110 protein-coding genes, 1 riboswitch and 1 other annotated feature (1 of these 112 running past the window's edge) are annotated in these 115,343 nt (G+C 42.1%); of the genes, 93 read left to right on the plus strand and 17 right to left on the minus strand.

Features of this window, described 5'->3' with window-relative positions:
- The 5 genes from recN to BM126_RS09220 all read left to right on the plus strand — a co-directional run.
- Positions 1–1,643 carry the 3' portion of a DNA repair protein RecN gene (recN, locus tag BM126_RS09200; RefSeq protein WP_090989225.1) on the plus strand. The gene continues 73 nt to the left of window position 1, outside the view, so 1,643 of the gene's 1,716 nt are visible here — the last part of the coding sequence; its start codon lies off the left edge, out of view; the stop codon is at positions 1,641–1,643.
- 272 nt (positions 1,644–1,915) lie between these two features.
- Positions 1,916–3,211 (plus strand): SpoIVB peptidase, encoded by a 1,296-nt coding sequence (gene spoIVB / locus BM126_RS09205; protein ID WP_090989226.1) that lies wholly within the window; start codon positions 1,916–1,918, stop codon positions 3,209–3,211.
- 457 nt (positions 3,212–3,668) lie between these two features.
- Positions 3,669–4,457, plus strand: a complete 789-nt coding sequence (gene spo0A, locus BM126_RS09210) for a sporulation transcription factor Spo0A (protein ID WP_071352253.1) — start codon at positions 3,669–3,671, stop codon at positions 4,455–4,457.
- A gap of 244 nt (positions 4,458–4,701) precedes the next feature.
- The gene (locus tag BM126_RS09215; RefSeq protein WP_141770052.1) at positions 4,702–6,360 is read left to right on the plus strand and encodes a DUF342 domain-containing protein; all 1,659 of its coding nucleotides are present in this window, start codon (positions 4,702–4,704) and stop codon (positions 6,358–6,360) included.
- An 87-nt stretch (positions 6,361–6,447) separates the two neighbouring features.
- Positions 6,448–7,182: a glycerophosphodiester phosphodiesterase gene (locus BM126_RS09220; protein ID WP_090989228.1), complete on the plus strand. Its 735-nt coding sequence runs from the start codon at positions 6,448–6,450 to the stop codon at positions 7,180–7,182.
- Positions 7,183–7,418: 236 nt separating this feature from the next.
- Here the strand turns inward: BM126_RS09220 and BM126_RS09225 are convergent, their stop codons facing one another.
- Positions 7,419–7,649, minus strand: a complete 231-nt coding sequence (locus BM126_RS09225; protein ID WP_090989229.1) for a DUF2627 domain-containing protein — start codon at positions 7,647–7,649, stop codon at positions 7,419–7,421.
- Between the two features lie 168 nt (positions 7,650–7,817).
- Between BM126_RS09225 and BM126_RS09230 the strand changes: the two genes are divergently transcribed.
- The 16 genes from BM126_RS09230 to BM126_RS09305 all read left to right on the plus strand — a co-directional run bounded on the left by BM126_RS09230 (position 7,818) and on the right by BM126_RS09305 (position 28,411).
- Complete coding sequence (locus tag BM126_RS09230) at positions 7,818–9,896, plus strand: sigma 54-interacting transcriptional regulator (RefSeq protein ID WP_090989230.1); 2,079 nt, start codon at positions 7,818–7,820, stop codon at positions 9,894–9,896.
- Between the two features lie 521 nt (positions 9,897–10,417).
- Positions 10,418–11,515 carry a branched-chain amino acid dehydrogenase gene (bcd, locus tag BM126_RS09235; RefSeq protein WP_090989231.1) on the plus strand — a complete coding sequence of 366 codons (1,098 nt, stop codon included), beginning with the start codon at positions 10,418–10,420 and terminating at the stop codon, positions 11,513–11,515.
- Between the two features lie 209 nt (positions 11,516–11,724).
- Complete coding sequence (gene buk / locus BM126_RS09240) at positions 11,725–12,867, plus strand: butyrate kinase (RefSeq protein WP_090989232.1); 1,143 nt, start codon at positions 11,725–11,727, stop codon at positions 12,865–12,867.
- 73 nt (positions 12,868–12,940) lie between these two features.
- Positions 12,941–14,362, plus strand: coding sequence for a dihydrolipoyl dehydrogenase (gene lpdA / locus BM126_RS09245; protein WP_090989233.1), 1,422 nt, complete (start codon positions 12,941–12,943; stop codon positions 14,360–14,362).
- A 168-nt stretch (positions 14,363–14,530) separates the two neighbouring features.
- Complete coding sequence (locus tag BM126_RS09250) at positions 14,531–15,526, plus strand: thiamine pyrophosphate-dependent dehydrogenase E1 component subunit alpha (protein ID WP_090989234.1); 996 nt, start codon at positions 14,531–14,533, stop codon at positions 15,524–15,526.
- A gap of 11 nt (positions 15,527–15,537) precedes the next feature.
- Positions 15,538–16,521 (plus strand): alpha-ketoacid dehydrogenase subunit beta, encoded by a 984-nt coding sequence (locus tag BM126_RS09255; protein WP_071352245.1) that lies wholly within the window; start codon positions 15,538–15,540, stop codon positions 16,519–16,521.
- Between the two features lie 27 nt (positions 16,522–16,548).
- Positions 16,549–17,850 carry a dihydrolipoamide acetyltransferase family protein gene (locus tag BM126_RS09260; protein ID WP_090989235.1) on the plus strand — a complete coding sequence of 434 codons (1,302 nt, stop codon included), beginning with the start codon at positions 16,549–16,551 and terminating at the stop codon, positions 17,848–17,850.
- Between the two features lie 202 nt (positions 17,851–18,052).
- Entirely contained in the window at positions 18,053–19,996 is a 1,944-nt protein-coding gene (locus BM126_RS09265) for a methylmalonyl-CoA mutase family protein (RefSeq protein WP_090989236.1), read from the plus strand.
- Complete coding sequence (gene scpA / locus BM126_RS09270) at positions 19,983–22,175, plus strand: methylmalonyl-CoA mutase (protein WP_090989237.1); 2,193 nt, start codon at positions 19,983–19,985, stop codon at positions 22,173–22,175. The genes BM126_RS09265 and scpA overlap by 14 nt, the downstream gene beginning before the upstream one ends.
- Positions 22,175–23,299 (plus strand): methylmalonyl Co-A mutase-associated GTPase MeaB, encoded by a 1,125-nt coding sequence (gene meaB / locus BM126_RS09275; RefSeq protein ID WP_177201373.1) that lies wholly within the window; start codon positions 22,175–22,177, stop codon positions 23,297–23,299. The genes scpA and meaB overlap by 1 nt, the downstream gene beginning before the upstream one ends.
- 184 nt (positions 23,300–23,483) lie before the next feature.
- Positions 23,484–23,921: a BrxA/BrxB family bacilliredoxin gene (locus BM126_RS09280; protein ID WP_090989239.1), complete on the plus strand. Its 438-nt coding sequence runs from the start codon at positions 23,484–23,486 to the stop codon at positions 23,919–23,921.
- 405 nt (positions 23,922–24,326) lie between these two features.
- A complete protein-coding gene (locus BM126_RS09285; protein WP_371261434.1) occupies positions 24,327–25,130 on the plus strand; it encodes a transporter substrate-binding domain-containing protein in 804 nt (267 codons plus the stop codon).
- A gap of 113 nt (positions 25,131–25,243) precedes the next feature.
- Positions 25,244–25,903 carry an amino acid ABC transporter permease gene (locus tag BM126_RS09290; RefSeq protein WP_090989240.1) on the plus strand — a complete coding sequence of 220 codons (660 nt, stop codon included), beginning with the start codon at positions 25,244–25,246 and terminating at the stop codon, positions 25,901–25,903.
- The gene (locus tag BM126_RS09295) at positions 25,896–26,618 is read left to right on the plus strand and encodes an amino acid ABC transporter ATP-binding protein (RefSeq protein ID WP_090989241.1); all 723 of its coding nucleotides are present in this window, start codon (positions 25,896–25,898) and stop codon (positions 26,616–26,618) included. The genes BM126_RS09290 and BM126_RS09295 overlap by 8 nt, the downstream gene beginning before the upstream one ends.
- A 257-nt stretch (positions 26,619–26,875) precedes the next feature.
- Positions 26,876–27,871, plus strand: a complete 996-nt coding sequence (locus tag BM126_RS09300; protein WP_090989242.1) for an aromatic acid exporter family protein — start codon at positions 26,876–26,878, stop codon at positions 27,869–27,871.
- A 36-nt stretch (positions 27,872–27,907) separates the two neighbouring features.
- Positions 27,908–28,411, plus strand: a complete 504-nt coding sequence (locus BM126_RS09305) for a L,D-transpeptidase (protein WP_090989243.1) — start codon at positions 27,908–27,910, stop codon at positions 28,409–28,411.
- A gap of 326 nt (positions 28,412–28,737) precedes the next feature.
- Here the strand turns inward: BM126_RS09305 and prli42 are convergent, their stop codons facing one another.
- On the minus strand, positions 28,738–28,833 hold the full coding sequence (prli42, locus tag BM126_RS22295; RefSeq protein ID WP_170846185.1) for a stressosome-associated protein Prli42: 96 nt from the start codon (positions 28,831–28,833) through the stop codon (positions 28,738–28,740).
- Between the two features lie 239 nt (positions 28,834–29,072).
- Between prli42 and mce the strand changes: the two genes are divergently transcribed.
- The 7 genes from mce (at position 29,073) to BM126_RS09345 (ending at position 38,237) form a co-directional block, all read left to right on the plus strand.
- Positions 29,073–29,495, plus strand: coding sequence for a methylmalonyl-CoA epimerase (gene mce / locus BM126_RS09315; protein WP_090989245.1), 423 nt, complete (start codon positions 29,073–29,075; stop codon positions 29,493–29,495).
- Positions 29,488–31,038, plus strand: coding sequence for an acyl-CoA carboxylase subunit beta (locus BM126_RS09320; RefSeq protein WP_071352718.1), 1,551 nt, complete (start codon positions 29,488–29,490; stop codon positions 31,036–31,038). Before mce ends, BM126_RS09320 begins: the two co-directional genes overlap by 8 nt.
- Before the next feature lie 159 nt (positions 31,039–31,197).
- A complete protein-coding gene (locus tag BM126_RS09325) occupies positions 31,198–32,319 on the plus strand; it encodes a M20/M25/M40 family metallo-hydrolase (protein ID WP_090989417.1) in 1,122 nt (373 codons plus the stop codon).
- Positions 32,320–32,499: 180 nt separating this feature from the next.
- On the plus strand, positions 32,500–32,976 hold the full coding sequence (locus BM126_RS09330) for a chemotaxis protein CheW (protein ID WP_090989246.1): 477 nt from the start codon (positions 32,500–32,502) through the stop codon (positions 32,974–32,976).
- A gap of 901 nt (positions 32,977–33,877) precedes the next feature.
- Positions 33,878–34,471 (plus strand): hypothetical protein, encoded by a 594-nt coding sequence (locus tag BM126_RS09335; RefSeq protein ID WP_177201374.1) that lies wholly within the window; start codon positions 33,878–33,880, stop codon positions 34,469–34,471.
- Positions 34,472–34,537: 66 nt separating this feature from the next.
- Entirely contained in the window at positions 34,538–35,878 is a 1,341-nt protein-coding gene (locus BM126_RS09340; protein WP_177201375.1) for a DUF2642 domain-containing protein, read from the plus strand.
- A 1,039-nt stretch (positions 35,879–36,917) separates the two neighbouring features.
- Positions 36,918–38,237, plus strand: coding sequence for a DNA polymerase IV (locus BM126_RS09345; protein WP_090989248.1), 1,320 nt, complete (start codon positions 36,918–36,920; stop codon positions 38,235–38,237).
- A gap of 162 nt (positions 38,238–38,399) precedes the next feature.
- Here BM126_RS09345 and BM126_RS09350 read toward each other — a convergent pair whose 3' ends face one another.
- Positions 38,400–38,786 (minus strand): SET domain-containing protein, encoded by a 387-nt coding sequence (locus BM126_RS09350; protein WP_090989249.1) that lies wholly within the window; start codon positions 38,784–38,786, stop codon positions 38,400–38,402.
- 405 nt (positions 38,787–39,191) lie between these two features.
- On the opposite strand from BM126_RS09350, the gene BM126_RS22300 reads away from it, so the two are divergent.
- Together BM126_RS22300 and BM126_RS09355 are read left to right on the plus strand one after the other, a co-directional pair.
- A complete protein-coding gene (locus BM126_RS22300) occupies positions 39,192–39,353 on the plus strand; it encodes a hypothetical protein (RefSeq protein ID WP_177201376.1) in 162 nt (53 codons plus the stop codon).
- A 395-nt stretch (positions 39,354–39,748) separates the two neighbouring features.
- The gene (locus BM126_RS09355; RefSeq protein ID WP_090989250.1) at positions 39,749–40,372 is read left to right on the plus strand and encodes an HAD family hydrolase; all 624 of its coding nucleotides are present in this window, start codon (positions 39,749–39,751) and stop codon (positions 40,370–40,372) included.
- Between the two features lie 320 nt (positions 40,373–40,692).
- Here BM126_RS09355 and zwf read toward each other — a convergent pair whose 3' ends face one another.
- On the minus strand, positions 40,693–42,186 hold the full coding sequence (zwf, locus tag BM126_RS09360; RefSeq protein WP_256213036.1) for a glucose-6-phosphate dehydrogenase: 1,494 nt from the start codon (positions 42,184–42,186) through the stop codon (positions 40,693–40,695).
- Positions 42,187–42,435: 249 nt separating this feature from the next.
- On the opposite strand from zwf, the gene rnz reads away from it, so the two are divergent.
- The 5 genes from rnz (at position 42,436) to BM126_RS09385 (ending at position 47,454) form a co-directional block, all read left to right on the plus strand.
- Positions 42,436–43,368 (plus strand): ribonuclease Z, encoded by a 933-nt coding sequence (gene rnz, locus BM126_RS09365; protein WP_090989419.1) that lies wholly within the window; start codon positions 42,436–42,438, stop codon positions 43,366–43,368.
- Positions 43,369–43,555: 187 nt separating this feature from the next.
- Positions 43,556–44,371, plus strand: coding sequence for a squalene/phytoene synthase family protein (locus BM126_RS09370; protein ID WP_090989251.1), 816 nt, complete (start codon positions 43,556–43,558; stop codon positions 44,369–44,371).
- 214 nt (positions 44,372–44,585) lie between these two features.
- The gene (locus BM126_RS09375; RefSeq protein WP_090989252.1) at positions 44,586–45,578 is read left to right on the plus strand and encodes an ABC transporter substrate-binding protein; all 993 of its coding nucleotides are present in this window, start codon (positions 44,586–44,588) and stop codon (positions 45,576–45,578) included.
- Between the two features lie 78 nt (positions 45,579–45,656).
- Positions 45,657–46,667, plus strand: a complete 1,011-nt coding sequence (locus BM126_RS09380) for an ABC transporter permease (RefSeq protein ID WP_090989253.1) — start codon at positions 45,657–45,659, stop codon at positions 46,665–46,667.
- Positions 46,660–47,454: an ABC transporter ATP-binding protein gene (locus BM126_RS09385; RefSeq protein ID WP_090989254.1), complete on the plus strand. Its 795-nt coding sequence runs from the start codon at positions 46,660–46,662 to the stop codon at positions 47,452–47,454. Before BM126_RS09380 ends, BM126_RS09385 begins: the two co-directional genes overlap by 8 nt.
- A gap of 324 nt (positions 47,455–47,778) precedes the next feature.
- Here the strand turns inward: BM126_RS09385 and namA are convergent, their stop codons facing one another.
- Positions 47,779–48,792 carry an NADPH dehydrogenase NamA gene (gene namA / locus BM126_RS09395; RefSeq protein WP_090989256.1) on the minus strand — a complete coding sequence of 338 codons (1,014 nt, stop codon included), beginning with the start codon at positions 48,790–48,792 and terminating at the stop codon, positions 47,779–47,781.
- 93 nt (positions 48,793–48,885) lie between these two features.
- Entirely contained in the window at positions 48,886–49,734 is an 849-nt protein-coding gene (proC, locus tag BM126_RS09400; protein ID WP_090989257.1) for a pyrroline-5-carboxylate reductase, read from the minus strand.
- A gap of 816 nt (positions 49,735–50,550) precedes the next feature.
- On the opposite strand from proC, the gene BM126_RS09405 reads away from it, so the two are divergent.
- The 3 genes from BM126_RS09405 to proS all read left to right on the plus strand — a co-directional run bounded on the left by BM126_RS09405 (position 50,551) and on the right by proS (position 54,075).
- A complete protein-coding gene (locus tag BM126_RS09405; RefSeq protein ID WP_090989258.1) occupies positions 50,551–51,525 on the plus strand; it encodes an MBL fold metallo-hydrolase in 975 nt (324 codons plus the stop codon).
- Positions 51,500–52,321 (plus strand): SDR family NAD(P)-dependent oxidoreductase, encoded by an 822-nt coding sequence (locus BM126_RS09410; RefSeq protein ID WP_090989259.1) that lies wholly within the window; start codon positions 51,500–51,502, stop codon positions 52,319–52,321. Before BM126_RS09405 ends, BM126_RS09410 begins: the two co-directional genes overlap by 26 nt.
- Positions 52,322–52,374: 53 nt before the next feature.
- Positions 52,375–52,599: a binding site (T-box leader), on the plus strand.
- Positions 52,600–52,644: 45 nt separating this feature from the next.
- Entirely contained in the window at positions 52,645–54,075 is a 1,431-nt protein-coding gene (proS, locus tag BM126_RS09415) for a proline--tRNA ligase (protein ID WP_090989260.1), read from the plus strand.
- A 41-nt stretch (positions 54,076–54,116) separates the two neighbouring features.
- Here the strand turns inward: proS and BM126_RS09420 are convergent, their stop codons facing one another.
- Positions 54,117–54,647, minus strand: a complete 531-nt coding sequence (locus BM126_RS09420) for a peroxiredoxin family protein (RefSeq protein WP_256213052.1) — start codon at positions 54,645–54,647, stop codon at positions 54,117–54,119.
- A gap of 223 nt (positions 54,648–54,870) precedes the next feature.
- On the opposite strand from BM126_RS09420, the gene BM126_RS09425 reads away from it, so the two are divergent.
- The 3 genes from BM126_RS09425 to BM126_RS09435 all read left to right on the plus strand — a co-directional run bounded on the left by BM126_RS09425 (position 54,871) and on the right by BM126_RS09435 (position 57,285).
- The gene (locus BM126_RS09425; RefSeq protein ID WP_090989262.1) at positions 54,871–55,398 is read left to right on the plus strand and encodes a hypothetical protein; all 528 of its coding nucleotides are present in this window, start codon (positions 54,871–54,873) and stop codon (positions 55,396–55,398) included.
- A gap of 251 nt (positions 55,399–55,649) precedes the next feature.
- Positions 55,650–56,906: a Y-family DNA polymerase gene (locus tag BM126_RS09430; protein WP_177201377.1), complete on the plus strand. Its 1,257-nt coding sequence runs from the start codon at positions 55,650–55,652 to the stop codon at positions 56,904–56,906.
- Positions 56,907–56,955: 49 nt separating this feature from the next.
- Positions 56,956–57,285 carry a YolD-like family protein gene (locus BM126_RS09435; RefSeq protein ID WP_071352697.1) on the plus strand — a complete coding sequence of 110 codons (330 nt, stop codon included), beginning with the start codon at positions 56,956–56,958 and terminating at the stop codon, positions 57,283–57,285.
- Between the two features lie 137 nt (positions 57,286–57,422).
- On the opposite strand, the gene BM126_RS09440 is transcribed toward BM126_RS09435, so the two are convergent.
- A complete protein-coding gene (locus BM126_RS09440; protein ID WP_256213038.1) occupies positions 57,423–57,638 on the minus strand; it encodes a CDGSH iron-sulfur domain-containing protein in 216 nt (71 codons plus the stop codon).
- A gap of 162 nt (positions 57,639–57,800) precedes the next feature.
- On the opposite strand from BM126_RS09440, the gene BM126_RS09445 reads away from it, so the two are divergent.
- The 3 genes from BM126_RS09445 to BM126_RS09455 all read left to right on the plus strand — a co-directional run bounded on the left by BM126_RS09445 (position 57,801) and on the right by BM126_RS09455 (position 59,969).
- The gene (locus BM126_RS09445; RefSeq protein ID WP_090989264.1) at positions 57,801–58,736 is read left to right on the plus strand and encodes an NADP-dependent oxidoreductase; all 936 of its coding nucleotides are present in this window, start codon (positions 57,801–57,803) and stop codon (positions 58,734–58,736) included.
- A gap of 427 nt (positions 58,737–59,163) precedes the next feature.
- A complete protein-coding gene (locus BM126_RS09450; protein WP_090989265.1) occupies positions 59,164–59,526 on the plus strand; it encodes a hypothetical protein in 363 nt (120 codons plus the stop codon).
- 110 nt (positions 59,527–59,636) lie between these two features.
- Positions 59,637–59,969: an iron-sulfur cluster biosynthesis family protein gene (locus BM126_RS09455; protein WP_090989266.1), complete on the plus strand. Its 333-nt coding sequence runs from the start codon at positions 59,637–59,639 to the stop codon at positions 59,967–59,969.
- Between the two features lie 60 nt (positions 59,970–60,029).
- Here the strand turns inward: BM126_RS09455 and BM126_RS09460 are convergent, their stop codons facing one another.
- Positions 60,030–60,644 carry a histidine phosphatase family protein gene (locus tag BM126_RS09460; RefSeq protein WP_090989267.1) on the minus strand — a complete coding sequence of 205 codons (615 nt, stop codon included), beginning with the start codon at positions 60,642–60,644 and terminating at the stop codon, positions 60,030–60,032.
- A gap of 334 nt (positions 60,645–60,978) precedes the next feature.
- Positions 60,979–61,887 (minus strand): alpha/beta hydrolase, encoded by a 909-nt coding sequence (locus BM126_RS09465; RefSeq protein WP_090989268.1) that lies wholly within the window; start codon positions 61,885–61,887, stop codon positions 60,979–60,981.
- Positions 61,888–62,024: 137 nt separating this feature from the next.
- On the opposite strand from BM126_RS09465, the gene BM126_RS09470 reads away from it, so the two are divergent.
- A complete protein-coding gene (locus tag BM126_RS09470) occupies positions 62,025–62,288 on the plus strand; it encodes a YqkE family protein (RefSeq protein WP_071350424.1) in 264 nt (87 codons plus the stop codon).
- A 61-nt stretch (positions 62,289–62,349) separates the two neighbouring features.
- Here the strand turns inward: BM126_RS09470 and BM126_RS09475 are convergent, their stop codons facing one another.
- On the minus strand, positions 62,350–63,273 hold the full coding sequence (locus tag BM126_RS09475; protein ID WP_090989269.1) for an aldo/keto reductase: 924 nt from the start codon (positions 63,271–63,273) through the stop codon (positions 62,350–62,352).
- Between the two features lie 57 nt (positions 63,274–63,330).
- Positions 63,331–63,513 carry a Z-ring formation inhibitor MciZ gene (gene mciZ, locus BM126_RS23145; protein WP_090989270.1) on the minus strand — a complete coding sequence of 61 codons (183 nt, stop codon included), beginning with the start codon at positions 63,511–63,513 and terminating at the stop codon, positions 63,331–63,333.
- A 73-nt stretch (positions 63,514–63,586) separates the two neighbouring features.
- On the opposite strand from mciZ, the gene BM126_RS09485 reads away from it, so the two are divergent.
- Both BM126_RS09485 and BM126_RS09490 read left to right on the plus strand, forming a co-directional pair.
- The gene (locus tag BM126_RS09485) at positions 63,587–64,141 is read left to right on the plus strand and encodes an NUDIX hydrolase (protein ID WP_090989271.1); all 555 of its coding nucleotides are present in this window, start codon (positions 63,587–63,589) and stop codon (positions 64,139–64,141) included.
- Positions 64,138–65,310: an endonuclease Q family protein gene (locus BM126_RS09490; protein ID WP_090989272.1), complete on the plus strand. Its 1,173-nt coding sequence runs from the start codon at positions 64,138–64,140 to the stop codon at positions 65,308–65,310. Before BM126_RS09485 ends, BM126_RS09490 begins: the two co-directional genes overlap by 4 nt.
- Before the next feature lie 54 nt (positions 65,311–65,364).
- On the opposite strand, the gene BM126_RS09495 is transcribed toward BM126_RS09490, so the two are convergent.
- On the minus strand, positions 65,365–65,928 hold the full coding sequence (locus tag BM126_RS09495) for a GNAT family N-acetyltransferase (RefSeq protein WP_090989273.1): 564 nt from the start codon (positions 65,926–65,928) through the stop codon (positions 65,365–65,367).
- A 175-nt stretch (positions 65,929–66,103) separates the two neighbouring features.
- Between BM126_RS09495 and spoIIM the strand changes: the two genes are divergently transcribed.
- The 19 genes from spoIIM (at position 66,104) to BM126_RS22820 (ending at position 83,462) form a co-directional block, all read left to right on the plus strand.
- Positions 66,104–66,751, plus strand: a complete 648-nt coding sequence (gene spoIIM, locus BM126_RS09500; protein ID WP_071350419.1) for a stage II sporulation protein M — start codon at positions 66,104–66,106, stop codon at positions 66,749–66,751.
- Positions 66,752–66,860: 109 nt separating this feature from the next.
- Positions 66,861–67,325, plus strand: a complete 465-nt coding sequence (locus BM126_RS09505) for a ferric iron uptake transcriptional regulator (RefSeq protein ID WP_090989274.1) — start codon at positions 66,861–66,863, stop codon at positions 67,323–67,325.
- Between the two features lie 224 nt (positions 67,326–67,549).
- A complete protein-coding gene (locus tag BM126_RS09515) occupies positions 67,550–67,777 on the plus strand; it encodes a YqzK family protein (protein ID WP_090989276.1) in 228 nt (75 codons plus the stop codon).
- Between the two features lie 5 nt (positions 67,778–67,782).
- Positions 67,783–68,676 carry a site-specific tyrosine recombinase XerD gene (gene xerD, locus BM126_RS09520; RefSeq protein ID WP_090989277.1) on the plus strand — a complete coding sequence of 298 codons (894 nt, stop codon included), beginning with the start codon at positions 67,783–67,785 and terminating at the stop codon, positions 68,674–68,676.
- A 519-nt stretch (positions 68,677–69,195) separates the two neighbouring features.
- Positions 69,196–70,383 (plus strand): phosphopentomutase, encoded by a 1,188-nt coding sequence (deoB, locus tag BM126_RS09525; RefSeq protein WP_090989278.1) that lies wholly within the window; start codon positions 69,196–69,198, stop codon positions 70,381–70,383.
- Between the two features lie 11 nt (positions 70,384–70,394).
- Positions 70,395–71,210 carry a purine-nucleoside phosphorylase gene (locus BM126_RS09530; RefSeq protein WP_090989279.1) on the plus strand — a complete coding sequence of 272 codons (816 nt, stop codon included), beginning with the start codon at positions 70,395–70,397 and terminating at the stop codon, positions 71,208–71,210.
- A gap of 61 nt (positions 71,211–71,271) precedes the next feature.
- The gene (locus tag BM126_RS09535; protein WP_090989280.1) at positions 71,272–72,576 is read left to right on the plus strand and encodes a pyrimidine-nucleoside phosphorylase; all 1,305 of its coding nucleotides are present in this window, start codon (positions 71,272–71,274) and stop codon (positions 72,574–72,576) included.
- A gap of 145 nt (positions 72,577–72,721) precedes the next feature.
- Entirely contained in the window at positions 72,722–73,888 is a 1,167-nt protein-coding gene (locus BM126_RS09540; RefSeq protein WP_090989281.1) for a D-alanyl-D-alanine carboxypeptidase family protein, read from the plus strand.
- 119 nt (positions 73,889–74,007) lie between these two features.
- On the plus strand, positions 74,008–74,358 hold the full coding sequence (gene spoIIAA, locus BM126_RS09545) for an anti-sigma F factor antagonist (RefSeq protein WP_071350409.1): 351 nt from the start codon (positions 74,008–74,010) through the stop codon (positions 74,356–74,358).
- Between the two features lies 1 nt (position 74,359).
- Positions 74,360–74,800, plus strand: coding sequence for an anti-sigma F factor (gene spoIIAB, locus BM126_RS09550; protein WP_071350408.1), 441 nt, complete (start codon positions 74,360–74,362; stop codon positions 74,798–74,800).
- 13 nt (positions 74,801–74,813) lie between these two features.
- Positions 74,814–75,572 carry an RNA polymerase sporulation sigma factor SigF gene (sigF, locus tag BM126_RS09555; RefSeq protein WP_090989282.1) on the plus strand — a complete coding sequence of 253 codons (759 nt, stop codon included), beginning with the start codon at positions 74,814–74,816 and terminating at the stop codon, positions 75,570–75,572.
- A 301-nt stretch (positions 75,573–75,873) separates the two neighbouring features.
- A complete protein-coding gene (locus tag BM126_RS09560; protein WP_090989283.1) occupies positions 75,874–77,166 on the plus strand; it encodes an NCS2 family permease in 1,293 nt (430 codons plus the stop codon).
- 290 nt (positions 77,167–77,456) lie between these two features.
- The gene (locus BM126_RS09565; protein WP_090989420.1) at positions 77,457–78,068 is read left to right on the plus strand and encodes a stage V sporulation protein AA; all 612 of its coding nucleotides are present in this window, start codon (positions 77,457–77,459) and stop codon (positions 78,066–78,068) included.
- A complete protein-coding gene (locus tag BM126_RS09570; RefSeq protein ID WP_090989284.1) occupies positions 78,058–78,480 on the plus strand; it encodes a stage V sporulation protein AB in 423 nt (140 codons plus the stop codon). Before BM126_RS09565 ends, BM126_RS09570 begins: the two co-directional genes overlap by 11 nt.
- 62 nt (positions 78,481–78,542) lie before the next feature.
- A complete protein-coding gene (locus tag BM126_RS09575) occupies positions 78,543–79,160 on the plus strand; it encodes a stage V sporulation protein SpoVABEA (protein ID WP_090989285.1) in 618 nt (205 codons plus the stop codon).
- Complete coding sequence (locus tag BM126_RS09580) at positions 79,105–80,583, plus strand: spore germination protein (protein WP_177201378.1); 1,479 nt, start codon at positions 79,105–79,107, stop codon at positions 80,581–80,583. The genes BM126_RS09575 and BM126_RS09580 overlap by 56 nt, the downstream gene beginning before the upstream one ends.
- A gap of 300 nt (positions 80,584–80,883) precedes the next feature.
- The gene (gene lysA / locus BM126_RS09590) at positions 80,884–82,203 is read left to right on the plus strand and encodes a diaminopimelate decarboxylase (protein ID WP_090989287.1); all 1,320 of its coding nucleotides are present in this window, start codon (positions 80,884–80,886) and stop codon (positions 82,201–82,203) included.
- 739 nt (positions 82,204–82,942) lie between these two features.
- Positions 82,943–83,251: a hypothetical protein gene (locus BM126_RS22815; protein ID WP_256213039.1), complete on the plus strand. Its 309-nt coding sequence runs from the start codon at positions 82,943–82,945 to the stop codon at positions 83,249–83,251.
- A gap of 73 nt (positions 83,252–83,324) precedes the next feature.
- Positions 83,325–83,462, plus strand: coding sequence for a hypothetical protein (locus tag BM126_RS22820; RefSeq protein ID WP_256213040.1), 138 nt, complete (start codon positions 83,325–83,327; stop codon positions 83,460–83,462).
- Between the two features lie 119 nt (positions 83,463–83,581).
- On the opposite strand, the gene BM126_RS09600 is transcribed toward BM126_RS22820, so the two are convergent.
- Complete coding sequence (locus tag BM126_RS09600; RefSeq protein ID WP_071350399.1) at positions 83,582–84,457, minus strand: DUF1002 domain-containing protein; 876 nt, start codon at positions 84,455–84,457, stop codon at positions 83,582–83,584.
- A gap of 679 nt (positions 84,458–85,136) precedes the next feature.
- Between BM126_RS09600 and BM126_RS09605 the strand changes: the two genes are divergently transcribed.
- Positions 85,137–85,484, plus strand: coding sequence for a GNAT family N-acetyltransferase (locus tag BM126_RS09605; protein WP_071350433.1), 348 nt, complete (start codon positions 85,137–85,139; stop codon positions 85,482–85,484).
- A gap of 91 nt (positions 85,485–85,575) precedes the next feature.
- Here the strand turns inward: BM126_RS09605 and BM126_RS09610 are convergent, their stop codons facing one another.
- Positions 85,576–86,100: a DUF309 domain-containing protein gene (locus BM126_RS09610; protein ID WP_256213041.1), complete on the minus strand. Its 525-nt coding sequence runs from the start codon at positions 86,098–86,100 to the stop codon at positions 85,576–85,578.
- Positions 86,101–86,685: 585 nt separating this feature from the next.
- Here BM126_RS09610 and BM126_RS09615 point away from each other — a divergent pair.
- From BM126_RS09615 to BM126_RS22305, 16 genes are all read left to right on the plus strand, one after another.
- A complete protein-coding gene (locus BM126_RS09615; RefSeq protein WP_071350398.1) occupies positions 86,686–87,447 on the plus strand; it encodes a segregation/condensation protein A in 762 nt (253 codons plus the stop codon).
- Positions 87,437–88,024 (plus strand): SMC-Scp complex subunit ScpB, encoded by a 588-nt coding sequence (gene scpB, locus BM126_RS09620; protein WP_090989288.1) that lies wholly within the window; start codon positions 87,437–87,439, stop codon positions 88,022–88,024. Before BM126_RS09615 ends, scpB begins: the two co-directional genes overlap by 11 nt.
- 90 nt (positions 88,025–88,114) lie before the next feature.
- On the plus strand, positions 88,115–88,504 hold the full coding sequence (locus BM126_RS09625; RefSeq protein ID WP_090989289.1) for a hypothetical protein: 390 nt from the start codon (positions 88,115–88,117) through the stop codon (positions 88,502–88,504).
- 46 nt (positions 88,505–88,550) lie between these two features.
- A complete protein-coding gene (locus BM126_RS09630; protein WP_090989290.1) occupies positions 88,551–89,039 on the plus strand; it encodes a YpuI family protein in 489 nt (162 codons plus the stop codon).
- Between the two features lie 449 nt (positions 89,040–89,488).
- A complete protein-coding gene (locus BM126_RS09635; protein ID WP_090989291.1) occupies positions 89,489–90,643 on the plus strand; it encodes a D-alanyl-D-alanine carboxypeptidase family protein in 1,155 nt (384 codons plus the stop codon).
- Entirely contained in the window at positions 90,636–91,229 is a 594-nt protein-coding gene (locus BM126_RS09640) for a nucleoside recognition domain-containing protein (protein WP_090989292.1), read from the plus strand. Before BM126_RS09635 ends, BM126_RS09640 begins: the two co-directional genes overlap by 8 nt.
- Positions 91,230–91,766, plus strand: a complete 537-nt coding sequence (locus BM126_RS09645; protein WP_090989293.1) for a spore maturation protein — start codon at positions 91,230–91,232, stop codon at positions 91,764–91,766.
- A gap of 656 nt (positions 91,767–92,422) precedes the next feature.
- On the plus strand, positions 92,423–93,154 hold the full coding sequence (gene rluB, locus BM126_RS09650; protein ID WP_090989294.1) for a 23S rRNA pseudouridine(2605) synthase RluB: 732 nt from the start codon (positions 92,423–92,425) through the stop codon (positions 93,152–93,154).
- Positions 93,155–93,408: 254 nt separating this feature from the next.
- Positions 93,409–93,939 (plus strand): thiol-disulfide oxidoreductase ResA, encoded by a 531-nt coding sequence (resA, locus tag BM126_RS09655; protein ID WP_071350388.1) that lies wholly within the window; start codon positions 93,409–93,411, stop codon positions 93,937–93,939.
- An 18-nt stretch (positions 93,940–93,957) separates the two neighbouring features.
- The gene (locus tag BM126_RS09660) at positions 93,958–95,586 is read left to right on the plus strand and encodes a cytochrome c biogenesis protein ResB (protein WP_090989295.1); all 1,629 of its coding nucleotides are present in this window, start codon (positions 93,958–93,960) and stop codon (positions 95,584–95,586) included.
- Positions 95,587–95,597: 11 nt separating this feature from the next.
- Complete coding sequence (ccsB, locus tag BM126_RS09665; protein ID WP_090989296.1) at positions 95,598–96,776, plus strand: c-type cytochrome biogenesis protein CcsB; 1,179 nt, start codon at positions 95,598–95,600, stop codon at positions 96,774–96,776.
- Between the two features lie 488 nt (positions 96,777–97,264).
- Positions 97,265–97,981 carry a response regulator transcription factor gene (locus BM126_RS09670; RefSeq protein ID WP_071350431.1) on the plus strand — a complete coding sequence of 239 codons (717 nt, stop codon included), beginning with the start codon at positions 97,265–97,267 and terminating at the stop codon, positions 97,979–97,981.
- Entirely contained in the window at positions 97,978–99,768 is a 1,791-nt protein-coding gene (locus BM126_RS09675; RefSeq protein WP_090989297.1) for an ATP-binding protein, read from the plus strand. Before BM126_RS09670 ends, BM126_RS09675 begins: the two co-directional genes overlap by 4 nt.
- 163 nt (positions 99,769–99,931) lie before the next feature.
- On the plus strand, positions 99,932–100,483 hold the full coding sequence (gene sigX / locus BM126_RS09680) for an RNA polymerase sigma factor SigX (RefSeq protein WP_090989298.1): 552 nt from the start codon (positions 99,932–99,934) through the stop codon (positions 100,481–100,483).
- Positions 100,458–101,651, plus strand: a complete 1,194-nt coding sequence (locus tag BM126_RS09685) for a hypothetical protein (RefSeq protein WP_090989299.1) — start codon at positions 100,458–100,460, stop codon at positions 101,649–101,651. The genes sigX and BM126_RS09685 overlap by 26 nt, the downstream gene beginning before the upstream one ends.
- Before the next feature lie 98 nt (positions 101,652–101,749).
- Positions 101,750–101,914: a hypothetical protein gene (locus BM126_RS22305; protein ID WP_177201380.1), complete on the plus strand. Its 165-nt coding sequence runs from the start codon at positions 101,750–101,752 to the stop codon at positions 101,912–101,914.
- A gap of 255 nt (positions 101,915–102,169) precedes the next feature.
- On the opposite strand, the gene serA is transcribed toward BM126_RS22305, so the two are convergent.
- Positions 102,170–103,744: a phosphoglycerate dehydrogenase gene (gene serA / locus BM126_RS09690; RefSeq protein WP_090989300.1), complete on the minus strand. Its 1,575-nt coding sequence runs from the start codon at positions 103,742–103,744 to the stop codon at positions 102,170–102,172.
- Positions 103,745–104,146: 402 nt separating this feature from the next.
- A riboswitch (FMN riboswitch) is annotated at positions 104,147–104,279 on the plus strand.
- Between the two features lie 171 nt (positions 104,280–104,450).
- Between serA and BM126_RS09695 the strand changes: the two genes are divergently transcribed.
- The 3 genes from BM126_RS09695 to BM126_RS09710 all read left to right on the plus strand — a co-directional run bounded on the left by BM126_RS09695 (position 104,451) and on the right by BM126_RS09710 (position 107,421).
- On the plus strand, positions 104,451–105,032 hold the full coding sequence (locus tag BM126_RS09695; RefSeq protein ID WP_090989301.1) for an ECF transporter S component: 582 nt from the start codon (positions 104,451–104,453) through the stop codon (positions 105,030–105,032).
- A gap of 595 nt (positions 105,033–105,627) precedes the next feature.
- Positions 105,628–106,503, plus strand: a complete 876-nt coding sequence (locus BM126_RS09705) for an ABC transporter permease subunit (RefSeq protein WP_090989303.1) — start codon at positions 105,628–105,630, stop codon at positions 106,501–106,503.
- 6 nt (positions 106,504–106,509) lie between these two features.
- Entirely contained in the window at positions 106,510–107,421 is a 912-nt protein-coding gene (locus BM126_RS09710) for an ABC transporter permease subunit (RefSeq protein WP_090989304.1), read from the plus strand.
- Between the two features lie 154 nt (positions 107,422–107,575).
- On the opposite strand, the gene BM126_RS09715 is transcribed toward BM126_RS09710, so the two are convergent.
- Entirely contained in the window at positions 107,576–107,824 is a 249-nt protein-coding gene (locus tag BM126_RS09715; RefSeq protein WP_071351144.1) for a ferredoxin, read from the minus strand.
- A 361-nt stretch (positions 107,825–108,185) separates the two neighbouring features.
- On the opposite strand from BM126_RS09715, the gene BM126_RS09720 reads away from it, so the two are divergent.
- The 7 genes from BM126_RS09720 to BM126_RS09755 all read left to right on the plus strand — a co-directional run bounded on the left by BM126_RS09720 (position 108,186) and on the right by BM126_RS09755 (position 115,283).
- Positions 108,186–109,214 carry a YpbB family protein gene (locus tag BM126_RS09720; RefSeq protein WP_090989305.1) on the plus strand — a complete coding sequence of 343 codons (1,029 nt, stop codon included), beginning with the start codon at positions 108,186–108,188 and terminating at the stop codon, positions 109,212–109,214.
- The gene (locus tag BM126_RS09725; RefSeq protein WP_090989306.1) at positions 109,211–110,728 is read left to right on the plus strand and encodes a RecQ family ATP-dependent DNA helicase; all 1,518 of its coding nucleotides are present in this window, start codon (positions 109,211–109,213) and stop codon (positions 110,726–110,728) included. The genes BM126_RS09720 and BM126_RS09725 overlap by 4 nt, the downstream gene beginning before the upstream one ends.
- The gene (locus BM126_RS09730) at positions 110,718–111,299 is read left to right on the plus strand and encodes a CPBP family intramembrane glutamic endopeptidase (RefSeq protein WP_090989307.1); all 582 of its coding nucleotides are present in this window, start codon (positions 110,718–110,720) and stop codon (positions 111,297–111,299) included. The genes BM126_RS09725 and BM126_RS09730 overlap by 11 nt, the downstream gene beginning before the upstream one ends.
- A 15-nt stretch (positions 111,300–111,314) precedes the next feature.
- A complete protein-coding gene (locus BM126_RS09735) occupies positions 111,315–112,079 on the plus strand; it encodes a LysM peptidoglycan-binding domain-containing protein (RefSeq protein ID WP_177201381.1) in 765 nt (254 codons plus the stop codon).
- A 730-nt stretch (positions 112,080–112,809) separates the two neighbouring features.
- Positions 112,810–113,268: a YpbF family protein gene (locus BM126_RS09745; RefSeq protein WP_090989310.1), complete on the plus strand. Its 459-nt coding sequence runs from the start codon at positions 112,810–112,812 to the stop codon at positions 113,266–113,268.
- A gap of 213 nt (positions 113,269–113,481) precedes the next feature.
- Positions 113,482–114,291 carry a metallophosphoesterase gene (locus BM126_RS09750; RefSeq protein ID WP_090989311.1) on the plus strand — a complete coding sequence of 270 codons (810 nt, stop codon included), beginning with the start codon at positions 113,482–113,484 and terminating at the stop codon, positions 114,289–114,291.
- 86 nt (positions 114,292–114,377) lie between these two features.
- Complete coding sequence (locus tag BM126_RS09755; protein ID WP_090989312.1) at positions 114,378–115,283, plus strand: MerR family transcriptional regulator; 906 nt, start codon at positions 114,378–114,380, stop codon at positions 115,281–115,283.
- Positions 115,284–115,343: the final 60 nt, after the last annotated feature.

The raw sequence follows: 115,343 nt of genomic DNA on the forward strand, positions 1-115,343 counted from the left end.
CTGTTTTGACCGGAGAAACGGGAGCAGGAAAATCAATTATTATTGATGCAGTCCATCTTCTTGTTGGAGGAAGGGGATCTGCAGAATTTATCCGTCACGGAGAAACCAAGGCGGAAATAGAAGGTTTGTTTGAACTGGATGAAGAAAAGCATCCTGTATATGCGAAGGCTGAGGAATTTGGGATTGATGTCAGCGATGGAATGATCGTTTTGAGGCGTGATATGTCATTAAGCGGCAAAAGCGTCTGCCGTGTAAATGGAAAATTGGTGACCATTGCCGTCCTAAGGGAAATAGGCAGGACACTCATTGATATTCACGGCCAGCATGAGCATCAGGAATTAATGGATGAGCGCCTGCACTTGCCATTGCTCGATCAGTTTGGAGGCGAAAAAATTTCATCGGCCCTTGCAGAATATAATGATCTTTACCGTAAATACGATGCAGCGGTCAAGCAATTGAAAAACCTGAGCCAAAACGAACAGCAAATGGTGCACCGCCTTGATTTAATCCAGTTTCAATATGAAGAAATCCAAAATGCAGCACTCAGGCTTCAGGAAGATGAAGAGCTTGCTGAGGAACGGAAAAAAATCAATAACTTTGAAAAAATTCATGAGGCGCTTCAAACGAGCTATATGGCTTTGAGCGGTGAGCAAAGAGGTCTTGATTGGCTGTCAGTAGCTATGAATGGCCTTGAAGAGGCAGCAAGTCTTGATGACAGTGTCAAGGAAACATCTGAAACTGTTTCAAACAGCTTTTTTATTTTGGAAGATGCCATTTCGGCAATCAGGGATAGCCTTGATTCACTGGAATATGATACAGAACGGCTGGATTTCATCGAAAGCCGGTTAAATGAAATTAACCAGCTGAAGAGGAAATACGGCAAATCAATAGATGATATATTGGAGTACGCAGCAAAAATCGAAGAAGAAATTGAAACACTACAGAACCGGGAAACACATATTGCTAAATTGGAAAAGCAGATATCATCCATTAAAGCGGATTTATGGCTGGAAGGAAAAAACCTCTCTGAGCTGAGACAAAAGTTTTCCAGGCAGCTGACAAAGAAAATTCAGCAGGAGCTAAAAGAGCTTTATATGGAAAAAACGGTCTTTGAAGCACACTTTCATAAAACGGCACATTCTGTGAATGATCCGGCTGAACAGGACTTCGGAGTCAAAGGGATGGATGTGATGGAATTTTATATTTCAACAAATCCCGGAGAACCTTTAAAGCCGCTTTCTAAAATTGCATCCGGCGGTGAACTGTCCAGGATCATGCTTGCCTTAAAGAGCATATTTTCCAAACATCAGGGAATTACCTCCATCATCTTTGATGAAGTGGATACAGGTGTCAGCGGCCGAGTGGCACAGGCCATTGCTGAAAAAATCTATAAAGTGGCCGTGGACTCCCAGGTACTCTGCATTTCCCATCTTCCGCAAGTAGCAGCAATGGCAGATACGCACTTATTCATCGCGAAAAATATTAAAGCAGGACGCACAAATACTTCTGTCCAGCCATTGTGCAAAGAAGACAAAGTGAAGGAAATCGGAAGAATGATTTCAGGTGTGGAAATTACAGATCTTACAAAACAGCATGCCCAGGAACTGCTGCATCAGGCAGAAAAACTTAAAACGGCACAATAAGGCTGCCATTTACAGGGTATTGTTAAGGCTTCCTTATCCGTCATGCAGGTTCATAGTTCCTCGCTTCTATAGAATCATTTTCACCATAATAAGTCCCTTTATACATGTTTACAGCCAGCCATGCCGCCATACAGAGTTCATACATTTCATTCCATGAAAAGCTATCCAAAAACGGATAGCTTTTATTTTTTGCTGAAGTTATAAATGCTTGCCGGTAAGGCTAAATTATAGGTGTAGCCATAAAGGTTTCAGAAGCGAGGAGAGTGGATAGATTGAAATTTGTATGGATCAGCAGAATCATCGGTGGAATTCTCCTTGTTTCGCTAATAGCATTAGGGTTATACCAGCCGCTTCAAGAGTATATTTCGATACCAAATAAAATTGTCCTTTTTGAAGGAGAACATTATAGTTTGCCTAAATCAATGCCTGTAACGGCAGAAGTGCCGTCTCATGATAAAGGGATTTCCCTTAAAAAAGAAAATGACTCTCTGCATGTTAACGCTGACAGGCCGGGAACTGATGAACTTTTATTGGATTTTGCAGGATTTCCGATTAAAAAAGTAGACGTTCAAGTAATTAAAGATTTCAAAGTCATTCCGGGAGGGCAATCCATTGGTGTTAAGCTGAATACGCTTGGTGTCCTGGTTGTCGGCCATCATCTGGTAGATACGGTTAAAGGGAAAAAATCACCCGGGGAACTGGCTAAGGTGCAAATTGGAGACATCATCACAGAAATTAATGGCCATGTTATCAAGAAAATGTCTGATGTAACTCCGTATGTACAAGCTGCCGGAGAAAAGGGAAAACCGCTTAACCTTGTCATCAGCCGCGAAAAGAAAACATTTAAAACTGCACTATATCCCCTAAAGGATAAAAATGAGGGTTCTTATAAACTGGGCCTTTATATTAGGGACTCTGCAGCGGGTATTGGCACCATGACCTTCTTTCATCCTGATTCAAAAAAATATGGGGCGCTTGGCCATGTGATTTCAGATATGGATACCAAGAAGCCTATTGTCGTGAAAGACGGGCAAATCGTGCGTTCGACTGTTACGTCGATAGAAAAAGGAAGCAATGGAGATCCGGGAGAGAAATTAGCCCGTTTTTCATCCAACAGGAAAATTATTGGAAATATAGTAAGGAACAGCCCTTTTGGCATTTTCGGTAAGCTGAACGAACCAATGGGCAATGGAATAGCGGATAAACCGATTCCCATCACTTTATCACATGAAGTAAAAGAAGGGCCTGCTAAAATTTTGACGGTTGTGGACGGTTCTAAAGTGGAAGCATTTGATATTGAAATCGTGAGTACAATTCCTCAGAAGTTTCCGGCAACAAAGGGTATGGTTATTAAAGTGACTGACAAGGAGCTCCTTGAAAAAACAGGAGGAATTGTCCAGGGCATGAGCGGAAGCCCAATCATTCAAAAAGGCAGGTTGATCGGTGCCGTTACACATGTGTTCGTCAATGACCCGACAAGCGGATATGGAGTCCATATCGAATGGATGCTGAACGAAGCAGGTATCAATATCTATGACAAAGCAGTAAACTATCCAAAGGCCAGCTGACTGCTGGAAGCAAAAAAAGGAGCTGAATGTCAGTTCCTTTTTTTGCTGTATATATTGCTGGAAGCGGGCCATTGGAGCTTCCCACGGAAAAAAGCTTTTCCAAAACGCTCTTCTTTTAAGGTGTTTTTATTGGGTTCGTTAAGACTAAGGAGTGAGCATCCTAAAGCGGAAATCAAGGACATTGTTTCATAGCAGCAAAGTTTACGAAAAACAGCTTTCAGCAAAAAGAATTCGGGAGCCTGATTTTTAAAAATGTGATAAAATAAAGATAATTCGACAAACGGGAGAAGAATTGACAGATATAGTCGAAAATAAGAGATATCACGAGAAAAATATTGATTAGCTATAATTTTTAGAAAAATAAAAGGAAATTAGTATCCATTGTCGAAAATTTCAATTACAATAGATTTAATATTATAGAAAAAATGACCAATTGTAGTTGAGGAGGAAATCAAAGGTGAAAAAAATCCAAGTTTGCATAGTTGATGATAATCGAGAACTTGTTGCTCTGCTCGAAGAATATATTTCGTCTCAGGAAGATATGGAAGTTGTCGGGGTGGCCCATAATGGACAGGATTGTCTTGGAATGCTCGAAGGGACGGATCCGGATATTTTGATTCTGGATATTATCATGCCGCACCTTGACGGGCTTGCCGTTTTGGAAAAACTGCGTGAAATAAAGCGGGGCTCAATGCCGAATGTCATTATGCTTACTGCATTTGGCCAGGAGGATGTCACGAAAAAAGCAGTGGATCTCGGAGCATCTTATTTTATATTGAAGCCGTTTGATATGGAAAATCTTGCGAATCACATCCGCCAGGTAAGCGGAAATTCTGTGCAGATGACTGCGAAGCCATCGTTCAGCTACCGTTCACAAAATGAGTCCAAGCCTAGAAATCTTGATGCAAGCATTACTAGCATTATCCATGAAATTGGTGTGCCGGCGCATATTAAGGGTTATTTATACCTTAGGGAAGCGATTTCCATGGTTTATAATGATATCGAACTGCTTGGGTCTATAACAAAAGTGCTTTACCCGGATATTGCAAAAAAATATAATACCACAGCGAGCCGTGTAGAACGGGCAATCCGCCATGCAATTGAAGTTGCTTGGAGCAGAGGGAACATTGACTCAATTTCTTCGCTGTTTGGCTATACAGTAAGTATGACTAAAGCAAAACCGACAAATTCAGAATTTATTGCCATGGTAGCTGATAAGCTTCGTCTGGAACATAAAGCTTCTTGAAAAGGCTAGGATAGTGTTCTAGTGTAAACACATAGATGGAAAAATGATGATCTCAGGCTTGTTACGTTATCCCCGCTTCATTTCATCACCTTTTTTTCTGCAACCCATAACATTCAGATATTTTTCAGGAAGCAGAGCCTCGCAGTCGATGAGGCTTTTTTTTATTATATAGCAACGTACGTTCTATTTACAATGATTATAGAGTGATTATGTGCAGATTTTTTTAAATATTCTTAGTACTTTCATGAAATATATGGTAAACGTGATATTTTCTTTTATAATTATAGGAAGAAAGGATGAAAACATTTGCCGCAGAAAGGAATATATTCCTATGCTTATCGAAGAAAATGAATATTTGCTGATTGAAGAAGAAAATGATGTAATTTATATTACGGTTTTAAAAAAGGGTTTCTCACTTCTGGATATGAATCCGCTGCTCACAAAGCATCCTAGAATTCTTATCAATCAATTTAAAGCATTGAGGGATGCAGCTGCTGAAGGAAAAGGGGAGAAAGTTGCAATTGGTGAGCTAAAGCCTGAGATAGATTGGAGCGTGTCACCGGATTTGATGTCTGCCTCCATTCGTTTAAACTGCACGGAAAAAGACCTATCAGAAAATTATGGAGACTATTTGTCCAATATAATGACTGCTCTTCATGAAAAGGGAATCGCTGAGGGTGTTTTAGCCGAGACACTAAGAAAGGGTTTGCTTGCCCAACAGGAGATCTTGATCGCCCAAGGCACTGAGCCTATTCATGGCAAAGATGCTGTCATCACATATTTTAAACGGTCAGTGCGGAAACCGGCGATAAAAGAAGATGGAAAAGCGAATTACTATGATATGAGTTTTCTTGATGAAGTGAAAGCAGGCGCATGGCTCGGAGAAAAAATCCCTGTTACTGAAGGTGTGCCTGGAAGAAATATTTTGGGTGACTACATATATCCTAATAAAGGTGCAAACAAAAAATGCATGTATGATAAAGGTACTGTTGGGGCCTTTAAAGAGGGAGACAAAATCGTCCTGCGTGCACTCAAGGATGGAGTTGTTGAATTTGAGGGAGGAAAAATCAAGGTCGGGAACCATCTCATCATTGAAGGTGATGTAGGTCCTGAAACGGGAAACATTGACTTCATCGGTTCTGTGACGGTAAAAGGAACGGTGATGGCTGGCTTTGCTGTCAGGGCGGAGAGGGATATTTCGGTTTTAAGTGAAATGGGTGTACATAATATTGATGAAATTGTTTCAAGAAATGGTGATGTGTTTATCAAAGGCGGTATTTTTGGAGGCGGCAGGTCTAAGATTAAAGCCTGCGGCAGTATATTTGTGAAGCATAGCAATGATTGCATTTTGGAGGCTGGCGGCAATATACATATCGGGTATTATTCTCTTGGTAGCGACCTTAAGGCAAATAACATTATCACAGATGAGAAAAAAGGGAGATTAATCGGCGGGAGAGCTGAGGCATATGGGAAAATTAAAGCAGCAGTGATAGGGAATATGCTGGAACGGAAAACAATTATTCAGGTAACCGGTTTTGACCGGAGTAAACTTATAGAAGAGCTGAACAGTCTTCTTCATTGTTATAAAGAGAAAATGGTGCGTTCGGAAAGCCTGAAAGTACGGCTTGAGGACATAGCGGGTGATGAGTCTGTGGAAGGGAAGGACTCGAGATGGGAACACGTGCAAAGAGAATACGATGAAGTGATAGCGGAAATTTTTCAGTATGAAAAACAAAGAAGGTCCTTAATAGAAATACTTGATGCTAAGGGAGAAGGTGAAGTTACGATTGGGGAAAAAGCATTCCCCGATACAACACTTCAGATCAAAAGCTTAAGCAAAAGAATTAATCAAGCCACAAAGGGAACTTTTTACTGTCAGGACAACTCGATGCATTTTGAATAATTGCAGAAATTATTAGGTTATGACCATATTTTTCATCTCCATTCATAGAAATAGGGTAAGCCTGTTTTTATGGAAGGGGATGTTTTTTTGACGCAAATTTTTGCACATAGAGGATCAGCGGGGACACATCCTGAAAACACCATGATTTCCTTTGAAGAAGCTAACCGGGCGGGTGCTGACGGTATAGAAATCGATGTTCAGCTGACAAAGGATGGGAAAGTTGCGGTTATTCATGACGAAAAACTGGACAGGACTACCAGCGGAAAAGGATATATAAAGGACAGCAGCATGGCTGAAATTAAACGGCTGAATGCAAGTCACAAATACACCGGGAAATATGGTAAAACGGCTGTGCCGGAGCTGGAGGAAGTACTGGAATTTCTTCAGGGCACGAATTTGATGTGCAATATTGAATTAAAAAACGGGGTATTTTTATATCCTGGCATGGAAGAAGCCGTTATCAGGCTGGTCAGGGCTTACAGGATGGAAGAAAGAATAATATTTTCATCATTCAATCACTACAGCCTGATTTATTGCCATAGGCTGGCACCTGAAATTGAAACAGCGCCGCTATACCGGGATGGGCTATTCATGCCTTGGATCTATGCGAGGGCAATTGGGGCAAAAGCGATGCATCCGTCTATAGCCTGTGCCCCGGATCCTATCATTGAAACGGCAATAAAAGAAGGAATCAAGACAAGGCCATATACAATCAATAGCCAGGATAAAATGAAGAGGCTATTCGAAATAGGCTGCAGTGCTATTATAACAGACTACCCTGAAATCGCAGTAACGCTCAAAAAAAATTACCAAAGAAGCTAAAACAAAAGAATGCCCAAGCCCTTATTTTTAGGAGTCTGGCTTTTTTCGTCATCCAGATCCTTTAGTGAAAATGGGTAATTCTAATGAAGTCCAGCGGGCACTATAAGATCTAGGCGAAGAGCAGTAAATTGTGAACATGAAAAAAAGCCGCACTTATTACAAAAATAAGTGCGGCTTTTTATATGTATTCCTGCCAAGGTGTTAATTAGACCACGAACGCATGGGGTATTTCTGTGCTATTTGAATCGGGCAGTGACTTTTTTATTTTTCCTGTCACGATGCAGGATAAATCCGGCTATGAATCCGACGCCGGCGACCATAAGGATAAATCCGGTTAAGCATTGAAGCCAAAGTTTAGGAAACGGGAACTTTAAGATGCCAAACAGCATATCTCTCATAATGGCAATTCCATAGACTGCAAACAATCCGGGAATAAAAAGGATTAAAAAGGCTACCAATCGTCTCATAAAATATCCCTTCTTTGCTAAAAAAACTCTCATTCAAAATGATAAAGTATAAAAAAAAATTGTCAAGCTTGTTTTCATTGATTAAAATGAAAAGGTATACCATGAAAAATATTGCGCATTTTAGTTGATACTATGAAAGAAATTGCATACAGGCAGGAGGCTCTTTCTTTGCAAAAGGTTTTGTTAATCGGGGGAGGAAAAGAAGGCACCGCCATTTTGAAGCTCCTCGCAGAAAGTGATGTTTTTCAGGTGGTCTGTGTAGCGGATATCAACCCGCAGGCTCCTGGCATAGTTGAAGCTGGCAGAATTGGCATTCCATCTGCTTCTGACTGGAGAAGTGTCGAGGCCGATTCTTATGACATTATCATTGAAGCAGCTGGAAATAAACAGCTGGCAGATGAAATATACCAAGTTTCCAATGGCCATAGCGTCCTAATTCCGTGTGAAGTGGCATCCATTATTGCCAGGCTTTTCGAAGACAAAAGGGCTCTTATTCAGGAACTGGAAAAGGAAACCTCCAAGCACGATTCAATATTCAATACACTCAATGACGGCATGATCGTCATTAATAAAGAGGGCTATATCACACTTTTTAACAAAAGTGCCGAAAAGATTACAGATTCCGCGCGAGATAATGTGATTGGCAGGCATATTCTTGAGGTCATACCGACAAGCCGTCTGCCAGTGATTATCCACACTAATCGCATGGAAGCTAATCAGGAGCAAATTCTGAACAACGGCCTGAAAATTATTACCACCAGGATGCCGCTGCTGGATGAAGATAATAACGTTATCGGAGCCTTTGCGGTATTTAAGGATATTACAGAAGCTGTGAACCTTGCAGAACAAATTACTGATTTAAAAGAAATCCAGACAATGCTCGAAGCTATTATCCAATCAAGTGATGATGCTATTTCTGTTGTGGATGAAGATGGCAGAGGGCTTTTGATCAATCCTGCTTACACCCGCATAACAGGTCTCAGCAGGGAACAGGTCATTGGTCAGCCAGCAACTGCAGATATTTACGAGGGAGACAGCATGCATATGCAGGTGCTTGAAACGAGAAGGCCTGTGAGGGGAGTCAATATCCGAGTAGGCCCGAAACGAAGAGAGGTTATTGTAAATGTAGCTCCTATTATCGTTGATGGGCGGCTGAAGGGCAGTGTCGGGGTTATCCATGATGTTTCGGAAATTCAAAAGCTTACCCAGGAATTAAATCGGGCAAGACAGATTATCCGCACCCTGGAAGCTAAGTATACATTTGATGATATCATCGGGGAATCTGAAGAAATGAAACTTCCGATCCAGCAGGCCAAGCTTTGTGCAAGAACTCCTGCAACTGTTCTTTTAAGGGGAGAGTCTGGAACGGGCAAGGAGCTTTTCGCACATGCCATCCATAATGCGAGTGATAAGAAATATAATACCTTTGTCCGGGTGAATTGTGCTGCCATATCAGAGTCCCTTCTTGAAAGCGAGCTTTTTGGCTATGAAGAAGGTGCCTTTTCAGGCGCAAAAAGAGGCGGAAAAAAAGGCTTTTTTGAAGAAGCGAACAATGGCAGCATTTTTCTCGATGAAATAGGTGAACTCGCAGCCAATATACAGGCTAAACTTCTGCGCGTTCTGCAGGAAAATGAAATTGTCAGAGTCGGCGGCACGAAGCCTATTCCGATTAACGTCAGAGTGATAGCCGCCACAAACCTGAATCTGGAGAAGGCCATTGCAAATGGAAGCTTCAGGGAAGATTTATATTTCAGGCTGAACCGTATGCCCATTCATATTTCCCCGCTGCGAAGCCGGAAGGAAGACATCGGAGAACTTTGCGGCCGCCTCATCCAGAAAATCAATCAGGAATATGGCAGGAATATTGAGGGGATTACTGATGCTGCCATTAAAAAGTTAAAGCAATATGACTGGCCGGGCAATGTTAGAGAGCTTGAAAATGTTCTTGGCCGGACCATTATTTTTATGAAGCTTAATGAAATGGTCATTGATGAAAAACATATTCCGGATTTTCTTGAAAGTGAAGATAAAACCGCATCGATTCAAGAAGGAATAAAACCGCCGCAGAATCCAAAAACGGCCACATTGGCTGAAGTCATGGATCAGTTTGAGAAACAGACGCTTATGGAAGCGCTGAGAGAGCACGGAGGCAATAAAACAAGCACTGCAAAGACTCTTGGGATATCAATCAGAAATTTGTATTATAAAATGGAAAAGTATCACCTTGAAAATTTTAGCGTGCAATAATTTGCAAATCATGCAAGAAATTTCAGGTTATGATATGTTTATGAAGTCTGCAATGCTTGTTAAAAGGGATTTTATGATTTGGCACGCATCTTGCATATAAGTTATGTGTGAGGTAATCTTTAAATAATTAGGAAGGCTCTGCTGCAGAATGGCAATAAGGCGGGGTGCTCTTACTATGGAGAACGAGCATGCCGGAGTTACGAAGCCTGGCCGTCCGCAGAAAGCGGGCGCCTCAAGCAAAAATACTCAATGTCAGCTGAGGCAATTGGAGGGCCGGCAGAAAGGGAAACTTTTGTTGTGCCCTCCATCATGACGGCGCTGGGAGAAGATGCATAAAATAAGCTTTATGCAATAATCTGTACAGTTTTCGGTACTGCTTAACGTACATGATATGCACTCTCTGGCGAAAATATGCTCTTGCTTATTCAATTTATGACATGACGGGGGATTCCCTGGTTGCGTACCTGAAAAAGCAAAGCAGCCAATCAAATAAACTGCATCTTTTGGGGAGGATTTTTTAAATGGAAATTTTTCAATATCTGGAGAAGTACGATTACGAACAGCTTTTGTTTTGCCAGGATAAACAATCAGGGCTAAAAGCCATCATTGCCATTCATGATACCACTCTAGGACCTGCACTTGGCGGCACACGCATGTGGACATATGCATCAGAGGATGCGGCTATTGAGGATGCCCTGCGCCTTGCAAAAGGGATGACATACAAAAATGCAGCAGCAGGATTGAATCTTGGAGGCGGAAAGACGGTCATCATCGGCGATCCGCGCAAAGATAAAAATGAAGAAATGTTCCGTGCGTTCGGAAGATATATCCAAGGCTTGAATGGCCGCTATATCACTGCAGAGGATGTCGGCACAACAGTAGCCGATATGGACCTTATCCATGAGGAAACCGATTTTGTTACAGGCATCTCGCCTGCATTCGGCTCTTCAGGCAACCCGTCCCCTGTAACAGCTTACGGAGTGTACAGAGGAATGAAGGCTGCTGCTAAAGAAGCATTTGGAACTGATTCTCTTGAAGGAAAGGTCATTGCCGTTCAGGGAGTAGGAAATGTAGCATACAACTTGCTGCGCTACTTGCACGAAGAAGGCGCTAAGCTGATTGTAACGGATATCAATGCAGAGTCTGTAAAAAGAGCTGTTGACGAATTCGGTGCAAAAGCTGTAGATCCTGATGAAATTTATGGAGTGGAATGTGACATTTATGCTCCTTGTGCTCTTGGAGCAGTAATTAACGATGATACCATTTCAAAAATTAAAGCTAAGGTTATTGCAGGAGCTGCAAACAATCAGCTGAAGGATACCGCGCATGGAGACCAGATTCATGAAATGGGAATTGTCTATGCACCTGATTACGTAATTAATGCCGGCGGAGTTATAAATGTTGCCGATGAATTATATGGCTATAACCGTGAGAGAGCCCTTAAAAAGGTTGAAGGCGTTTATGCGAGCATTGAAAAAGTTATCGAAATTGCCAAGCGTGACTCCATCCCTACTTATTTAGCGGCTGACCGCATGGTTGAAGAAAGAATTGAGCGGATGAGAAACTCCCGCAGCCAATTCCTTCAAAACGAAAAAAACATACTGAATCGCCGTAAATAACCGGAATTGTTCTTTAGCTTGAAGGTCTTGCTGATGCATTGCTGTTGGGACCTGGAAAATACGCTGCTGTGAATTAGAAGGCTGACCATGAAGATGAGTCAGCCTTTTTACGGAATCCTGTTTGCAGAACAGGAGGGCTCACTTTAGAAACAATTTTTGTTTTCGGATGGGTTCATTTTGCATTTATATTGCGTTTGGAGGGTCGGAAGGTGCCTGAAACAAGACATCGGATTCTGGTGATTAATCCGGGTTCCTCTTTCACGAAAATTGGTGTTTTTGAAAACGAAAGATTTGTTATGGACCGGACGGTATTACATGATGCCGGCTCCTTTCGGGAAAATGAAGCTATTGCTGAAGCTATTGCTGCCCAATATGGGTTTAGAAAGAAGGCCATTTTAGAAACACTTGATGAAGAGGGTATCAACCTTTCCAAATTTCATGCCGTATGCGGCCGCGGCGGGCTTTTGAGAGCAATTGAAGGCGGCACCTACCTGGTGAACGAGGAAATGCTGGCGGACTTGAAATCGGGATTTAATGGACAGCATGTTTCTAATCTGGGAGGCATTTTAGCATTTGAAATTGCAGATGGTTTGAATATCCCTGCCTTTATCGTGGATCCCGTTGTAGTCGATGAGATGGAGCCGGCTGCCAGATTTTCAGGATTTCCTTTAATTGAGAGAAAGAGCATATTTCATGCGCTGAATCAAAAAGCGGCTGCAAGAAAAGCGGCAGCAGAAAAGAAAAAGAAGTACGAAGACCTCCAATTGATTGTAGCCCACATGGGACAGGGAGGCATTACCGTCGGGGTACATAAAAAAGGGAAAGTCATAGATGTCAATAATGGCCTGGATGGCGATGGGCCATTTACGCCAGAACGCCCTGGAACTGTTCCGGCCGGAGATTTAATCAGGCTCTGTTTTTCGGGAAGTTATTCCTGCAAGGAGATGATGGAGCTTTTAACTAGGAAAAGTGGGCTTTCGGGCTACCTTGGCACAAGCAATCTTTCAAAAGCGGAAAAGATGGCCGAATGCGGCGACAAACAGGCAGAAGCTGTTTATGAGGCCATGGCCTATCAGGTTGCCAAAGAAATCGGTGCCGCAGCTGCCGTGCTTTCAGGCCAGGTCGACGCCATCGTTCTAACAGGAAGCCTTGCTTACGAAAAGGGCTTTTCAGGAGCCATTTCTGGGAGGGTGAGCTGGATAGCAGATGTCTTTGTCCATCCAGGGGAAAATGATATGCAGGCACTTGCCGAAGGCTCTCTCAGGATTTTAAGATCAGAGGAAGAAGCAAAGAGATACCCAAACTGCACGTCCATTAGTGCGGAGGAAATCCCGGGGCTTTACTTCGAGTGAAGGCAGAATGCAGAAAAATACAGTGATCAATCAATGATACTAAAATCAAAGTATATGCAGGAGGCTTTATAATATGGCTGAAGAATATGATCTTGTCATACTTGGCGGAGGGACGGGCGGTTATGTAGCCGCTATCCGTGCAGCGCAGCTTGGACTAAAAACAGCTGTTGTAGAAAAAGGTAAGCTTGGCGGGACATGCCTTCACAGAGGATGCATCCCATCCAAAGCGCTGCTAAGAAGTGCAGAAGTATACAGCACTTCCAAGAACAGCGAAGAATTCGGTGTAGTGACAGGTGAAGTGAGCCTGAATTTCCTTAAGGTCCAGGAGCGCAAAAACAAAATTGTCGAGCAGCTTCATAAAGGAGTTCAGCATCTGATGAAACAAGGTAAAATCGATGTATTTGAGGGAACAGGAAGAATCCTGGGACCATCGATTTTCTCTCCGCTTCCCGGCACGGTTTCCGTTGAAATGAACAATGGCACAGAAAATGAAATGCTTATCCCTAAAAATGTGATTGTAGCAACAGGATCAAGGCCAAGAACACTTCCCGGACTTGAAATCGACGGCAATCTGGTGCTTACCTCAGAGGAAGCCCTTCAGCTTGAAAGCCTGCCGGAATCCATGATTATTGTCGGAGGCGGGGTCATCGGGATAGAGTGGGCATCCATGCTTAATGACTTTGGTGTGGAGGTGACAGTCATTGAATATGCAGACCGAATCCTGCCGCTTGAGGATAAGGAAATTTCAAAAGAAATGCAGCGGCTATTAAAGAAAAAAGGCATAACTTTTGCAACTGGAGCTAAAGTGCTGCCTGAAACGCTGAAAAAAGACGGCAATGTGGTCATTTCGGCTGAAATGAATGGCGGTACGAAAGAATTCACTGCAGATAAGATGCTCGTCTCTGTCGGAAGGCAGGCAAATGTGGAAGGCATAGGACTTGAAAATACGGATATTCAGCTGGAAAAGGGCTATATAGCCACAAACACCATGTTCCAGACGAAAGAATCCCATATCTACGCGATTGGCGATTGCATTGGCGGCCTGCAGCTTGCCCATGTTGCCTCTCATGAAGGTATTACGGCTGTTGAGCATATAGCCGGGGAAAATCCGCATCAAATGGATTACAGCCTGGTCTCTAAGTGTATCTATTCAAGCCCGGAGTCTGCCAGTGTAGGTTATACAGAAGAAGAAGCCGTAGCAAAAGGATTCACAGTCAAAAAGGGGAAATTCCCGTTTAAGGCGATAGGTAAAGCTTTGGTATTTGGTGAATCAGACGGATTTGTCAAGATTATCGCCGATGAGAAAACCAATGACATCCTTGGTGTACACATGATCGGCCCGCATGTGACAGATATGATATCTGAAGCAGGGCTTGCTAAGGTGCTGGATGCAACTCCTTGGGAAGTTGCCCATACTATCCATCCTCATCCGACATTATCGGAGGCAATCGGAGAAGCGGCACTCGCTGTGGAAGGCCTGGCCATCCACGCTTGATGTTTTGTTTCCGGTCATAGACGTGCCTTTGACGCATCTGAAATACCTGGGTAATGTTTGATGTCCAGCTTAGCGGGTCTTCCGGAAGGCTGGATTGCAGCTCATCGGAGTAAACGAGATATAAAGAATTTTTTCTATTAAATTTTAACCTGTCAGGAGGGTTATATGATGGTTGAAAATCGTCATAAAGAGTTAGGCCTAAGCAATGAAACGGTGCTGGAAATGTATGAAACCATGCTGCTTTCCCGCCGTATTGATGAAAGAATGTGGCTATTAAACCGTTCAGGAAAAATACCTTTCGTAATTTCCTGCCAGGGACAGGAAGCGGCCCAGGTTGGCGCTGCTTTTGGCCTTGACCGGAAGAAGGACTATGTTCTTCCTTATTACCGTGATGTAGGAGTTGTGCTTGCATTCGGAATGACAGCAAAGGACTTAATGCTGTCAGGGTTTGCGAAAGCAGAAGACCCTAACTCAGGCGGACGCCAGATGCCTGGACATTTCGGGCAGAAGAAAAATCGAATTGTAACTGGATCCTCTCCTGTTACTACACAGGTTCCGCATGCTGTTGGAATTGCCCTTGGAGGCAAGATGGAAGGCAAGGACCTGGTAAGTTTTGTTACATTTGGCGAGGGTTCATCCAATCAGGGTGATTTCCACGAAGGAGCCAACTTTGCCGGAGTCCACAAGCTTCCAGTCATTTTCATGTGTGAAAATAATAAATATGCCATTTCTGTCCCGATCGAAAAGCAGCTTGCATGCGAAAATGTATCTGATCGTGCAATTGGTTACGGAATGCCAGGAATAACTGTAGACGGAAATGATCCTCTTGAAGTATATGCAGCAGTAAAGGAAGCGGCTGACCGCGGGCGACGCGGAGAAGGACCCACTTTGATTGAAACAGTTTCATACCGCTTCACACCGCATTCAAGTGATGATGATGACCGCAGCTACCGTGCTCCAGATGAAGTAGCTGAAGCAAAAACGAAGGATCCGGTCATTATGTTTGGTGCCTACTTAAAAGAAACAGGCGTGTTAAATGATGAATTGGAAAAGCAAATAAATGATAAAGTCATGGAAATCGTAAATGAAGCAACAGACTATGCGGAAAATGCACCATATGCAGATGCAGAGTCAGCTTTTAATTACGTCTATGCAGAGAAATAGGGGGAAGTAAAATGCCGGTAATTTCTTATATAGATGCTGTTACGATGGCGATTAGAGAAGAAATGGAAAGAGACTCCCGCGTCTTTGTACTTGGTGAGGATGTAGGGAAAAAGGGCGGCGTGTTCAAAGCAACAAACGGGCTGTACGAGCAATTCGGCGAACAGCGTGTAATGGATACACCCCTTGCTGAATCAGCGATTGCAGGAGTTGGAATCGGTGCAGCCATGTATGGAATGAGGCCGATTGCAGAAATGCAGTTCGCAGATTTTATCATGCCTGCCATAAACCAGATCATTTCAGAGGCAGCGAAAATCCGCTACCGCTCGAATAATGACTGGACATGCCCGATTGTGGTCCGTGCTCCTTATGGCGGCGGTGTTCATGGAGCGCTTTACCATTCACAATCTGTTGAATCCATTTTTGCCAACACTCCTGGCCTTAAGGTTGTTATGCCTTCTACACCTTATGATGTGAAGGGTTTATTAAAAGCAGCGATCCGGGATGAAGATCCTGTCCTGTTTTTTGAACATAAACGGGCATATCGTCTGATTAAGGGAGAAGTGCCAGCTGATGACTATGTGCTTCCTATCGGGAAAGCAGATGTGAAACGCGAGGGAGATGACATTACAGTCATTACATATGGTTTATGTGTGCATTTTGCGCTTCAGGCAGCTGAAAAATTAGCCAGCGACGGAATTTCTGCGCATGTTCTTGATCTGCGTACAATATATCCGCTTGATAAGGAAGCAATTATTGAAGCTGCTTCCAAAACCGGAAAAGTGCTGCTTGTTACAGAGGATAACAAAGAGGGAAGCATCATCAGTGAAGTTTCTGCCATTATTGCGGAAAATTGCCTATATGATCTTGATGCGCCAATCATGAGGCTTGCAGGGCCTGATATCCCGGCGATGCCTTATGCACCGACAATGGAGAAGCACTTCATGGTTAATCCGGAAAAAGTAGAAAAAGCAATGAGAGAGCTAGCTGAATACTAATATCATTCCTAAAAGGAGGTCAATGCATTGGCTATTGAGCAAATGAAAATGCCCCAGCTTGGCGAAAGTGTAACAGAAGGGACAATCAGCAAGTGGCTGGTTAAACCCGGTGACCATGTCAATAAATATGATCCAATTGCTGAGGTAATGACAGATAAGGTAAATGCCGAAGTGCCTTCTTCCTTTACAGGCACGATTAAGGAATTAAAGGCAGAGGAAGATGAGACCCTTGCAGTCGGCGAAATCATCTGTACGGTAGAAACGGAAGGGTCAGGAGATAATGGCTCTCCTGTACAGGCTGAGGCAGCACAAACACCTGTTAAAGAATCTGCTGCCCCTGTTTCGGGCGGACAAGCAAAAGCCAGATATTCACCAGCTGTTTTAAAAATCTCACAGGAAAATGGCATTGATCTGTCTCAAGTGTCAGGCACAGGAAAAGATGGCCGTATCACCCGGAAGGATTTAATGAATATTATTGAATCCGGAAATATTCCTGCTGCTGCTGCCCAGTCTGGTCCAGAGTCAAAAGCAGCTTCAGATATTGCCGCACCTCAGGCCGCACCTCAGGCCGCAGTCAAGCAAGCTCCAGATCGTGTTCGTACAGAACAGGCTTCTGTGCCCGTTTCCCATGGAGATAAGGAAATTCCTGTAACAGGCATCAGAAAAGCCATTGCAGCCAATATGCTGAAGAGCAAGCACGAGGCGCCCCATGCGTGGACAATGGTAGAAGCAGATGCAACCAATCTTGTTGCATACCGTGATTTGCGAAAAGCTGAATTCAAGCAAAAAGAAGGCTACAACCTTACCTATTTTGCTTTCTTTGTAAAAGCCATTGCACAGGCTCTTACGGAATTCCCTCAAATCAATTCGATGTGGGCAGGAGACAAAATCATTCAAAAGAAAGACATCAATATTTCAATTGCTGTCGCAACAGAAGATGCTTTGTTTGTTCCTGTCATCAAAAACGCGGATGAAAAAACAATCAAGGGTATAGCACGCGAAATCACAGAATTAGCGCAAAAAGCCAGAACAGGGAAACTGAAGGCTGATGAAATGCAGGGCGGCACGTTCACGGTGAATAATACCGGTTCATTTGGTTCTGTACAATCGATGGGGATTATTAACCATCCTCAGGCAGCGATTATTCAGGTGGAATCCATTGTGAAACGTCCAGTAGTGATTGATGGCATGATTGCTATACGCGATATGGTTAATCTTTGCTTATCTCTTGATCATCGTGTGCTGGATGGACTTGTTTGCGGAAGATTCCTGGCTAGGGTCAAGGAGATTATCGAACACATTTCCAGCGAGAATACTTCCATTTATTGATTGATTCATACATGTATACGCCGGCTTATGCCGGCGTTTTTTTTTGGAATCTTAATGAACATCAATAAAAGCATTTCAAAATAAAACCCTATTCCATTTTTTTTGATAGTTAAATATGTTAGAATATTGATATTATTCACGTATCTAAAAGGAGGGCAGTTTTCTTGTCCATACTGACTGAGCGTTCGCTCTGCGTGCTCCAATGGAGAAAGCAGATTTTATGCTGTATGGAAAAAAGAAAGCGATTACAATGGAGCTGAAAAATGTTAAACATCTGTCATTTCCCGAAGCTTCCTTTCAGAAATGGAAGGAAGCTATAGAAGAAAGTTTAAAAGGAAAAAGCATCGATCGCTTACAGACCCTTACATCTGAAGAAATTGCCCTGCAGCCTCTCTACACAGCGGAAAACAGCACAAGAGAGGAATGGCCAGGGCTCTATCCATATACAAGAGGCATTTCGGCTACAGGCTACCGTGAACAGGAATGGCTAGTATGCCAGCCTGTTTCCGGCACAAATAGAGGAGAGGCAAACCGCAGGATACAGGAAGCCCTGAAAAGGGGCCAAAACGCCATATCCTTTTCAGCAGATATGCTTCCAGGGAGCATAGAAGAAGCAAGCGAGCTTTTTAACAATCTGCTTTTGGCGGAGATTCCGGTTTTTTTGGATGTATCGGGCAAACAAAACCAGTTTTTCTCATTGCTGTATGAATACTGCAAACAGTCTTCCATTGATGAGGCCGGGATTAGCGGTGTCATGGCGGAGGATTTAATAGCAGAGTGGGTTGTGAACGGTAAGATTCCAGAATATCCGGAATTATATTTTGAACGCTGGTTCTCTGCAATCAAGGAAACCCAAGAACGGTTTCCGGATGTAAAAACCATACTCATAAAAACACCAGTCTTCCATAACGGAGGGGCGAATGCTGTACAGGAGCTTGCTTTAGCGCTTTCTACAGCCGTCAAATATTTGGAAGAAGGGCAGAAGCAGGGACTTTCCCTGTTTGAAATCACTTCTAAAATGGTATTCTCCTTTTCATTGGATTCCAATTATTTTATGGGCATTGCGAAGCTGCGTGCCGCCCGCCGTCTGTGGGCCTTATTGTCAGAAGCATACGGAGCGCCGGGTGACTGGTTTAAAATGCATATTCATGCTGTTACTTCCGAGGTTACAGAAACACTGTATGACCGTTATGTAAATGTTCTCAGAACGGCGGGCCAGGCCTTTTCTGCAGCGATTGGCGGCATCCAATATCTTCAGGTTCACCCTTATGACCATGTTCAGGGGAATTCAGGGGAATCAGCAGAGAGAATCGCCCGTAATATCCAGAATATTTTGAAGGAGGAATCACATATTACGTCTGCTGCCGATCCGGCAGGAGGTTCATGGTATGTTGAGCAATTGACAGATGAACTGTCGGATAAAGCATGGAGGAAATTTCTGCAGATCGAGCAATCAGGAGGCATTCTCCAAGGCTTGCTGACAGGAAGGATCCAAGGGGAAATCAGGGATGTTTATGAGAAAAAAAGGCTTCAAGTTGAATTACGGAAGGATAGTCTGATAGGGACAAATGTCTATCCTGATCCGGGAGACTTTGCGTTGAACCCCGGCAGGATTGACATTTCTTATCTGGAGACGGATTCTGCCTTCGTTGCTATAGAACCAATCAAAGCAGTGCGCCTGTCTGCCGGTTTTGAACAGCTAAGGCTTCGAAGCGGAAAACATAGGCAGAAGACCGGTCATGCGCCATTGATGGGGATAATCTGCCTGAAGGATCAAAAAAACCATAAACCACGCCATGATTTTATTGCTGCACTGGCAGCTTCTGGGGGAATTGAAATCTCTGCGAGCGCCGGCCTTCATTCCGCTGAAGAGGCAGCCTCATTTGTGAAAGATACTAATCTGCCGGTCTATTGCCTGTGCGGAAGCGATGAAAGTTATCAGGAGCTTGGACTGCAATTACTCCAAGAAATTAAAAGAGAGTATCCGGAAAAGAGGATGTATGTGGCCGGATTACAGACAGGGGACGCTTTTGAGGCGCTTGCTGCGGCCGGTGCGGATGACTATCTTTATAAGGGAACAAATGCGGCAGCTATTTTAACACAATTGCTTAAAGAGCTGGGAGTGAATGAAGATGATAAAGCCTGACTTTTCCAAAGTTAACCTTTCCCAAACAGCTGTAGAAGGCTCAAGAAAAGAATGGAAAATGAAAGCGGAAGAAGCTGTAAATGCCCAAATTGAAGATCTGCTTTATGAAACAAATGAAAATATCTCCATTAAACCGTTATATGAATCCATGGATTCCGAAAACCTTGAGCATATGAATGGCTTTCCCGGCATTGCGCCATATACAAGAGGCCCTTATCCCTCCATGTATGTAAACCGCCCATGGACAGTCAGGCAGTATGCGGGCTTTTCTACGGCAGAGGAATCGAATGCCTTTTACCGGCGCAATCTTGCCATGGGGCAAAAAGGCCTCTCGGTTGCTTTTGATTTAGCAACCCACAGGGGATACGATTCCGATCATCCCCGGGTCGTAGGTGATGTTGGAAAAGCGGGTGTGGCAATAGACTCCATTCTTGATATGAAGAGGCTCTTTGATGGGATTCCCCTGGATAAAATGTCAGTTTCCATGACCATGAACGGCGCTGTACTGCCCATTCTCGCGTTTTATATTGTAACGGCAGAGGAACAGGGTGTCACCCAGGAGAAGCTGTCAGGTACGATCCAAAATGACATATTAAAAGAATATATGGTCCGCAATACGTATATATATCCTCCTGAAATGAGCATGAAAATCATTGCGGATATATTCGAATATACGTCAAAATATATGCCAAAGTTCAATAGCATCAGCATATCTGGATATCATATGCAGGAAGCTGGTGCCCCGGCAGATATCGAGCTTGCCTATACACTAGCTGACGGGCTGGAATACGTCCGCACAGGGATGAAGGCAGGAATTGACATAGACTCATTCGCTCCCCGGCTGTCTTTCTTTTGGGGTGTTGGAATGAATTATTTCATGGAAGTGGCAAAAATGAGGGCTGCCCGATTTATCTGGGCAAAGCTGATGAAGCAGTTTAACCCGCAAAATCCTAAATCCATGGCGCTTCGGACACATTCACAGACCTCTGGATGGAGCCTGTCCCAGCAGGATCCTTTTAATAATGTGACCCGCACGCTGCTTGAAGCCCACGCAGCAGCTCTTGGGCATACGCAGTCGCTGCATACAAATGCACTCGATGAAGCCATTGCGCTGCCTACTGACTTTTCTGCAAGAATCGCCAGGAATACTCAGCTCTTTCTTCAGGAGGAAACTGGGATTACAAAGGTGATTGACCCTTGGGCAGGTTCATATTATCTGGAATCCTTGACAAATGGACTGATTGAACGGGCATGGGAGCATATTGAAGAGATAGAAGCACTCGGGGGAATGGCTAAGGCGATTGAAACTGGATTGCCCAAAATGAGAATCGAAGAAGCCGCAGCAAAACGGCAGGCAAAAATTGATTCAGGACAGGAAACCATTGTAGGAGTGAATAAATACCGCCTTGAAAAAGAAGATCCGATTGAAATTCTCGAGATTGATAATACGGCTGTACGTGAAAGCCAAATCAGAAAACTTGAATCATTAAAACTAGCAAGGGACGAAGAAGAAGTCCATATGGCTTTGAAGCGTCTTGCAGATGCGGCAGCAGGCGGCAGGGGCAATCTGCTGGAATTCGCTGTCCAGGCAGCACGAAGCAGGGCTACACTTGGAGAGATTTCTGGTGCGGTTGAAAAAGCGGCAGGGCGGCATAAAGCGGCAATCCGTTCGATCAGCGGTGTATACAGCGCAGCCTATTCCAAAAGTGCAGACATGGAAGAAGTACAGGAAATGACAAGGGAATTCATGGAGAATGAGGGAAGGCGCCCAAGGCTGCTAATGGCAAAAATGGGGCAGGATGGCCATGACCGCGGAGCAAAGGTGGTCTCCACAGCATTCGCTGATTTAGGCTATGATGTCGATATTGGCCCGCTTTTCCAGACTCCGGAGGAAACAGCTCTCCAGGCTGTTGAAAATGATGTGCACGCAATTGGAATGAGCTCGCTTGCAGCTGGCCATAAAACCTTGCTGCCGCAGCTTGTCAGTGAATTAAAGAAACTCGGCAGAGAAGATATTGTGGTCATTGTAGGAGGCGTCATTCCTGCCCAGGATTATGATTTCCTTCTGCAAAACGGAGCTTCGGCTATTTTTGGCCCGGGAACGGCCATCCCCCAATCAGCAAAAATGGTCCTGCAGGAAATCTACCGCCGCCTAGGCTATGAGGAAGTGGCGGAATAATGCCCGATAATAAACCTGAATGGAAGGATGAAAACAGCCAGGAAGGATTTGCTTCCTCTTATATAAAAGGAAAAGAGGTTGTTTCAGACAATGACAGCAGGCCGGGGAAATTCAAGAAAAAACAGGAAAAGCCTGCAGATCTTGAGGAGCTGAAAGCGGGGATACTGGCAGGGGACCGTGCGAGTCTTGCCAAAGCCATCACTCTTTGTGAAAGCAATGCTTCTAGGCATTTTGAAACGTCACAAAAACTTCTCCAATCCATTCTTCCTTTTACAGGAAATTCATTGCGGATAGGAATTTCAGGTGTGCCCGGAGCCGGCAAAAGCACATTCATCGAAGCTTTAGGAATGTTCTTATGTGAAAAAGGCATGAATGTGGCAGTCTTAGCCGTTGATCCAAGCTCTTCTGTAAATGGAGGCAGTATTTTGGGAGATAAGACGAGGATGGAGGAGCTCTCGAGAAACAAGAGAGCCTTCATCCGTCCTTCACCGTCAGGAGGCACTCTCGGCGGGGTGCACCGCAAAACCCGGGAAACCATGCTCATGTGCGAGGCTGCCGGATTTGATGTCATCCTTGTCGAAACAGTGGGTGTCGGGCAAAGCGAAACAATTGTAAGGGATATGGTGGATTTTTTCATGCTGCTTGTTCTGACTGGAGCAGGGGACGAACTCCAGGGAATGAAAAAAGGAATATTGGAGCTTGTTGATGCCATTATTGTCAATAAAGCAGATGGTGATAATAAAAAAGCAGCCCAGCGCACAAAAATGGAATACAGCCGGATCCTTCATTTTCTGCAGCCTGCTACAAAAGGCTGGGAAGCGAAAGCCTGCACCTGCTCGTCTCTAAACGGGGAAGGAATTGATTCCATCTGGGAAATGGCAGGACAGTTTGCCGGTGATGCCAAAAAAACGGGTGTGTTTTTTGAACGAAGAAGAATGCAGTCCAAGCAATGGCTTTATGCCCTCATTAATGATAACCTGCATGATCTTTTTTACAGAGATGAAGGTGTGAAAAATCTGCTCCCTGTAATTGAAAACCAGGTCATGTCAGGCAGCAAAACCATTGCAGGGGGAGTACAGGAAATTTTCCAAGTGTTTTTTGAAGGCAATTTAAATAAAAAATAGCATAAAAAAGGGATAGCAGCATCTGCTATCCAAGATCAGGAATTAGGGGTGTCACGATTACATTTTACTTATTCCCGATATTCGGCGGGATAAACCTGATTATTTGTCAAAGCTGATATATTGAATCCATACAGTTATGTTGTTAAAATAAAAGTGTATAGCTAACCTTGGAAGGAGAATCATTATGAGCATGGATTTCAATTTTTTTATGAATGATGTTGTAAAACAAGCCCGCGATGAAATTAAAAACGCTGGATATACAGAATTAAAGACACCTGAGGATGTTGAATCTGCATTTTCACAAAAGGGAACGACACTTGTTATGGTAAATTCAGTCTGCGGCTGCGCAGGAGGTATTGCAAGGCCGGCTGCTGCTCATTCCGTACATTATGACAAGCGCCCAGATCACCTGGTGACTGTTTTTGCAGGACAGGATAAAGAAGCAACGGAAAAAGCAAGAGCCCATTTTGAAGGCTATCCTCCTTCATCTCCATCTTTTGCTCTGCTGAAGGATGGCCAGTTTGTTACCATGATCGAAAGACACGAAATTGAAGGCCATGACCCAATGAGTGTTGTGAATAAGCTTCAAGGATACTTCGACCAATACTGTGAAGAAGTATAAAAATTAAGAGAGATCCGATGATTCGGGTCTTTTTTTTATGGCTCTTTTCTTAAAGATTGTTGTTTTTTTATGTGAGGCGTTCCCATTGTCAAGTCAGGTTGATTGGAGCATAAGGTGCGAGACTCCTGTGGGCTCACCGCCCGCCCCGCGGAAAGCGAGCATCCTGGAGCGGAAATCAACCACCTTGTTTCATAGCAACAAAGTTTACGAAAACAGCCTTTTTTATAGAAAATTTAAGTAAGCGTTTTCTTTTAATCGGTGATTATACATAAACAAATAGGGATAAATCATTAAAAAATTTATTTTTATGAATAATATTGCATAAATATTTATATGTGTTAAAATACATTTTATCGTATAGTTATTAAGTAATATTCAAACAGAAAATTATCGGAGGAAATCATCATGAGTATAAAAAGAAGACTTGGACTCTTACTATCTATTATTTTGCTGGCTGGTGCGCTTGCTGCCTGCGGAACATCCGGAAACAAGGATGGAGCAAACAGCAGCGGAGGAAAGACACTTACAATGGCAACTTCTGCGGATTATCGGCCATTTGAATATGTGGAAACATCCACAGGGGATGAAATTAAAGGCTTTGATGTAGATTTGGCTAAATTAATTGCGAAAAAGCTTGGCTATACATTAACGGTTAAGGACATGGATTTTAATGGACTGGTGCCAGCCCTTCAAAACAAACAGGCAGACCTCGTCATGGCAGGAATGACTCCAACCCCTGACAGAAAAAAAAGTGTAGACTTCAGTGATGTTTATTACACGTCGAATCACATGATTGTTGCGAAAAAAGACAGCAATATCAAAACTCCTCAGGATTTAAAAGGAAAGACAGTAGGAGTCCAGCTTGCTTCCATCCAGGAAGGCATCGCTTCAGACCTAGTGAAAAAGGATAAAATCGGCTTGAAGGTAGAAAAAAGAAACCGGATCCCTGAATTGGTGGAGGAAATCAAAGCAGGCCGCTTTGATGCTGCCATCATCGAGGATACAGTTGCGAAAGGTTACCTGAAAGGCAACAAAGACCTGACAGGTAACGTCATAAAAACAGCCCAGAATGGGGCAGGATCTGCGATTGCTTTCCAAAAGGGAAGCAAGCTGACAGATAAATTCAATAAGGAACTAAAGAAGCTGCAGGATGATGGAGAAGTGAAAAAGCTTGTCATAAAATGGTTTGGAGATCAAGCTTCAAAATAATTTGAGCTTTCCACTGGTGAAGCGTCCAGAAAGCATCATGCCTTCTGGACGTTTTTCCGCGCTTGCCCCTTATTTACAGGCTATGGATAGATTAATAGGAAAGGGCGAAGAACATGAATCTTGATTTTAAAAGCATTATTCCGTCCCTCCCATATATTTTGGGAGGCGTATCAACAACGATAAAAGTAGTCATCGTTGCTGCAATTATTGGATTTATACTTGGGATACTATTATCTCTATTAAAAATAAGCAAAATTAAAATTTTAAATTGGATTGCTGATTTTTATACCTCGATTTTCCGGGGAACACCGCTTGTTCTTCAGCTGATGCTTATATACTATGGTTCGCCTCAGCTGTTTGGCTTTCAGATTGAAGCATATGAAGCTGCATTTTTATCATTCGGATTGAATTCAGCAGCGTATATCTCAGAAATTATCCGCGGAGGAATCCTCGGCGTGGACAAAGGCCAACGAGAAGCAGCTTTGGCACTGGGAGTTCCCTACAGAAGCATGATGCTTAATATCATACTCCCGCAGGCAATTAAAAATATCCTGCCAGCGCTAATGAATGAACTGATTTCTTTAACAAAAGAATCAGCGATAGTGACAATCATCGGACTTGGAGACATTATGAGGCGCGCTTATATTGTCGGCGGGGAAAAGTACAAGTTCTTTGAGCCTATCCTTTTTGCCGGAGTCATTTATTATGTCATGGTCATGATTCTTACAATCATCGGAAAAGTAATTGAAAGGAGGATGAGGCGCAGTGATTAAAGTTGAAAATCTCCGTAAAAGCTTTGGTAAGCTCGATGTGCTCAAAGGCATCAGCACAACAGTGAAAGAAGGAGAAGTAGTCGCAATCATCGGTCCATCCGGCTCGGGGAAATCGACCTTTTTAAGATGCATGAACCTGCTTGAACAGCCGACAGATGGCACCATCACCATTAACGGAATGGACGTCACAGATAAAAAAACCAATATTATGAAGGTGCGTGAAAATGTTGGCATGGTCTTTCAGCATTTTCAGCTTTTCCCGCATAAAACAGTCATGGAGAATCTGACATATGCTCCTATGAAGGTTAAAAAGTTGTCCAAAGGCGAGGCAGAAGGTAAGGCAATGGAGCTTTTGAAAACTGTCGGACTTGCGGATAAAGCAAACGAATATCCGGTCCGTCTTTCTGGCGGTCAAAAACAGCGTGTGGCCATAGCACGTGCACTTGCAATGAATCCAGGCGTCATTTTGTTTGATGAACCTACATCGGCTCTTGATCCAGAAATGGTGAAAGAAGTTTTGTCAGTCATGAAGTCCCTGGCGCATACAGGCATGACGATGTGCATCGTTACACATGAAATGGGATTTGCCCGTGAAGTGGCAGACAGGGTATTGTTCCTCGATGATGGAGTCCTTGTTGAAGACAGTTCGCCGCAGGAATTCTTTTCTAACCCAAAAAGCCCGAGGGCAAGAGACTTTTTGGAAAAAGTGCTTTAAACGGGTCCTGGTAAGCTCAAAAAGTGAGCCGGATTATAAGCCAGCCATGATAGATTAAAAGAAAGGGGCTGCCTCCAGCGTCATCATTGATGACTTAATGGAGCAGCTTTTTTTGTGATATTTTCTGATGGCCATTAATATGTGATTCTTTTCACACATGTAAAATAGACTTAAATGAGGTATGATTACTTGTAAAATATTTTTTGATAGAGCAAGATAATTTATAACGAAGAATTTGCGGCAAGGTGGTACAAAACATGTTTAAAATAAAAATCGGTTACCGGACCATTAAAACGGCTGTCGGGACAGCGCTGGCAATTATTCTTGCCCAGCTTTTTGATCTGCATAGTTTTCCCTCTGCAGGCATCATAACCATTTTGTGCATTCAAGCCACAAAAAAGAAATCTCTGCGGGCGTCATGGTCGCGTTTTCTGGCCTGCATGCTTGCGATGATTTTTTCAAGCTTCCTATTCGACGCCATCGCTTTTCATCCTCTAGTAATCGGCCTGATTCTTCTGCTATTTATTCCTGCAACTGTAGCATTTAAAATCAATGAAGGAATCGTGACAAGCAGTGTCATCATCCTGCATCTATATTCAGCAGGGCGCATCACTCTCAATTTATTGCTAAATGAAACAGCTTTGATTGCCATTGGGATAGGAGTGGCGCTTGCGATGAACTGGTATATGCCAAGCGTTGAAAACAAAATGATCCGTTATCAGGAGGAAATAGAAGAAAACTTCAGCAGGATACTCCGGCAAATTTCGAAGTACCTGAGAACAAACGCCAGCGACTGGGAAGGGAAAGAAATTACGGAGACAAACCGCATCATAGCCGAAGCGAAATCCCTTGCCTTTCGGGATGTCGAAAATCATTTCCTGCGGGAAGAAGATATTTATTATCATTATTTTAAAATGAGGGAAAAGCAATTCGATGTCATTCAGCGAATCCTTCCTCTCGCCGCGAACATTCCTGCAAAGGTGAAGCAAAGCGGGATGCTTGCTGATTTTATTAAAGACCTGGGTGAAAATGTCCACCCCCAGAATACAGCCATCATTTATCTTGAAAAACTGAAAGAAATGGAAGAGGACTTTAAACAAATGGAACTTCCCAAATCCAGGGAAGAATTTGAATCAAGAGCCTCTTTATTTCAGCTGATGAAGGAAATGGAAGAGTACCTGATGCTGAAGCATTCCTTCAAAGGTTTGCCTCATAGGAGAAAGGTAAGAATGAAAAAAAGGGCAACTGCGTAAACTAAGCAAAACAGAAGGAAAGAAAGGACTTTTCCAATGAAATTTTTGCTTTCTTTATTGCTTGCGGTTTTCCTGTTCCCTGTATCAGCATCAGCTCTTCAGCCGGGGGATTCCCTGGTTATCATTAATAAATCTTCAAATAAGCTTGCCTTTATAAAAGATAACAAGGTGCAGCAGGTTTATCCCGCAGGAACCGGGAAAAGCGATGATTTAACACCTGAGGGCTTGTTTACGGTTAAAGTGAAAGCAGTGGATCCTTATTACCGGAAAAAGGATATACCCGGCGGTGACCCGAGAAATCCGCTTGGAACAAGATGGATTGGTTTTGATGCAAAAGGGACGGACGGCAGGATCTATGGAATACATGGAACAAACGATCCATCTTCAGTCGGCAAGCATATATCCCACGGCTGTGTAAGGCTCCTCAAAGAAAATATAGAAACTCTTTATGAACTGGTGCCGATTGGGACAAAAGTCTTGATCACAAAATCCAGCAAGGATTTCCAAAGCATTGGGCGCCAATATGGAGCAATTCAATAAAAAAGAGAGAAAATCCAAACGGATTTTCTCTCTTTTTTATTTCAGCGTCCAGCCTCTCGAGATCATAAGTGAATTGAAGGCAAAAAGCACCTTCTATTCTTACGCGTCTTATGCTGAGGCCCCCAGGATGGGGGTCACAAAGACGTTGCCGCAGGAAGCGGCGTTCTTAGTCTTTGATCCTCTGAACAGGCGCTTGCGCTTTTTAATCCAGCTCCAGCGCCTAGCCTCTCGAGGTCATAAGCCCCGCAAGAATTGAAGGCAAAGAGCACCTTCTATTCTTACGTGGCTTATGCTGGTCGAGGCTGAACAGGCGCTTGCGCTTTGTGTTAAAGCAAGAAGGCTATGCCTGATAGGAGGGTGGTTAGCAGCATGGATAGCAGCATGACGTATACAACGATTTTTGTGAACTTTTTGTTTTTCATTTTTTCTCTCCCCGATTACGTTTATTACTATTATTTTACCGTCTGTCCTCTGCGTTCACAAGAATAAAGTCAAACTTCAAAGCAGGCAGTGTCCCGGCATGCTTGCGGTTTTTGCCAGTTTCATCTGTTTTTTGATGCAATATTTAAGAAAAGCAGATTTTCAGCAGGAATTATGACGATTTATACCGAATATTGTTATGTTGAAATAGTGGTAAATCTAAAGTTGGGAGCTGCTTGCCATGATTGAAAAAGTGGATCATATAGGGATAGCGGTAAAGTCGATTGATCAGGCGCTGCCGCTATATACAGAAACGTTTGGTTTAAAGCTGTTAGGGATTGAGGCAGTGGAAAGCCAGGGAGTGAAGGTTGCCTTCATCTCTGCAAATAATGTAAAGCTGGAATTATTGGAAGCGTTATCAGAGGACAGCCCTGTTGCTAAATTTATTGAAAAAAGAGGAGAAGGCCTCCACCATATTGCCTGGGGAGTGCAGGGGATTGAAGAACGAATTGCAGAAATAAAAAGCTCTGGGATAAAGATGATTGATGAAACTGCGAGAATAGGGGCTCATCAGGCAAGTGTTGCTTTTTTGCACCCCAAATCAGCTTCTGGCGTGCTTTATGAATTGTGCGAACCCAAAAAGGAGGAAAACACAAATGACTGACATCTATGAACAAATTAATGAGCTTTATGACAGGCGCAGGGAAGTGGAGCTAGGGGGCGGGGACGAAAGAATTGAAAAGCAGCATGAAAAAGGAAAGCTGACTGCGAGAGAGAGAATTGAGCTGCTTGTTGATCCAGGGACGTTCATCGAATTGAATCCCTTCATTGAACACCGAAGCAGGGATTTTGGCCTTGATAAGGTAAAGGGGCCTGGTGACGGAGTGGTAACCGGATACGGAAAAGTGAATGGCAGGGACATTTACTTATTTTCTCAGGACTTTACCGTATTTGGCGGGGCATTGGGCGAAATGCATGCAAAGAAAATTGCCAATGTCATGGACTTGGCTGCCAAGAATGGAGCCCCCTTTGTAGGACTGAATGATTCTGGCGGTGCCCGGATCCAGGAGGGAGTCGTTTCGCTGGACGGGTATGGACATATTTTCTATAGGAATTCGATTTATTCAGGAGTTATTCCCCAGATATCTGTCATAATGGGGCCGTGTGCGGGCGGGGCCGTTTACTCTCCTGCCATTACAGACTTTGTTTTCATGGTGGAGAAAACGAGCCAGATGTTTATCACAGGGCCAAAAGTCATTGAAACGGTTACAGGAGAAAAAATAAGCTCCGAGGACCTTGGTGGAGCGGATGTCCATAATACCATCAGCGGAAATGCCCACTTCAAGGGAGAGTCTGAAGAAGAAGTCCTGAAGATGGTGAGGGAACTGCTAAGCTATCTTCCGCAGAATAATGAAGAAAAGCCGCCGCGGCTTGAGGCTTCACAGGAAGATGACTATCGTCCGGATTTGACAGAAGTCATTCCATTTGATGGCCTTCGCCCCTATGATGTCCGGAAAGTCATTGAGCAGGTGGCTGACAGCGGATCCTTTATGGAAGTCCAGAAGAATTTTGCCAAGAATGTTGTTGTGGGACTGGCAAGAATCAAGGGGGAGACGGTAGGTCTTATCTGCAATCAGCCTAAGGTATTAGCAGGAGGGCTGGACATCGATTCCTCCGACAAAGCGTCAAGGTTTATCCGGTTTTGTGATTCGTTTAATATACCACTTATTACCTTTGAAGATGTTTCTGGATTTTTTCCTGGTGTCAAACAGGAGCACGGAGGCATTATCCGCCATGGAGCTAAAATCCTGTACGCATATTCAGAGGCCACTGTGCCTAAATTAACCGTTATCCTAAGGAAAGCATATGGAGGGGCGTACGTAGCATTGAACAGCAAATCCATTGGAGCGGATCTTGTTTTTGCCTGGCCAAATGCCGAAATTGCGGTAATGGGCTCCCAAGGGGCTGCCAATATTATTTTTGCGCGTGAAATCCAGAACAGCGAAAATCCTGAAGAGACACGTGCCGAAAAAATCGAGGAGTACAGGCAGAAGTTCGCAAATCCATATGTAGCAGCGAGCCAGGGAATGGTCGATGATGTGATTGACCCCCGTGAAACAAGGATCAAGCTTATCCAATCGCTTGAAATGCTGAGAAACAAGAAAGAATCCCGGCCGTTTAAAAAGCACGGTAATATACCGCTTTGATGATCAGAAGAAAAAAAACGGAATATTTGCCGAGCATCTGTTTTTAGCAGTATACTAAAGGTGGGATTATACATATTGCTAAAAAGCAGACAAATTAAACAGAAGTGCAGTATGAATGTATCAGCATACTGCCTGAAAATTTTTGGAGGTTTTGCCGGGATGATTAATGAAGATCGTTTAGTAAAAGAATTTATGGAATTGGTGCAAATCGATTCTGAAACAAAATTTGAAACAGAAATTGCAAAAGTGCTTAAGGAGAAGTTTTCAAGCCTTGGAGTAGAAGTTTTTGAAGATAATACTACTGCACAAACAGGCCATGGAGCGGGCAATCTGATTTGTACTCTTAAAGGTACGAAAGAAGGAGCAGATACCATCTACTTTACTTCTCACATGGATACCGTAGTTCCTGGCAAAGGAATCAAACCGTCCATTAAAGATGGTGTGATCGTTTCTGACGGCACAACAATTCTTGGTGCCGATGATAAAGCAGGGCTTGCTGTTATGCTTGAGACACTCAAGGTGATCAAAGAGCAAAACATTGCACATGGAACAATTGAATTCATCATTACAGTCGGAGAGGAATCCGGTCTTGTTGGGGCTAAGGTTTTGGACCGTTCATTAGTTACGGCAAAATTCGGCTATGCGCTTGACAGCGACGAGAAGGTTGGAAACATTATTGTAGCTGCTCCTACGCAGGCAAAGGTTTCTGCTGTCATCACCGGCAAAACAGCCCATGCGGGTGTTGCTCCTGAAAAAGGTGTATCAGCAATTACTATTGCTGCTAAAGCCATTTCCAGGATGCCTCTTGGACGCATCGATTCAGAAACAACGGCTAATATTGGACGCTTCGAAGGCGGCCAGCAAACGAATATCGTATGCGACCATGTTGAGATTTTAGCAGAAGCACGTTCCCTTGTGCCTGAAAAAATGGAAAAGCAAGTGCAAAAGATGAAAGAGGCGTTCGAATCAGCTGCAGAAGAAATGGGCGGCCGGGCTGAAGTTGATGTGAAAGTCATGTACCCTGGATTCAAATACGGTGCAGGTGACCATGTAGTGGAAGTGGCAAGAAAAGCTGCCGAAAAAATCGGCCGTCCTTGCGAATTGCTGCAAAGCGGAGGCGGAAGTGATGCTAACGTAATCGCCGGATTTGGAATTCCCACTGTCAACCTTGCTGTTGGCTATGAAGAAATCCACACGACCAATGAAAGCATTCCGGTTGAAGAACTAACTAAGCTGGGAGAAATGGTCATTGCCATCATCAAGGAAGTAGCAGGCGAATAATCAATGAAAAAGAGAAATTCCTGTCATAGGAGTTTCTCTCTTTTTCTGATTTTTATGGTAAAATAGTCACGGAAGAAAAGGGGACCGTTTAGGTTAATTTGACTAAGCTCCTTTTTAAAAACTGGAAAATAGCAGACAAGATTAACAGTTCCTATTAAAAAGATTGCGGGTGATGACGTGATGAAGGATTCGCGGAAAATTGTGGTGATTACATCCGGGGAAGAAGAATTTGGTTTGCCTATTGAAACGGTGCAATCCATTGAAAAGCCTGAGAGCTTAACGGCAATCCCCCATTTCTCCGATACTGTCGAAGGAATGGCAGCCATCAGAGGTACGCTGATTCCCATGATTTCTATTCAAAAGGTTTTGTTCCCGTATAAAAAACCTTTGGAAAAACAGGGAAAGTGGATATTATTGAATACAGATGGCATGACGATGGGGCTTATTGCGGATGATGCCCGCGAAATCCTCGATATTGCACTGGAACAAATTAAGGTAGCAGGTTTCCTGGGCTATCAAAAAACAAAATACATAACAGGTGTAGCCGACCTGGGTGAAGGCAGGCTGATTTCCATTATTGACCCCCAGGTGTTATTCCAGTCAATAGAAGGAATCAGCGGCATAGAAAATTACATATTAAACCAGCAATCGGGCTGATGAATGGCCCGTCAATTAAGACGAAGTGCAGGATGCAGTCTTGTCCTTCTGTTTTTGGAAAAGAGCGGAGAAAATTTATTTTCTCCGCTCTTTTCCGAAATCTTGTTATCATTCCGTTTGTGCCGGCGAATCATGTTCACTTATTCTTACAGGATCTAATACTCACTTTTATTTTCCATAGTTAGTCACCTTCTTTGAGGGCCGCATATGAAACGAGAGACTGCGTTTCAATGATTGAAAAGGTCTCCAGACTACATTTTTCGAAGCTGCTGCTAATTCATATACTACTGCATCTTCCAATCCATCTAAGGCGGCTTAATTGGTTTACAGTTGCTTGTTTTTCTGGAAGAGCCCGATACGGCTGTATAAACCATCTAAGTATAGTACTTTTCCCTGATTCAGCGATTGATCTTCTTCAAAAAATACACCTGTAGGTTCACTCCACCTTCTTTTAAAATTCATAAAAAGTTAGGTTATCCAACCTTAATTTTCCCTGTTTTCTATTTGCTGAATGCAAAGCTTGATCCTCCGATTTATTTTCTTACCATTTTCCGGCTTTCCTTAGCGAAACAGTTCTTGTCCATATTTTTAGCGGAATTTCCTCTATAAAAAGCCCCTTGTCTTCAGTGTAAATCTTCGTGTATCAGTATTGGGGGGATTAAAACCCCGGTGTTTGGTGTTTTGAAATTCGATAATCCAAAGTGGCACCTAATGGCTTAGGCTATTCTTCTTACAATCATTAAAGCCATAAAATTACACCGTATTACGATAGGCCGAATACACATTTTTATGTAATTTCAGTCTTATTGAAGAGAAAATAGTCTTTTATCTCGTTCCAATGTCCTTCCATGACACATATTAATACAGGGAAAATGATTATCGAGGAAGGGGAAAAATATTGATGAATAAGGAATTGTTTACTCATATGATTGGCAAGGTTCTCAGGGTAGATAGGGGGGGTCCGGAATCTAGGACAGGATTATTATTAGGCATTTCAGATGACCATTTGGCGATATTAACTGAGCAAGAAGGTGTCATCTACTATAAAACTGATCATATTAAAAGTATTACTGAGAATGTAAAAAAAGGATTCGAGTTTAAAGTTGAGGTCCCTGAGGATTTTTCTTATAAAACAGCTTCAAATTTTAAATGCTTACTTGATGAACTTAGAAATCATTGGGTAAATATTAACCGTGGCGGCCCAGAGAAACTTGAAGGAATACTTTGCGATATAAATGATGATTTCGTTACGGTATTTTTAAACGAAGAAGTTATCCGCCTGGCCATGTTCCATATCCGCAGTATCAGCTATGGGGAAAAAGTGGAAAAAGAAGATGAAAAGGCAGGAAATAATCAAGATAAGAACTCAGATAAAAACTCAGACAAAAATTCAGATAAAAACTCAGACAAAAACTCAGATAAAAATTCAGATAAGAAATCAGATAAGAACTCAGAAAGAAACTCAGATAGAAGATCAAGAGAAAAGAATAAATAAATTATCCCATACTTGTGTCGCTTCTATTAGAGAAGCGACCCTGCCTATATTAAGGAGGGCACTAAGTTGATAAAACCAAATTTTTACAAGGAACTTCATCAACTGATAGGTTTTAATATTAGTATCATTTCAAATAATCAAAATGTTCATAATGGATTCTTGCTTGATGTGAAAAATGATTTTCTTGTCATTCAAATGAATCAAGCTAAAGAATGTTATTTTAACTTAAATCAGATTTATGCAGTGTCTAAAAATACCAGAGATTTCAAGAGTAAAGTCTTTGATTACAATTCAACACAGAAACAAACCTTTATAGAATTACTAAATGAATTAAGACATCAGTGGGTGACAGTTAATGGAGATAGTATTCTGTCCTTTGAAGGGTTATTGGGTACTGTAACGGATAATTATATCGAGTTATTTAATAAGGATAAACAATCTTATATCCAATTATCTAATATACATTATATTTTAAAAGGTATCAATAAGAGGGAATCGTCCGAGAATAAACAACAGGAAAACAGGGAGGGAAAAACTGATAATAAACAGTCAGAAGCAAATCAAGGAAAGGAATTTAATGCTGAACTAAAGGAAGAGAGTGATGCATTAGATCCTAAAGTGAATGAAGTGTCAGCTGCAATCCTTGAAAAAAGTGAACATCTGGAGGTTTTAGCTGAAGTAAAAGAAGAACCATCTGCTCAATCTGGAATGGCTAAAGATCAAGAAATTTTATCGGAAGCAAATCAAGGAAAGGGATTTAATGCTGAGCTAAAGGATGCATTAGATTCGAAAGTAAATGAAGAGTCAGCTGCACATCTTGAAAAAAGTGTTCGTCAGGAGGTTTTACCTGAAGTAAAAGAAGAACCATCTGCTCAATCTGAAATGGCTAAAGATCAAGAAGTTTTATTAGAGGTAAATCAGGGACTTGAAGTATTAACACAGCTAATATCAGCGGTTACCCGCGAAGGAAAAAGCGGACAACATGGAGTTTCGCCTGGATTCGAACAACCAGGTACTCGATCTAAAGAACATAAAGCGGACAAATATCAGGCCGAAACAATTGAGGATACGGCTGAATATAAGGAACAAATATCCACTGAAAAAAAGAAAAAAAACATAGAAGTAAGTAAGAAGGAATTTTCTTCATCAAATAATAAAAAGAATATACAATCTGCAATCCAAGAAAACCAGGCAGAAGAAAGCTTGAACTCAGTCCCTCAGGAAACTATCGAGGAATTGCCAGAAACACATGATCCTAAAGAAAAAAGAGCAATGATCATTCAGACATTAATGAAGTCCAGTGAAAAAATGTTTACAGAAAATAGCATGCAAGAATCCCAATTTTCTTCTTTGATGAAGTATGCTCAAATAATCCACAGAAGAAAAGACAAACGGGTTAATCCTTAAAATGATGATGCAGTTTTCTATGATTGGAGGAGTTTTCTATTCTGTTTTTGCAGAACCTCAAAACTATTTTAAGAAAGATCTTCCATTGAAGTCCCAAAGTACCTGTAAAATGGGATTAGACTCCTTCCATCTATGTGCAAACTCCTCGATTCGATTTTAAACGGCAATCCGGTGATATGTTTTACTATCTTCATTGTACCCCGGGTAAGCCTCTTTTTACGTACACCATTTGGGTCTCTTTGGAATTGGCCGGTATGGCAGTATCAATCCCTCTGATATGACTGGGATGCTTATAAATCAAAATGGGTTTGAGCGATATAGTAAAGTACACACCATGGGATGTTGTTTTATTTGCTTTCAGCTTTCAATATGTTCGTTTTAACATATGCTGGTAATTCAGCATTTTAAAATTCTAAATGATGGACAATCCATTCAGCGCTTTTATACTAATGGGAAAGTTATAACTTTTATATCCAATTTACTCAATAATCTTCCTGAAGTTATGTTTAGGGACTTTGTCGATAAGATTCCTCATTCAGTAAAAAATGCTTATTTTGCTAACTTGGCTTGGAGCAATATCGATACTTTGATAACGTCTTTTGGTACACTGGCTGCAAAGTAATGAAGTTCAATTTTGGTGTTTTTTGGGGCTGCTTGGTTATTAATGCAGTAAGGAGGGATGAAAAATCATATCTATGATGTATATTTACATCTACATCATAATTAAACAGATTACCTGCCGTGAATAAAAGGCAGCAAAGACGCTGCTTTTTTACATATTCTCAGTATCATTCATAACCTTAATGATATTAGCAGATGGCAAAAACCCTGCCTTCTTTAAAAAAATCATCTGGACACATAGATATTCAGTGAAATCTGCAAGCTTGCTAGTATCATTACCCTTTATACATCTGAAAACCAGTTCTGATAATCAAGGCGCTCTTCTTTAGTCAGCGTAAACCAAATGAGTGTTCTGGAATTTCGCTTATAATCTGATACAATAGTGAAAGGATATTAGGTGTATAAGGAAGTGGCAGTTTTGAAGGAAATGTATCCAAAAAAAGGAAGAGTTATTCTTCATGTCGATATGAATAGTTTTTATGCTTCTGTTGAAATGGCTTATGATTCGTCACTTAAGGGAAAACCCCTTGCCATAGCCGGCAATGTGGAAGAGCGGCGGGGAATTATTGTCACCTGCAGCTATGAAGCGAGAAAATTTGGCGTAAAGACAACAATGCCCATTTGGGAAGCCAAGAAGCTTTGTCCTCAGCTCATTCTTCAAAAGCCTAATTTTGAACGGTACCGGAAAGCGTCACTCGCAATATTTGATATTCTAAGGCAATACACAGAACAGGTTGAGCCGGTATCCATTGATGAGGGATATCTGGATATAACCGAATGTGCACCGCTAGGCTCACCGCTTGAAATTGCCCGCAGTATTCAGCAGCGTATATTAGAAACAATGGACCTGCCCTGTTCGATCGGTATTGCCCCAAATAAATTCCTTGCCAAAACAGCTTCAGATATGAAAAAGCCAATGGGCATTACCATATTGCGCAAACGGGATGTTCCGGCTAAGCTTTGGCCGCTTGAAGTTGGCGAAATGCATGGAATCGGAAAAAAAACAGCGGAAAAGCTTCATTCGATAAATATCATGACAATTGGAGATCTGGCAAAGGCCCAGGAGTTCTCTGTTAAGAATCTGCTGGGGATAAATGGAGTGCGTTTAAAGGAACGTGCAAACGGCAATGACGGGCGTCTGGTTGATCCAGAATCCATACATGACCATAAAAGCGTCGGCAATTCAACCACACTGCCAAAAAATACATCCAGCGAAAAAGAGCTGGTTGCCATTCTTGGCAAGTTATCTGAAAAAGTGGCAATACGGCTCAAAAACAAAGGGCTCGTCGGCCAAAAAATTGGAGTGACCATCCGTTACGGAAACCTTAAAACGATTACTAGAAGCAAGCTCACTCCAAATCCTGTATGGTTAAAGGAGGATATTCATGCTCTTTGTGCGGATCTCTTCAGAAAGAATTGGGACGGAGAGAAGGTAAGGCTGCTTGGTGTAACTGCATTTGAAGTGAAAGAAAAAGAAACCGCCTCTTTGCAGCTTGATCTTTTTTCCTTTGAAAACGAAGCTAAAAAAGAGCCCTTGTACAAGGCAATGGAACAGCTGCAGACTAAATTCGGGAAAAGCATCATAAAAAGGGGAGTCGGCACAGCTCCTGACCCAAAGACCGCGGCTATTGGCACAGAAACAAGCTTTAACAAAGATTTATTTGACAATTTTGCTCTTAAAGACACAAACACTAAGGATGTTAAAATAGATAAAAAGCAAAAATGGGATCAAGACTGACGATAAGTGAAGACGGCTCTCTTGCTGTTTTTTAATGTGTTCTTGAGGCGAATCCATTGTAACATCAGCCCTGTTCCATGTCAGCAATGTTTACGAAAATAGACATAAAGAAAAACACACAGCTGGCCATATATTAGGCCTCTATGTGTTTTTTATTGGAGCTTATTTTTCTTCTTCTTTATTAAACCATAGTGGTTCATTGTCATCCACATCACCGTTATAGTTAATAAGAATTTCCTCTCCTGCTTTTATATCCTTATATGCATAAAAATCAAAGGTGTGGTTTTTAAAGTTGATATCATACGTGGCATTCGGTTCGTATGAATGGTTAAATAGCATGCCATATCCCAGCAGGATTGCTGTATGGTTCACGCCGTATTCAAAAGCATAATCATCAAGCAGCGTTTTTTCGATGTGAACATGCTGCTCATTAGGATAAGATATAACCGGTGCTTCGTGAATCAGTTCACCTTTTGCTATATCGGTTTTTGCAAACACGCCTCTATTGAATTCTCCGTCGCTGAGCGGAGATGTTTTAATTTCTATCATGAGCTCACCTGCAATCTTTTCTTTTAAGTGTCTTACCTTTCTAATAGTGAAGGTTTATGTCTAAGAAAGCAACTGTTTTTAGCAGCTAATTCAGTAAAATTGTGCACTTCCATAGCAAACACAATTGGAGACAGGGACATGAATAACAAATGATTATTTTTTTATTAGTGTATAGTAGTCAGGCGGGACTGGCAGAGAAATAAAAAAACAGGGTAATATCCCTATATTAAAATAGGCCGGTTGGGATTTTTCTGCAGTAATTTTTTTATATAAGATTAATAATATGTTTGCTTTCTTTAAAAATGGGGATATGGATAGTAAAAGAATTTTACGGCCACTCACAAGGAAACGGGCAATCATACATACAATAGCATGATGGCTTTAAAAAGAGGAGTGATTGTTGTTATGATCTGGGTTATTATATTTGTATTCTTGCTGTTAATCGGAATCGAGACAGGAATATCACATTGGATTAATTCAGAAGTTAAACAGCACAAACCTCTTCATAAAAGTAAAGAGATTGTGCATGTCATAAAAGAGAAATTTCTTGGAAATAAAGTTTCATAGTCCCGAAGAAAAGGATGCCTACTCTGTAAAATTAAAGATATATAATTACTTATTTCTTTAATTATAGAGTGGGTTTTAATAAAATGTTTAACATTTTATTATTTAGAGGTATATCACAAGTCACGTGATATGCCTTTTTATTTTAGTTAGACCCCTATATGACCTCATTTACTACCACGAAAATACAGAATAGTTTTTTACTTACAGTAACATCGTTAAGGTAAAAATGAATATTATGATAAATTACTTGTATTTAGGGTGATGAATTAATGAAAGATTACACTGTTAAAGGGGTATCAGAACTCGTAGGAAAACACGAAGAAACGTAAAACGGCGGACTTGATTACGTTAAAGTGTTTATATAATTAGAAATTATGGAGGGGGAGGGATAAGGATTGTTTCAATATGTGATTTTTGACGTGGATGGGACCATATTAGATACAGAAAAAGCTATATTAAAATCTTTACAAAAAGTTTTAAAAGAAGAGGGCAAAGATTATCAATTAGAGGATTTAAGATTTGCTTTAGGAATACCAGGAAAAGAAACATTACGAAGACTGAATGTGATGGATGTGGAACGTGTTCACCCAAAGTGGTCAGAGACTGTACTAGAATTTTCTCACGAGGTAAATGTTTTTTCGGAGTTAGAAAGTGTTATAAAAACTTTATCAGAAAGCCCTGTCAGAACTGGTATTGTGACTTCAAAAACCAAGCAAGAGTTAATTGATGAATTTGAACCGTTTGGATTGAGTTCTTTTTTTTCTTACACAATATCTGCAAGTGATACTGAAAAACATAAGCCGCATCCTGAACCCTTATTAGCCTGTTTAGATGGGTTAAATGCTAATCAAGATGAAACAGTATACATTGGAGATTCTATATATGATATGCAATGTGCAAAAAGTGCAGGTGTTAAGTTTGCCCTTGCTTTATGGGGGGCTAAAACAAATGAAGGATTTGATTCAGTAGACTTTGTATTAAAGGAACCGAAAGATATTTTAGATTTAATAAAAATGTGAAAGCTAAATGGCTTGTTTGTGCAAAACAAATGCAATCAATTGCACAGCACTTAAGAAAAAAATCTGTGATGAATTGTTCTTAAACTATAGGGTGCTTTTGTGCAACAACACGAAAAATTTGTTGTAGTTGTAAATGAGGTTGTATGTAGTCCGAAAAAAAGGATAGATAATACAGATTATAGTCTGTTTATATCTATCCTTTACTTTTGTATTAAGATGTTTAACATTTTATATTATTCTTTGACTTAACACGTGTTTTTAGTAGTTACTTTATACTTCAATAAAAGCGCATGGCATCCTTTTTCACTGCTGAAAGCTGATCAGCCGCCAGATTCCAGCTTTTCGATGGGCCACCAAAAATGCCCGTCTTTTTTCAGCAATTCATTTGCGCACTCCGGCCCTTTTGAACCCGAAGGATAATTCGGGAAAGATGAATCCTTTTCGGTTTCCCAGGCTTCAGAAATGCTATCGACGAATTTCCAGGAAAGAGCAACCTCATCCCAATGTGTAAAGTTCGTGGCATCGCCTCTCATACTGTCGAACAATAGCTTTTCATATGCCTCGGGCGTATTGATTCTGTCAATGCTGTTATTGGATGCGGCTAAAGTTATTGGAGTTGTTTCAATATCTTTTCCGGACTTTTTGGCATTCAGGTGAAGGGTGATTCCTTCATCTGGCTGGATATGAATAACAAGGAGGTTAGGATTAAGCACCTGTTCTGCCCCGTAATATAAATTCATAGGAATGTCCTTGAATTGAACGACAATGGCAGTGGATTTCGCTTCAAGCCTCTTCCCTGTACGGATGTAAAATGGCACGCCAGCCCAGCGGAAATTATCAATTAAAAGTTTGCCGGCTACAAATGTTTCTGTATTGGAAACAGGATTTACATTTTGCTCATCACGATATGCTGGCAGTTCCTTGCCACCGGCAGAACCTGATCCATACTGTCCCCGGACAAAATAATTCTTCACATCATCTTTTGCCACCGGGCGCAGAGAACGAAGCGCTCGCACCTTTTCACTCCGCACTTCATCATCCGTTAAACGGATAGGGGGCTCCATGGCAAGGAGGGCTACCATTTGAAGCAAATGATTTTGCACCATATCCCGGAGGGCACCGCTGTTTTCATAATACCGGCCGCGCTCTTCCACACCTAGTGTTTCACTTGAGGTGACCTGGATATTCGAGATATACCGGCTATTCCATAGCGGCTCAAAAATGGCATTTGAAAATCGGATCACTTCAATATTCTGTACCATTTCTTTGCCGAGGTAATGGTCGATCCGGTAAATTTCCTCCTCGGAAAAGGCACTGCGGATTTTTTCGTTGAGTTCTTTTGCAGACTCGAAGCTGTGGCCGAACGGCTTTTCAATCACTAATCGTTTATACCCTGCTGTGTGTGTGAGCCCTTGTGCTTTTATCTGTTCTGCAATCGTCCCGAAAAACTCCGGTGCCATTGCCAGGTAAAAAATACGATTCCCCAAAAGCCCATACTGGGCATCTAGCTTCCCGGCAATATCCTTTAATTGAATATAAGATTCAGAGCTTGTTACATCATGTGAGTGATAATAAAAATGTGAAGCAAATTCTTCTGCATGATCCTGACTGCCAGCAAAGTTTGCCAAAGATTCCTTGACGTTTTCCTGAAATTGTTCATTAGTCAAAGTTCTTCTTGCTACGCCGACAACTGCAAACTTATTTAAGTTTCCTTTTTGAAATAAGCGGTATATCGATGGAAACAGTTTTCGCTTTGCGAGATCTCCAGTTGCTCCAAAAATCATAATCAATCCGGATGGTTTATCATTTTCCATGAGCAGATTACCTCTTTTCCATATGAAGTTTTTATTTGCATTCTATAATTTGTGATCCTTCCATTTTAGAGTTTGCGAATCAGGAAATCAAAGAAAGTGCTTTCTTTGGGTAAAATTCAAATTTATCCCTTTAGCGCTGATTTCCCGGAAAATAGATTCGCTGTTCACAGTATGCCAGTGCACGGATTTATGCGGGCACCCGATTATGTTATAGTTAAAAAAAGAATTCTCGTTATCGGAGGTATCACTGTGGATTTTGTTTTTTTAGGCACTGGAGCAGGTGTTCCTGCTAAATCCCGAAATGTTTCATCCATTGCCCTTCAGCTTTTAGAGGAACGGGGAACGGTCTGGCTTTTTGACTGCGGGGAAGCCACTCAGCATCAAATAATGAAGACACCTGTAAAACCCAGGAAAATTGAAAAAATCTTTATCACCCATCTTCATGGTGACCACATATACGGGCTTCCTGGTTTAATCAGCTCCCGGTCCTTTCAAGGCGGAACTGAAGAACTGGCCGTTTATGGCCCAAAAGGAATTGCAGACTTTATTAAGGTAAGCCTTTCAGTCAGCGGCACCCATCTGAAATATCCGCTGAAAATTGTTGAAATCGAGCAGGGCGTGATTTATGATGATGGCCAATTTACCGTGACCGCTTTGCCTCTGGATCATGGAATATACAGTGTAGGATACCGGATCGAGGAAAGTGACCGGCCAGGAAGCCTTCTTATAGAAAAACTGCTGCAGGATGGGGTGGCGCCTGGTCCTCATTTTAAGACGCTGAAAAATGGGGAAATCGTTACGCTTGATGATGGCAGAGTTTTAAATGGTAAGGATTATATCGGCAAGCCGCAAAAGGGAAGAGTTATCAGCATACTCGGAGATACTAGAACATGTGAAAATGCCAGGGTGCTTGCAAGTCACGCAGATTATCTTGTCCATGAAGCGACTTTCTCCGCCAGCGAAGCTGAAATGGCCCATGATTATTTCCACTCGACAACCGCCCAGGCCGCCTGCACGGCAAAGCAGGCTAATGCCAGGCACTTAATTTTAACTCATATCAGTTCACGCTATACTGCGGAAGATGTGCTTCTGCTTGCAGAAGAAAGCAGGGAGATATTTCCGGAGACCATCGTTGCGGAAGACACCATGATGGTAAAAATTCCTTTATATAACGGCAGCTAGACAGGAAAACAACCGAAACCATTGCAATCAGGCTAGTATGTTCTGTATCATTAATAGTGCTATATTCTTTTATTAAGACTGACTCGTAAACTTTGCTGCAGGAAACAGGGATCTGATTTTTGCTCCAGTATGCCTGTAATCAGGCAGACATTACATATGTGAAAGATATTTAAAGGGGAAAATGTACATGACTGAAGATAAACATTTAAAGCAGAAAGCAATGGAATTTTTATTAAAAACCAGCAGGACCTTCTTTATACCTATCAGCCAGCTGCCGGAAGGCCTTAAGGAAACGGTTGGTGCTGCTTATTTATGCATGAGGGCGATTGATGAAATTGAAGATCATCCAAACTTACCGAAAGAAACAAAAATACACCTGCTGAATTCTGTCGGGAAACTCCTGCAAAATGGTGCATACGAAGATGAATTGACCGCTCTACTTGATCCTCATTCACAGGAGCTCCCTGAAGTTTCTCTGCTTCTTAAAGAGTGGATCATGCTGATTCCGCAGCCTATCACCGGAAAGGTTCTTGAGGCTACTTCCATTATGGCTCAGGGAATGGCAAAATGGACGGAAAAGGATTGGCAAATACATACAGAAGAAGAGCTGGATGACTATACCTATTATGTGGCCGGCCTTGTGGGTGTTATGCTTTCGGATATCTGGGAATGGTATGACGGAACAGAGTCTGACCGTGAATTGGCCATTGCCTTTGGCCGGGGGCTGCAGACGGTCAATATCCTTAGAAACAGAACGGAAGATGCAGAGCGGGGCGTTAATTTCTTTCCCGAAGGATGGAACTTTGAAAAGATGCTGTCTTTTACTGAAAAAAATCTATCTCTTGCAGATCGTTATCTTGAAGGAATTGAAACAAAGGTTATATTCAATTTCTGCAACATTCCCCTTGCATTGGCAAAAGGAACACTTCAGGCATTAAAAGATGGAAGAGAAAAACTGACACGTAAAGATGTAGCTGATATCGTAAGCGGTGCAACTGAATAATAAATCAGGCTGATTCCTTTTGGGGTCAGCCTTTTGCGTGCTTACTATTTATCCGGACTGAAGGGCTGACAGATGGCTTGGAAAAGAAAATAGGAAATAGTTATTAAAAAATTCTAATAATTTAAATAAATTCATTGAAAAGAGGTTTGCTTGGCGATTATAATTTAAACATAACAGCGAAAAAGAAGAATTTATAACTATTGGGGGAAACGGAATGAAAAAAAGAATGATCTCCGCGGCAGCGGCCTTGTTATGCACGGCAGCATTCTTATCGGGATGCGGAAGCAGTACAAGCTCAAATGGAAATGAAAGCGGAAAAAAAGAGGAAGTGAAAATCGGGGTCACCCAGATTGTGCAGCATCCATCGTTAGATGAAGCATTCAAGGGATTCAAACAGGCATTAAAGGATAAAGGGGTAAAAGCTAAATATGATGTGCAAAATGCACAGGGAGACCAAAACAATAACCAGACCATCGCCAATAATTTTGCAGGAGATAAAGTAGACCTGATCTTTGCAAACTCTACCCCGAGTGCGCTCGGTGCCCTAAATGCCACAAAGCAGATCCCGATTGTCTTTACTTCGGTGACAGATCCTGTAGATGCCAAGCTTGTGAAATCCATGGATAAGCCAGGAGGGAATGTTACCGGAACGACGGATACCCATCCTGACGCCATCCCAAAATCCATTAAATTCATAGGAGATGAGCTCGGCGCTAAGAAAGTTGGGACCATCTACAATTCCGGAGAACAAAATTCAGCTGTCCAGGTAAAAAAGCTTAAAGAAGAAGCCGCCAAATCGGGCATCAAGGTTGTTGAATCATCTGTGTCCACCTCTGCTGAAGTCAAGCAGGCGGCTGAATCACTTGCCGGAAAAGTGGATGCCCTGTACATCATTACAGACAACACTGTCGTATCTGCGCTTGAATCTGTCGTTATGGTCTCAAAAAGCAAGCATCTGCCGCTATTCGTAGGAGAATTGGATTCTGTAAAACGCGGTGGCTTTGCTGCCTACGGATTCAGCTATTATGACATTGGATATGAAGCAGGCATTAAGGCTTCGGAAATCTTGAAGGACGGAAAAAAACCTGCGGACATACCTGTTGACTATCCTCAGAAATTGAAACTCGTAATCAATGAAAAGGCAGCGGGAGATATGGGAGTTACAATTAAGGATAGCTGGAAGAAAGAGGCCGAAATCATTAAATAATCCATAGAACACGCCGTAATAATACATTTCTTTCAATATACTGTTTTACTTTGATTTTGCGGCGAAAGGGGAAAAAAAATGCTTATATTATTCAGTTCGTTTGAGTCAGGAGTTATTTATGCAATCATGGCTTTAGGCGTTTACCTGACCTTCCGGATTCTTGATTTTCCCGATATGACAGTCGATGGCAGCTTTGTCACAGGAGCTTCTGTCTCAGCGATTATGATTGTCAGCGGATATTCCCCCATTACGGCAACACTGGCTGCCCTGGCTGCCGGATTTGCAGCAGGTACCATAACAGGTCTCCTTCATACAAGAGGGAAGATCAATCCGCTGTTATCCGGAATTTTAATGATGATTGCTTTGTACTCGGTAAACTTGAGAATTATGGGACGATCCAATGTTCCTCTTTTATCAGAGCAGACAATCATGACCAATATCAGTGATATGTGGAATAAAACCGGATTGGATGCTTCGATTAACTCTGTGTTTACTGCCATCGGCCTTGGAGATAGCCTTCCTGGGACCTGGTCCATTTTAATCGTGATGCTGATTTTGGCTGTTGTTATTAAAATAGGATTATCTTCTTTTTTGAAAACGGAAATTGGCCTTGCACTTCGGGCGACAGGCGATAACGAGGCGATGGTGAAAAGCTTTTCTGCTCACACCGGCAATATGAAGGTGCTTGGGCTTGCTATCGGAAACGCTCTGGTTGCATTTTCCGGTTCACTGGTCAGCCAGTATAATGGCTTCAGTGACGTAGGGATGGGAATTGGCATTATCGTGATAGGACTGGCATCCGTGATTATAGGGGAAGCCATATTTGGAGCTAAAACCATCGGCAGGGCCACATTTGCTGTTATCGGGGGATCGGTTGTTTATCGCCTTGTGGTCTCCCTGGCTCTGCAAGTGAAGTTCCTTCAAACTGGGGATGTTAAGCTAATCACTGCCATTATCGTAATAGGGGCGTTGGTCCTTCCGCAAATATCCGGCTACCGCAAGAAAGAGAGCAGGAAGAAAAAACGCCTGGAGGAACTGAGGCTAAGCAAGCTTAACAGCAAAAATAAGGGCGGTGAGGAGTTTGCTTAAGCTAAACGGAATATATAAAGTGTTCAACGAAGGCACTCCTGACGAAAAACTGGCGCTGGATGACTTGGAGCTTCACTTGGATAAAGGGGAATTTATCACGGTAATCGGAAGCAATGGAGCAGGGAAATCTACCTTGATGAACATGATTTCAGGAAAACTTCTTCCGGATGCAGGCGAGGTCTTTATTGATGGACGGGATGTTTCAGGCACCGGGGAGCATATTCGCTCAGCGATGATAGGCCGCGTTTTTCAGGATCCGATGACAGGCACAGCTCCTAATATGACCATTGAAGAAAACCTGGCCATCGCCTATGGCAGAACCAAGAAAAGAAGCCTTGGATTCGGCGTTAATAAGAAAAGGAAAATATTTTTCAGGGAAAAGCTGGAGTCTCTCCACCTCGGACTTGAAAACAGGATGGGCGCGAAGGTTGGATTATTATCCGGCGGAGAGCGCCAGGCCCTTTCACTACTAATGGCTACCTTTACCGATCCCAATATCCTGCTTCTGGATGAACATACCGCAGCACTTGATCCATCCCGAGCAGAGCTGGTTACTTCTCTCACAAAGAAAATAGTCGAGGAAAATCAGCTGACGGCATTAATGGTGACACACAACATGCAGCAGGCGATAGATCTTGGGAATTCATTAATCATGATGGACAAAGGAAGAATCATTTTCCAGGCAAGGGGCAAGGAAAAACAGCATCTTACCGTTGAAAGGCTGCTCCATGAATTTCAAAGCATTAAAGGAGAGGGCATGCTGAATGACCGTGCCGTATTAATCTAATTAACCGAATAATAACCAGAAACCCCCGTTCAATGAATGAACGGGGGATTTCTGTGCTTTCTATGTTGGCGCTTTATGCTGTCAGAGGCCCCGGAGATGGGGGTCCCTCTGAACAGGCGCTTGCGCTTTTTAATTAATCTAGCTTCAGCGCCTAGCTTGCTGAGGCCTGCAGGATGCAGGTCATGAAGGCGTTTCTGCATGATGCAGAGCATTTAGCCTTCGCTCCTTGAAAGATGTTTTGGCCTCAGAAGGCAAAGAGCGCGCCTTCCAAGTCCAAAACCCTATTTGCTTCGCAAGCTGACCAAGGCGCTTGCGCTTTTTGTTTTACCAGGCTCTGTCGTATTGTTTTGGGCTTTCTAGTTCGGCTTTTAGTTCTTCGGCGGCTGTTCTTGGCCAATAGGGGTTTCTTAGTAATTCGCGTCCTATGAAGACGAGGTCTGCCCGATTGTTTTGCAAAATTTCTTCTGCTTGTGTGCCTGCAGTAATCAGGCCAACTGCTCCAGTAGCCAGCTCTGCACCGTGCTTGATCGTTTCGCTGAAGGGAACCTGATAGCCCGGATATGCGTTAATTGGGGCAGGAACCACAGCGCCTGAGCTGACATCGATTAAATCTGCGCCTTCTCCTTTCATCCATTTAACCATTTTTGTATATTGTTCTGCAGTCATTCCGCCCTCACTGTAATCATGCGCAGAAAGGCGCACAAATAGCGGGCCGTTCCATACTTCCCTGACTGATGCAATGATTTCCTTCAGAAAACGGTAGCGGTTTTCTTCTGAGCCGCCGTATTCGTCTTCCCGCCTATTGCTCAAAGGAGATAAAAACTCATTGATCAGGTATCCGTGAGCAGCGTGAAGTTCAATAACATCAAAGCCTGCTTTTGACGCTCGTTCTGCTCCGTTCCGGAAGGCAAGGACGGTTTCCTGGATATCTTCCCTTGTCATTTCTTTTGGCAGTTTATAGTGCCCGCTGAATGCAATCGGCGATGGAGCAATGATTTCTGCTTCATCTTGTGCCTTTCTTCCGGCATGGGCAAGCTGGATCCCTATTTTTGCTCCTTGTTCTTTTACAAGTGATACAAGTGCGGAGAGGCCGTCGATTTGATCGTCATGCCAGATTCCGAGATCCTGGTTCGTGATTCTGCCCTGTTTTGTTACAGCGGCAGCCTCGGTAATGATTAAACCTGCCCCGCCGACTGCACGGCTTGTATAATGGGTCTTGTGCCAGTTTTGCACAATGCCATCTTCTTTACAGGAGTACATGCACATCGGGGACATGACGATCCTGTTTTTTAAAGTTACATCTTTAATTGTATAGGAAGAAAAAAGTTTTGTGCCCATGTTACCCATCTCCTTCAAATAAATGAAATAATTTACATGATTAAGTATATCAAGCCACATAGGGTATAGCCAAAATATTGCTGGGGAATGGGCTTACCGATTTGCTTTCCCTGCATCCTCAATTTCCTGTGAAATCTGCTGGCCCATGCGCTGGGATTGCTGAGCGGCTTCAAATATACATGCTTCAAAAGCTTCCTGCACCCTGTATTCCGCTAAAACCCTTAATCCAGCCTCGGTCGTTCCTCCTGGGGATGTGACTTCCTTCCTGAGCTCTATAGGGGATTTGTCTGACCTTTGCAGCATTTCTGCTGCTCCTATTAAGGTTTGGATAATCAGGGATTTCGCTGTTGCTTTTTCAAGTCCAAGAATTCCTATGGAAGCTTCCATCGCCTCGGCCAGATAATAAATGTAGGCCGGGCCGCTTCCGGAAAGCCCGGTCACAGCGTTTAACTGGTCTTCCTCAACTATTGCTGCTGTGCCTATTGTTTCAAAAAGAGCGATTGCATCATTCATTTCTTTATCATGCGCAAAGCGATTCGCTGAAAGGGCTGTTGCCGATTTACCTACGGCTGCAGACGTGTTGGGCATTGCGCGGACAATCGCGATATCTTTTCTAAGAATACCTTCAAGGCTTGAAGTATGTACCCCTGCAGCTACGGAAATCAGCAGGGTACTTTTTTGGAAGTGATTTCTTGATGCCAAAAGTGCTTCGTGCACATCCTTTGGCTTTACGGCCAGGACAGCTATGTCTGCTTCCGCTAATAAATCCTGTTTGGATTGTGTGGTGTATATCCCGAACTTCCGTGCCAAATATGAGAGTCTCTCTTGATTGAAATTATTGCCAGCATAAATTTCCTGGGGCTGATATTTTCCGCTTGCAAGCATTCCTGCAATAATGGCTTCTGTCATGGACCCGCTGCCGATAAAAGCGATTTTCCTCATATTTCCCATCTCCTTAGATTAGTGTCATGGCTCAATACCTTAGCATAAGTTCCTCATAGCTTTATTAGTGATGTGGACCCGCAGCTGGCGAGTGAAAATCATCAAGTTTAACCAGACAAATAAAAAGACCTCCCGTCCAATAAAGGACGAAAGGTCTGGCTTCCGTGGTACCACCTTTTTTCATCTTTCCCAGGGGAAGATGCAGCTTAAGATCCATTAACGCTGGAATGTACGTCAGTTTTTGCTGAAAGCTATAAGGTAGGTTCAGTGTCACAGAGGGCGGTGAAGCCTTTCAGCCTAATTGAGCTTCACTCTCTTTCGCCATGCGGCATCTACTGGCCTTAATCAATGCCGTGCTATTTTTAGTTATTAGTGATTATGGAGCATGTACAAGCAGTTTGTCAATAATTAATTTTTCTGAAAAATCCATGAGGCAGGAGATGCCAAATGTGAATGACAAACGCTGTTTAAACAGTTGTATACCCAGCCATTTCTGGGCTAGGCAGGTTATACAGTTATCCTGCTCTATATACAGAATGCCTACCAGACAGGTTCATTGTTTATTCGCACACCGATTGCCCTTACCTTCGATAAAAAGTTATGTGAAAATAATGACAATTTCAGATTGTCAATGATAAACTAATTACATGATAGTCCATTTATAATTTTGCTCTGTTAATGGTCTTTTGTTGCTGATGCTGGATTCCACTGCAAGATCCGGATACCATGCAGCTAAAATTGGCAGCGTATAATTAAATGACGCTGCATGTTTATATAATTATCTATTTAAATATAACTTTATAAGGGGTATGTATGATGGCCGAATGGATTGGAAATATTGCTAAATTATCACTTCCGACTCCCTATGCCGTAGGGGATGTGAATGTGTATGTTGTTAAAGGAGATGCGTTGACATTGATTGACGCAGGCTCCAGGACCGAGGAATCCCGCTCAAGCCTGACCCGGCAGCTCTGGGAACTTCGTCTTGAAATGAATGATATCGAGCAGGTGCTGATTACTCACCACCACCCTGATCATGCAGGCGGTCTCGACTTTTTTACAAAAGACATTAACATTCTTGGCCATCTCTATAACCAAAGATGGTTTGAGATGGATAAGGACTTTATTGAGCTTCATGACCAGTTTTATAAAGATTTTTCCCGTGAAATGGGCATACCAGATGAAATGCTTGGCTACATAAATGATTACCGGAGCGCAGACCGTTCTATTACCAATAAGAAGCTTACGTCCTTTTTGGCTGAAGGAGACGACCTCCCGGGACTTCGCGGATGGAAAACCATAGAAACTCCGGGACATGCACAAAGCCATTTGTCCTTCTATAAGGAAAGTGATGGAATCATGATAGGAGGTGATCATCTGCTTGCGAAAATTACGCCAAACCCTTTAATGGAGCCGCCTTTTCAGCCAGGAGAAGAGCGTCCTAAACCTCTTTTGCAATATAACAGTTCTCTCGAAAAATGCCTGGAGCTTCCTATTTCGCTGGTTTATACGGGGCATGGCGAAGAAATCAGGGATGTGCCGGCAGTGATACAGTCAGGAAGGGTACGGCAGCATGAGCGTGCAATGAAGGTCAAAAAAATGATAGAGGCACATCCATCCTCAGGCTTTGAAATATGCAGGCAGCTTTTCCCGAAGGTGTACCAAAGAGAGCTCGGACTGACCCTGTCAGAGACAGTAGGGCAGCTTGATTATCTTGAGAGTTTGGGAGAAATTGCGCATGACAGCTCTTCAGGTGTTATGATATATGCAATCAACCAATTGCAGAGGTGAAGAAGTGAGTAAAATACAAGGAAAATGTGTGGTAATAACAGGTGCATCAGGCGGAATAGGAAGGGAAATTGCCAGGCGTTCTGCTAGTCTTGGGGCAAAAGTTGTCCTGCTTGCAAGGAATTATGATGCGCTTTTGGAATTAAAGGAAGAATTAATTAAGGAGTATGGCACTGAAGCATATGCCTATCAGCTGGATGTAGGCGATTCCGGGAAAGTCGGGGAAGTTTTCCGCGAGATTTATGAACATGCGGGTGAAATAGACGTTCTTGTAAATAATGCCGGATATGGAGTCTTCAAGGAAGCGGATGAAACGGATATGCAGGAAACTGAAGCCATGTTCCGCGTGAATGTTTTCGGTCTGATGGCGGCCACTCAAATGGTGCTTCCAGGTATGAAGCGGCGCCAAAGCGGGCATATCATAAATATAGCTTCACAGGCAGGGAAAATGGCCACTCCGAAGTCCAGCCTTTATTCTTCTACCAAATTTGCTGTCCTCGGGTATTCCAATGCTCTTCGGATGGAGCTGAAGAGGGACCATGTTTTTGTTACAACGGTCAATCCGGGGCCGATTCAGACCAACTTTTTTAACATTGCGGACGAATCAGGATCCTATACGAAAAATATCGAAAAATTCATGCTGAATCCAAAGGATGTGGCGGAAAAGGTGGTTGGGTCCATGTTTACCGGCAAGCGGGAAATTAACCTTCCGGGATGGATGAATGCCGCCAGCAGACTGCACAATCTGTTTCCGAAAACGGTGGAGACTCTTGGGAAAAGGGCCTTTTTTAAAAAATGACAAAAGGTCTTGATATTGACGGGCTAAAAATAATATAGTACTAAAAAACTGATAATGAAACGTTAAAGAAGGATTAGTAAAATATAAGGTGCCTATTACAGAGAGGGAATAATAAAGCTGAAATATTCCTAAGGAACCCATTTGAACCTGCCTTCTGAGTTCTGCTTCGGGCCTTATGGCGAAGAGGCAGCGGATAAATCCGTTATCCTTCTTAAGAGCATGAAACGCTGCGGTGTTTTATGAATAAGGGTGGTACCGCCAAAGCCTTGGTCCCTTTCTTGGGATCAGGCTTTTTTTGCGTTTATAAAAATGAGGTGAAAAGAATGAAAAAGGAATTTGTCAAAGAAATTACACCCATGGGTGATGACTTTGCCCAGTGGTATACCGATGTTGTGACCAAAGCCGATTTAATCGATTATTCAAGCGTCCGCGGATCCATGATTATACGCCCGTACGGGTATGCGCTTTGGGAAAACATTAAAAATGAACTGGATATGCGCATTAAAGAAACAGGACATGAAAATGTGTATATGCCTTTGCTGATACCAGAAAGCCTTCTGCAAAAGGAAAAAGACCACATCGAAGGCTTTGCTCCTGAGGTAGCCTGGGTGACGCACGGGGGAACAGAGGAGCTTGCTGAGCGCCTGTGCATCCGTCCGACCTCAGAGGTGCTGTTTTGTGAGCATTACAGCAAAATTATTCATTCCTATCGCGATTTGCCTAAGCTTTATAATCAGTGGGCAAGCGTAATCCGCTGGGAAAAAACGACCCGGCCGTTTCTCCGGACACTGGAATTTCTCTGGCAGGAAGGACATACCGCACATGCGACGGACGAGGAAGCACATGAAGAAACCACAAGAATGCTTGATGTGTATGCATCTCTTTGTGAAGAGATTCTTGCCATACCGGTGATTAAGGGGCAAAAAACAGAAAAAGAAAAATTTGCCGGCGCAAAGTTCACATATACCATTGAAAGCCTGATGCATGATGGCAAGGCATTGCAGACGGGCACCTCCCATCACCTTGGAGATGGTTTTGCGAAAGCTTTTAACATTCAGTACAGTGATAAGTCCGGTGCTCTGCAATATGTGAACCAGACTTCATGGGGCCTGACTACACGTGTGATTGGTGCTCTGATTATGGTGCACGGAGATGACAGGGGGCTGATTATTCCTCCAAAAGCAGCTCCGATTCAGCTGATGATCATCCCGGTTGCCCAGCATAAAGAAGGAGTGCTGGATTTTGCTTATCATCTGAAAAACAGGCTTTCTAAAACCTTCCGCACGGATATAGACGCCAGCGATAGATCGCCAGGATGGAAATTCAATGAACATGAAATGAAGGGCATTCCTCTCCGGCTGGAAGCAGGGCCGCGTGATATTGAAAAAGGACAGGTAATCCTTGTGCGCAGGGATACTGGCGAGAAGTCTTTTATTCCGATTGATGATGTTGAACAGAAAGTGGCAGAAACACTTGAAGATATCCAGAAAAGTTTATATGAAAGAGCGTTAAAGCTGCGGGAAGAAAAGACCTCCTCTGTGTTAACGATGGAGGAATTCAAGGAAGTGTCCGCCGCTCATCCGGGATTCATCAAAGCGATGTGGTGCGGAAGCAGAGAATGCGAAGATCAAATAAAAGAAGAAACAGGGGCAACCTCCAGATGCATTCCGTTTCAAAAGGAAACCCTTTCTGATAAATGCGTTTGCTGCGGCAAAGATGAAAAACATATGGTCTATTGGGCAAAAGCCTATTAATGATTCAAAGGCGGGAAAGCTGAACACTTTCCCGCTCCTTATTAGAAACTGTCCTGAGTCAGTTCCGCCATTTTCTTTTCATCCATAGGCCCGATCATAACATTCCTGATCATGCCGTTTTTATCAAGGATATACGACGTCGGAATCGTATAGACTTTATAAAGGCTTCCGATTTTCCCCTTTTTATCGAGTGCGATCGGAAATGTCATGTTGTTATTCTTTACAAAATCCTGAACAGCTGCCAAACTTCGGTCATTTGCAGTCAAGTTAATGGCTAAAATGGTAATGTCTCTGTTTTGATTTTTCTGGAAAAATCTTTGCATTTCAGGGATTTCTGACCTGCAGGGCGGGCACCAGGTTGTAAAGAAGTTTAAAATGACAGTTTTACCCCGAAAGCCGGATAGCTTGAGCTTTTTCCCATTAAAAGAGGCAAGCTCAAAGTCAGGGGCCTGATCTCCAGCTTCAAGACCGATGCGGCCCGTCTCTTTTTCCTGTGAAGATAATGCCGCAGCCTGCTGTCCATTAAGGAAGCAGGCTGCGGAAATGATGGCTATGAGGCATAAACACTTCATCTTATTCACCGCAAGTCCTCCTTTTTTATAAAGGCTCTAAGCACTATGCTGAGAGGAACATAGTACTTCTCTAATCAGAAGACAAGATCAGCAGAGCCGCTGCAAACTAGTATGTGCATAATGGCTTCTTTTCATGAAAATCCCATTTGATAATTTCCCTGTTTTTTCCATGATCCTTTTCTGTTATTCTTGTTGTATAGCAGGCGGGAAGAAGGCGGGCAAAATGAATGATTTCAAAACATGTCTTATTGTATTAGGGTTTTTCTTTCTTTTTGGATGCAGCCAGCTCCAGACTCAAACAGAAAGTGTGAAAAAAGGGGAAATGGGCTTTATAACAGATCTTCAGGATAAAAAGAGGGTACTGATTAAAAATACATATTATACGGTTTCAGATTCCACCTATCTTAAAGACACGAGCGGCAGAAAGCTGGACGTTAATGATTTGAAAATCGGAATGAAAGTAAAGCCCTGGTACACTGGAAGCATTAAGCATTCTCATTCTCCTCTTGCCAGCACAGAAGCTAAGCTCTTGCTTGTCCAAAACGACGAGGAAAGCTTTCGGGAGCAGCAGGCCGTGCTTTCCGCCATTAAAAAACTGAAAAAGGGAAAGAGCGAACGATTTCTGGTGAGGGATTTTTCTCATATACCTGAGGATAAGGTGTATGTCATTGAAATGATGCGCCGGTCAAATTTAGATACCTCCTTTACAGTAACAGTCAATGCGGCAGACTTCGAAGTCCTTTTTTATTAGCGGATACCAGTGCAGATCTTCCTCCCTGAAAAGGGAGTTTTTTTTTGCGGCCATTTCCAATCATCTGCCCGCAGGTTTTCTGCAGAAATATCTCAGCATTTTCCTGGAAAATTGGATATAACCGGAATGGAAGCTCAAAATGTAGAATTTTGAAGTAAAATTTCCATTGAACACGAACGTGTATTCGATTAATATAATGGGTATACTAATGTAAGCGAACGTATATTCTTGTTGTTGGGTGGAGAAAGATCATGGATTACAGATCAATGCCGAAAAAATCTATCATGTGCATCGATATTAAAAGTTTTTATGCAAGCTGCTCAGCTGTCATGCTCGGGCTGGATCCGCTGGAATGCCATCTCGCTGTGGTAGGAAATCTGGAACGCTCCGGAAGTGTGGTGCTCGCCGCTTCTCCCAGGCTGAAAAAGGATTTTGGAATTAAGACCGGATCACGGATGTTTGAAATCCCGGATGATCCCCGGATTATCCTGACAGAGCCTAAAATGGCGGTATATCTGAGGATGTCTACAGAAATTACCCGCTTGTTCCATCGATATGTGCCAAAGGAATCCATCCATGTGTACAGTGTCGACGAAAGCTTCCTGCAGGTGGACGGCGCCATGCCGCTGTGGGGGGATGCCAGGGAGATTGCCGAAAAGATAAGGAATGACATCGAACGGGAATTCCAGCTTCCATGTGCAATCGGGATTGGCCCCAACATGCTTTTAGCCAAACTGTGCCTGGATCTTGAAGCCAAGAAAACAGGCATCGCCGAATGGTCATATGAAGATGTAAAAACAAAGCTCTGGCCCGTTTCTCCCCTTAACGAAATGTGGGGAATTGGAAAACGCCTTCAAAAAACCTTAAATGGGATGGGCATCTTTACAGTGGGGCAGCTTGCCAATTATCCGCTCCATTTGCTGGAGGAAAAATTCGGCATTATGGGCAACCAGCTTTACCATCATGCATGGGGGATAGATCTTTCTGAAATTGGCGCACCGATCATGGAGGGGCAGGTGAGCTTTGGAAAAAGCCAGATTCTTCTTCGCGATTATAAGGAAGAGGAAGAAGTGAAGCATGTGATGCTTGAAATATGCGAGGAGGTCGGAAGGAGGGCCCGGTCTTCACGCAAAGCAGGCAGGACGGTTAGCCTCGGGATCGGCTACAGCCGTGAGGAATTCGGAGGAGGCTTTCACCGGTCGAGATCCATTGACGAACCAACAAACATTACGATGGATCTATATGAAATCTGCCTGGAGCTTTTCCGGGAAAATTATGTTTCCAAAACAGTACGGAGCATATCTGTTACCTTATCCAATATCGTCGATGATAATGAAATGCAGCTGACATTGTTTGACTCATCACGCTGGAAAAAGAGGGACTTGGCTTATACAGTCGACCGTATCCGGAATAAATACGGCTCAAAAGCACTGCTAAGGGCTGTCTCCTATACAGCAGCTGGAACGGCTGTTTACCGCAGCAAGCTTCTAGGAGGCCATAAATCATAGTACAGCAAGCAATCATGAAAGATGCAGGATTTGTCAGGAGGGATATGCAGTGATTCGAGATCGCGGAAAGATTAAATGGACATCAATGATGCTTCCGGAGCATGTGAAAATGCTTCGGGATTGGGAAAAGGAAGACACGTACGAAGAACAGATTGCTCTGGATGAACAGCAATTGGAAGAAATGAACATGGTGATGGGAGAAGCCATGGAAACCGGCAGGACGGTAACCATCACCCATTACGGCAAACACAGATATGAACTATTGATCGGCACCATACATTATTACAATGAAAGCGGGCAAAAGCTGCATATAGTAGACCGGTTTCAGCAGGCTCACATAATCGGAATCAGCCATATTGCAGATATAAGATTTACTTAACGGGCAGTAAAGCGCGGAGGTCAAAGACGGCTGTACGTAAAAGCCCGATTGGCCAGCAGGACATCAGCCGTGGGAAATACCTTTTGCTTCAAGAAAAAAATAAGACCGCCCGGAAAAGAGACAGTCTTAAAGGCCGATCAGCTTTCGGTTTTTACGCGCACACTGGACTGGAATTTCCCTTTGTGGGAAGCGTCGCAGAAGGGCATATTCTTTGAAAGCCCGCAGCGGCAGAGAGAAAAGACAGGTTTCGTTTCAATTACATTGCCTTCGCCGTCCAATAGCTCAATATCTCCTGTCACTTTCAGGGAGCCATTATCGTTTACTTTAATTTGAACCTTTGACAAATTTATCACCTCTTTTCATAATCGTACCGGCAATCGGCCTTTTTTACAATACAGGATGGAAAAATTGGTGCATATGCTTTTGCCGGCATGCTCAAATGTTTTGGCATGCAGACAATAGGAAATAAATAGTGTAATAGAAAAAAATAAAATCAGACATAGCAGGTGATAAGGATGAAGGCGATTGTAATTGAACAATATGGCGGTAAAGAACAGCTGAAAGAGGCAGAGATGAAAAAGCCGGAAGCAGGAGAAAACGAGATCATCATTAAGCTTGAGGCGACCTCGATCAATCCGATTGACTGGAAGCTGCGTGAAGGCTATCTAAAGGAAATGCTTCCATTTGAATTTCCGATTATCCTTGGCTGGGATGCGGCAGGGACTGTCGATTCTATCGGATCGGGTGTAACAGATTTTAAGCCCGGGGACAGGGTATTTGCCAGGCCGGCTACAACAAACCGCGGAACATATGCAGAATATGTGGCAGTTGATGATATTCTTGTAGCGAAAATTCCGGATAATGTGAGCTTCGAAGAGGCTGCATCGATTCCGCTGGCTGGTTTGACAGCATACCAGGCATTATTTGATTTTGGGGAGGTAAAAGAAGACGATAAGGTTCTGATCCATGCCGGGGCCGGTGGTGTTGGATCCCTTGCCATTCAGCTGGCAAAGAATGCAGGTGCCTATGTAGCGACGACAGCGGGAACCCAAAATGTGGAGTTCATGAAATCTCTTGGAGCGGATGAAGTGATTGATTATAAAAAACAGGATTTTGACAAAATCCTGCATGATTATGACTTTGTACTGGATTCCATGGGCGGAGAAATTCAGGAAAAAAGCTTTTCCGTTCTTAAAGAAGGAGGAAAAATGCCTTCCCTGGTCAGTGAGCCTGATAAAGAAATCGCTGAAAAGAAAAAAATCAAAGCGGCTTCCATATGGCTTAACCCTAATGGCCAGCAGCTAGAAGAATTGGCGAAACTGATGGAAGAAGGAAAGCTGAAAGCCATCATTGGCGAAACATTCCCTTTGAGTGCTGAGGGTATCCGCCAGGCTCATGAGAAAAGCGAAAGCCATCATGCCAAAGGGAAGATTGTCATCAAGGCAAATTAATAAACGGCGACAGTTTAAAAAGATAGAAAATACGGCAAATGTTTAAGAGAGAAGAGTGGCCCGGTCATTAGATCGGGCCTTATTAATATGCTGCAGGAACAATATGTAATGAAGATGATTTCTTACTGCGTACTTGCTATATACCTTCACAGGAATACGATTAGTCTCCCGCATTGTACTTTTTGCAGGGAATTAAATAAGTTTAATAATATTAAAAAAGTTAATTTTGTTTTATTGGTATTATTGTAATTTTTTGGAATATGCATTATATTTATTTTAGACGATTTTCATCCATAAAACCGTTGTTCAGTAAAGAAGGTCTGATGGCCTTTTTTTACTTTAACTGTAATTAAAACAAACATTAGTCAGGAAAAGTGCTGCTATCATTTATCTTAATTATAAATATAGTCATTTTGAAGGGGATTTCATGAAGAAGATTACTTCAATTTTATGTTTATTAATATTATTAACGGGCTGCATTGGACCGGGATTATCGGATTCTGAACATAAGATTACTGAAAAATACTTGCTGATTAAGAATGGCAGCAATAAATCTATCTTAGTTAAAAGAGTAAATGGTTCGGAATTTAAAGAATTAAAAATTCTAGTTCCCGATACTGTTATCTCAACAGCCGTACATAATGGCTGCATTTTTGCTAAGCAGCAAAATTACAGTTTGGAAGAACATAAGCTGGATAAATCTCAAAACTACTATTGGATCATATCAATTTCTTCAGAACATGTTGTGGGGCCTTTGAGTCTCGAAAAAATTCACCTATATTTTAAATGATTTAGAGATAGGTTCTGAGGTTAAATGGGTAAATAATAATATGCTGAAAATGTAAGAAAATGAAGATATACTTATATAATATATGATAGGTCTATGCTGGGAGGTGCATGATGAAGATTGAATGGACAGAGGCAGCCATGAAAAAGATCCAGGAAAAATTAAATGGAACAAAAGGATTTCTCAAGCTTAAATACGATACCGACGGATGCGGCTGCGTGGTCAGCGGCGTTACAGCACTATGGCTCGTTGATGAAATCGATGAGGAAGACATAAAAACAGAAACAAGCATTGGAGATATTTATCTGGAAAGATCCAAACTGATCTTTTTGGACGAAAGCATGAAAGTCGACTTTTCTCCTGAGGCAAATAGCTTTATGCTGAAAACATCAAATGAAATCCTGAACCCGCGGCTCGGCTTCTATAACCGTACCGCAGTAAAATAAGAAAAAGCGAAGGCTCCAGTTGGAGAAACCTTCGCTTTTTCTATTATGAGCAGTAAATTTTTATTGTTTCATATGGGTTGTATCATATTTATATACAACCTCGATGAACTTATTGTTTACTTTAACCAAAGTCAAGCTTGCTGACGGTATGGCTGGTGTTGACCATAGGTTTTCAAGTGTGTTTTTTTCAAAGTAATTCATTAAAAGTTTAAGTGCAATAGAATGTGTCACTATAAGGACATTTTCAAATGGATGCTGATTAATAATATTTTGAACGGTCTTCACCATTCTTTCTTGGACATGAACAAATGGCTCTACAGTGTTATGAGAAAAAAGATGAGGCGTTTTCCAAAAAGATAACCATTCTTCAGGGTTTTTCTTTTCATTTTCCTCAAAAGTCTTACCTTCCCAATTTCCAAAAGACAGTTCTCTTAAATGATTATATGCAATTACATCAAGAGGTTTTTCACCTCTAATTATTTCGGCAGTGTGAATCGCCCTGTTGCTTGAACTTGAATAGATAGCATCCAATGAAACATCCGATAATCTCTCCGCCAATTGCTTTGCCTGTTTTATTCCTCTATCAGTTAAGGGAGAGTCTTTCCAACCTTGCATAAGTTTCTTAGTATTCCAAACAGTTTCTCCGTGTCGTGTAAGATATAATTGTGTACTCATTTCTTTTCCCCATTTTTTCTTCTCTCTGCCGTTTGTTCTTTTTCGAGTAAAGCCTTTAGCTCAAAAATATATACTCTTTCAGCGATGCCAATTTCCTGTTCAGGAATTTGTAAAAAAGAGTTTTGTACTCAGAAGGCAAAGAACGCTTCCTAGGCCAAAACCCTATTTGCTTAGTCTCTGATCCTATGAACAAAGCGCTTGCGCTTTTTTATTTAATCCAGCTTCAGCGCTTAGCCTCTCGAGGTCATAAGTCACGCAAGAATTGAAGGCAAAGAGCGCCTTCTATTCTTACGCGTCTTATGCTGGTCGAGGCTGGACAGGCGCTTGCGCTTTTTTATTTAAACACCAGTTCTTTTAAAAATTGGTCGATTGCTTCTTGGTATTCTTGGCTATTTTCGTTATAGGATTGGGCGTGTGCTCCGTATGGTGCGAGGTAGAGCTGTTTAGGGCCTGTTTTTTCCTGGTACAGTTTTTTTGTCATGTCAGCGGGAATGAATGTATCCGGCAGGCTATGGATAAAGAGGACCGGCTTTTTAATGTTTTTGATAACAGAAATCGGCGAAACCTCGCTTGTCCAGTAGCCGTCGCGTATTTTAATAAAAGTCCTGCCAATGGGAAGAATCGTCCAGGATGGAAGTTTGACTTCTTTTTTGATCTGATGCTTCAACTGGTCCTCGAAATCAGAAAAAGGACAGTCTGCAATATAAAAGTCACATGCATCCTCGAGCATGCCGGCATACAGCAGCAGTGTGGCAGCACCCATGGATTCTCCGTGGATTCCAATAGTGATGTCGGGTCCCTTCCGGCTTTTTAGTTCATCCACAACAGCTTTCAAATCGAATTTCTCATAATGGCCATAGCTGCTCGTTTTTCCCCCGGATTCACCATGCCGCCGGTGGTCGTAAATAACCGCATTGAATCCGCGCTTAAGAAAGATGTTCATATATTTAATGGAATTTATTTTATTTTCGGTAACTCCATGAGAAATAATGATCCATTTGTCTGTGTTGTTCGGTTCTATGAACAGGCATTTTAAGCCGTAGCCAGACGGAGAATTAATAGTAATCTCACTTTTTGGCAATTCAGCGAAGTGCTTCATATCAAGCCTTTTTGCTGTAATCTCTCTGTTTTGGATAAAATCTTCTTCTTTTTTCTTCATATACATGATCCGATTGGAAAAATACATGCCGGCACCCATCGTATAGACAGCCATGCCTGCAGCTGCAGCCCACCACTTTTTCATATTGACCTCCCAAGAGACATTTTTATTCCTTATTATATACACGGCGTGTGCGGAGAGCCAACTCCAAAAATGTCTGATATAACCAGCAGGGCAAGACATGATATAATATTTGTGAAGATGGTAAGGGGGTCATAAGAATGAAAAAGAAAACTTCAGGAAGAAATAATCAAAGAAAACCTGAAAGAGAGCAGGCCAATGATTCATTAAGGCTTGGTGATTTCATCAACGGTGATATTATGTCAAAGCTCCGTGAAAAACAAAAAGAGCTGGCAGATGCGGAAAGTGCAAAAAAAGAAGCAGAAGAAGCAAAAAAGAAGGAAGAACGCAGACTGCGCGAAAAAAACAAATCCTTCGAGGAGCTGCTTAATGAAAGCAGCACAGACTGGAAGAACTTTAAATAATGTAAAACGGGCAATGACTTGGGAAAAAGTCATTGCCCGTTTTACATTTTGCTTTAATCTGCTACATATCCCGGTGTGCTTCATATTTGCTTGATTTGGTCAGTTCTTTCAATAGGACAATTTCCTCTTCTGTAAGAGATTGCGCTCTGGCTGCCCGGCAATTCTGCTGAAGCTGCTCAACCGTGCTGGCTCCAGGGATGACAGAGGCCACCGCTTTATGCGAAAGCACATACTGCAGGGCAGTTTCATTAAGGTTTCTAGGAGAAAGCTTTTCCTTAATGCCAGGCAAAATGTCTTTCAATTCTTCATAGCTGTAATCCAGATATCCGTTCTCCTTGATGCTGCTTGAGGCCTTGTCAAGCATCTTATCACTCAGCAGGCCTTTTGCAACAGGGCCTCTGGCTATCATACTGATCCCGTTATCGATCAGCAGGTTCATCCATTCTTCTGGCCGCCGGTCAAGAAGGCTGTATTGCATCATAACAGAAGAAATAGAAGATTTCTCTGCGTATTGCCTAATCACATTCGGGCGGATGGAGGAAATCCCGTAGTGCCTGATAAGGCCTTCCGCTTTAAGCTCTTCAAAGGCTCCGATCACCCCGTCTATATCATCTTCCATTGTGCCGCCGTGCAGCTGATAAAGATCAATATAGTCGGTGCCGAGCCTTTTAAGGCTGTCTTTCACGGCAGATTTAAGGTAACTTGGTGATGCATCCCAATGCCAGCTGTCTTTGGATTCATTCCAGCGGTTGCCTGCCTTTGTGGCGATTACCACCTGATCCCGGACTTTCTTAAGTGCATGTCCGGCAATTTCTTCATTCGTGCCAAAATCATATAAATCCGCTGTATCAAAATAATTTATGCCTTCATCAATTGCGGCCGAAATAATGGTTTCCGCCTGTTTTTTATCCGTGCCAAGCGACATGCAGCCGAGTCCTATTTCTGAAACAAGCAAATCGGAATTCCCCAATTTTCTCTTTCTCAATGCGCTCCACTCCTTTATATTACTTGCTATTTATATTGTAAAGGAGCGGGGTGACAATCACAAAGAATTCAATTTGGTTGGGTGTTCATTGACTAGGCATGCTTCAGCCGGCCTGGCATGGACATTTTCAATCCAGTCTGTGACAAAAATATGCTGATTTTGCAATTCCTTCAGCTTGTGCCTGATTTCCCACGCTTTCCCGGCAAACACCACACTCTTATCCAATACATATATCTTCATAAAAACAACCTCCGCTGCTAGTATGGTAAAATGTATGAACAAACATGCATTATGTAGAACAAGGAGTGGGAATATGAATAAATTTGAAGAGAAAACACTATCAACAGACAAGATTTTTGAAGGAAAAGTAATTAAGCTTCAGGTGGATGAAGTCGAGTTGCCTGATGGAAAAACAAGCAAAAGGGAAATTATTAAGCATCCAGGAGCTGTCGCTGTTATAGCTGTGACTGAGGATAATAAAATTATCCTGGTGGAGCAATACCGCAAAGCGCTTGAACGAAGTATTGTAGAAATACCTGCAGGAAAACTGGAAAAAGGGGAAGAGCCTAAATACTCTGCTGAAAGAGAATTAGAAGAAGAAACAGGGTATGAGTGCGAAAGAATGGAACTCATCAACTCTTTTTATACTTCGCCAGGCTTTGCTGACGAACTTGTTCATGTATTTCTTGCCCATAACCTGAAAAAGAAAGAAAATGCTGCGCCGGCTGATGAAGATGAATTTGTCGAGCTTATTGAAGTTTCGCTTGAGGAAGCACAGGCATTTATCAAAGAAGGCAAAATCCGGGATGCCAAAACTGTTTTTGCCATTCAATATCTGCAATTGCAGCAGGCGCTGGCAAACTCTTGAATTCCTACTTTGCCGATCTGCATATCCACATCGGCAGGACAAGCAGCGGGAGGCCGGTGAAGATTACAGGATCAAAGACGTTAACGTTAAGGAATATTTTAAAGGCGGCAAGCGAAAGAAAGGGCTTGGATTTAATTGGCATTATTGACTGTCATTCGCCAGAGGTTATTGCGGAAATTGAGGAAATGACCGGTAATGGCGAACTCACAGAAGTGGTCGGCGGCGGCCTCCAATACGGCAAGACAATCCTTATACCAGGATCTGAGATAGAAATTTATGATGCTAATTGCAATGGCCCGATCCATGTGCTGGCGTATTTTCCTTCCATGGAAGTAATGAAGCAATTTTCCGGATGGATGAGCGGGCATTTAAAGAACATCCATTTAAGCTCGCAAAGAATTTATGCGGATGGCAAAACGCTTCAGAAAACGGTGAAAGACATGGGGGGATTATTTATCCCGGCACATGTTTTTACACCATTTAAAAGCTTATATGGAAAAGGGGTAAAACACAGCCTGAGGGAAGTGTTTGATGAAGTGCTCATTGACGGGGTAGAGCTTGGGCTCAGCTCGGATACAGATATGGCACAGGGCATTCCTGAGTTAAGACAGTATGTGTTTCTTACCAATTCGGATGCGCATTCTTTAGGGAAGCTGGCAAGAGAGTACCAAAAATTTGAGCTTGAGCGACCGTCATTTCATGAATTGAAGCTGGCGCTTAGAGAAGAAAGCGGAAGACGGGTCTCCGCTAATTATGGACTTAACCCTGAACTCGGCAAATATCATGGAACAGTATGCGGAAAATGCTTCACGAGTGTGAAGCAGGATGCCAAGACCTGTCCGGTATGCGGAAGCAGGACGATCATTAAGGGCGTTTCGAACCGGATTGAAGAACTCTCTCAGCCCCTTGATTCCTTTAAGCAAAGAAAGAGGCCGCCGTACATCCGCCAGGTGCCGCTCGACTTTATTCCTGGAGTGGGCTCAAGGACGATGGAAAAGCTGCTTCACGCATTTGGGACAGAAATGAATATTTTGCACAGTGCCGATTATGATAGCCTGAAGCTTGTGGTTCCGGAGAAAATTGCCGGTTACATTGATTTGGCACGGCAAGGGAAATTGAATTTCAATGCTGGGGGCGGAGGCAAATATGGGAGGATCATTCCTTCTTAGCCTGAAGCGCAACCAAATGAAGAGGGGAAGAGCAATTTGCTCTTTCCCTCTTCATTATTTTTGGATTTTAGCATATATGCAAGTATCACGCAGATTTTTCCCATCTGCCGTCAGGCCGTCATTTCGGAGAATCCCCTCAAGCGGATATCCCAGTTTTTCCGCAATGCGCCGGCTGCTGATATTGTTGGGATCACAGCGGATTTCTACTCTATTTGCACCATAGTAATCGAAAGCAAAGGCTGTAAGAGCTTCTGCTGCTTCTGTCATATACCCCGTTTTTCCATAGCGTGAATCAATCCAGTAGCCAATTTCGAATTTCGGCAGCTGCCAGTTAATCCTGTGCAAACCTGTTGAACCAATAAAAACATGATCTTCTTTGCGGTAAATATGCAGCCGTATGTCTTCTTTTAAAAGGAATTGAGCATACGATTTAATGACGTTCTCCTCTGTTTCCTCCAAAGTCTGAAACCTGGTTGCAAAAGCAAGCCAGGGAGCAAGCTCCTTTCGGGATGCGGTGATTGCCGCATGCACAGCCTGTCCATCCCCCGGCTGGCATGGACGTATATAAAGCCTGTCCGTTTCTATTTTTTCAGGAAATTCCCGTAAAATAGCATTCATATTTATCACTTCTTTCTTAATATTTAAAAAATTATATCACAGGAAGCTTGGTGAAACTTAAAAACGGAAAAATTTAGCCGGTCCCGGCTTCTCTCTTTTATATCTGCTGCATGGCTTGTCATAAATGGCAGGGAAAAACATAGAATCTAGTAAGAGATAAATGGGAGGATGAAAGATGAAGAAGAGATCTGTCATACAAAACGCAGCAATTAAACATATTACTGAACATTCCTCATTATATGTATTTGTCACTGTACTTTTTCTGATGGGTGTAATATTTGGCGCCATCCTTGTAAATTCATTGAGCCCTGCCCAAAAGGATGATTTATTTTATTATCTCTCGCAATTCTTCGGCCAGGTTTCTCAGGGGAAGATTGCCGCTAACCAGGATATGTTCTTTCAAAGCCTGACACATAATATCAAATATATAGCAGTTATCTGGATATTGGGAATATCCGTGATAGGACTACCTGTCATCCTGATTCTATTATTTTTAAAGGGTATGGTTGTGGGATTTACTGTCGGCTTCTTAGTGAACCAAATGGGGTGGAACGGATTTTTATTGTCATTTGTTTCGATATTGCCCCAAAACATATTCATCGTCCCGATTTTCATCATCATCGCTTCACTGGCCGTGTCCATCTCGATGAAGATGATAAGGCGGATTTTCCTCAAACAAATCAGGGATCCGCTAAAACCAATATTTACCCGCTATATTTTTTCGTTAGCTTTTTCGATGTTTTTTCTGATTGCAGCAGGCATTCTTGAAGCCTATCTTTCACCGCCGCTTATGAAAAATGTGGTAAGCTTATTAAATAAGTGAACCGAAAAGTGTAAAAAGGAACAAATTTTTTCTGTGAACATGAAATGTATTTTGACACTTTTCCTTCATTTGATATAATAATATAGATAGCGGCGCGGGAGGGAAAAGTATGGAGAACAGAATTGAGAGAATAAAAAAGCAGTTGCACTCGTCCAGCTATAAATTGACGCCTCAGCGAGAAGCGACCGTCCGCGTTTTACTTGAACATGAAGAAGATCATTTAAGCGCCGAAGACGTTTACCTCCTGGTTAAAGAGAAATCGCCTGAAATTGGCTTGGCAACAGTATATCGGACACTTGAATTGCTGACTGAACTGAAAATAGTTGATAAAATTAATTTTGGCGACGGGGTATCCCGATATGACTTAAGGCAAGAAGGCGCAGCTCATTTCCACCACCATCTCGTATGCATCGAGTGCGGTGCCGTGGATGAAATACAGGATGATTTGCTAGAAGACGTTGAAGCAATTGTGGAACGGGATTGGAACTTTAAGATAAAAGACCATAGATTGACGTTTCATGGCATATGCTACAGGTGCCAGTCGAAAAACGAAGACGAAGATGAAACTAAATAATCACTACATAGCCTTTTCCTCCGGGAGAAGGTTTTTTATTATTAAATGTGCATCCCGCTTTGCCGGAATACAGAGGCCCAAAGGATGGAATACAAGGCGCTTGCGCTTTTTTATGTATAAATCTTGTCCGTCTTGGCATAAATTGAAAGAAAAGGGCCTTGCGGCGGATGCTGGTGAATTTCCAGCGGTTTCCGGGTGTTGCAGGGGCGGGATGGAGGAATGGCATGAGGTCGTCATTATCACTGGTGCTGCACACAGCGAAGGTTATGGTTCTCTTTGTCAGCTTTACTGTTCTTTTTTATATAGGAATGGTATGGTTAAATCAGGAATATCAGGATTATCATCGTTATGACGAACCAAAGGGGGCAGCGATTAAGGTCACGAATGCCATGGAGCCTGAAAAGGAAACATGGGTGGACCGGCTGATGCTGTTCTATAAAAACGGGGAGTAATGTTAATGGAAGATCAGATAAGAGATTTTATGCATTTTTTGACTATTGAAAAAGGCCTGGCGAAAAACACGCTGGTATCATATGAACGTGATTTAAGATCGTACATGGCTTATGCTGTGAATGTTGAGGAAATGAAGTCCTGGAATGATGTGCGAAGAGTTCATATTATCCATTTTTTAGCCCATTTGAAGGATTCCGGAAAATCCAGCAGGACACTTGCACGGCATATTGCTTCGATTCGATCCTTCCATCAGTTCCTGATCAGGGAAAAAGCTGCCGATCAGGATCCTTCCCTGCATTTAGAAACGCCACAGCAGGAGAGGACACTGCCGAAAGTGCTGAGCATGGAGGAAGTTGAAGCATTGCTTGAAGCGCCTAAGATCCTTGATGAATTTGGCCTGCGGGATAAAGCCATGCTGGAGCTGCTTTATGCAACAGGCATGAGGGTCAGCGAGCTGATAAATCTTGAAGTGAATGACGTGCATGCATCAATGGGATTTGTGCGATGTATCGGAAAAGGGAATAAAGAAAGAATTATTCCAATCGGGAAAACGGCTCTGGATGCAATTGAAGCCTATATGAATAAAGGCAGAAATAAGCTTGCGAGCAAAAAGCATAGAGCTGATACCCTATTTTTGAACCATCACGGAAACACACTGACACGCCAGGGGTTTTGGAAAATATTAAAAAAGCTTGCGCGTGAAGCACACATAGAAAAAGAAATTACGCCGCACACTCTCCGCCATTCCTTCGCAACACATTTGCTCATGAATGGAGCGGATTTGCGGGCTGTGCAGGAGATGCTTGGACATGCGGATATTTCCACCACACAAATTTATACACATGTGACAAATGTAAGGCTGAAAGAAGTTTATTCGAAATTTCATCCGAGAGCTTAAACATATTGAGAGAATAGGATATTGATAGAGCGGGCGGGCAAAATAGCCGCTCTATTTATCTTTAAAAGGCTCTTTTATTGATTGTTGTTTTTAAGAAGTTCTGTGAGCCAATCATATTGTTAAAGCAGGCTGATTGGAGCGTGAGGTCCTGTTAGATTAGCGGGACGGTGAGACCCCATAAGCACAGCTGGGGGAGGCTCACCGTCCGCCTCGCGGAAAGCGAACGGAAATCACACGCATGTTGAACAGCAGCAAAGTTTACGAAAAAAGCCTTCAAAAAAAATCAGCACCCTGTGAATTTTTTATTTGAAGTTAATAAGGTAAATCGTTTACAATATAGAAGTCAGACTTCTGACATTAAAAACGGTTACATATAAATCAAGATTATAATCAAGCTTAACGGGTAAAATAAAAGAGATGAAAAAAACCATTCCAGCCTGGAATAATAGTATGTCAAAATGAAGTAAAAACAAGCTTATCCACAAAATAAGAAGATTTGCTATTTTAGGAGGAATTCACATGAAAGAAGCTTCTGCATTTAAAAGGATTTTCGTTGTAGTAATGGATTCTGTGGGAATAGGTGAAGCACCCGATGCTGAGTTGTTTGGCGATAAGGGAGCCGATACCTTCGGCCATATTGCTGAGAAAATGAATGGATTAAACATGCCGAACCTCGGAAAAATGGGGCTGAGCAATATCCGCGAGATTCAGGGCATCCAAAAAGCCGAACAGCCGATTGGCTATTATACTAAGATGAAAGAAGCATCAAGCGGGAAAGATACCATGACAGGACACTGGGAAATCATGGGCCTTAATATCAGCACACCATTCCGTGTGTTTCCAAATGGATTTCCCGAACTGCTTATAAATGAGCTTGAAGCAAAAACAGGCCGCTCCATCATAGGAAATAAACCAGCGAGCGGAACAGAAATCCTGGATGAGCTTGGCGAAGATCATATGAAGACAGGTGCTTTGATTGTTTACACTTCTGCCGACTCTGTGCTGCAGATTGCTGCGCATGAAGAAGTTGTTCCTCTTGAAGAGCTTTATAAAATCTGTGAAATCGCACGCGAGGCCACATTAAAAGACGAATTCAAGGTCGGACGTGTTATTGCAAGGCCGTTCAAGGGAGAGCCGGGGAATTTTAAGAGAACTTCTAACCGCCATGATTATGCTTTAAAACCATTTGATAGAACGGTCATGAATGAACTGAAGGATGCAGGCTTAGATGTAATCGCTATCGGAAAAATCTCTGATATCTTTGATGGCGAAGGAGTGACAGAGTCACTTAGAACGGTTTCAAATATGGATGGCATGGATAAATTGGTGCAGACACTTGATATGGATTTCACAGGAATGAGCTTCTTGAACCTGGTAGATTTTGATGCACTGTACGGCCACCGCCGCGACCCGATTGGATACGGCAAAGCGCTTGAAGAATTTGATGCCCGGCTTCCTGAAGTGTTCGAGAAGCTGAAAGAAGATGACTTGCTGATCATCACAGCTGACCACGGCAACGACCCAGTTGCACCGGGAACGGATCATACGCGTGAATATGTGCCATTGCTTGTTTATTCAAAGAGATTTACAAACGGTAAAGAGCTCGCTGTCAGGGACACCTTTGCTGACATTGGTGCTACAGTTGCAGCCAACTTTGATGTAAAAATGCCTGTTTACGGGAAAAGTATTTTAGGCGAAATTGAATAAGGGGAGTTTGGATGATGTTTGAACAATTAGAAAAAGCAGCTTCTTTTATTAAAAGCAAATGGGATGGCACGCCAGAAGTCGGCCTGATTCTTGGATCCGGCCTTGGCGTGCTTGCAGATGAAATTGAAAACGCGATTGCAATTCCTTATCAAGAAATTCCGGAGTTCCCTGTATCGACGGTTGCCGGGCATGCTGGCCAGCTGGTGCTAGGTGAGCTAAGCGGGAAAAAGGTCATTGCAATGCAGGGCAGATTTCATTTTTATGAAGGTTATTCCATGGAAAAGGTCACTTTTCCTGTACGTGTGATGAAGCTGCTGGGAGTGGAGAAACTAATCGTCACAAATGCTGCCGGCGGAGTGAATGAAAGCTACAAGCCAGGAGATTTAATGATTATATCCGATCATATTAACAACATGGGGACAAGTCCTCTTATTGGGGGCAATGATGAAAAATTCGGTCCCCGTTTCCCGGATATGTCTGAAGCCTACAGCAAGGACTTAAGAAAGCTTGCAAGGGAGATCGCAATTTCACTTAATATCAGTATTCAGGAAGGCGTATATGTCGGCAATACCGGCCCTGCGTATGAAACACCTGCAGAAGTAAGGCTTGCAAGGGTCCTTGGGGGAGATGCAGTTGGAATGTCGACTGTACCGGAAGTAATCATTGCAAGCCATGCAAAGATGAAGGTGCTTGGCATTTCCTGCATCACCAATATGGCTGCAGGCATCCTGGATCAGCCGCTTTCGCATGAAGAAGTAATCGAGACGACTGAAGCAGTACGAAGCAGCTTTTTAAGCTTTGTAAAGGAAATTGTAAAAGCAATTTAAGTACACATATATAGCATGAAAAGCACATCAGGGCTATAAATAAAAAAAAGTGGTGACTCAAATGAGAATGGTAGACTTAATAGAAAAAAAACGTGACGGCAAGGAACTGGCAACGGAAGAAATCAACTTTATCATTTCGGGATATACGGATGGATCAATTCCTGATTATCAAATGAGCGCATTATCCATGGCTATTTATTTTAAAGGAATGAGTGAAAAAGAACGCGCAGATCTTACAATGGCAATGGTGAACTCAGGCGATGTTATTGAATTGTCTGGAATCGAAGGCATTAAAGTTGACAAGCATTCAACAGGTGGAGTGGGCGATACCACTACATTGGTGCTTGGCCCGCTTGTTGCAGCTGTAGGGGTGCCGGTAGCGAAAATGTCTGGCCGCGGACTTGGCCATACGGGAGGCACAATTGATAAGCTTGAATCTGTAGAAGGCTTCCATGTAGAAATCGAAAATAAAGAATTCATTGACTTAGTCAATAAGAACAAGATTGCAGTAATCGGACAAAGCGGCAATCTGACTCCAGCGGATAAAAAACTGTATGCACTTAGGGATGTAACAGCAACTGTAGACAGCATCGCCTTGATTTCAAGCTCGATCATGAGCAAAAAAATCGCAGCAGGCGCGGATGCTATCGTTCTTGATGTTAAAACAGGAGCGGGAGCTTTCATGAAAACGCTGGAGGATTCTGAAGCACTTGCTAAGGCTATGGTAAGCATCGGAAATAACGTAGGCAGAAATACTATGGCTGTTATTTCAGATATGAGCCAGCCTCTAGGATATGCAATCGGTAATGCCCTTGAAGTGAAGGAAGCAATCGACACGCTTAAAGGAGAAGGCCCTGAAGATTTAACAGAACTTTCATTAACACTTGGCAGCCATATGGTTTATCTGGCTAAAAAAGCGGACTCCCTGGAAGCTGCAAGGAAAATGCTTCAAAAGGCAATGGAGGATGGATCTGCTCTTCAATCTTTCAAGGTCTTCCTTGAAGCACAGGGCGGAGATGCATCTGTTGTCGATAATCCGGAAAGATTGCCACAGGCGAAGTATACCTTTGAACTTGAAGCAAAAGAAGATGGCTATGTATCTGAAATCGTAGCAGATGAAGTCGGTACGGCAGCTATGATTCTTGGTGCAGGCCGTGCGACGAAGGAATCTGTTATTGATCTGGCTGTCGGTCTTGTTCTTCGCAAGAAAATTGGTGAAGAAGTGAAAAAAGGCGAATCTTTAGTGACCATCTACAGCAATTTTGAAGATGTAGAAGCAGTTAAAGAAAAATTGTATGAAAACATTACGGTTTCAAGCGGAAAAGTAGAGAAACCTGTGCTTATTCATAAAGAAATCACAGAATAACAACCGTATATAAAGCTGGCTGGAACACAATCATGTGTTTCAGCCAGCTTTTTTTTGTGCTTTATTTTCATCTTTCCTTCTTGTGTCTGTATAAAATTGGAACACTTGGAAAAAATGGTTGGTATTAAGATTGGAGGGTTTGGAGATGAAGCGAATTCTTTCTCTGAGTATGACAATATTACTGGCAGCAAGCCTACTATCACCATCAGCCTTTGCGGCGAAAAAAGAAGGAAATCAGCTGGCTGAAAATGCAAGCTCAGCCATATTGATTGAAAGAGACACAGGTGCAGTTTTATATCAAAAAAATTCTGATCAAAAGCTTCCGCCGGCGAGCATGACCAAAATCATGACAATGCTACTAATCATGGATGCGGTAGACAAAGGAGAATTAAAGCTTAACGAAAAAATCCGTACAAGTGAATACGCAGCATCAATGGGCGGATCACAGATTTTTCTTGAGCCTGGAGAAGAAATGACTACTGAACAAATGCTTCGCGGAATTTCAATTGGATCAGCCAATGATGCTTCGGTAGCAGTTGCCGAAAGGCTGGCAGGGTCTGAGGAAGCCTTTGTTAAAAAAATGAACGAAAAAGCAAAAGAGCTTGGCCTGAAAAATACGAGATTTCAAAATGCAACAGGACTTCCGGTCAAGAATCATTATAGTACCGCACATGATATGTCGATTATGGCCAAGGAATTATTAAAGTATGATTTAATCACTAAATTCACAGGGACCTATGAGTCTTTTCTCCGCGAAGGGACAGATAAGAAATTCTGGCTGGTTAATACGAACCGCCTTGTAAAGTTCTATCCTGGTGTGGACGGATTGAAAACAGGTTTTACCAATGAAGCGAAATATTGCTTGACCGCAACGGCTAAAAAAGGAAATATGCGGGTGATCGCGGTCATTTTTGGTGCGCCATCTCCTAAAGAACGCAATGCACAGATTACAAAGATGCTGGATTACGCATTTTCACAATACACCACACATCCTATATATAAAAGAGACATAAAGCTTGGTGAATCAAGCATCTCAAAGGGCAGCCGGAAAACTGTTACGGGAGTTACCAGTGAGCCTATTTCTGTATTGACGAAAAAAGGAAGCTCGGCCAAGGATTTCACTCAGAAAATCACCATGAAAAAACAGCTGAAAGCTCCGATTGAACGCGGAGATCAAATTGGGACCCTTAAGATTATAAAGGATAATAAAGTCATTGTGACTTCCCCGATTGTGGCACGCGAAAATGTGAAAAAAGCGAATTGGTGGGAACTATATAAAAGGGCCTTTGGCATGTTTTCACAAACAAAGTAGCGGGTTTTGTCAGAATTAAACTACTTTAGACGAATGGACGCAAGTTTTGCTTTAAGGAAGGATAATGGCAGGATAAACTAGAATTTCACTTCTTATAACAGATAAGGAGGGCTGTATAAGTGAGTCTTGTCATTAACATGGAAGCAAAAAACCATATATTATGCATTCGTCTAAAAGGAGAGTTAGATCATCATACAGCAGAAAAACTAAAGAACCAGGCAGAGGCGGCAATTGCCAAGCATTCGATTAAGCATATCATCTTAAATCTTGAAGAACTGAGCTTTATGGACAGCTCAGGGCTTGGCGTAATTCTGGGCCGGTATAACCAGGTTAAACATAATGGCGGCGAAATGGTAGTCTGCGCAATCTCTCCTTCTGTAAAGCGGTTGTTTGATATGTCAGGTTTGTTTAAAATAATTAAGCTTGAACTATCCGAAGAAAACGCTTTGCAAAGATTGGGGGTTGCGTAAAATGAAAAACAATATGGAAATTAAGTTTAGTGCATTAAGCCAAAATGAGTCATTTGCCCGTGTCACGGTTGCTGCATTCATTGCACAGCTTGATCCGACTATGGATGAATTGACAGAAATCAAAACGGTGGTTTCAGAGGCAGTGACAAATAGCATCATTCACGGCTATGAAAATGATCCGGAGGGAATTGTCTATATCTCATGTTTAATTGATGGAGATACGGTAGAACTGACAATCCGTGATGAAGGTCTAGGGATAACGAATGTAGATGAAGCAATACAGCCTCTATATACGACAAAGCCTGAACTTGAACGGTCAGGAATGGGCTTTACCATTATGGAAAACTTCATGGATGAAATGCGCGTTATTTCCCATGAAGGCGAAGGCACCATCATTCGATTAAAAAAGCACTTAACTAAAAGCAAAGCATTGTGCAATTGAGGGAGATTTGCATATGGATGTGGAGGTTAAAAACAAAAAGAGCCAGGTCCATTTAAAAGATGATGAATTGCGGAGATTAATCCGGGACAGCCAGAATGGGGACCAGGCAGCTAGGGACAAAATTGTCCAAAGCAATTTAAGGTTAGTATGGTCTGTGGTGCAGCGTTTCATGAACAGAGGATATGAACCAGATGATCTATATCAGATCGGGTGTATTGGCCTTTTAAAATCCGTCGATAAATTTGATCTGTCATTTGAAGTCAAGTTTTCCACTTATGCAGTCCCCATGATCATTGGAGAAATACAGCGTTTTATCCGTGATGATGGCACTGTCAAAGTTAGCCGCTCCCTAAAAGAGATGGCCAACAAAATACGCAGATCAAAAGAAGACCTGTCCAAAACCTATGGCAGGGTGCCGACGGTCAATGAATTGGCGGAACATTTAGAGCTGTCGCCTGAAGAAATTATCATGGCCCAGGAAGCAAGCAGGAGTCCTTCCTCCATTCATGAAACGGTGTATGAAAATGATGGAGACCCTATTACCCTCCTGGATCAGATTGCTGATAATTCAGGAACCAAATGGTTTGATAAGATTGCTCTGAAAGAAGCCATTCAGGAATTGGATGAGCGCGAACGCCTCATTGTGTATTTGCGCTATTATAAAGACCAGACACAATCTGAAGTAGCTGTGCGCCTAGGCATATCTCAGGTGCAGGTATCCAGGCTCGAAAAGAAAATCCTTCAGCAAATGAAAGACCACATGAATCAGTGATTCATGTGGTTTTTTACTGTGTTTGAAGACATACTAGGATTATTGTGCAGCTTCCACCCTCAGGGAAGTTCCCATTTTCTCAAATTACCTGGCAGTCAATGCTTCCCATAACCCATAAATAGTGAGTGCTCCTGCCAGTTGAAACGGTATAGATCTTAAAAAAAACCTATTTTTGTATTTTTGGATAAGTAATTTACTCTGTTTTTAAAATATAGGTTGAAATCAAGCTCAAAAACGAATATTATAGTAAATGTTGTTTAATTTATTCGTTTTTTTTGACGATGTGGAGGTTTTACTAAACATGCTGGAAAAATATTTCTCCTTAAAGAAAAACGGCACATCAGTGCGTACAGAGATAATGGCAGGGCTAACGACCTTTTTAACAATGGTATATATCGTAATAGTGAATCCGGCCATTCTTCATTCTATAGGAGTTCCGTTTGAACAGGTATTCATGGCTACTGTTATTTCAGCCGTTATCGGTACTCTGATTATGGGGATCTTCGCTAAATATCCGATTGCCATCGCGCCCGGTATGGGTCTCAATGCATACTTCGCAAGTGTCGTAGGCTCGCATGGACTTTCTTATCAAACTGTTTTTGGCACGGTGTTTCTTGCCGGTCTTATATTTCTTTTATTAAGTGTAACGAAGCTTCGCGAAATGATCATCATTGCCATTCCAAGTTCCCTTAAGTACGGAATCACTGCCGGCATTGGTTTATTTATTGCCTTTCTTGGTTTAAAAGACAGCAAGATTGTTGTCCCGAATAAGGCAACAATGGTGGCACTTGGGGACTTTAGCGATCCCATCACGCTTCTCTCCATTGCGGGGTTATTCATCACACTTATACTTATAGTGAGAAATGTGAAGGGCGCCATGTTTTTCGGTATGCTGATAACCGCCATTCTGGGGTATATTTTTAACCTTCTGCATATCAATGGTGTAGTATCCGCGCCACCTGCTCCTGTATTTTTTGATGTAGACCTTGGCGGGGTGTTTACCCATAATTTATATGCTGTAGTATTTGCCTTTTTGCTTGTTACGATTTTTGATACAACTGGAACACTTATAGGTGTGACAGAACAGGCTGGATTAATGAAGGACGGACAAATACCAAGAGCCAAAATGGCGTTTCTCGGTGATGCATTTGCCACAACGATTGGCTCACTATTCGGTACAAGTCCTTCAACTGCCTATGTTGAATCAAGCACAGGCGTTGCCGCAGGCGGAAGAACAGGTTTCACGGCTATTATCGTAGCCATTCTCTTTGCATTATCCATCTTCTTCTCGCCGATTATTTCTGCCATTTCATCACTTCCATCCATTACAGCACCTGTATTAATTATCGTCGGCTGCCTGATGATGGAGGGACTAGCAAAAATAGACTGGAAAACATTTGACGAAGCTTTTCCGGCATTTGCCATTATCCTTGTCATGCCGCTGACATCAAGCATCTCAACGGGTATTGCTGTCGGATTCATCACATACCCGCTATTAAAGCTTGTATCAGGGAAAATTAAAAGCGTTCACCCGCTGATCATGATTTTCGGCGTAGTATTCCTGATTCAAATGATCTTCTTCCCTGCACATTAAAAAAAGCGCAAGCGCTCAGAGGATCAAAGACTAAGAACGCCGCGTCCTGCGGCAACGTCTTTGTGACCCCCATCCTGGGGGCCCTCGAGAGGCCAGTTGCTGAAAAAATCAAAAATCAAACCTATATTTATTTAAATGCATGCCTTTGCCGAGGCATGCTTTTTTGCATGTGATAATTCACAGATGTCTTTTAGCAATATATGGACTTTACCATTACCATGTATATAGCCATGCTGCTTAACCATACTAAAAAATAAAGTAATGTTGTACAGGGTGTGAGATTAGTGGATATGGTGTATGTAAGAATGCGCAACCGCATCCAGGTTTTTCAGGGGCAGGAAATTCTGGTTAAGGACACAGCAAAATTAATCGGGCCCGAAAATATTGTAAGAAATCTGGAACAAATTCTCCTTAAAAAGGTGGAGATAGCTGATCAGAACATCATCGTTATTGATCTTGTACATATGATTGGAATCATTACTAAAAACGACCCTTCCATTGAGATTCAAAGTATTGGCCCAGCACAGACCATCGTGGAAGTCATCATCAAGAAAAAAGAGGTTTCCATTATAGCCTTCTCTGCTGTCTGGCTTCTCTTATTTATTGGAGCGGCTATTACCATTATGAATTTTCACGAAGACGTAAGCATGAGAGCGGTACACCAGCATCTGTATAAGATGATAACAGGAAAAAATGAAGCAAAGCCATTGCTGATTCAAATTCCTTACAGTTTCGGTCTCGGCATCGGCATGATCCTGTTTTTTAACCACTTTTTCAGAAAAAGGTTCAATGAAGAGCCAAGCCCCCTTGAAGTGGAAATGTTTAATTATCAGCAAGATTTAGATCAATATGTGATCATGAATGAAAATGAAGAAAGCACCAGGAATCTAGATGACAGGTAAAATTGTGGCCAGCCTATTTGTCGGACTTGCCGGGGGTTTTTCAGTCGGAGCAGGATATGTGGCCTTCTTAACTGTTCTTGGGGTCATCCCCAGATTGACTCAGCTTACAAAAACGATGAAGATGATACATTTTTATGAAGCAGCTGTCGTGGCTGGAGTGCTTGCAGGCGGATGGATGAGCCTTCATGATTATTCCTTATGGCTGACCCGGTTTATTTTAGTGCCGATTGGGCTTGCGGATGGGATTTTCAATGGAATGCTTGCTGCAGCACTGACAGAAGTTTTAAATGTTTTTCCCATCCTTGCAAAGAGAATTGGGATTCAAGAAAAGATTATTTACCTGATGATGGCCATTGTACTTGGCAAGGTGGCCGGTTCATTATTTCAGTGGATTGTATTTGTTGATTTATAAGTTCGGCACAGCCTTACATGCAAGATATCCGGAAAGATTCTTAAACTGAAAGGGACATTCTAATGGCAATCAAAAGGAAGGTCATTTTAATTACAGATGGAGACGAATATGCCAGGAGGGCAGTGGAGCTTGCTGCCATGGAAGTAGGAGGGCGCTGCATTTCACTTTCGCATGGCAACCCGTCTCACCTTTCAGGCCCGGATGCTGTCAGGCTAATAAAAAAAGCAGCGAATGATCCTGTCCTTGTCATGTTCGACGACAGCGGCCTCGTCGGGGAAGGTCCGGGGGAAACATGCATGCGCTATGTTGCCTCCCATTCCGATATAGAAGTACTTGGGATTATTGCTGTTGCTTCAAAAACAAGACACGAGGAATGGACAAGGGTGGACGTTTGCATTGACCGGGACGGAAATCTAACTCCAAATGGTGTAGATAAATTTGGAGCGATAGAATTTGAGACCGGAATCATTGCAGGAGATACTGTTTATTGCATTGATCAGCTGAACGCCCCCATCGTGATTGGTATCGGTGACATAGGGAAAATGGCAAAAAAAGACGACTACCGTATTGGATCGCCTATTACCCTGCTGGCAGTACAAATCATCTTGGAAAGGAGCGGTTTTATTGGTGTCGGAAAAAAAGAAAATCATCCCGATTCCCCAGAAGGTTTCGGAAGCTGAACAATATATGAAAGACCATGTAGGACTTGGAAAGAGCTTCGATCTTGGTGTAAGGAAATTTATCGTACTCAATAAAGAAATACAGCTGTACTATGTAAATGGGCTTTGTGATACCCGATTTATTATAGAGATACTCGAGGTCCTTGTCGGGCTGAATGACCGGGAACGGAATACATCTAAGGTATTTGAAATCGTTAAGAACAGGATTGTCAATCAGTCTGTAGCAGAAATTGATGACATGGAACAGCTGATTTTCCAGGTTCTTTCCGGTTTAATCGTTATATTGGTGGACGGGAGCTCAAAGGGACTTGTTGTTGATGTCAGGAGCTATCCTGGCAGGCAGCCGATGGAGCCTGACACTGAAAAGGTTATCCGCGGCTCGCGTGACGGATATGTAGAAAACATTATCCTTAATACGGCATTGACGAGAAGGAGAATCCGGGACGAAAGACTCCGGCTGGAAATGCACCATGTCGGCGAGCGTTCCAGGACGGATATTTCAATCGGCTATATCGAAGGACTGGCAGATCCAGATCTTGTGGATGTGATCCGGAAGGAAATAGATAGTATAAAAATAGACGGAATTACGATGGCTGATAAAACGATAGAAGAATTCATTGTCAAACAGGGGTACAATCCATATCCGCTCATCAGGTATACAGAAAGAGCGGATGTAGCGGCTGCACATCTTTTGGAGGGACATGTCATCATTATCGTGGATACGTCTCCAAGTGTCATCATTGCCCCAACTACCATGTTCCATCACATGCAGCATGCTGAAGAATACAGGCAATCTCCTGCGGTAGGGACTTTAGTCAGGTGGGTCCGCTTTATCGGCATCATTGCCTCACTGTTTCTTTTGCCGCTGTGGTTCGTTTTTGTGCAGGAGCCTTCACTGCTTCCTGACCAGCTTGGCTTCATAGGTCCCAATAAGCATACGCATATCCCCATTATCGTCCAGATTTTTTTGGCGGATATAGGGATAGAATTCTTGAGGATGGCTGCCATTCATACACCGACACCTCTTTCGACAGCAATGGGCTTGATTGCAGCGGTCCTTATCGGGCAAATTGCCATCAGTGTGGGCTTATTTGTTCCGGAAGTCATACTATATGTCTCAATTGCAGCAATTGGAACGTTTCTGACCCCAAGCCTGGAATTGGGTGTAGCTAATAAAATCTCACGCCTTTTCATACTGGTTCTTGTAGCGATTTTCCATGTACCCGGATTTGTAGTGGGCTTTACTATATTCCTCTTGTTTCTTGTAAGAGTGAAAGCGCTCAGTACTCCTTATTTATGGCCTTTTATCCCGTTTCGCCCTAAAGCCTTAACGCATATTTTATTAAGAAGACCGATTCCTGGCTCTACAATACGGCCGAGCATCGTTCACCCTGGAGATAAATACAGGCAGCCCAAATCCTGAATTTGGTTGATGTTGTGAGAAAGTTATGATACTTTATTTTAATAAGACAAAGCGTTAAAATACTAAAAATACATGAACACAGCATGAGCCGTTTCTAAATAGCGTTATGCGGACATAATGCAAAGCAGGCAGTGCGGCAATATTATATTCCGGTGAAAGCTTTGCCTGTATAAGTTTGATTTGTTTAATTAAAATGAGCGGCAGATGAAAACCCCGTTCATAGAAGTTCGACAATATGCCCGCCCCTGCTGTTTGTCATATAAAGAGAGGCTCCTGATTGTAAGGAAAGGAGAGGGGAACATGCAATTGAATGGAACGGGAAGTGTGAATGATAGAGGACATCTTGAAATAGGCGGAGTGGATACGATTGAACTTGCAGAGAAATTTGGCACACCGCTATATGTCTATGATGTAGCTATGATCCGCGAAAGAGCGAGGGGTTTTAAGCGTACCTTTGACAAGCTTGGAATCAGGGCTCAGGTAGCTTATGCAAGCAAAGCGTTTTCTACCATAGCGATGATACAGCTGGCAGAAGAAGAGGGCCTGTCGCTGGATGTGGTATCCGCCGGAGAATTATATACAGCCATTAAAGCAGATTTCCCTGCTGAAAGAATTCATTTTCATGGAAACAATAAAAGTGAAGATGAGCTGAATATGGCACTGGATTATAAAATTGGCTGTATTGTTGTTGATAATTTTTCAGAATTGGAGCTGCTTGAGGAAATCTGCAGAACGAAAAAACAAAAGGTAGAGATCCTTCTCCGTGTTACTCCAGGAATTGAGGCACATACACACGATTATATCCTTACAGGCCAGGAGGATTCTAAATTTGGTTTCGATTTACTGAACGGACAGGCACAGAAGGCACTTATCCAGGCTATGAAAAGCAGCTGGATCAATGTTCTTGGACTGCATTGCCATATTGGCTCACAAATCTTCGAAACAACGGGTTTTATACTGGCTGCAAGAAAAATAATCGGCCAGCTGAAAGTCTGGCACCAAACACTGAACTTCCATCCTGAGGTATTGAATTTGGGCGGCGGATTTGGAATTCGCTATACAGATGAAGATGAACCGCTTCCTGCTTCTCAATATGTGGAGGCCATCGTGAATGAAGTCCAGGCCGAGCTTGGCGGCTCAGGCATCAGCATGCCTGAAATTTGGATTGAGCCTGGCCGTTCGCTTGTCGGGGATGCCGGAATTACACTTTATAAAGTCGGCTCTGAAAAAGAAGTGCCGAATGTGAGAAAATACCTGGCAGTGGACGGGGGCATGAGCGACAATATCCGTCCTGCCCTTTATGATGCAAAGTATGATGCTGTTTTGGCCAACAGGCCGCTTGATAAGGTGGAGGAAACCGTTTCGATTGCAGGGAAATGCTGTGAAAGCGGCGATATGCTGATTTGGGATCTTCCTCTTCCAATAGCAGGGCGAGGAGATATATTAGCCGTATTTTGCACAGGAGCCTACGGGTATTCTATGTCAAATAACTATAACCGCATCCCGAGGCCTGCCGTCGTATTTGCGGAAAAAGGCGAAGCGCGGTTAGTAGTTAAAAGGGAAACCTTCGAAGATCTTATCCGCTTGGACCTTACACTGCATGAAAAAGTGAAAAATTAAATAAAACCGAAAAAGGGATTACGGAATGTGAACATTCTGTAATCCCTTTTTGATTTGGAGTTTTTTGGAGTGTGAGTTCCTATTTGGCTCGAATTACTTGAAAATTGGCTCAAATGGGGCTGGAATTCGCTCTAATGTAAGAGGATTTGGCCCGAATTCATTGTGTATTAGAATCAATTATCCTTTTAACTGGAAAATACTGAACCCGATTCTTTCAGAAAAAGTAAATGAATGACCATTTGCTCTATTGTGAAGCTAAGCTTTGAGTTTATTCTAAAAAACCTTGAGAATCCTTCATATCAGCTGGATTAGCCGGCAACTATGCTGCAGGTCACACAATCTATATTACTGAATATTCCATCTAGACAATTTAAAATAAATGAACTAATATTAAAAAATTTAATATATTGTTCAAAAGCCAGGAAATATTGTCGATTCTTCATTTACAAGTTAAGTTATTAATTGTAATATTTTAGAAGTAAACAGATGGAAAGTTATTACATTTTATGTGATTTCCTCACAAATCTCATTAATAAACAACATTTTTTAAGAAAAGAACCTTAATGATAAGAGGATAATGCCGGCATGATAAAAATAGAGAACGGTGAGCTTACATAACAAAGTGAATTTCCAGTTCAAGCACTGAAAAATGTATCTTAAACTAATGATCTAACACCGTAAAATATATTTTTATCCTGCTTTTAAACCTGCAGTAAATTCTTTAAGGCGGAGCGGGCATATGCGTAGACTAAAATATTTACTTATCCTGGTAATTCTAACAGCAGCACTGACCGCTTGTGCTTCAACCCCTGATTTCAAGCCGTATAATGGCAATTCTCTCAGAATAGCAGTTGTTGGAGAGCCGCCAGAAGTAAAAGAGGAGCAAGTGAGATTCACAAAAATTTCTTTTGATGAAATGACAATTGGAAAATTGAAGTCATATGATGCGGTTTTTATTGCGAAAAACAACCATTATAAAGCGGCTGAAAGTAAATATACAGATGTTTATTTAAGATCAGCTATCCCTTTCTTTTATAGGAACTTATAATTATATTCCTTTTATTAAAAAAGATATAGCATACAACAAATCCTGGAACTGGAGACCAGGTTTAGAATATGCTGTGGGTATTCAAGCATTAAAAGACAATGATACAGTACAATGTTGGGGATATGGTTTGTATAATGATGAAATGACGGATGAAAATATCGGGGATGTTTATTCTAGAATTTTTGAGCAAATTGATAAGCTTAATCTTTAAACAAAAAAACCTGCCGAGGTTGTTAAAACATAAAAAACCAAAAGGAGATACGGAATGGCCACATCCCGTATCTCCTTTGTTAGAAAGCGGGATCTGACCTTCCGCTTATTGATTCATTATCATGAAAATAGTGATTTTATTGCATCAATCAGGCTGCTGAAAAAATCTTTTAACTTATCAAGAAAGGACTGGCCTTCGTCGGATTTTAAAAAGGTTGTCAGTTTTTCCTTGGCTTTTGTTAATTGATCTCCAACAGAGTTCCAGTTAATGTTCAAGTCCTTTAGTTTGTTGAACAAGTCGGTTAAACTCTGAAGCTGTTCGTCTGTCAGCTTGATGCCGAGATCATCTGCCGCTTTTTTAATGATGCTTTTGATGTCATCCTCTGTTTTTGGAGGATTCTTTGCCATTTCTTCCTTAATTTTAGTCATTAGGGCAGAGGCCTTATCAGAGCCAATTTTGTCGCCAAGCTGTGCCGTTTTCACCATTTCTTCGTTGGCCGCCTTTTTGACGTCTTCCGGAATGGTTTTGTTTGAAGAGAGCTCGTAAGCTTTAATTACACCGGTCAATGCGGCTGTTCCCGATACAGGGATAGGAGCGGTCACATAGACGGATGCATCTTTTACTCCGGCTGTGGCAAGCGCGTTAATGTACATTTCTTCTGTAACCCAGTTAATATTTTTGCTTTGTACCTTAAGTCCGGTTCCGGCCTTCTCAAGTGTGATGGCAGAAGACGATATTGCTTTAGTGCCGATTAAGCGGCTTGGAATATAATCGCCAAGATAGTCATGCTCTTCTTTGTTCGTGACAGTCAGGATATCTGTTCCCTGCGGTGCCTTCATTTCTGACAATATCATCTGTTTTTGCTCTTCTGTTAAATTCTCCCCGAGCGTAACGGTCATGTCACCGACTGCAGCATCAGCAAAGGCTCTCAGCGGAAGCAGCAAGCATAGTATAAGGGTCAAAACTGCCCATTTTTTTGAAATTCTGATTTTCATATTTTCCTCCTTAATCATCTGGACCATCTTTATGGAAAAGAACCCTGTTACAGGAAATAAATCTTTTCTATAGAATAGTATAATCACAAAATGATAAAGTTTCAAAAAAAAAGCGAAAAGGAGCGGATGTCTGCCGCGCTGAAGGGGACCTAAGGGCGATTTGTCATAATGTGAAGTATTATAGTAGAATATAGAGGGCTTTGAATGTAAATAAACTCATAGCAAATAAGAGCGATGTGTAACAGTTAAAAACTGTCCGGAAATTCAGGTCATATTACCATGCTGCACGGGCATCGGTTTCAGCCTAAAACCGGGCAATAACACCATTAATGATTGATCCTTGCTGTCACTTGCATGATAAGACTCTGCAGCGGGAATAAACCCGGTGAATCCGAAAAAATAAAAAAAGAAAGCGTTTTAATAGCCTAGCGTGCGGGACGGGTTGAAACGGACACGATTTTTATGTATGATGTATAAGATCATTAAATTATTTTTAAATAAGCTCTGTTAAAGCTCTAGTTGATTTTTGGCCAATTTGAAACTGGAGCTGATTTGCTGGCTTCATGCGGAAAGCTGCGGAGCGTTCTGGCTTGCCCGGAATGCCGGCGCCACGCGGAAATCAGCGGGCAAAATTAACAAAGCCTTAATAAAAAACTACGTTCTAGTAACGAGGGATCATATGTTAATCAAATATAAGAAAAGTTTTGAGAAGTTTGCAATGGGCTTATTATCATTTATGCCGAATGAAAAAGATATTAAGAATCTGCAGCAGACGATGAAAGACTATGAAGGCAATGAAGATAAGCAGCTGTTTTTATGGAAGGATGAAGAAATCATCGGGCTGATCGGAATTAATCTTGCCCAAGAAGGAATCATCCAAATTGAGCATATATCAGTCAACCCGGCTTTTAGGCACCAGGGCGTTGGGAAAGCAATGGTGAAGGCACTGAAAGAAATGTTTGCAGATAAGGAATTAAAGCCTAACGAACTGACTGCGGGGTTTTTTGAAAAATGTGATGCTTCATGACGCCTGACCTTATTCCTTTCGGGGAATAAGGTCTTTTTGCATGCTATGCCTGTTTTTCCGGGCTGCAGGGCAGAAAAACACGAGGAGGCCCTTATCTGCCGGCATTTTTCATGCTTAGGATCCTGGCTCTTTCTTCGATAACCTCCGAACGGTCCCTTAATGAATGTTTATTGACTAAAAATGGGTCATGGAGCAGACTGTCAGAACACCAGGCAAGACCCTTGCTCAGGCACAAGGCTTCACATTCCTTTATCAGACCCGGATCGGAAATCGGAAGGATAAAGTGTTCATACGGCTTGCCTTGGAGCAGGCGTTCATGAAGCTCTGATAATAATTGCATGAGCATGCTGTAATTTAATCCGAGGTTAAGTGTTTCAGTTTTTTTGCACTGTAAGATATTCAAAGATTTTTGAAGTGTCTTCAGGGCGCCTTTTCCGTTTCCTCTGCGCTGATGGTAAAGTGCTACTGCAAGCTGAATGAAGCCTACCCAATGGGACTGTTTATCCCCTGGAGAAGTCTTTTTCCAATATTCTTCAAGGATTTCATGGCATTCGAAATAATCTCTGTCTCCGTGAAAATGAACCAGATATGTAACATACTCTTGTGGATAGCTCACGCGGCACCTCCTTTTCGTCGTCATATGAGATATTGTAGCACAGGATGTGTTTGTACAAACATTGAAAGGGTGCAGAACAAGATAAAGAGCCGATTGCATGGCAATCAGCTCTCCTTCTTCGGATGGCAGCAATGCCGCCCGAAGAACCAGGAAGCGCAATTTCTTAGGATGAAAACCGTGCAGGAAACAATTGTCTGCTTCATGCAATGTCCTTTATCCCCCCATGTAAAGTACCTCCCTGGAATTTTCCTTCTTTACATGTTCAGAGTATGAAATTGTAGGCGAATGTGTTTGGGCGGCTGCCCAATCAGAAAAAATTTCTCATACAGAGGAGCAGCTGCAGTGAAAGAATCTTGTTGGACAAACCCCGTTAATCTACTATACTTAAGGATAGCGGGATAAGGGTTTTTATAGAAAATATCCTTCTGTCATGGCGGGCTTCCCCTATGATGGATAGGTGAACGAAATGTGTTTTCGACGGGCAGTTTTACCCGCTTAGACTTCTTTAGACTCTCCTTTGAACCGGGAGCATTCAGCCCGTTTAAATAGGGCAGTAACCAATCATGATATTGCGGGGTTTTTACTATGGGCTACAACATTAAAATTGATGCATTTGAAGGTCCTATGGACTTGCTTCTTCATTTGATCAACCGGCTTGAGATAGATATTTATGATATTCCGATGTCTGAAATTACAGACCAGTATGTGGGCTATATTCACGCAATGAAGGATCTTGAACTGGATATCGCAAGTGAATATCTGGTAATGGCTGCAACATTGCTGGCGATAAAAAGCAAAATGCTTCTTCCCAAGCATGAGGACGAAGCGGTATTTGATGAAGATGGTGCTTCCTTTGAAGAAGATCCACGGGACGAACTTGTTGAACAGCTGCTTGAATACCGGAAGTTCAAACAGGCAGCAAAGGAATTTAAGACACTTGAAGAAGAACGGGGCATGGTTTTTACACGCCCTCCGGCAGATTTGTCTGATTTGGCCAAAGAAACGGAGCAGAAGCGGGAGGATTTGAATGTAAGCCTGTACGATATGCTGGGCGCCCTGCAAAAACTGCTCCGCAGGCAGAAGATACAAAAGCCGATTTATACAAAAATAACCAGACAGGAAATTTCCATTGAAAAAAGGATGGATGAAATTCTGTATGATCTGAAGAATTTTATCGGGAGAAGAAGCTTTTTTGATCTTTTTCCTTTTCGGGAAAAGGGACATATTGTTGTAACGTTCCTTGCGGTTCTGGAATTGATGAAAATGAATGAAATTATGGTAGAGCAAGACGGGAATTTCTCGGAAATTTTTGTAGCAGCTAAGGAAGGTGCAGCAGTTGGAGGGTAACAATTGGAAGGGCAGTTTAGAAGCCCTGTTATTTGCAGCAGGAGATGACGGTTTGTCCTTAAAACAGATTTCTTCTGTTCTGGATATTACGGAGATGGAAGCTGCAAATGTCATTGAAGACTTAAGAGAAACATACGATTCAGAAGAGAGAGGAATACAGCTTGCTGAGATGGGAGGGGTGTTTCAGCTGGCTACTAAAAAAGAACATGCCGATTACCTGAAAAAACTTGTTGAAACGTCGGGGACGCAGGGGCTTACACAGGCTGCACTGGAAACACTGGCTATCATTGCTTATAAGCAGCCGCTGACGAGGGCTGAGATTGAAGAAATCAGGGGTGTTAAGACAGAACGTCCGCTGCAGACCCTTGTTTCAAAAGTCCTGATAAAAGAAGTCGGCCGTGCCGATGGGCCGGGAAGGGCATTTTTGTATGGCACAACAAAGGAATTTTTGGATTATTTCGGATTGAAATCGCTTGAGGAGCTTCCGCCGCTTGCTGATTCTCAAGGTGAAGAGAATGATATGGGTGAAGCCGATCTGTTCTTCGGGAAATTCCAGGATAATATAGAGCAGAATTAAACTCTCGGCTGCAAATGGTGCATGACAGATTTTTGATAATTGTGATAATATACTATTCATATAGATACCTTGCAGTCAGGAGGGAAGTCTTTGAATATATTGGAATGCCAGGGATATGAGCTCGAAAAGGAAAAATCCAACTCGCCTGAGGAATTTTTTAACAGGTCGGCCGTAAGATACATAGAAGGCGGAGCTGAAAAAACACTTACTGTTTTGTACCTTCGTTACTTTGATGAATTAATGGAAAAACATACTCCTTACAAGGCCAATCCGCTGTTTCGATGTTCCGGCCGCGATGTCTGTCTCTCGGATATCGCTGCACTTGTCTGCCTGATGGCTGATCGGGGATTCAAGGAGCGAAAAAGAGTGTACGTGAATTCGGAAGAGGATTTTTTCGGGTATTTCAAAACTGCTGACTTTCACCTTTTGCAAAAGATATTTATCGCACTTTCCAATGGAAGTCAATACGAAATTCTATGAGATGATGCAGAATGAAAATCTGTTAAAATATGAGGAGGGTGCACGGTTGGGGAATTTAATTGTAAAATCTCAGCTTGAGGATGTTAGTGTTTTTTTGGAGGGTACTGTTGCAAAGCTTGAAAACTTTCTGAATGAAACCACTCTTTCAAGCCTTAAGCAGGAGAGTGCCGGGGACGAAAGGTATTATAAAAGAGTCATTTCCAATGTAAGGAGGCTGCTTGTTCACTGTGAAGATGGACTGGAAGCCTGCCAAATCGTCCTTAAAAATGAAATTTTTCATAAAGCGGCTGCTGAAAAAACACTTTATAAAATTTACCACCAATGTGTGGATGAATTCTTTTCTCCTAAATCCGATTGCTGGTTTGAAGACAGCCGTTCAGCGTATACAGGAAAAAACTCAATTAAATTCCATAGCGGGGTACCTGAGAGCATATCAGGAATCTTCAGAAACCTGGAAAAGGAATTTCAGTCTGTGCGTGAAGACCTGGAATTCTATGAAACAGATTACCGGACAAAAATGCTTCAATCTAAATAACAAATGACGAAGAGGGTGTTCCTGAAAGGCCATAATTCATTGGCCTTTTGGAAACATCCTCTTTTCTTTTGGCTCTTTTCTTAAGGTTGTTGTTATTTAATAAGTTTTCGAGGCAAATCTATTGTTAAAGCAGGTTGATTGGAGCGAGAGGTGCGAAGACTCCAGCGGGATTAGCGTGACAGATGAGACCCGCAGACGCAAGTCGAGGAGGATCAGCGCACGCCCCGCGGTAAGCGGAGCATCCTGTAGCGGAATCACCCCCTTGTTCCATAGCAACAAAGTTTACGAAAACAGCCTTTCTTTTTTTGCTCTCTGCAGAATGGAGGTAAGACAGAAGCCTGCAGGATCTCCATATTCAGCTGGTGACCTTTTAAAATGACCTGTTTTATTCATATCCCATCTTCCTTTGCATACACTTGTACTAAACCATAATGGGACGAGGGGAAAATATGCGTTTTCTTAATAGATGCCTGCCAGTCTTACTTGCTGCAGTGCTGTTTCTGTCATTCTATCCGCTTCAGCCAAAAGCAGCTTCAGGAGTGACGGCCCACAGTGCCATATTGATGGACCAGGAAAGCGGACGAGTATTATTTGAAAAAAACGCACATGAAAAGAGCCGCATCGCAAGCATTACAAAAATTATGACAGCCATATTGGCCGTCGAATCCGGAAAAATGAATAAAACAGTGACGGTGTCGGACAATGCCGTTGGAACAGAAGGCTCCTCTCTGTATCTTAAATACGGAGAAAAAATTAAATTGCGGGATCTTGTTTATGGACTGATGCTGCGTTCCGGCAATGATGCTGCTGTAGCCATTGCTGAAGAGGTGGGTGGAAGCCTTGACGGGTTTGTCTGGATGATGAATCAAAAAGCGGAAGAAATCGGTATGAAAGACAGCCATTTTACTAATCCCCATGGCCTTGATAACACAAAGGACCATTATTCTTCTGCTTATGACATGGCTCTTCTGACCAGATATGCCATGCAAAATAGCACATATAAAAAAATTGCAGGAACGAAAATCCACAAAGCCCGCAATTCCATGGAAACCTGGGATTATGTCTGGAAAAATAAAAATAAGCTTTTAACCCAGTTATATGAATACTGTACTGGAGGGAAAACAGGCTATACAAAGCTTGCTAAACGGACACTTGTGACAACGGCCTCAAAGAATGGGCTTCACCTTGTTGCAGTAACCCTGAATGGACCTGATGACTGGAATGACCATATCCATATGTATGAGTCCTCATACAGTACGTATAAGCCTGCAGAGATCCTTTCTAAAGGAGAAATTACCGGTGTGAAAGCAAAGCCTTACAAAGGTAATATCTATTACAGAAACAGCTTTACCTATCCTCTGCTGAAAAAAGAACATGATAAAATCACGGTAGAAATGAAAATGTTAAAGCCTCAAAAGAGCTGGGAGGATAAAAAGAATATACCTGAAATCGTCGGAAAAGCAGTGATTTACCTGGATGGAAGGGTCATTGGGGTGCGTTCCATTTTTTACGGAAAGCATCAGGAAGCATTTAAGCAGCAATCCTTTCAGGCATCATGGCTCGACCTGTTAAAGTCCTTCCTTGGGATCAGCCATCATGGTTAACTACATTTGGGTGGGCCTGACAGTTTGCGGCATTCTGTTTGCCATGATTAATGGCACGATGGATGAGGTGAATGAAGCATTATTTAAAAGTGCAAAAGAAGCGGTTACCTTAAGTCTTGGATTGATGAGCATCCTGGTGTTTTGGCTTGGGTTAATGAAGATTGCCGAGGACTCTGGCCTGCTGAATAAATTGTCGCGCCTTTTTAAGCCTTTTGTGCAATTTTTGTTTCCCGAAGTGCCAGCAGGCCATCCTGCGATGGGGTATATCCTTTCCAATATGATGGCGAATTTCTTTGGACTTGGAAATGCGGCAACACCTCTTGGAATAAAAGCAATGGAACAGCTAAAAGAATTAAATGGAGGCAGGCCGGAAGCGAGCAGGTCCATGATTACCTTTTTGGCAATCAACACCTCGAGCATTACGCTGATACCGACAACCGTAATAGCCATCAGGATGAATTTCAACTCTGCGTCCCCTACCGACATTGTTTTTCCGACAATCATTGCTACAGCCATTTCAGCAGCGGGAGCGATCATGATTGACAAGTATTATTACAGGAAGAGAAAACGCAATGGGGTGAAGTAGATGCATTGGATGACAGTGATTTCGATTTGGATGATTCCCATATTAATCGGCGGCATTCTGCTATACGGAACCTTCAAAAAAGTCCCGACATATGAAGCTTTCGTTGAAGGAGGAAAGGAAGGCATACAGATATCCTTTTCCATTATTCCTTTTTTAGTGGGCATGCTTGTGGCGATTTCAGTTTTTCGGGCATCGGGTGCGCTTGATTATGTTGTAGGGTTTATGAAACCTGTTTTAAGTATCATTCATGTTCCGGCAGAAATTGTTCCGTTGGCCATTATCCGGCCTCTGTCAGGAACGGCGGCTCTCGGAATGACGAGCGACTTAATTTCTGTTTATGGGCCAGACTCATTTATAGGGAGGTTAGCCGCCACCATTCAGGGAAGCACAGACACGACTTTTTATGTGTTAACTGTTTATTTTGGTGCTGTCGGCATCAAGAAAATGGGCGATGCCGTCAAAGTGGGCCTTTTAGCAGATTTAGTTGGAATTGCTGCGGCCATAGCGGTAGTAACATGGGTCTTCGGAACAAAATAATGAAAAAGCAGGAAGCTTGTTGATAAACAGGAGAATAACATATCAATTTTTAAGACCAAATCGCATATGATTTGGTCTTTCGTATTTTTTATATCAATGTATTTATTCAAAACCATAAACCTAATGCTTTTCTTAAAGATTGATTTTTTTATATTTTGTGAGCCGATCCCATTGTTAAGTCAGGTTGATTGGAGCGTAAGGTGAGAGACTCCTGCTTAGAATAGCGGAACAGGTGAGACCCCGCAGGCGAAGCCTAGGAGACTCAACGGCCGCCCCGCGGAAAGGGAGCAATCCTGGAGCGGAAATCAACCACCTTTTTCTAGAACAGCAAAGTTTAAGGTATTCTCCATATAATCTGAACGATCCCAGGATATCTCCTTCTTTTTTTTGTCTTTTTTTATACGAAAATGGCATTACAAATACAGTGCTGGTTTTGCATGGTAATTTTTTTGTGGGGAAATGACAGCTATGTGATACACTCATATTGTCAAAATGTATGAAACAATTTCCTGGCACAAGGAAAGAATAAAAAAAGAAACCCGGTTATTCCCTAAAAAACATTTGTTTTTTAAGAGCATTGTGCAATAATTGTATGATTGCGTGTAAACTGCAGTTTTTAAAAAATGCCACAAGTATGACTTATGAGGTGAAGATAGATGGAACGGTTGCAAAAAGTTATTGCTCATGCAGGAATTGCATCGAGAAGAAAAGCGGAAGAACTAATTTTGGATGGAAGAGTGAAAGTGAACGGAAAAACGGTAAAAGAACTTGGAATTAAGGTAGGCCCTAATGATAAAGTAGAAGTTAATGAGGTGCCTCTTGAAAAAGAAGCTCCGGTTTACTTCCTGCTATATAAGCCCCGGGGTGTCATTTCTGCAGTAGCGGATGATAAAAATAGAAAAGTGGTCACAGAATTCTTTCCGGGAGTTCAGGAAAGAATCTACCCGATCGGAAGACTTGACTATGATACATCAGGCCTGCTGCTTCTGACAAACGACGGGGAATTCGCCAATATCCTGACACACCCAAAACACGAGGTGGACAAGGTATATGTAGCAAAGGTGAAAGGAATTCCTCTAAGGGAAAGCCTTAAGAAATTGGACAGGGGAATCATGCTTGAAGATGGCAAAACGGCTCCTGCCCGCACTAAAGTCCTTTCTGTGGATAAGAAGAAACAGACTTCGATCATCGAAATCACCATCCATGAAGGCAGAAACCGGCAGGTCCGGAGAATGTTTGAAGCGATTGGCCATCCTGTAACAAAGCTGAAAAGGGAAAGATTTGGCTTTTTAACCTTGCAGGGCCTTTCAGCCGGTGAAGCACGAGAGCTTACACATCATGAAGTGAAGCAGCTTAGAGCGCTTGCCTTGAACGAAACAAAGAGATAAAACCTGAAACTGAAACTATAAGCGATGTTTTTTACATAAGAATCTTTCAATTACAAATGGGATATATATTTTACGCCTTTTACCAAAGATTCTAGTAAAAGGCATCGCTTTAATATTTCGGTAAAACGTTTACATTTTTTATTTCATCAATCCTGTTCTTTTTGTCACACAATTTTCAATAATTAAAATATTGGGGAATATATGTAAAATGTTATAATGAAGTAGCAATCAGGAAACAAACAGGGGGTAGTGCGGTGGATAAGAAAAAGCGGAGATTGATACTGAGAACAGCAATCCTCCTTGTGCTCGGCGGAGCTTTGGCATTTACGCTTTATGCGAATTTAACAAAAGATAAAAATGATTCTGTCCAAGTTGGTTCAAAAGCTCCCGATTTTGTGCTGAAGGATATGAAAGGCCAAAAACATAAGCTTTCAGACTATAAGGGGCAAGGCGTGTTCCTGAACTTCTGGGGAACGTACTGCAAGCCTTGTGAACATGAAATGCCATACATAGATAGCCAATATAAAGAGTTTAAGAACAAAGGAGTCCAAGTGCTTGCTGTAAATGTCAGTGAATCGCATTATGCGGTCCAGGACTTTATAGACCGCCATCAGCTCACCTTCCCGGTGGTTATTGATAAGGGCGGGGAAGTTCAGGCAGCATATGGCATTGACCCTTTGCCTATCACTTTTCTCATAGATAAGAATGGAAGGGTGATAGATAAGTTTACCGGAAGTTTAACAGAGGCTAACATACAGCAATTCATGGATAGAATCAAGCCTTAACATGGGAGAGATTTCAAAATGGCAGATGTGATATGCGAGTGCGGGCATAAAAATCCCGAAGGAACCATTCTCTGCGAATCCTGCGGAAGGCTGCTGGACGAAAAGCAATCGGGCGAAAAACTCGCCGATATGCGTTATGAAGGCAGTGCCAGGCGCTCACAAACCTATAATAAGACAATCATTGATAAGATTTGGAACTTTTTTTCTTCGGTAAAGGTGGGAGTCACACTTATCATCATTACCCTTATCGCATCCGCGGCGGGCACCATTTTGCCTCAGGAAATGTACATACCGACTAATGTGGATCCGTTGGATTATTATCACGACGAATACGGCTGGTTTGGCAAACTGTATTTTCAGCTGGGCTTTAACAATTTATACAGCTCCTGGTGGTATATGATTTTAATAGGTTCCCTCGGCATATCTCTATTAATTGCGAGCATAGACCGGTTCTTTCCGCTATACCGCTCGCTGAAGCTCCAAAAGGTTACGAGGCATGAGGGTTTCCTGAAAAGGCAGAGGGTCTTTGGAACAACGGATGGTGCCGGACTCGATTTAAACGTGGAGGAAGCAAAGGAAAAACTTAAAAAAAGGCATTACCGTGTCCGGGAGGAAAATGGGAACCTGCTGGCTGAAAAAGGCCGTTTTGCACGCTGGGGCCCATATATTAACCATATTGGTTTGATCGTTTTCCTGATTGGGGCCATGCTCCGGTCCGTCCCTGGCATGTATGTAGATAAAGTGCTGTGGCTGAGAGAAGGAGAAACAAAGGAAGTTCCAGGGACAAATGGCCAGTATTTTCTACATAACAAGAAATTTACACTCGAAACCTATGATAAAAACAGTAAAGAAGATAAGGAATTCAAGGAGGCCATTGATAAAAAAGGCACCATTGCAAAAAACTATCAATCTGACGTCACCCTTTATAAAAAGGATGGAAGCTCCCTTCCAGGCGAAGAAGCAAAACTGAAAAAAATTAAGGATTACAGCATTAAGGTCAATTATCCGCTGACATATGATCATTTTTCATATTATCAGGTGGATTATAAGCTTGGCGAGCTGAACAAAATGTCGTTTAAGCTGATTGATAAACAAACGTTACAATCTTTTGGTTCCATTACAATAGATTTATATAATCCTAAGAAAAACTATCAGCTTGCAAAGGGCTATTCCGTACAGCTTATGAGCTATTTTCCTGATTTTGAATTTGATAATGACAAACCTCTCACCAAATCAAGAATTCCGAACAACCCGGCTTTTATTTTCAAGATGTTCACACCTGATAAGCCAAAGGGTGAGGTCAGTTTTGCAGCTATCAAACAAACCATGGAGCCATTGGGAGAAAATAAATATAAAATGGCATTTGCCGGTATTGAAACAAAGAATGTTACAGCCCTGACAATCAGAAAAGATTTGACTCTCGGGATTATTTTTGCAGGCGGCATCATTTTTATGATAGGAGTCGTTCAGGGTGCATACTGGAATCACAGGCGCATCTGGATCATTAGAAAAGACAGCAAAATCCTGCTGGCTGGCCACACAAACAAAAACTGGCACGGACTCAAGCGGGATATCAGTACGATTATCGAAGGAACGGGAATACAGGAACCGGAAGATCAACTTCAAGAAGAGAAATCTTCAAAATAGGGGGATTCATATTGGCTGGGTTAAGCAGCAATTTATTGTTTACAGCTTTTATCTTGTACTTAGTGGCTACCTTTTTCTTTGGAGGGGCAATCAAGGATAAAAAAGGCGGAATGGAAAAAAAGCAAAATAAGTGGGCAATTTTTGGCATAACTCTTTCAGCGATCGGTCTCGCAGCCCATCTTGGCTATTTTGTGACACGCTGGATTGTGAGCGGGCATGCACCTGTAAGCAACCTCTTCGAATTCACCACATTCTTCGGAATGATGCTGGTTTGTGCATTCATGGTTATTTACAGTATTTATAAGACACCTGCTCTTGGGGTGATCACTTTGCCTATTGCTCTTATCATCATTGCCTATGCAAGCATGTTTCCAAGGGAAATTGCGCCCCTTATCCCATCACTTAAAAGCTATTGGCTTTATATACACGTGACAACAGCGGCAACTGGTGAAGCAGTGCTGGCCATTAGCTTTGCTGCAGGTCTTATTTACCTGCTGAAGTCTATTGATCAGTCCAAAAGGAGCAAAAGCACTTTTTGGCTGGAAGCATCACTTTTCATCTTGATTACAGCTCTGGGATTTGTGGCAGCTTCTTCAGCTTTCTCACTGATGGATTATAAAGCTGATTTTACCTGGACAGACAAGCATGACAAACAGCAGCAGCTTACATATACGATGCCTGCTATTTTCGGCCCGCATGAAGGGAAATTGCAGACTGCCGGGAAAATGGAACCGCTCATTGAAGTGCCGGCCATTATTAATGCGAAGAAACTGACTACAGTGGTATGGTCGCTTGCTGGAGGAATCATTCTCTATGCTATTATCCGGCTGATTTTAAGAAAAAGGATTTCAGCTGCCATTCAGCCGGCTGTCAAAAATATCAATTTGGATTTGCTCGACGAAATCGGCTATCGCTCTGTTATGATCGGCTTCCCGATTTTCACTTTGGGGGCACTGATATTCGCTATGATATGGGCCCAGGCAGCCTGGTCCAAGTTCTGGGGATGGGATCCAAAAGAGGTATGGGCATTAATCACATGGCTCTTTTATGCAGCATTTTTGCATCTCCGGCTTTCGAAGGGATGGCAGGGAGAGAAATCCGCCTGGCTTGCCATGATCGGCTTTTTAATTATCATGTTCAATTTAATTGCTGTTAATCTGGTTATCGCCGGCCTGCATTCATACGCATAAAAACTTTAAGGACGGATTACACCGGACGCAAAATTCTTTTTGTGTCCGGTACAGATCTGTTCTTTTTAATTGGCTCTTTTCTTGTTTTTTTAATGTGTTCCTTGAAGCGATTTCATTGTTAAGCCAGCTTGATGGGCGGAGCTTTTGCAAAAGGACCGTATTACACAAGATTTCCGCAGCATGAAGCATGTGTTTCGCTTTTATGTTGTTTTTAGATATAATATGACCGAGGCCTTATCTTATTACATAATGTCGTGTATTTTCACAAATAGATTCATTTACAAGATTAATCAGCTTTTATGCCGGGGTTTTAAAGTGCATAGATGAATTGTACTTTGCTGATTGAAGATTTCAGGAGATTGATGCTGAAGGCGAAACCCTGCTGGAGCCGAGCCAAAAGAAGGTTCACTCCCAAGGTATGCAAGTTTAACAAAGACTTTAGGAAAAGGTACCCTGTACTAAAAAATGAAAGGGGAGGAAAATCTGTCATGGATCAAACACTGAAGATATTGGTGGTAGATGATGAAGAAAGAATCCGCCGTTTACTTAGAATGTATTTAGAAAGAGAAGATTATATCATTGATGAAGCGGAAAATGGCGATATTGCCCTTGTAAAAGCACTGGAAAATGAATATGATGTCATTCTTCTCGACATTATGATGCCCGGCAAGGATGGAATTGAGGTATGCAGGGAGCTTCGGGAGAAGAAGTCCACCCCAATTATTATGCTGACAGCAAAGGGAGAAGAAATAAATCGTGTTCAAGGCTTTGAAGCAGGCACAGATGATTATATCGTCAAGCCTTTCAGCCCGCGCGAAGTGGTGCTGAGGGTAAAGGCTCTTTTGCGCAGATCTTCCCATGCAAGCTTTATCCAGCCTGAAATTGCTTCACACGATGTGATTGTGTTTCCTCACCTGAATATCGATAATGATGCACACAGGGTGACTGCGGACGGCAAGGAAGTCTCACTTACACCGAAGGAATATGAACTGCTTTACTTTCTGGCAAAGTCCCCGGATAAAGTGTTCGACCGGGAACAGCTATTAAAAGAAGTCTGGCATTATGAATTTTTTGGAGATCTTCGGACGGTAGATACACATGTTAAGCGGCTACGTGAAAAACTGAACCGGATCTCCGAAAATGCTGCACGGATGATTGTGACGGTTTGGGGTGTCGGCTATAAATTTGAGGTGACAGCTGACTGATGTTCTGGCGGAGTGTTGTTGGAAAGCTGTGGATAACGATCTTGCTGCTGGTTTCACTTGTACTGAGTATCCTGACCGTGCTGCTCATGCAGTTTTTTGAAAATTTCCAGATAGACCAGGTGGAAAATGATTTAACGAAATCAGCGGAACGAATTGTGAAAGTCATCCATGATAATCCGGATACCGATCAGGTTTTGCAGATTGCTTCTGATATGGTCGGCAAGGAAACAAAAATGCTTGTATTGAATAACAAAGAAGTCATTTTCAGCACATTTGAACATAAAAATGCAGGGAATTTACCTAGTATCCTTAAAAATGATAATGAACTGGAAAATGTTTTTAAAAAAAGAAGGACAGTTAAGAAAGAGATGATATTTCCTTCTGATATTCCGGGCAGCCAGGGAATTTCCGCTATTGTAATCGGAGTGCCCCTGCAGCTCGATGGAAAGAAAGAAGAAATTTTTCTGTTTCAATCACTGGAGTCAATGGAGAAAGCCATTCATTCTACGACTAAATTCATTTTGCTTGCTGCCGGGGTCGCCATCATTCTGACAACAGTGTTCGCATTTTTCCTTTCAACAAGGATTAATGCGCCGCTTAGGAAAATGCGTGAAGCTGCCCTTGAAGTCGCCCGGGGAAAGTTCGACACTAAGGTCCCGATTGTCACTCAAGATGAAATCGGGGAGCTTGCGGCTGCATTTAACCAGATGGGAAATCAGTTAAGCTTTAATATTAATGAACTCAGCCAGGAGAAGGAACATTTAGCCAGCATTTTAAGTAGTATGGCAGATGGTGTTATTACCTTTGATAAAGATGGTGCTATCCTTGAAACCAATCCGCCTGCAGAGCGTTTTCTTCATAGCTGGTATTTTGAAAAAGGATTTAACCGTGAACCGGATGATGGAGTTCCGGCTGTTTTGATGAATCTTTTTAACGCATCAGAAGAAAAGGATAAAGAACAGATTGGTGAAATCACCCTGCAAGGGCATGATTGGGTTTTGATTGTCAGTCCTTTATACGGATCAAACAGTATCCGGGGGGCCGTCGCCATCATCCGTGATATGACAGATGAGAGAAAAATGGATAAGCTGCGTGATGATTTTATCGCAAATGTTTCACATGAACTTAGAACCCCGATCTCAATGGTGCAGGGATACAGTGAAGCGATTATTGATGATATTGCCGGCAGCAAGGAAGAAAATATGGAAATGGCCAAGGTCATTTATGATGAATCCCTAAGAATGGGCCGGCTGGTGAATGATCTTCTCGATCTTGCCAGAATGGAATCAGGACATATTGTTTTAAATTATGAAGAAGTAGAGCTGGATGTTTATCTGGGGAGGATTGCCGCTAAATTTTCCGGACTTGCAAAAGAAAAGGACATTATCATCCAGACGGATATGCAGGACCAAGATGCCAGATGGGATTTCGATCCTGACCGGATTGAACAGGTTCTGACAAATCTGATTGACAATGCCATCCGTCATACTCCAGTTGGCGGCGAAGTTAAAGTCCTTCAGCGGATCGATGAAAGAAGAGGCTTGATCATTGATGTGAAAGATACAGGATCCGGGATTCCTGAAGGAGATTTGGCCTTTGTGTTTGAGCGATTTTATAAGGCAGACAAATCGCGTACAAGAGGACAATCAGGTACAGGACTGGGTCTTGCTATTGCAAAAAATATCATTGATGCTCATGAAGGGATGATTACAGTCAATAGCTTGCTTGGAAAAGGAACGACATTTACCTTTATATTGCCTCGGAAAATGAAAGAAAATGAAAAATAGGATAAAAGCGTGGCGGATAATCTTGTTTCATAAGAAACGCGGACGCTGCAAAAAAAGGAAGATATTTCTCGGAATATCTTCCTTTTTTTGGGTTATGGGACTATGATGAAGATATGACTCATTGATAGCAATATGACAATATTTTTAACGGAGGAGGGAAAAGATGGACTCCGTTTTCCATGAGCTTTATCAAGGCTACCATAAAGAACTTTATCAATTCTTATATTATATGACAGGAAACAGAGAAACTGCAGAAGATATCGTCCAGGAAGTCTATATCAGGGTGCTGAAGTCATATGAGCATTTTCAGGGGAAAAGCAGTGAAAAGACCTGGCTTTATTCAATTGCCAGAAATGCGGCAATTGATCATTTCCGAAAGCAAAAAGGCTTTAAGGAAAGGCTTTTCCATAATTTCGATTGGAATAAATATACTGTAAAGGACACAGCACCGCTGCCGGAGGAAATAGCACTGCAAAAAGAAGATATTCAGCAAATTTATAAAAGCCTCGACCGCTGCACAATGGATCAAAAATCTGTCCTGGTGCTGCGCTTTGTACAGGGGCTTTCGACCGCTGAGGCGGCAGAGGTGCTGAACTGGAGCTTAAGCAAGGTGAAAACCACACAGCACAGAGCTTTGAAGGCCGTTAAAAAAATGATGGAGGAGTATATAGGAGAGGAGGGAAAGCAAAATGAAAAAATCCCGATGGAGCGATGATGAAATAAAAAAACTGCTTCATCAATTGCCTGAAATCAGTGATAAACGCAATCAAGGAGAAGTCTATCAGTCTCTTTCTTCTCTAAAATTATTTAAAAGAAAGAGAAGCTGGATTCCTGCCGTTACAGCAGCTTTTTCTTTGGTTATTATTGTACTGCTTTCCGTTTCATTTTTTCATGAAAGAAATCATCTTTCCAGCCAAATCTCTATGAAGCAGGCAAACAGTACACGTGCAGATAAACAGATTGACAGTGGCAATCTTGCAGCTGCTGATGCAGGCAATCAAAAGACGGCTTCGGATAAAGCGGTTTCCGGAAACGTGCAGGGATCTGGCAGCAGCAAGGATCCGGCAGGGAAATCAGAAGCTGCCATGCTGTCAAAAAACAGGATTGTTACAATAGGGGTACCGGACAGGCAATATAATTTAATTATTCCAGTTTCAATAAAAGTGAAACAATTTTCAGAAAGCAAAAGGCTGGATGTGCTGAAAAAAAATATGGATGGCCTCAAAGGTAAAGTCTTGGGGTTAGGGGATTATTACCCTCTTAAGCTGACTTTTACTAAAAAACCCGGAGAATCCAGTATAAATATAGACATTCCGGCAAAAAGCCGCGCCATTAGAGATGATCAGCTTTTTTTGAGAACGATCCGCCAAACAATGAAGTATCAGCATGTTGCCAAATTTACGCTAACGGAAAATGGGAAAGCGGGAGCAAGCTTCCCGGAAACCGGCTGGATTAGAGAAGAGAAGCTCCCGGCCAGCTTCAGGCAGACATATCTTATTTATCAGGCCGATAAGAAATCTCCATCCTATATCGTGCCTTACATGGAATATAACTATATAGGAGATGCCCTTGCATCAGCCAAAAAAAATCCAGCCATAGAGGGAGTAAAGCCTTCGATTCCGAGGGCACTTAAATGGACGAAGATCATGGAAGACAAAAAAGAAAAAAAAGTAACGATTTGTCTTTCATCTGATTCCGAGCTGAAAAATACAAAAGAGGGTGTGCAAACCGTAGAAGCAATTTTATTTACAGCAAAGGATTTCGGCTATGAATGGGTGAATTTTAAAAATCCGCCACTTGCAAAAATCGGCCATTTTCAATTAAACAGAGCAATAAGAGTGCCCCAAGCTCCAAATGTCATTTCGTCAATCAAAAACAAATAATAGCCAGGTTCAGAACTAAAAGCATTTCTCATAGACCGTTCTATATTGAACCCTTTTCACATACCATAAAAAAGTATAAACGGCTTAGGGGGTATCTGATGCTTGATTATGGAAAAAGGCTGCTGATTGCAGTTATTATTGGACTATGCGTTGGGTTATTAATTATTGGCGGAAAAAGCGGACATGCTCAAGAAAAAAGGGAGCAGGCATTTTCCGGGAGCAACTGGACCCGGTCAATATGGATGCATGATGCTTGGAGCTGATAAATGACACTCCGGGCAGCAGGGATTATACTTGCCTGTAAATGCATGGGAAAAAGGAGAATGAGATGCATTCTCCTTTTTTGAATTTGTATACATGAATGTTTTTGTACAATCACCCAGAGGACTGCCGTGCTCCATCCTCTCACGGGCTGCGGCCAGATTTCGCCTCTAGCGCCGATTCTCAGAAGCGAATCATTCCCCATAGCGCAGAACGCCAGTCATGTACTCTAACAAAGCCAATGCTTTAATTGAAAGTCACAGGGTGATTCTGGACATGAAGGTGATATCATCCAAGTCACCCAGTTTGCAGGAAGCTTCTTCGTTAAGGCGTTTATCGAAGGATAAAACCATAATGGCTTCTCCGCCCGCTTCTTTTCGGCCTACCTGCATAGTGGCAATATTCACATCATGGTCTCCGAGTATTTTTCCTACTCTTCCAATAACACCGGGCCGGTCTCTATGCTGAATATAAAGAAAATTCCCCTCAGGATGGAAATCAATGTTAAAGCCGTTTAAGCTGACAATTCTTGAATGATACCCCTCTATGTGTGTCCCGCTAATGCCCAGAAGCCCCCTATCTCCTTTTGCAGTGACGGTAATGAGGTTCGAGTAACCGGAAGTTTCAGCCGCAATTTTCTCCCCGATAGTCACTCCCCGTTCTTTTGCCACTAAAAGGGCATTTACCTCATTGACGGGAATATCTAAACGGTGTTTGAAAAAGCCAGATATCAAGCTCTTGGTCAATATTGAGTGATCAAAATCAAGGTCGCTCCCTGCGTAGGTTACCGATATCTCGTGAATTCCCTCCTTCATGCATTGTGAAACGATAGAGCCCATTTGCTTTACAAGCTGATAATACGGCTGTACCTTTTCAAATAATTCCTTTGATATAGCAGGGAGATTTATTGAATTGGAAACGGGATTTCCATTTAAGAACAGCAGTACCTCCTGAGCGACCTGTGTGGCCACATTGAGCTGAGCTTCTTTCGTTGAAGCGCCGAGATGCGGAGTAGCAATGACAGAATCCAGCGTAAGCAGCTTATGTCCAAGAGGAGGCTCTTTTGCAAATACATCTATGGCAGCACCGGCAATGTGGCCTTCCTGTATCAGGGCATACAAATCATCTTCATTAATAATGCCGCCGCGTGCGCAATTCAGAAGGTATACACCTTTTTTGCATGTGCTGAGATTTTCTTTGTTTAATAGATTCCTAGTATCTTTTGTCAATGGGGTATGGACGGTAATGATATCGGCTGTTTTCAGCAGCTCCTCAAGAGATAAAGAGAGGACGCCCATCTTCTTAGCGCGTTCTGCTGTCAGAAAGGGATCATAAACCGCAGGTGTCATGCCAAATACTTTCGCCCTTTTGGCAATTTCACTGCCAATTCGCCCCATGCCCACGATTCCCAGTGTCTTTCCGTATAGTTCAGTGCCAGTGAAGGATGAGCGTTTCCATTCTCCATTCTTAAGGGAAGAATGTGCCTGTGGAATGTGGCGCATTAATGAAGCCATCATGGCAAAAGTATGCTCAGCAGTGGACATAGTATTTCCATCTGGTGCATTTACAACAACGATGCCTCGCTTAGTAGCTGCCGGGACATCGATATTATCAATGCCTACACCTGCACGTGCAATAATTTTTAAATTTGGCATACGGTCCATTAATTCTTCTGTGACGGTTGTCGCGCTCCTGACCAGAATTGCATCAACCTGATCAAGCTCATCTTCTGCTTCTGTTACTGTTTTGTTAATGAGAAGGATATCCTGCGCCTCAAGAAGAGGGCCCAGGCCTTCGGGCTTAATAGCATCCGCAATTAAAATATGATACACCTTGCACACCTGCCTATAAGAATTTTCTGTCAATTTTACAGAAGGTTTTACAAACTGTCAATTTAGTAAATACAAATGTAAACGCTTAATGGAATTATTATGCCAGAAAGATAATTTTACAAGGACCTCAGAAAGGCTGTCATCAGAAGAAATTCTGCTTCCAAAGGGGAGCTGATGAAATAAAAGAAAATATATTTTTTAAATAAAGCTATGTTAAACCTTTATGCTGATATTAATTACTGACTGGAGGGGGATTGAGGGGAATGTTTGGGGCTGCCATACTTCCCGCCTGAACGTAAGCCAGCAGGCCAAATCTCAGGAGCACTTTATAGAATATAATCAAATGACTTTTCAAGAAAAAGAAAATCGTATATAATCTAAAAGTGTAAGATAATTTTATAGGTCTATCTTCGGGGCGGGGTGAGATTCCCCACCGGCGGTGATGAAGGATCATCCTTCTAAGCCCGCGAGCCTTAGGGCAGGATTTGGTGAGATTCCAAAGCCGACAGTATAGTCTGGATGGGAGAAGATGGAGGTTCCGGCAACGTTCAAAACAGCATGTCTGCTGAACGTTTGTTTGCTGATGCCGCTATTTATCCCTTTAATTTCAATGTGAATTAAAGGGTTTTTTGTTGGAACCAGCAGGCAAAAATGGAACCAATCCTCTTTTTCGTGGGGTAGACACAAAAAAGAAGGAGAGAGAACTATGAAAGAAAGTAAAGTTAAAAAAATGGTCACAGTGGCGATGCTTGGGAGTCTGGCATATCTTTTGATGCTGCTGAATTTTCCGTTTCCCGGTTTGCCTCCATATCTGAAAATTGATTTCAGTGATCTTCCAGCTCTTGTTGCGGCCTTGATTTTTGGGCCATTGGCGGGCATTCTGGTTGAATTCATTAAAAATCTGCTGGACTTTGTCATGATTGGAAGCCCTACAGGTGTCCCTGTTGGACATATTGCAAATTTTGTAGCAGGGGTTGTATTTATTCTTCCTGCATACTATATCTATAAAAAAGCCAGCTCTAATAAAGGAATGACATTAGGCCTAGCCGGTGGGGCTGTCTCAATGGCAATCCTTATGAGCCTGCTGAATTATTTTGTCTTTCTTCCGGCATATACGATGTTCATGGGATGGGCGGCTATGTCTGGCGAACAAACAAGACAGCTTGTAACGACAGCGATCCTTCCGTTCAATATGATTAAGGGTGTATTAATGGGGATTGTATTCATGCTGCTGTTCACACGTCTCCAGCCTTGGATCAATAAACAGTCACGCTATAAGAATGCTTAAATTTTGCAGAAGCCGAAAGCCTAACAAGCTTTCGTTTTTTTGTATGCAGTGAATTTTTCCTCTGAGCTTCTTGGAATCAAAAATGGATAATCTATAAAAGGCTGCCGGCTTTGTTGGCAGCCTTTAGACATTAACGGTGTTTTTTTGCCTCTGTCCTAATATCTCTAAGCTGTTTTCCGTAAATTTTGGTGCTATCTGAACCAGTGGTTGATTTCCGCTCCAGGATGCTTCGCTTTCCGCGGGGCGTGCGCTGAGCCTCCTCGACTTGCGTCTGCGGGGGCTCATCTGTCACGCTGATCCCGCAGGAGTCTCCGCACCTTCCGCTCCAATCAACCTGCTTTAACAATGGATTTGGCTCGAGAACTTTTTAAGAAACAACAATATTTGTGAGAAGAGCTTATAATAAAAATGGAACTATTACCATTTTTAACCTTGGGGTATAATGGGAAATAGGTAAGTGGATTTTCCTGAAATTACCCTGCCTTTATTCGGCATACCAACAAGCATTAAATTTTTCAAAGTTTCATTACTAATTCCAAATCTTCAGGTGCTGAAAGAAATCGGTAAAGGATGAATTTGCAGAGGGAGGGTATATTTGTTAAAAGGAAAAATAAATTTAAAAACTATTAGCCATCTCATTTTTAATGCTTTTGTATTGTTATGCAGTATTTGTGCAATTTCTTCACTGCCTTCAATTTTATACAAAAATAAAATAATTGGATTTTATCCTGTGCAGTATATACAAAGATTTATCTCAGTATTAATAAATCTTTTTTCAGTAAGAGATAAAAACATTATACTGGGTTCTCATGAAGTTGTACCTTTATTTAGTTATTTACCTAAAGCCTATACATATTCTATGACCATTTTATTGATATCACTAATTTTATCAATAATCATCGCTGTTTTAGTTACATATATCTATATTTATCTGCCAAGGAAAGCTAAAAAAATTGTAATGAACATTCTTACAATCACTGAAATATTACCTGATATATTTATTATTATTTCTATTCAATACTTTATAATCTATATTTATAAACATACTGGTATAAAGATTTTTCAATTATATGGATTTAGTTCTAATGTTTATGTCATTCCTATTTTTTGTTTAATGATTATTCCGCTGTTTATGCTGATAAGATTACTAATTGCCATTACTGAAGAGGAATATGAAAAGATGTATGTTGAATTTGCAGTAGCGACAGGTGTCTCTAGAAGTCAAACTTTCTTTAAACACGTTTTAAGAAATTTATGTTATTCTTTACTGCAATATTTAACAGTAATTTATTGGGTTATGCTGTCTAGTTTGATAATTATTGAATATTTATTTCAAATGAAAGGATTTACCCTCTTAATGTACCGTTTTATGTCTGAAGATGTACTTGCTATAGGCATCATTCTTATTTTAATCCCATATGGAATAATATTTTCATTAATAAAATCAGCCGTTATAAAAACGGGAGTGTGATTTATTATGTTGAATTTTATTAAAAAAAAGCCACTGCTAACACTTTTAGTTATATTAATAACGATATGTATCATTAGTTTATTTTATAGTGTAATAGTTAAGGAACATATTAAGGCTGATAGAATACATATAACAGAAAATGGTGATAATGAATTTGCTCCATTTCCTCCATCTATTCATCATCCATTAGGAACTGATAGAGGAGGAAATGATTTAGTTTTAAGAGTACTCGATGGTGCAAAATATACTATTTTTTTTATTACCATAGTATCTCTTGCCAGAATCATAATTAGCATTACAGGTGCTTATCTTTTAGTATTTCCACTTAAGAAGGTCAGCAATAAAATACAGCTTTTTTTAATGCCCTTTCAGTATATTCCGGCTTTTGTTTTAGTAATTATTCTTTCTCCAGAACTTATATTCTTGAAGACTCAAATGGGCTATACCAAAATGATTATAATTCAGCTTTTGATCATCATTTTTGTGGGTTTTCCTATATTAATAAATACTGTTTCAAATGAAATGAAAGAAATAGTAAAAAGTTCATACATAGAGGCCTCAATGCACTTAGGTGCTTCTAATTGGCGTATCTTAACAAAACATATAGTGCCAGTTATGAAAAATCGATTAATTAGTTTATTTTTACAGCAAATTTCAGCTAATTTATTACTATTAATTCATTTGGGGGTATTTAAATATTTCATTGGGGGAATAAAGCCGGGGAATATTGCAGCAGATCCCGAAAGAGATGCAAAATACTTATCCCAATCCGGAGAATGGGCTGGTATGATTGGACAGAGCATAAACGATATATTAACTGCTCCATGGATATTATTTAGCCCACTTTTACTATCAGTAATATTTTTAATAATAGTTAACGTACTGTCAAAACAGGAAGTTAAACTAGGCGAAAATTAGAAATTAAATACTTTTAAGAAAAGCTGCTTCGTAAACTTTGCTGCTTGCGCGATAAATAGACCTTTTAACCTGGATTTATTTGGAATAATCGAAACCAACACTTTGGGAAAGAATAACAAAAAAAGCCATCCTCATTTTGAGATGGCTTTTTTTGTTATTCGAATTTCATTGCGTCGCCGTCAAATGGTTCATCGGCAACTTTGATTGAATCTGTCGGGCAGCCTTCAAATGCATCCATCATATCATCAAGGAGAACATCTGGAATCTCGACGATGCCTTCATTGTCATCAAGCGTAACAAATGCGATTCCTTCGTCATCATAATCATAAATGTCTGGCGCAGCAGCACCGCAAGCGCCGCATGCGATACATGTTTCTTTATCAACGATAGTATATTTTGCCATTAATATCCCTCCCGGTAGGTTCAGCGCTATCGCTCCCAAGAGGTTGGAAGCTCTAACTCTTTACTATTGTAAAACTGAAATACAAACTTTTCAATAAAAATCTCTGATACAGCGAGCTGTAAAGAGGGTTCCTGTATGTTTTTAGTTTGCGTTATGACCGTACACCCGTCACCTGAACGCTTACTGGGTCCAAGATAAGGCGAAAATCTTATCTTCCATTTTGGCTGTTCGATGCGACAGCCGGTAATAAATTATCACGGTCATTCCTGCAATTTGATACAATGGAACTAACTTTACTATAGGGTTGTGATGGACATTGATTCGCCACTATTTAGAGGTTGTTATTTTATATAGTATTAAAATGTTTAAAGGTGAACGCTCGGTTCATGGAATTTATCATATGCTAAAAGGAAAAAAATCGTCACAGACCATCCAGGATGCACATTTCTTCCGCCTGTCTCCCTTATTTGGTACGGTTCCTTCGCTTTCTAGGGAAGAATTGATGAAAACAGCGGCAGGGCTTGAGAATAATGGGCTGATTGATCCCGGAACAAGGGAAGATCATTTTCTTATCAGCCGGCAGGGAGAGGACCTGCTTACAGAGTATCTGGACAAACAGCCAATGCCGGCGGCGCTTAACGGATTGAAATTCCATAGTGATGCTTTTGCTTTTTGGGCACGGCTTTCATTGCTTATCCAATCCCTTTCGCATATTATTCGCTCCCAAAAATCCTTTTATCCGATTCAGCGGAATCTGGGCATACAAAGCTTTGTGAAACAATTTCTGTCTGGCGCAGGTAAAAATCGAGTTCTTTTGGCAGAACATCTTTTTTCGGAACTAGTCAGTCTTTTAGAAACAAGGGAAGCACTGGAACAGAAAATCTTTGTGCTGAAATTGTCCGGAAGCCACCGCATCGGCAATACATATAATCAGATTGCTGCAGAGCTTGCAGATGATGAATGGCATATTAAATTTGTGTTTCTTGGCACCATCCATTTTATGATGGAGCAAATATCTATGGACAAGGGGGATTACCCTTTGCTTGCATCCTTGCTGAAAAATAAGGGGAACAGCAATAATGGTTCCTTGACACAATCGTCCAAAGCCACACTGGATTTTTTGGAAAAAGGCTATTCCCTGCAGGATATAGCGGGAATAAGGAAACTCAAGTCAAATACCATAGAGGACCATATTGTCGAAATCGCACTGGCAGACAAAGAGTTTCCGATACATGACTATGTATCGGAGAAAGAAAAAATGCTCATCTTACGGGCAGCTGGCGAAAGTAAAACTAAACAGTTAAAATCCATTAAAATGCTGGTAAAAGATGAAAGCATCAGCTTTTTTAAAATTCGTCTTGTGCTCGCTAAAGCAGGGGATAACTTATGAATCTACATGCAGCATTAAATAATTATTTTGGTTTTAAGGAATTCCGTCCCGGCCAGGAGGAAATCATTTCTTCTCTGCTGGACGGAGAAGACACAATTGGCATGCTGCCGACAGGGTCAGGTAAATCGTTATGCTACCAGCTTCCGGCATATCTGCTGAATAAGACGGTAATTATTGTGTCGCCGCTTCTGTCTTTGATGCAGGATCAGGCGGAACAGCTGAAAGCAGGTGGGGAAAAGAGTGTTTTGACCCTGAATTCCTTTTTATCTCCTGCTGAAAAAAGAAAGGCGATTGCAAACCTGCACGATTTCCGTTTCATATTTATGTCACCGGAAATGCTCGTACTTGAACATGTCAAGGCAGCTTTGATGCGTCTTGATATTGGATTGTTTGTCATTGATGAAGCTCACTGCATCTCTCAATGGGGCTATGACTTCAGGCCGGAGTATCTTGAACTTGGAGTGATAAGAGAGAAATTATCCAATCCGCTTACATTAGCACTTACAGCTACCGCAACAAGGGAAGTGAGGAGCGATATCAAAGAAAAGCTGGGGCTTAGCTCATGCCGCGAAGTGATTTCCTCCGTGGACCGTGCCAATATCTCACTCATTGTGGAAAAGCATCATTCTTTTGATGATAAATTAAACCGCTTAATCGAACTGGTCCAATCTTTACAGGGACCGGGCATTATATATTTTTCGAGTAAAAAGGCCGCGGAATCGTCAGCGCAAAAATTATTGGAAATGGGGATAAAAGGGGTCGGCTGCTATCATGGGGGAATGGAGCAGGAAAATCGGATTCTGATCCAGCAGCAATTTCTAAACGGCCAGCTGAATATCATCTGTTCAACATCTGCGTTTGGCATGGGTGTTAACAAGGAAAATGTCAGATTTGTCATCCATTTTCACACCCCAGCCAGCATGGAGTCATATGTCCAGGAAATCGGCAGGGCAGGACGGGACGGGTTAGAAAGTCTGGCAGTCCTCTTATACTCCGACGGAGATGAGGGCCTGCCCATTCGACTTTTGGAGCAGCAATTTCCTCTTCCTGCCCAAATGGAGGCTGTTTTTTCCTACATAAATAATAATTGCGGAAATCCAGATGTGATGCTGCAGGAAGAGGAAAGGCTGATGATGGCATACTCCCTGAATGAAACTCAGTGGGGTTTCATTAAACATTTCATCCAAAATAACCGATTGAAAAGTATAGGGGTTATACAAAGAGATATGGAAGAGTATGCAGCTGACAGAACGCAATACAATATGAAAAAGTTTCATCGCTTTTTCGGATGGCTGCACAGTTCATTGTGCAGGCGTACAGGAATTATGGAATATTTTGAAGAGGAGCAGGCAGGCAAGAAGGTAAAGGATTGCTGTGACCATTGCGGATTGAGGGCAGAGGACTTTTTTAAAAGCATCCCAGATCAAGGTAATCACGGGAACAGCCTTAACTTCAGCTGGAAAGAAGAATTGTCCCGCTTTTTGCTTTTGAAAGATGTTCAAGATGAAAAATAAACAAGCGGAATTAATCAAACAGCTCTCGGATAAACAGCTTATCTATAACTTATTTATTACGCAGCTGATATTATTGGCGGCATCCCTGCTTTTAGGTCTATTTTTATTCCCGGATATTGCGTCATTTGCCGCTTTGTTCAGGATAAGCGACATCAATATTGCGGTGATTGGACTGCCGGCAGGAGCAGCTGTTGTGGTTTTTGATATAATCATGATGAAAACCATCCCTGCTTCCTGGCAGGATGATGGAGGCGTCAACGAAAGGATTTTTAAAAGCCTTAGTTATCCGCTGGTGCCTGCAGCTGCCCTGATTGTCGCTTTTTGCGAAGAAGTGCTGTTTCGCGGGGTAATCCAGACAAATATTGGGCTAGTTTGGACAAGCGTTATATTTGCGCTCGTTCATTACCGTTATTTATTTAAATTGTATCTGCTCGTGAACATCACCGGCCTTAGCTTTTTTATCGGCTGGATTTATAGCGTAACTGGAAATTTAATAGTAACAATCACTGCCCATTTTATTATTGATTTCATCTTGGGAATTATACTGAAAAATAAGCAGGGAAAAGCCTGAAGAAAGAGGATGTTTATGGACACGGAAAGAACTTCACAGCAAGATCAAGCCCATGAGCTGAGAACGAAAGCAGAGAGGCTGAAAACAAATCCGCCTCTGCCAAGCAGAAGTGAAATACATCGAAATAAAAAAAAGAAGACCAAATTGAAAATCAAATTTCCTCTGCTTAAGCTGCTGGCCTTATTTTTTATTCTTTTGCCGATTACCATTTACTTTTTGAATGCACATTTAAAAAGTCCCTTAAAGATACTTTCTCATTCTGAGCCATCCAATGTTGAGCAGGTGGAAATTGTCGATGAACCTGTAAGCACAGCTGGGGAAATTGAGAAAGATGCATCAGGGAAAACGGAAAAGAAATCCGCCGACTCTGTAAAAACGGAAAATCAAAGCGCGCCGCAGAAAGCCGAATCAGCTTCTCCGGCACTTGATAGGAATGCAAAGACAGCTTCCGCAGCACCTGAGAAGAAAGCAGTGCCTGCTTTGCCGGCACCAGAGAAGAAAGCTGAAACAGCCTCAGCAGCGCCCAAGAAAGCTGAAACCGTAAGGGCGCAGAAAAAGGCAGCTCCTGCCTACAGCGGAAAAGCAAATAGTGCGCCGGCTGCTTCTGCAAGCCACTATAAAATCCTGCTGCACACCGTAAAACCGCAGGAAACCATGTACCATATTTCAATGACATATTATCATTCAAAGGACGGCATACCGCTTATAATGAAATGGAATCACTTGTCTGGCTACGATTTAGCAGCGGGCCAAATACTTAAAATCCCGATTAAACAATAAACCCAGGAATTTCATGTTTTATGCAAAGCTGCATGGCATGGCCATTCAATAATACAGGAAAAGCGATGTTGAATTTGCCGTTGACTGGAACGCAGGGATGCGTGTTCTAAGGGAGCATATTATGGTCCTGCAGGATTGTGCACCTGCTCCAGTCAACAAAGTGCAAACATCAATAATGTACATTAACAAAGCCGATTTTAAAGGAATCCGGCTTTATTTGTTTTTCTGTTTTCGAATAGCTATTTTCGTACACTTTGCAGATATGGAAAAAGCCGGTCGACCGCTCCAGGATGCTCGCTTTCCGCGGGGAGGGCGGTGAGCCTCCTTAGGCTGCGCCTGCGGAGACACCCTCCCGCAAATGTAAACAGGTTTCTCGTACCTTACACTTCAATCAACCTGATATAACAATGCGTTCGCTTCGCGGAAATCATTAAAGTACAGCAATCTTTAAAAAAAGCCTTTTTAAATATTCTTTGATTTTCGTCCATTCGTATTGGCAGCAACTTACGAACTCCTCCATCACTCCTTGTTCATGCCTTGCTTTCACGTATGTTATTTCGCAGTGAAATCAAAAATCCCTTTTAAAAAACAACAAAGTTAACGAAAACAGTCGTGTTTAAAAATCATCCTGTAAGAAGGAATACCAGCCAGGTGCCTTTCTTCACGGAATATATTTGGTACAAGCGCATATAGTTTTCCTGTAAGAAAGTTTATAAGGAGGCAGACTGTCATGGAATCTGCGATTATATTGCTTGATGAAAATACAGATCAGGCAACAAGGCAAATGCTTCAGAAAGTAATTGAGAAAAAAAGAAAATATGAACGCTTAAAAAACAAGCATATTTTCAGCATTTGGACCTCTATGATTATGGCTGTCCTATTGTTTGGGTATGTGTATTATTATATTGTTGTACCATATTCTTCTTCTTTTTTTACTATGTTTTCAATGTTTGTTGACCGTTTTTCGCACTTTGTATTTTTATCAGCTTCAATAGGCATGTATGGGTACATGCTTATGGTTAAAAAGAAATTGGATAAAGCTGAAAAAGAGTTTCATGGCTTGCGCTGTGAAATTATTGATAAAAGCAAGGATCTATGGAAAAAGGAACAGGAGTGGAAAAACCGCCATAAGGTATTTGAAATGATGAAAAGCAACTATGATATAAACCTATATCATGAAAGTAAATAAATACATGGATATTCTCTCTTTTATGAGGGGATTTTTTTTTCTAAGAGGCCTGGAGAGTATTTCGTGAAGGCTGAGGCGCAGTCAGTCATACAAAACTTGCGCTGGCAGTCATTTATAGATAGTGTAGGAATATATAGGTATGTCAATAATCAATGTATCGAATAACGCTGTTTTTAAAATGAGATCTTATTAGAGGGAAGGTTTGCTTTTGCGATGATTTTATTAATATGCCTTGCAGTTATTGCAGCAACTTCTGCTGTGATGATAGTGATTATGTACAGAAATGCTTTTTTGGACCGTGTATTGTCGGAAGATCTGACATTCCCGCAATTTCCTGAATCCTTTGGGAAGGTTACGGTCTTTTTTATTTCTGATATACATAGAAGAAGGGTTACGGATAAGCTGATCAGGGAAGTCAAGGGAAAAGCCGATATGGTGATACTTGGGGGAGATATTAGAGAAGGCGGCGTTGCCTTAAAACAGGCAGAAGACAATATCATTAAGCTTAAAGAAGCGGGGCCTCTCTATTTCGTATGGGGCAACAATGATTATGAAGGTGACTATCATTCACTTGATGCTATGCTTCTGGATCATGGAGTCAGGATTCTTGATAATACTGCGGTATCTTTTCAATCAGAACAGGGCGAGAAGTTTTCGCTGATTGGCATTGATGATATCAGCGAGGAACGGGACCGGCTTGATTTAGCGCTTTCTGATGCCGAAAAAGGGACTTTCCGGATATTGGTCTCACATAATCCTATAGTGAAAAAACAAATTGAAGACGAACATAATATCAGTCTGGTATTATCCGGTCATACGCATGGGGGGCAGATCAGGGTATTCGGGTATGGCCCCTATGAAATCGGCAGCATTTACACTGAAGGAGATTGTGTATATCTAACAAGCAATGGCTACGGGACAAGTACGGTTCCTCTCAGGCTTGGGGCCAAACCGGAAACGCATATCATCACGATCCAAAAGGGAGAGAAGACCTCAGCTAGAAGAAATGAGCCGCAAATGTAGCGTGCAGCCTATTTGAATTTTACATCGCTTATATAATGTTCTATACTTTTTTCAATAGAACGTTCTGGATGGAGGACATATGAAGGATGCAGGAAGGAAAATACAATATTAAAGCAGTTTCTAAAATGCTTGACATAATGCCGGGTACCTTGCGTGCCTGGGAACGGAGATATAAAGTAATTGCCCCTGTAAGGAATGAATCTGGGCATCGATTATATACAGATCAGCATGTGAAGACACTGAAATGGCTGATTGCCAAAGTAAACCAGGGATTTACCATTTCCCAGGCTATTTCTCTTTTGGACAGGGATGACACCAAAGAAGAAAGTGATGATCATCCCGATGAGGGTCCTCAGGAAAAGAACCTGGGGGAAGAGCTTCTTCAGGCTCTTTTAAGCTTTGATGAAACAAAGGCACATGGAATTATCAACCAGGCTTTTGGTATGTATACAATTGAACAGGCTGTCGTGAACATTTTAGGCTCGCTTCTGGTCCAGATAGGGGATATGTGGGAAAAAGGAGAAATTACATCTGCCCACGAGCATTTTGCATCTTCTGTATTAAGAAGCAGGATCAGCTTTATTATGCACACCCTGCCGGTCAACAGCATGCTGCCTAAAGTGATAACAGTCTGTGCTCCGGGAGAATGGCATGAATTTGGATTGCTTATTTTTTCATTGTTTTTAAAAAGAAAAGGATATCAAACGGTCTACTTAGGGCCAAGCATTGCAGAAAAAGATCTTTTTGTTGTCCTTGATATCATCAAACCTAAAGGGCTGTTTTTTTCCTGCACCATGATCGATTGCCTAAACCCTGCACTCGGGCTGATCGGCGAACTGAAAAAGCAGTTTCCTGATCTTGCTGTGGGAATTGGCGGTGCGGCTGTTGATGCCTCTTCACCCGCTGTCTTAAAAAAGTACAAAGATTGCCTTGTCGGAAATTCCCGCACTGAATGGGAAAACTGGCTGGATGCGTCTATTCAAACCTCTTAGGATATATGCACCCCAGATAGCCGCCTTCATATGATATATGAAGATGGTATCCAGGGGGCA

This window comes from Bacillus sp. OV322, assembly GCF_900112495.1.
In the GTDB taxonomy this organism is placed as follows: domain Bacteria; phylum Bacillota; class Bacilli; order Bacillales; family DSM-1321; genus Peribacillus.

Excerpts from the sequence above, each read along its gene's own strand:
- BM126_RS09215 (WP_141770052.1), top strand. The coding sequence starts at position 4,702 with ATGAAATATATGGTAAACGTGATATTTTCTTTTATAATTATAGGAAGA.
- BM126_RS09225 (WP_090989229.1), bottom strand. The coding sequence starts at position 7,649 with ATGAGACGATTGGTAGCCTTTTTAATCCTTTTTATTCCCGGATTGTTT.
- bcd (WP_090989231.1), top strand. The coding sequence starts at position 10,418 with ATGGAAATTTTTCAATATCTGGAGAAGTACGATTACGAACAGCTTTTG.
- lpdA (WP_090989233.1), top strand. The coding sequence starts at position 12,941 with ATGGCTGAAGAATATGATCTTGTCATACTTGGCGGAGGGACGGGCGGT.
- BM126_RS09250 (WP_090989234.1), top strand. The coding sequence starts at position 14,531 with ATGGTTGAAAATCGTCATAAAGAGTTAGGCCTAAGCAATGAAACGGTG.
- BM126_RS09255 (WP_071352245.1), top strand. The coding sequence starts at position 15,538 with ATGCCGGTAATTTCTTATATAGATGCTGTTACGATGGCGATTAGAGAA.
- BM126_RS09265 (WP_090989236.1), top strand. The coding sequence starts at position 18,053 with ATGGAGAAAGCAGATTTTATGCTGTATGGAAAAAAGAAAGCGATTACA.
- scpA (WP_090989237.1), top strand. The coding sequence starts at position 19,983 with ATGATAAAGCCTGACTTTTCCAAAGTTAACCTTTCCCAAACAGCTGTA.
- meaB (WP_177201373.1), top strand. The coding sequence starts at position 22,175 with ATGCCCGATAATAAACCTGAATGGAAGGATGAAAACAGCCAGGAAGGA.
- BM126_RS09280 (WP_090989239.1), top strand. The coding sequence starts at position 23,484 with ATGAGCATGGATTTCAATTTTTTTATGAATGATGTTGTAAAACAAGCC.
- BM126_RS09285 (WP_371261434.1), top strand. The coding sequence starts at position 24,327 with ATGAGTATAAAAAGAAGACTTGGACTCTTACTATCTATTATTTTGCTG.
- BM126_RS09290 (WP_090989240.1), top strand. The coding sequence starts at position 25,244 with ATGAATCTTGATTTTAAAAGCATTATTCCGTCCCTCCCATATATTTTG.
- BM126_RS09300 (WP_090989242.1), top strand. The coding sequence starts at position 26,876 with ATGTTTAAAATAAAAATCGGTTACCGGACCATTAAAACGGCTGTCGGG.
- BM126_RS09305 (WP_090989243.1), top strand. The coding sequence starts at position 27,908 with ATGAAATTTTTGCTTTCTTTATTGCTTGCGGTTTTCCTGTTCCCTGTA.
- prli42 (WP_170846185.1), bottom strand. The coding sequence starts at position 28,833 with ATGAAAAACAAAAAGTTCACAAAAATCGTTGTATACGTCATGCTGCTA.
- mce (WP_090989245.1), top strand. The coding sequence starts at position 29,073 with ATGATTGAAAAAGTGGATCATATAGGGATAGCGGTAAAGTCGATTGAT.
- BM126_RS09320 (WP_071352718.1), top strand. The coding sequence starts at position 29,488 with ATGACTGACATCTATGAACAAATTAATGAGCTTTATGACAGGCGCAGG.
- BM126_RS09325 (WP_090989417.1), top strand. The coding sequence starts at position 31,198 with ATGATTAATGAAGATCGTTTAGTAAAAGAATTTATGGAATTGGTGCAA.
- BM126_RS09330 (WP_090989246.1), top strand. The coding sequence starts at position 32,500 with ATGAAGGATTCGCGGAAAATTGTGGTGATTACATCCGGGGAAGAAGAA.
- BM126_RS09335 (WP_177201374.1), top strand. The coding sequence starts at position 33,878 with ATGAATAAGGAATTGTTTACTCATATGATTGGCAAGGTTCTCAGGGTA.
- BM126_RS09350 (WP_090989249.1), bottom strand. The coding sequence starts at position 38,786 with ATGATAGAAATTAAAACATCTCCGCTCAGCGACGGAGAATTCAATAGA.
- BM126_RS22300 (WP_177201376.1), top strand. The coding sequence starts at position 39,192 with ATGATCTGGGTTATTATATTTGTATTCTTGCTGTTAATCGGAATCGAG.
- zwf (WP_256213036.1), bottom strand. The coding sequence starts at position 42,186 with ATGGAAAATGATAAACCATCCGGATTGATTATGATTTTTGGAGCAACT.
- BM126_RS09370 (WP_090989251.1), top strand. The coding sequence starts at position 43,556 with ATGACTGAAGATAAACATTTAAAGCAGAAAGCAATGGAATTTTTATTA.
- BM126_RS09375 (WP_090989252.1), top strand. The coding sequence starts at position 44,586 with ATGAAAAAAAGAATGATCTCCGCGGCAGCGGCCTTGTTATGCACGGCA.
- BM126_RS09380 (WP_090989253.1), top strand. The coding sequence starts at position 45,657 with ATGCTTATATTATTCAGTTCGTTTGAGTCAGGAGTTATTTATGCAATC.
- namA (WP_090989256.1), bottom strand. The coding sequence starts at position 48,792 with ATGGGCACAAAACTTTTTTCTTCCTATACAATTAAAGATGTAACTTTA.
- proC (WP_090989257.1), bottom strand. The coding sequence starts at position 49,734 with ATGAGGAAAATCGCTTTTATCGGCAGCGGGTCCATGACAGAAGCCATT.
- BM126_RS09405 (WP_090989258.1), top strand. The coding sequence starts at position 50,551 with ATGGCCGAATGGATTGGAAATATTGCTAAATTATCACTTCCGACTCCC.
- BM126_RS09410 (WP_090989259.1), top strand. The coding sequence starts at position 51,500 with ATGCAATCAACCAATTGCAGAGGTGAAGAAGTGAGTAAAATACAAGGA.
- proS (WP_090989260.1), top strand. The coding sequence starts at position 52,645 with ATGAAAAAGGAATTTGTCAAAGAAATTACACCCATGGGTGATGACTTT.
- BM126_RS09420 (WP_256213052.1), bottom strand. The coding sequence starts at position 54,647 with ATGAAGTGTTTATGCCTCATAGCCATCATTTCCGCAGCCTGCTTCCTT.
- BM126_RS09425 (WP_090989262.1), top strand. The coding sequence starts at position 54,871 with ATGAATGATTTCAAAACATGTCTTATTGTATTAGGGTTTTTCTTTCTT.
- BM126_RS09430 (WP_177201377.1), top strand. The coding sequence starts at position 55,650 with ATGGATTACAGATCAATGCCGAAAAAATCTATCATGTGCATCGATATT.
- BM126_RS09445 (WP_090989264.1), top strand. The coding sequence starts at position 57,801 with ATGAAGGCGATTGTAATTGAACAATATGGCGGTAAAGAACAGCTGAAA.
- BM126_RS09450 (WP_090989265.1), top strand. The coding sequence starts at position 59,164 with ATGAAGAAGATTACTTCAATTTTATGTTTATTAATATTATTAACGGGC.
- BM126_RS09455 (WP_090989266.1), top strand. The coding sequence starts at position 59,637 with ATGAAGATTGAATGGACAGAGGCAGCCATGAAAAAGATCCAGGAAAAA.
- BM126_RS09460 (WP_090989267.1), bottom strand. The coding sequence starts at position 60,644 with ATGAGTACACAATTATATCTTACACGACACGGAGAAACTGTTTGGAAT.
- BM126_RS09465 (WP_090989268.1), bottom strand. The coding sequence starts at position 61,887 with ATGAAAAAGTGGTGGGCTGCAGCTGCAGGCATGGCTGTCTATACGATG.
- BM126_RS09470 (WP_071350424.1), top strand. The coding sequence starts at position 62,025 with ATGAAAAAGAAAACTTCAGGAAGAAATAATCAAAGAAAACCTGAAAGA.
- mciZ (WP_090989270.1), bottom strand. The coding sequence starts at position 63,513 with ATGAAGATATATGTATTGGATAAGAGTGTGGTGTTTGCCGGGAAAGCG.
- BM126_RS09485 (WP_090989271.1), top strand. The coding sequence starts at position 63,587 with ATGAATAAATTTGAAGAGAAAACACTATCAACAGACAAGATTTTTGAA.
- BM126_RS09495 (WP_090989273.1), bottom strand. The coding sequence starts at position 65,928 with ATGAATGCTATTTTACGGGAATTTCCTGAAAAAATAGAAACGGACAGG.
- spoIIM (WP_071350419.1), top strand. The coding sequence starts at position 66,104 with ATGAAGAAGAGATCTGTCATACAAAACGCAGCAATTAAACATATTACT.
- BM126_RS09505 (WP_090989274.1), top strand. The coding sequence starts at position 66,861 with ATGGAGAACAGAATTGAGAGAATAAAAAAGCAGTTGCACTCGTCCAGC.
- BM126_RS09515 (WP_090989276.1), top strand. The coding sequence starts at position 67,550 with ATGAGGTCGTCATTATCACTGGTGCTGCACACAGCGAAGGTTATGGTT.
- xerD (WP_090989277.1), top strand. The coding sequence starts at position 67,783 with ATGGAAGATCAGATAAGAGATTTTATGCATTTTTTGACTATTGAAAAA.
- deoB (WP_090989278.1), top strand. The coding sequence starts at position 69,196 with ATGAAAGAAGCTTCTGCATTTAAAAGGATTTTCGTTGTAGTAATGGAT.
- BM126_RS09530 (WP_090989279.1), top strand. The coding sequence starts at position 70,395 with ATGATGTTTGAACAATTAGAAAAAGCAGCTTCTTTTATTAAAAGCAAA.
- BM126_RS09535 (WP_090989280.1), top strand. The coding sequence starts at position 71,272 with ATGAGAATGGTAGACTTAATAGAAAAAAAACGTGACGGCAAGGAACTG.
- BM126_RS09540 (WP_090989281.1), top strand. The coding sequence starts at position 72,722 with ATGAAGCGAATTCTTTCTCTGAGTATGACAATATTACTGGCAGCAAGC.
- spoIIAB (WP_071350408.1), top strand. The coding sequence starts at position 74,360 with ATGAAAAACAATATGGAAATTAAGTTTAGTGCATTAAGCCAAAATGAG.
- sigF (WP_090989282.1), top strand. The coding sequence starts at position 74,814 with ATGGATGTGGAGGTTAAAAACAAAAAGAGCCAGGTCCATTTAAAAGAT.
- BM126_RS09560 (WP_090989283.1), top strand. The coding sequence starts at position 75,874 with ATGCTGGAAAAATATTTCTCCTTAAAGAAAAACGGCACATCAGTGCGT.
- BM126_RS09565 (WP_090989420.1), top strand. The coding sequence starts at position 77,457 with ATGGTGTATGTAAGAATGCGCAACCGCATCCAGGTTTTTCAGGGGCAG.
- BM126_RS09570 (WP_090989284.1), top strand. The coding sequence starts at position 78,058 with ATGACAGGTAAAATTGTGGCCAGCCTATTTGTCGGACTTGCCGGGGGT.
- BM126_RS09575 (WP_090989285.1), top strand. The coding sequence starts at position 78,543 with ATGGCAATCAAAAGGAAGGTCATTTTAATTACAGATGGAGACGAATAT.
- lysA (WP_090989287.1), top strand. The coding sequence starts at position 80,884 with ATGCAATTGAATGGAACGGGAAGTGTGAATGATAGAGGACATCTTGAA.
- BM126_RS22815 (WP_256213039.1), top strand. The coding sequence starts at position 82,943 with ATGCGTAGACTAAAATATTTACTTATCCTGGTAATTCTAACAGCAGCA.
- BM126_RS09600 (WP_071350399.1), bottom strand. The coding sequence starts at position 84,457 with ATGAAAATCAGAATTTCAAAAAAATGGGCAGTTTTGACCCTTATACTA.
- BM126_RS09605 (WP_071350433.1), top strand. The coding sequence starts at position 85,137 with ATGTTAATCAAATATAAGAAAAGTTTTGAGAAGTTTGCAATGGGCTTA.
- BM126_RS09615 (WP_071350398.1), top strand. The coding sequence starts at position 86,686 with ATGGGCTACAACATTAAAATTGATGCATTTGAAGGTCCTATGGACTTG.
- BM126_RS09635 (WP_090989291.1), top strand. The coding sequence starts at position 89,489 with ATGCGTTTTCTTAATAGATGCCTGCCAGTCTTACTTGCTGCAGTGCTG.
- BM126_RS09640 (WP_090989292.1), top strand. The coding sequence starts at position 90,636 with ATGGTTAACTACATTTGGGTGGGCCTGACAGTTTGCGGCATTCTGTTT.
- BM126_RS09645 (WP_090989293.1), top strand. The coding sequence starts at position 91,230 with ATGCATTGGATGACAGTGATTTCGATTTGGATGATTCCCATATTAATC.
- rluB (WP_090989294.1), top strand. The coding sequence starts at position 92,423 with ATGGAACGGTTGCAAAAAGTTATTGCTCATGCAGGAATTGCATCGAGA.
- BM126_RS09660 (WP_090989295.1), top strand. The coding sequence starts at position 93,958 with ATGGCAGATGTGATATGCGAGTGCGGGCATAAAAATCCCGAAGGAACC.
- BM126_RS09670 (WP_071350431.1), top strand. The coding sequence starts at position 97,265 with ATGGATCAAACACTGAAGATATTGGTGGTAGATGATGAAGAAAGAATC.
- sigX (WP_090989298.1), top strand. The coding sequence starts at position 99,932 with ATGGACTCCGTTTTCCATGAGCTTTATCAAGGCTACCATAAAGAACTT.
- BM126_RS09685 (WP_090989299.1), top strand. The coding sequence starts at position 100,458 with ATGAAAAAATCCCGATGGAGCGATGATGAAATAAAAAAACTGCTTCAT.
- BM126_RS22305 (WP_177201380.1), top strand. The coding sequence starts at position 101,750 with ATGCTTGATTATGGAAAAAGGCTGCTGATTGCAGTTATTATTGGACTA.
- BM126_RS09695 (WP_090989301.1), top strand. The coding sequence starts at position 104,451 with ATGAAAGAAAGTAAAGTTAAAAAAATGGTCACAGTGGCGATGCTTGGG.
- BM126_RS09710 (WP_090989304.1), top strand. The coding sequence starts at position 106,510 with ATGTTGAATTTTATTAAAAAAAAGCCACTGCTAACACTTTTAGTTATA.
- BM126_RS09715 (WP_071351144.1), bottom strand. The coding sequence starts at position 107,824 with ATGGCAAAATATACTATCGTTGATAAAGAAACATGTATCGCATGCGGC.
- BM126_RS09720 (WP_090989305.1), top strand. The coding sequence starts at position 108,186 with ATGTTTAAAGGTGAACGCTCGGTTCATGGAATTTATCATATGCTAAAA.
- BM126_RS09725 (WP_090989306.1), top strand. The coding sequence starts at position 109,211 with ATGAATCTACATGCAGCATTAAATAATTATTTTGGTTTTAAGGAATTC.
- BM126_RS09730 (WP_090989307.1), top strand. The coding sequence starts at position 110,718 with ATGAAAAATAAACAAGCGGAATTAATCAAACAGCTCTCGGATAAACAG.
- BM126_RS09735 (WP_177201381.1), top strand. The coding sequence starts at position 111,315 with ATGGACACGGAAAGAACTTCACAGCAAGATCAAGCCCATGAGCTGAGA.
- BM126_RS09745 (WP_090989310.1), top strand. The coding sequence starts at position 112,810 with ATGGAATCTGCGATTATATTGCTTGATGAAAATACAGATCAGGCAACA.
- BM126_RS09750 (WP_090989311.1), top strand. The coding sequence starts at position 113,482 with ATGATTTTATTAATATGCCTTGCAGTTATTGCAGCAACTTCTGCTGTG.
- BM126_RS09755 (WP_090989312.1), top strand. The coding sequence starts at position 114,378 with ATGCAGGAAGGAAAATACAATATTAAAGCAGTTTCTAAAATGCTTGAC.